The sequence below is a fragment of the Haladaptatus sp. DYF46 genome (assembly GCF_021083305.1).
GTDB lineage: Archaea > Halobacteriota > Halobacteria > Halobacteriales > Haladaptataceae > Haladaptatus.
In genome coordinates, this window is sequence record NZ_JAJFAY010000002.1 from 663,293 (window position 1) to 773,947 (window position 110,655).

Consider the following 110,655-nt stretch of genomic DNA (forward strand, 5'->3'; position numbering starts at 1 on the left):
AAGCGTCGCCCGTGATTTGCGGCGAGAAGCGACGATACCGAATCGAGCGGGAAACGAAGAGCGGAGAACGGAAAATGGGTCGGGAGTTAGAGCAACTCGCCGACGAACTCGAAGAGGAAAATGCCCGAATCCTCGCCGCCGAGCGTGTAACTTTCGAAGCGACGAACGGAGTAGAGATAGGCGAGCGGCGGCGCGACGACGCCGAGGAGTACCGCGATAGCGCCGCCGATGAGTTTGACGGTCGGCGGGGAGATGATTATCGCGTATCCGAGAACGCCGGTGACGAACTCGAACATGCTGGAGACGGACGCCGCGGTTCCGGGCGTGATGGCCGTGACGGCACCGCCGTAGCCGAGGAGCACCGCGAGCGAGTAGGTCGCGAACGCCGTCTTGCTCGGCACGACGGCCGTCCGACTCTTGGTGACGTTGACCTCGCCGAACCGCGGGAACGTGGTTCCGATACCGATTGCGACGACGGCCCCCGCGAGTCCGAGGACGACGCTGAGCGCGGTCAGCGAGAGCCACCGTATCGGTTCGAGCGGACTCAAGAAGCCGGTGAGCGCGGTGGCGAGGACGACGATGGGGAGACCGACGATGGTCACCGAGAGGACGTGTCCCACGACGAACTCCTTGCCGCGGATGCTCGAGGTGAGCGTCACCGGCAGCATGGCACCCTCGTCGCCGAGGGGATTGAGCGCCGCGCCGCCGATGGCCCACGCGCCGTATAGCGAAATGACGACCGGGAGCGTCCTCGTGACGTATCCCACTTGGATGGCTTCCTGTATCGGCCCGGTGACCAAGAACACCGGATAGACGACGTAGAGGAGGCGAATCGGGGAGCGTTTCGTTCGCCGCCAGACGTTTGCGACCACGGAGCGCGTCGGTCGAGACGCGATACCCGCGAGGAAGTCCGCGTTCGACTCGCTGGATTCGTACTGTTTGTTCTCGGGTTGTACCCGGTCGCCGTACCAGAGTCGCGTCGCCAATCGAACGTCGAGGGCGAACAGAACCGGCAGGCCGACGGCGACGAGGCCGATCGCGCCGACGACCCGCGCGAGCGACGGTGACGCGCCGGGAATCCCGAAGACGAACAGGTCGCCCAACCACGCCATCGGGGCGTTCTGGAGCAGTCCGGAGAGCGAAGTCATGACCGTTCCGAGCGTGTTGGACATGACCACGGCCATGTAGACGACGAACGCGAGGACCGCGAGGACGGATTTGTACTGGGCGAGGACTTCCGACCGTTCGAGGGCGAGTTTGATGAGCAGGCCAAGGATGTGGCCCGCGAGCAGGGCCGTCGCGAGCAACCCGAGGAGGGCGAAGACGATGGTGACGAGCGGAAGCGGCGTGCCGAGTGCGAGGCTCAACGCCGTCGTTATCGCCACCACGGGAATCAGCCCGATGGAGGCCACCCGCGAGAACTCCGCGCCGAGCAAGCCGCCGACCACGTCGCGGGCGGGAACGGTCGTCAACATGCCCGCCTCCTGGTCGATTCGCCCGGTCTTCCCGATGACGCGCGAGGTCAGCATCACGGTGAGCACGAGCCACCAGACGGCGAGGCCGCCGCGTGCGACGTCTAGCAGCGGAAGGTCCGTCGTCGCGAGTTCCCCGCCGAACTTGTACGCGAAGTACGACCCGGCGACGGTGGGCACGCCCATGAAGATGAGAGCGAACAACCCGAACGCGAGCATCTGCACGGGCTTCTTGCCGATAGCGCGGACGCTCCGTCGATACTCCATGCGAGCGATTCGAGCGCTCCGGCCGGGGGTCCAGTTCATTGCTCCACCGGCGCCGCGGCGGGTTCCTCGCTCGTCACGTCGAGGAACACGTCTTCGAGCGTCTGTTCTTCCTCCGCGCGGTGGGTGAGTCGCTCCGGCGAATCCTCCGCGACGAGCGACCCGTCGTACAGCACGCCGACCGTATCCGCGAGTTCTTCCACGACGGGGAGGATGTGCGTCGAGAGGAAGACGGTCATGCCGTCGGCGGTGAGTTCCGAGATGAGTTCGCGTACGGTGCGGGCCGCACGCGGGTCGAGGCCGGAGGTGGGTTCGTCCAAGAAGACGACCTCGGGTTCGTGGAGGATGGTCTGAATGAGCGCCGTCTTCTGTTTCATCCCCTTCGAGTAGGTGCCGACGCGCTCGTCCGCGTCTTCGAGGAGGTCGAATCGGTCGAGGAGGGCTTCGATTCGGTCGTCGGCCTCCACGTTTCGAAGCCCGGCGATGTACCGCAACTGCTCGTGAGCCGTGAGTTCGTCGTACAACGGCGGCTCCTCGGGCATGTAGCCGATGTGCGGGACGACGGCGTCCCGGTCGGCGATGGAGTGACCGGCGACGCGGGCGGTTCCGCTCGTCGGTGGCGTCAACGTCGTCAACATCCGCATCGTCGTGGTCTTCCCCGCGCCGTTCGGGCCGAGGAAGCCGTAGACGGACTCGGACGGGACGGTCAGTTGGAGGTTCGAGACGACCGCCGTGTCGTCGAAGCGCTTGGTCAACCCGTCGGTTTCGATGGCGGGCCTCATGGGTTCACCTCCGGTCGCGCTCGTTTATACTGGAGAGCAAGACTCGTGGGGACTGTGTGCGTCATACTCGGGGAACTGTTCCGAGACGTAAAAAATCCGACTGAAATCATCAGACGAGATTTTATTTTGCAAGTGACACGACAGCGGCGAAAGATTACTCGCCGAGCGCCTTCTCGAAGACGGAGTACGGTTGTGCGCCCGTGATGCTCGTGGAGAGCGTCCCGCCGTCGAAGACGAAAAAGGACGGAACGCCCTCCACACCCGCCGCGGACGCCGCCCGTTGGTCCTTGGAAAGCGCTCCTTCGTACGCCTCGTTTTTCGCGTCGTCCACGACGGCCGCCGCGTCCACGTCGGTGTTCGATTCGAGGAAGGACTTCGTTTTCGACAGGACGTTCGACTCGGAGAAAGTGTCCTGTTCGGCGAAGTAGTGTTCTTTCAGCGTCCAGAACACGGATTCGTTCCGAGCGTACGTCGCTTCGAGCGCCTCCGCGGCGGGCGTCCCCCACGGCTGAATCGGCGCGACGGCGAATCGCGAGACGAACGAGAGTTTCCCGGAATCGATGTAGTTCGATTCGATTTTCGGGAACGTGTCGCGCTCGAACCGCCCGCAGTAGTGACACGACGGGTCCTCGAACGCGATCACGGTCCTGTCCGCCGTTCCGGGTTGCGGGCCGAGCGTGGGCTGGTTGTCGATACCTCGTGCGGCGGGGAAGTCGTCGAGGGTTTTCGAGTTCGAGTTCGAGTTCGTCGCGGTCGTCGTATCGTTACTGCCGCTGAGACTGGCACAGCCCGACAGAAAGAGCGCGGTTCCAGCGAGGAAGGTTCGCCGTCGGAGGGTCATGCGGGGACGTAGTGAGCGACGACGAATTATCGTTCCGGTCAGTCGAGCGCCAGCGACGCCAGCATCGCTTCGAGTTGCACGCGCTCGCTCGCGCCTTCCGTGATGCGGAAGTCGGCCTCGCCGACGCGTTCGAGGACGCGAACCGCGTCGTCGTCGTCCAAGTCGAACTCCCAAATCGAGCGGTGGAGTTGGTCGATGATGTCCCCGCCGGCCATCCCGCGTTCGGTGAGGAGTTCGTCAAGGATGGACCGCGCGCGCGTGAAGTCGCCGTCGATGGCGTGTCTCACCATCTCCTTGATGTCCTCGGGGCGAGCGGTGCTCGTGATGACGAAGACGCTCTCCTCGTCCACCTGTTCGCCCATGACGGCGGCGGCCTGCAGGGCGTTGATGGCTTTGCGCATGTCGCCGTCGGCGGCGTAGACGAGCGCCTCGATGCCGTCGTCGGTGGTTTCGATTCCCTCCTCGTCGGCGACGTAGCTGACGTACTCGGCCACCGCGTCGTCGGGAATCGGGCCGAAGCGGAACACCGCACACCGCGACTGAATTGGATCGATGATCTTCGAGGAGTAGTTGCACGACATGATGAAGCGTGTCTTGTCCGAGAACTGTTCCATCGTCCGGCGGAGGGCGGCCTGCGCGTCGCTCGTCAGGGAGTCGGCCTCGTCCAAGAAGATGACTTGGAAGTCCACCGCGCCGGGGTCGTGTCGTGCGAAGTTCTTGATCTGGTCGCGCACCACGTCGATACCGCGCTCGTCGGAGGCGTTCAGTTCGAGGAAGTGACTCCGCCAGCTATCGCCGTACAACTCCTTGGCGATGGCGACCGCACAGGTCGTCTTCCCGATTCCGGCCTGCCCGGAGAACAGCAGGTTGGGCAGGTCGTTCCGCTCGATGTAGCTCTGTAGTCGAGCCGTGATGTCGTCGTGGCCCGCCACGTCGTCGAGGGTTTGGGGCCGGTACTTCTCGACCCAGATGGTTCCACGTCCGGGGACGGTTTCCGCGTCGGCCTCGCTCATGATCCAGCAGAGGGCCCTATCGTTCTTAAACTCCCCGAGACTCCGCGCTCGGGGTATTCGGTTTTCGAAATCGAAGCGATTCGGTTAGGCCAGCGATTCCGACGAACAACGCACGATTCTCCGACACAACGACTCAATTACTATTCGCCCGGACGACGACAGACGGGCCATGCGCGCACACGTGGGTATCCTCCTGTTGGTGCTCTTGCTCGCCGTCGCGCCCGCGACGGCGGCGGCGGAACAGACACGCACCGGCGGGTCCGTCGTCGTCGGATCCGGAGAAACAGTCCGCGGTGATCTCACCGCGACCGGCGGCACCGTCGTGATTCGCGGGACCGTGAACGGGGATTTGAACGCCTTCAGCGGAAACGTTCTCGTCGCCCAAGGCGGCACCGTCAACGGCGACGTGTCGGCGTTCGCCGGAAACGTCCGAATCGCGGGGACCGTCACCGGAACCGTGGACGCACAGACCGGGAACCTCGTCATCGCTCGGTCGGCCACCGTCGGACAGTCGCTCCAAGGGTCGTCCGGGTACACGCTCATCGCGGGAACAGTCAACGGGAACGCCCGCGTGTCGAGCGAGACGCTCACGCTGGCCAACACGGCGAACGTCGGCGGCAACCTCGTCTACGACGTCGGGACGTTCAACCGGGAGCAAGGTGCGACCGTCGGCGGGACGGTTCGGCAGGACGAGTCGCTGAACAGCGCCGGACCGGCGTCCGTGCCGAGCGTGCCGGGATGGGTCGGCGTGATTTACGGTTTCCTCGTGAACCTCCTGTTGGGGGTGCTGTTGTTGGCGGTGTTCCCGACCTTCTCCGACGGCGTGGCGGACAAGGGACGGGACAACCCGCTGTTCTCCATCGGCGTCGGCGTCCTCCTGCTCATACTCGTTCCCATCGTTCTCATCGTCTTCGCCGTGACGCTCATCGGAATCCCCATCTCGATTATCGGGGCGCTCCTCTTCGCCGTCTTCCTCTGGGTCGCGGGCGTGTACGGGTCGTTCATCGTCGGCGTCTGGTTGCTCTCGCTCGCGGACGAGGGCAGTCGCTGGCTCGGCCTGTTGCTCGGCGTGTTCGTCATCGCGGTTCTCGACCGGATTCCCGTCGTCGGCGGCATCGTCCAGTTGGTCGTCCTCCTCTTGGGACTGGGTGCGTTGGCGATGGCGCTCCGGTCGCGGTACCGCGGACGCCGAGTCACCCCGCAGTACGCGGAAGAGACGCGCTCCGGAGGCGACGAGGAGACGCCTGCGGACTGAAGAGCGGACGTTTTTTCGAGGACGGATTGACCGGTGGTTTCCCGAATAGAAACGAACCATCCCGGCGCGCGCTGGTACGGGCCTGAGGACACGTCGTCCGAAGGCCCGTGGTGATAGCGTGCGAGGGATGACTGAGCGAATGCGAGGGAATCGGCTGGGGAGGCGTGTGGCCTGCGGTAGCTGTCGCGGTGCGGGAGCGGTGATATGGGAGGAATGAAAGGGGCCGCCCGGTCGCGTTCATCGTGGTCGTCTGTGCGGGCCACTATTCTGGCCGGACGTGGCGGAGAGGGCAGAATATCCCGCACAGCGGCCGCGAGCGGGCGGGGGCTTTCGCGGTCCGCTTCCCTACAGTTGTGATCGTAGCAAACCCAATGGTTCGTAGCGAGCCGAGGCGGTTTCGAATCACGGCAACACCGCCAGTCAGATCAAAATAGACCCCATATAGTCGTCTTCGACACGCTGAAGACGCGAGGCGGACAAAAACGGGCATGAACGTGACCGTCGAAGTGGTCGGCGAGGGGAGCCACGAGTTCGACGTGGAGGACGAAACGTACGCCGACCTGCTTTCAGAAATCGGCTTGAGTCCACACGAGGTGTCCGTGATGGTGGACGGGCGGCCCGTGCCGGAGGACCAACCGGTCGAGGCGGACCACGTGAAAATCCTCCGACTCATCAAGGGCGGATGACCGTCCGCCCCGCGATCCCGGCGGACCGCCTGACCGTGTTACGAATCGTGAACGGCGCGATGCTCGAAATCGACGCGGACGAAGTCGAGGATAGGATCGAGACGGGGGACGTGCTGGTGGCCGAAGAAGACGGAAGGCTGCTCGGTGCGGCGGTGCTGGACGGCGAAGACCGACCCACGCATATCGACGCAATCGCGGTGCTACGGGCGCGACGGGGGCAGGGAATCGGGAGCGAACTCGTCGCCGCGGCCGCCGAACGCGAGGGCGTGCTGACCGCCGATTTCGCGCCGCGGGTTCGGCCGTTCTACGAGTCGCTAGGGTTCGACATCGAGGAGATGGGGGAGAGGGATGGGAGGAAGATGAACGGAGAAGGAGAAGGAGGAGGAGAAGAAGAAAAAGAAGGAGAAGGAGGAGGAGAAGAAGAAAAAGAAGGAGAAGAAGGTCGGTTGTGGGGACGGTTGGATGACGAGGTGAGTCATCGTATCGACTCACACTCGACGTCGAAATAATCGCGATGAAACGCGGCGTCGAACGTGAGGAGAACGTCCGCCGTGGCGGCGTGTGCGCCGATGAGGAAGTCGGCGGCGATATGCTGGCGGGCAGTAACCGACGCGCCGCAGTCGGGACACGGGTAGGTCGTTCGATGGCCGCATTCGGAACACTGAAGTTCCTCACCGCGGCGTTCGAGGTACGTTCGAAACGCCTCACCGGCTTCGAAGACGGCTTCGCGGGGGGCATCTTCGATGACGACACCGATATCGGCGAGAAACGCATCGAGGTCCCGTGCGGAGTCGAAAAACGGGTCGGCAGCGAGTTCGGCGTAGACGATTGGAGTGACGAGAAGCGACCCGGCCTCGGCCGCGTTTCGGAGGAGCGTCGAGGCGCGTCGGTTGTGTTCGTCGTTCGGATAGAGGAGCGCGAGCAACGCGCTCGTATCCACGACCGTCCTCGTCACGGGAGATCCCCACGGAGGTCACGCATCCGGTCCTCGACCGTCTCGTCGGTGTCCGCCACGCCGCGCCATTTTTCGAAGCGGTCTGCTTCGACTTCCTTTCTGATAACGTAGCCCTCGTCGGTCTCTTCGAAGGTAATTTCGTCGCCGGGTTGGAGGCCGAGCCGTTCGCGGATATCCACAGGAATCGTGACCTGCCCCTTAGTCGTCACGCGAGTCATACATCGCTAGAGGGAGTAATACATTGTAAGTATTACTTCGAGATGGGGGTGAGAAACGAGGTTCGGGAGGGGAAACGGGGGACGGTTCGAAAGCCAAGACTGATACCGCGAGTTCGCCAACGACGACCATGGACGAGACGAAACGCCGCCGCCTCTCGCTCATCTGGATAGGGTTCTCGCTGGCGATGGTCTACTACGCGCTCGCCGACGGATTTGACGGGGCGACGGGCGAATTGTTGAGCCTGCTGGTGGCGGTTTTCGGCATCGGATTGGCCGTGCTGTACTACTTCAATCCTCGCGACGTGCTGTCGTTCGGTTGAGAGGTGTGAAAGGACGGCTCTATAGCGATAACGTCTACAGAAATTCGGTTTCGGAACCCGTTTCGCGGTTCCGAAAACCTAAATGATCGGTTCGACCAGTTCCGTCCCGGCGGCGAGCAGGTCACTGACCCGCTCGTCGCTTTCGCCCTCGGCGTAGATTCGCATCTTCGGTTCGGTACCGCTCGGGCGAACGAGCAGCCACGACCCGTCGTCGAGGAGGATTTTAAAGCCGTCCTTCGTTACAACGTCGGCCACGTCGTGACCCGCGACCTCGTCGGGCAGTTCGGCTTCGAGGTCCGAGAGGACGCGCTCTTTTTCCGCGTCCGGGCAGTCGAGGCTGGTCTTGCTCTGGTGAATCTCGCCGAACTCGGCGAGTAGGTCGTCCACCCGGTCGTCGAACGGGCGTTCGTCCGCGATTGCGGCGGCGAGGAGCGCCATGAGGACGCCGTCCTTCTCGCGGATGTGACCGCGAATCGTGAATCCGCCGCTCTCCTCGCCGCCGACGAGCGCGTCGTGCTCCGCGATGGCCTGTGCGACCCACTTGAACCCGACCGGCGTTTCGTGGACCTCCTCGCCGTGCGCGTCGGCGATACGGTCGATGAGGAACGTGGTCGAGACGGTTCGAATCGCCGACCCCGATTCGTCTTCGAGGAGGTACTCGTACAGCGCGGCGAAAAAGAGATTCTCGTCCAAGAAGCCGCGTTCCGGGGTGACGATGGCGATTCGGTCGGCGTCGCCGTCGTTCGCGATGCCGATGTCGGCGTCGCCGTCCTCGACTGCCGCGATGAGTTCTTGGAGGTTCTCCTCGCTCGGTTCCGGCGACGAACCGCCGAACTCGGGGTCCCGCTCACAGCGGAGACGGTCGACGCTCGCACCGGCCTCTTCGAGGAGTTCGTCGGTGACGCCGCGGCCGCTCCCGTGCATGGCGTCGTAGGCCACGGAGAGGCCCTCGAAGTCGGCGTCCACGAGATCGAAGGCGTGGTCGGCGTACGGGGAAACGAAGTCCTCCTCGCTGACCCGGCCGTGTTCCGATTCCGGCAGCGGGTCGGGTTCGGCGAGGCGGGCCATGATTTCGTCGGTCACTTCGGGGAGGGCGGGCGCACCGTCCGACGGGATGAACTTCACGCCGTTGTACTCCGGCGGATTGTGCGAGGCGGTTATCATCAGTCCGCCCGCGAGGTCGCGGTCCACGAGCGTCCACGCGAGAATCGGCGTCGGCGTGTCGCGCTCGGGGATGAGCACGTCGAACCCGTTCGCGGCGAGGACGCGACAGAGGTCTTCCGCAAAGCCGCGCGACGTTTCGCGGGCGTCGTAACTGACAGCGACCGTCTCTCCCGCCCGGTCTTCGACTTCGCGGAGGTAGTCGGAAACCGCTTGGCCTACGATTTGCACCCGCGGCGACGTGAACTCGTCGAGGGTCGCTCGCCAGCCGTCGGTTCCGAACGAAATCGGCGTATCCATACATCGTTCGTCATCGTCGGGGTCGAAAAAACCACCGTGTGCGACCGTCGCACAGAAGGTGACAAAAGCCCAACCAAAGCGCGTTTTCGGGAACGGCTTTTCACTCACGACCCGTTCTTCGATCCTCGTGGCATCGGCAGAAAGGATATCGTCTTCAGCGGGTTGTCGCGAGATGAGACTGTCCAGGCGAAGGTAACGACTTCCGGGACGGAGCAATCCGGTTAAACGTACTCGTCCCCAACGGAGTCAATAATGCAAGACAAACCGACCGTCGTCGCGGTCTGTGGCAGTATGCGCGACGGAAGTCACACGCGAACAGCGTTGAAGCACGTCCTCGATGCCGCCGAAGAAGCAGGGGCAGAGACGGAACTCATCGACGTTCGAAAGTACGACCTCCCCATCTTCGACCCGGATGAGGAGGAACCGGAAGCGGCGGTGGAAATCAAACGGAAGGTTCGAAACGCGGATTCGGTCATCCTCGGCAGTCCGGTCTATCACGGGTCGTACACCTCCGCCTTCCGCAACGTCCACGACTACTGTAGCTTCGACGAGTTCGAGGACACCACCGTCGGCCTCCTCGCCGTCGCCGGCGGCGGGTCCTACGGAAGCACGCTCGACCACATGCGAATCACGGTTCGGGGCGTCCACGGGTGGGTGCTCCCGCACCAAGTCGGGATTCGCAAGGCCTACGAACAGTTCGAGGACGGCGAGTTCGTGGACGGGGATTTGGAGGAGCGGGTGCGAAAACTCGGGACACAGGCGGTCAAGTATGCCTTCCTCGACCCCGACGTGACGTCGTCGGAAGCGGACGAAGCCGAGGCGGAAGCGGCGGCGGACGACTGAAACAGGTCTCGAAAACGCTCAGTCGATGAGGCGTTCCTTTTCCGCGCGGCGAAGCTGTTTGATCTCGTATTCGCGGGACATGGCTGCGGACTTGGAGTCGAATCGCTCGGTGTAACACAACGTGACGGGTGTTCTACCGCGGGTGTATTTCGCTCCGTCTCCCGCGTCGTGTTCGGCCACCCGGCGGGTAACGTCGGTCGTGTATCCGGTGTAAAAAGTGCCGTCACTGCATTCGACGACGTAAACCCAGTGTTCGGTCACACCTGACAGGCTTCGCGTGGTTCGTCTTTGTCCTGTCGGTTCCGCCCCTTCAGCCACAGTCGGCGATACTCATTGCGCTCGCTCCCGTGCCACTTCGGCGATACCGGCGTTCGCCGAACAGGCGGGGCAAGCGCGGATGTAACCGGATTCGTCAGCGAAGACGCGCGCAAATCGTTCGGAGACGTGCGCGCCACAGTGGTCACAGTTTGGCATGCTGTCAGCCGACGATTGCCTCGTCGGCATCCGGTTCTTCGGGGTGAATACATAAATATGCTTTCCAGAATCCGACCCAAATTCGTGAATAGTCAAGAATTGTTTTGTGAATTCAGAACAACCTGTTGTTCTGGTATCCTTCGATCGCATATCAAAATCTTCCGTTCGAGAATCGAAAAGTCGGTTTGGAACCCCTCGATTTCCACTGGAGAGTAGCGGCGATTCAGTGATCGTCCCGCGTCTTCTCGCCCGCCGGAATCAGCACGGAGAGCCAGTTCTCCTCGGGCGGAAGCGGACACGAGAACGTCTCGCTGTAGGCACAGAAGGGGGAGTACGCGAGGTTGAAGTCCACGACGACTGCCTCGCCGTCGGTCAGGTCGCGGTCTGGATGGAGTTCGAGATAGCGTCCGTTCTCGTAGCTCTGCTGGCCCGTCGTCTTGTCCCGGAACGGAACGAACAGCGAGTCTTGGCCCTCCTGCTGGTACGCCGCGAGCGAGACCTCCTCTCCCTCCACGTCGAAGTGAAGCGTCACGGTTCGAAGATAGCGCTGTGACGGCCCCGCCGTCGTTTCGAGTTCGACCGGTTCCGGGTCGTCGTATGCTTCCACCGTCGCGGTCACGCGGTACTCCGCGTCCGGGTCGAAGTACGACAGGCCGTCGAACTCCTCGCGCTCTCCCGGCGGGATGGGTGACTGCGGATGACTGCCGAAGAAATCGTCCTTCTCCTCGCGGGTGGCGAGGAGTTCGTCGCGCCAGTCGGCCTCCGTGGTCTCGAAATCGGTCATACCGTGGCGTACTTGCTCACGGCGGGTAAACGCTCCGTCCTCGGTTAGTCGCGCGGGAACGGAGCGGGTACAAAGGTCAGATCTCCACAAAGAATTTACCGGAGAGCACGAACCGGGGGGTACGTATGGGAAATCCACTCGGACTCCTCATCTCCCTCATCGGTATCGCACAGGCCGCAAAACCGTACGGATTCGCGCGATTTCAGGAACAGATGGACGCCATCGGAAGCAAACGACGCTCATCGGAAGTCGAACCGGCGGAATGGAAAGTACTGTGGACGCGAGTGATGGGCATCATCCTCACCATCATCGGGGTCGGCTTACTTCTCGGCTAAGGTCGTCGCGCCGCTATCCGCGCCCACCGATTCACCGTTTTCCCGCTATCACTTCCGCCGCGTGCTTAGGTTTAAATACCGAGACGGGACCACCTCAGGTCAACAGCCCTAAGCAGGGGGGAGACAGAGACAGAATGATGCCGGACTGGCGGACGATATTCGGACACGACGCCCCATACGACGAGCAGCGGGACGGTATCGAGACGGCCATCGAAACCGCCCGCGACGACGGCTTCACCGTCATCGAAGGTGCCTGCGGAACTGGCAAGACCATGCTGGCGCTGACGGCGGGTCTCGACCTCGTCCGCGACCCGGACAGCCAGTACGAACGCGTGTTCGTCCTCACGAGCGTCAAACAGCAACTCCGCCAGTTCGAAACCGACCTGAAGACCATCAACGCGAACCTCCCCGACGACTGGAAACCCATCTCCGCGATGACCCTCGTCGGAAAGGCCGACGTGTGCCCCTACAGCAGGGAGAACGCGGGGAACATCGACGAGGGAAACGTCTACGACCGCTGTGAGGGACTCCGGGAACGCACCCGCGACCTGACCGGCGAGGGCGGCGCGGTGACGGCCCAGAACCTCGCGTCCCAAGCCCGAAGCCAGCAGACGGGGTTGGCCGACTCCGGAAAGCAGCGAAGCGGCGCGTCCTTCCTCGAAACGGCGGACGAACCGACGCCGTACCCGCCACACATGCCCGAGTACAGCGACGTGGAGTACTGTCCGTTCTACGCGCAGTTCTTGGACGACATGCCGGAGGACGGCGACCCCATCGAGGCCGTTCCCTTCGATTTCGAGAGCATGGGCCTCATCGAACCCGCCGAGCTCGTCGCCAACTCCGTCCAGTGGGGGACCTGCCCGCACTCGATGATGGGGGCGCTGCTCGGCCATGTCGAGGTCGTCGTCGGCAACTACTACCACGCCTTCGACCCGGTGACGACGGCGACGTTCACGGGCGCGCTCGTGGACGATTCCACCTTCCTCGTCTGCGACGAAGCGCACATGCTGGAACCGCGCGTCCGCGACCTCGTGAGCCAGTCGGTCGGCGATTCGACGCTCCGGGACGCCGAGTCCGAACTGACGCGCGTCATCCAACCCGTCAAGTTCGACGACCGGGACGCGAAACAGACCACGGCCGACGCGGAACTCGTCCGAACGGAACTCGAAGACGCGAACGTCACGCTCCGCGAACTGGAGGACACCCGCGATTTCATCCGCGATTTGCGCGACGAACTCGACCGGCGCGTGACGGCGCACCTGGAGCGCGAACATCGCGGCTGGAAGGCGAACCTCACCGACCTACCGGACGAGGAGATACCGCTCCGCGACCCGACCGTCCCCCAACCGGACGAGATTTCCAAGTGGGCGGAAGAAGCGGGCTACGACGGCGGGACGTGGGCGCGTGCGGAGGCGGTCGGAGCAATCGTCGCTCGAATCCTCAACGAGGCCGACGAGGAGGACAGCGAACGGGCCGCGCTTCCGGCGGGTCGCGCCCTCGGCGAGTGGTATCGCAACGACCACGAGGAGTACTTCCGCGAAATCATTCTCGAACGAACGTGGAACGACCGCGAACCGAACGACTCGTGGCGACGGGCGTACAACGCCCAACTCGCCATGCAGAACTGCGTCCCGAGCGACGCCATCGGCGAGCAACTCGGGGAGTTCGGCGGCGGCATCCTGATGAGCGCGACGCTGGAACCGCTCGAAATCTTCGAGAAGGTGTCCGGCCTCGCGCATCTCGAAAACGACGGTAGACCGGTCGTGGAGCGGACATACAGCCTGAACTTCCCCGAATCGAACCGCGAGAGTTTCGCCGTTGACGCGCCGAAATTCACGTACGACAACCGGGGTGCGCCGGGCGACGAGACGCCAGCGCGACAGGTGTACGCGGACGCGATTCGGGATGTAGCGCGCTCGCCGGGCAACGTCCTCGTCGGCATGCCGAACTACGCCGAGGCGACGTGGGCCGCCGAACACCTGCGGGGCGTCGTGGACAAACCGGTGTTGTTGGACGAGAGTAGCGCGGACGAGGCGACGGAGGACTTGAAAGACGAGTTCTTCGGCGGCGAGGCGAAGGTGCTCGTAACGAGCCTTCGCGGAACGCTAACGGAGGGCGTCGATTATCGCGGGGACCGACTCCGCGCCGCCGTCGTCTGCGGAGTCCCCATCATCAACACCGCGAGTCCGCGGACGCGTGCCGTGCGAACCGCCTACGAGCGGAAGTTCGGCGATGGCTTCACCTACGCGCTGACCGTCCCGGCGGTCAGGAAGGCCCGGCAGGCGCTCGGCAGGGTTATCCGTGGGTCGGACGAACGAGGGATTCGCGTGTTGGTCGACAGTCGCTACGCCCGTGACTCGTGGGACAGCGTTCGCGAGTTCTTCCCGGAGACGGAGCGTGAGGAGTTCCAACCGGTCAGCCCGGACATGCTCTCGTTCGGCTTGGACCGGTTCTGGGACGGCGACTAAGCGAGAATAACGACCGTTTCGAGCGTATAGGTTCGGATTGTCGGCACGAACGGTGTGCGCGCTTTTTGCGTCGAGGAAGTGTTCCACGTCCGGAGGAACATATGACAGGATCACCCAAATCACAGCGCCGAACGCTGCTGAAAGCGGCGGGCGGGTTGACGGGACTCGGCGTTCTCGGGCGATTGACGACTGCACAGAACACCAGCGATTCGGGGACGTACACGACGAACCAAGTCGAAACGTCGAACGCGTCGAGTACCACGGACCAGTCGAATCAATCCGGTGGGAACGGGGGACAGGAAAATCGACGGAACATCATCCTCGGCGCGCGGGTCGGCCATTGGCTCGGGTTGGCTCCGAGAGCCATCGAAGGGGGGCGTAATCCGACGCTCGGATTCCTCCCCACCGAGCGGTACAAAGTTACCTGGATAAATCTCGACGGAGAGGAACACGAATTCCAGATCATCGGCCAGAAAAACGGCGAGAACGGGCAGGTACTCTATCGAACCGGGTCGTCGTCGACACAGGGGGAAACCCGGTCGTTCACCTTCAAGCCGACCGACCGAATTCGACGGTACCACTGTCGGTATCACCCCGAGAGCATGAACGGAAACATCGACAGGTCCGGACAGTTCGGTGGCGGCGGAACGTCCACCGGAACCTCTGGTGGAACGGGAACGACGCAAGGAACGTACGACACAGGTACCTCGGGCGGAACGTACAATACCCGGACGACGCAGGGAACGAACAACGGAGGAACCACCAATAGGGGCACTACCGAGGGAACGTACGGAACGTACGATTCCGATACCACGGGAACGTACGGCACCCGAACGACGGATACCACGAACAGATAACACAAAACAGGGAGACCTTCGATTTTCGCGGCAACTGTCGGTTTTAATTGTTTCATGCATTCATTTTGGGAAGAATGCACGAGAAGATGTTCGGCCACCTCGTGTCCCACGAATGGAACCTCGACGGTGACGGCGCGTTCGAAACTTCGGGCGACCGTCGTACGACTATCGCTGTTCCACGAGTTCGGCAGTTCCGCCGTCGATGACGTGTACGTCGTCGGGGTCGAAGCCGACGCGAACTCGCTCGTCCTCCGGATCCTCGGGAACGCGAAGCGTGACCGGTTTCCCGTCCCAATCGAGGTGGACGCGGAACGCCTCGCCGAGGAACTCGGCGTTCTCGACGGTGGCCGAAAAGGAGTTCTCGCCGCCGCCGAGTCGGAGCGCTTCGGGACGAACGCAGAACGTCACCGAATCGGCCGTCGAACCGGGGAGGTGGAACTCGTGGTCGCGGACGGCGACGCGTGACCCCCTCGTTTCGTGTGCACGAGTCTCGCCCGAGAAGACGTTGTTCTCGCCGACGAACTCCGCGACGAAGCGCGATTCCGGGCGACGGTACACGTCCTCGGGACGGCCGACCTGCTCGATTTTTCCGCCGTTCATGACGGCCACGCGGTCGCTGATGGCGAGGGCTTCCTCCTGGTCGTGGGTGACGTACACCGTCGTGATTTCGAGTTCGGACTGGATTCGGGAGACTTGGGTTCGCAAGTCGTCGCGGAGGCGAGCGTCCAGCGCGCTCATCGGTTCGTCCAACAGGAGGACGTCGGGGCCGGGAGCGAGGGCGCGTGCGAGGGCGACGCGCTGTTGCTGGCCGCCGGACAGTTCGTCCGGGTTGCGGTCCTCGAATCCGGGCAAGCCGACGAGTTCGAGGAGTTCGAGGACGCGCTCCTCGTCCGTCACCGCTCCCGGCGGGTCGCGGAACCGGAGGCCGTAGCCGACGTTTTCCGCGACGGACATGTGCGGGAATAGCGCGTAGTTCTGGAACACGATTCCGACGCCGCGGTCTTCCGGCGGGACGCCCGCCATCTCGCGCTCGCCGAATCGAACCGTCCCCGCAGTGAGGTCCTCGAACCCGGCGACGGTGCGGAGCGTCGTCGTCTTCCCGCATCCCGACGGGCCGACGAGGGTGAAGAACTCGCCGTCGGCGACCCGAAACGACACGTCCTTCAGGGCGGTCACGCCGTCGTACTCCTTTCGGACGCCGGAGAGACGGAGTTCAACCACCCTCCCACCTCCCGCCGAGGCGGTCGATGACGACGAAACTGACGGCGGTGACGATGAGGAGGACGGTTCCCATGGCCGTCGCTGGTCCGAGGGTCTGCTTGCCGAGGAAGCGTTCGACTGCGACCGGCATCGTGTAACTGCTACTGCCGGTGGCAAGAATAACTGTCGAGTCGAACTCGCCGATGCTGATGGCGAACGCGAAGGCGGCCCCGGCGGCGAGTCCGACCGCCACGAGGGGCAGTTCGATATCGACCAGCGTTCGAACGCGGGTCGCGCCGAGCGCCCGCGCCGACTCGACGGTTCGTCGGTCGATTCCGGCGAGCATGGGCGAGACGTTACGCGTGACGAACGGATAGGCCGCGACGGCGTGCGCGGCGACGATTGCCACCGCCCCGCCGACCTGTATCCGGGTTCCCGCGATGGGAATCCCGAAGACGAGTCCGCGAAGCATTCCCAAGCCGACCATGACGCCGCTGACGGCCAGCGGAGCCATGGCTACCGCTTCCACGAGTCTGCTCTTCCTCGCCCGCGTCAGCACCGAGATGACGACGCCCATCGGGAGCGCGACGAGGAGGGTTCCGACGCCGAAAATCAGGGAGTTCCTGACCGCGACGCCGGGTTTGGTCTGGAAGGACGCGCCGGACACCTGCCGCGTGACGAGGAACTCGTAGTAGCGCAGGGTAAACCCGGACGGGCCGGTGACGCTTTCGAGGACGGTACTGACGAGCGGTCCGAGAAAGAGGACGAGGACGACGAGGAGGTAGACAGCGACTCCGGCGCGTTCGAGCGTTCCGGCGAGGGTGCCGTCATCCGAAAAGAGATGTTTGCGAGGGAGGGGCCTGCTGGCCCGCGAGACGGCACTCTGTCGGGCCTCGTACCGGAGGTATCCGTAGGTCAGGGCGAGCGACAGGGTGGTTTCGAGGACGGCGAGGACCGCCGCCTCGGAGTAGTCGAGTCGCTGAACGAGCGCGTACACCCACACTTCGACGGTCTGGAACTGGAATCCGCCCAGCGCGAGGACGATCGGGAACGACATGAACGTGAAGATGAACGTGAGGAGCGCCCCGGTGAGAACCGCGGGGAGGAGTTGCGGGACGAGTACGTCGCGGAACGCCCGAAACCGGCCAGCGCCGAGGCTTCGAGCGGTTTCGACTTCGCGGGCGTCCACGCTCTCCCACGCCGCATTGGTCACGCGGGCGACGAGCGGCGCGTTGTAGAAGGCGTGGGCGACGACGATTGCCGGGAGGTTGTAGAGCAGCGAGTACGGGCCGAGGCCGACGACGCCGACCACGTCGTTGAACAGGCCGTTCTGACCGAACATCGCCACGAACCCGATGGCAACGAGGATGGACGGCATGACGAACGGGAGGATGGTCAGCGACCGGACCGTGCGCCGACCGGGGAACTCGTAGCGGGTGAGGATGTACGCACCCGGCAGGCCGAGGGCGACGCTGGCGATAGTCGAGAGAAACGCCTGATACGCCGTGAACCAGAAGATGTCGAAGAGATAAAACCGGTCGGTGAGCACGTCGCGGAAGGCGTTCAGACCGCCCGCGTCGGCGAAGACGATGGAGACGGGGTAGTAAAACAGGACGACGAGCAGGGCGCTGGTGACGACGCCGAGGAGGGCGAGCGAGTGTCGTTCGAGCCAGCGCCCGGGTTTCATCTACTTGCTCGCAATCTGGCGCGCCCACTCATCAACCCATCCCTCCACGTTGCCCTTGAGTTGGTCGTAGGAGTAGGTGACGGGCTTCTCGGGTGCTTTGGCGTACTTCTCGAACTCCTTGCCCGGTTCGGCCCAGTCCGTCGCCGGGAACGAGACGTTGAGCGTCGGAATCTTCGACTGGGCCTTCTTGGAGAGCATGAAGTCGAGGAAGGCGTCGGCGAGTTTCGAGTTGTCCGTGTTCGCGAACTTCGCCATCCCTTCGGGGTTGGCGTAGCCCTGTCCGTTCAGGAAGCCGACTTGGTGTTTCTTCAGGTTCGTTCCCTCGCGGTGGGCGTACACCTGGTCGGTGGAGTAGGAGACGACGATTGGTCGCTCGCCGTTCGAGAAGGCGGTGTAGGCCGCGTCCCACGACCCGAGAATCTGCACGTCGTTGTTCGAGAGCCGCTTCCAGTAGTCGAGGTAGTTCTTCTCGCCCATCTGGTGAATCGTCCAGAGGAGGAAGGCTCGTCCCGTCGCCGCCTGCTGGGCGTTCTCGGTCAACAGCGTCCCCTCGAACTTCGGCTTCGTCAGCGCGTCGAACGTACCGGGATCATCGACCTTCGTTTCGTCGTAGACGAGGCTGACGTAGCCCGTGTCGTACGGAACGGCCCGTTTCTTCGGGTCGAACGTCAGGCCCTCTTTGACGTGGCCGTAGTTCGAGAGGGAGTCAGCAATCGGCGTGAACAACTGCTTACCGCCGAGTTTGTCGTCGATGGTGATGAGCTGGTCCACGTTCAACCCGACGTACACGTCCGCGTCGATGCCGACGCCCTGTGCCTTTCGTTGGATGAAGTAGTTGACCTCGTTTTCAGGAGTTTGCCACTGGAGGGTGGCTTTCGGGTACTCCTTCTCGAACTCCTTTTTCAGCCACGCGCCGGGCGATGAACTGGGTGCGTCCACGAGCGCGCTGTACGTTGCGACCTTCAGCGTGCCGCTCAGTTCGGTTTGCGCCGTCGTCTTCGCAGCGGGACCGCCGGTCGTAGTCGAATCGGAGTTCCCGGAGTCATCGGAGTCTCCCAGACAGCCGGCGAGGCCGGCAACCGCCGTCGCGCCCGCCGTAAGGAAGGTTCGTCGCTTCATTACTCGGTGGTTGTAGTCGGTGGTACTTAACGGCCATGATACGACGAACGAAAAACGCCGACTGAAACGTGGCGAAACGGTGGGCTAAATTGTATGATGCTATATTAAATATTGGAAATCGAGACGGCGGCCCTCGAACGTCGCCCGGACTACTCGCGGTTCGTCCCTTCGATTTCGTTCACCACGGGCGACGACGCCCACGAGGACGGAATCGAACCGGTTTCGTCGGCCAAACGGCGTTCGACGGTGTCGCGAACGTCGACCACGTCGCCGACGATGGTGACCGCCGGCGGTCTCACGTCGGCGGATGCCGCACGATCGGCGATGGTAGCTATCGTCCCCGTGACGACCCGTTCGTCGGGCAACGTCGCCCGTTCGACCATGGCGACGGGAGTTTCGTCGTCGAGTCCGTGCGAACCGAGCGCGGCGACGTTGTCGGGAAGGCGGCCGACTCCCATCAGAATGACGAGCGTCCCGCCTGCCTCGACGTTCGCGGCGAGCGCCGCCCAGTCGATAGCGGTATCGTCCTTGGCCGGGTCTTCGTGTCCGGTGACGACGGTGAGGCTGGACGCGCACTTCCGGTGGGTAGCGGGGATACCGGCGACTGCCCCGGCAGCGACGGCGCTCGTCACGCCGGGGACGATTTCGAACCGCACTCCGTGGCGCGCCAGATGTTCGGCCTCCTCGCCGCCGCGGCCGAAGACCGTCGGGTCGCCCCCTTTCAACCGGACGACGTCGTTACCGGCGCGGGCTTCCCGCACCATTCGGGCGTTGATCTCCGCCTGCGGCGTTCGCCCGCCGTCGGCGCGCTTGCCGGTGTGGACGACGGTGGCGTGGTCCGGAAGCGATTCGATGACCGCGTCGCCGACGAGCGAATCGTGAAGGACGACGTCCGCCTCGTCGAGCAGACGGCGGGCTTTGACCGTGAGGAGTTCCGGGTCGCCCGGTCCCGCGCCGACGAGGGAGACCGTACCGGTGGTCGTGTTCACGGTACCGCCTCCGTCGATGAGGGGTCGAACCGCATCTCAGACCAACCATCCCGCTTGGCCGTTGAACGCCATGTACAGGGAGAACACCGTCACGAGTACCGCGATCAGCATCTCAGCATACAGCACGGCCTTTCCCCACTTGTACCACGAATCGTACTCCGTCATCAGTCATCACCTCCCGTCGACGCTCCGGACGCCCCTTTCTCGCCGAGCCAGCGTTCCCTCGAACCGATGCCGTGGTCGCCGATTCCCCGCCGGGAGCGCATCGCCCACAGGTAAAACAGCATGATGGGAACGAAGAACACGGCGGCGATGAAGGCGTACCCCATGTGTATGTTTGGCATGAAGCCGAACATGAGCGGGTAGACGATGCCGCCCGTCGTGGAGATGCCGCCGATGAACCCGGACGCCGTCCCCGGTCGGTCGGGGAAGACCAACGGGACGATGGCGAACACGCCGCCGGTGCCGAAACTCACCGCGATTCCGGAGCAGGCCAAGACGACCACCGACAACGGAAGGAGGCCGAGGAGTCCCACGGCGGTGAGGACCGTCATCGACACCGTGATGAGTATGAGCGCGGTCAGCAGCCAGTGGATGCGCGGCGAGTACGGTTGGTCGGTCGCGAGGATGGGGTACGGCGTCCACCCCTTCCGCTGCCAGAGGTCGGACATGTATCCCGAGAACGGCCGCCACAGCGACGCGTTGAACGACTGGACGGCGGCGAACGTCCCGGCGGCGACCTGAACGGACGCCGTGTCGGTGAACCCGAGTTGTCGGATGGACCCGGCGAAACCGTCCGTGTAGTACGTGGGGAGCCACGAGTTCATCGCGATTTCCAACCCGAAGGACATCGCGTAGGCGAGCATGAGGCCGATGGCGGCGTACCGCGTCCAGACGTACATCGTGTCGCTGAAGGACGTGTTGCTCCGTGCGGCCTCGGCCGTCGCCCGGTCCTTGGCCGGTTGGCCGCGCCACTTGTAGACGGCCGCGATGACGAGCGCGCCGATTCCGAGATGGAGGAAGGCGTCGCTGAAATGCGTTCCGTAGAGTCGCGGGAGTACCAGCGCGCCGACGCCCGCACCCACGTTCCCGGTTCCGGCGTACAGCCCCTCCGCCGTTCCGATCTCGTGTTCGTCGAACCACTGTGCGACGTGCTGGATGCCGACGACGAAGCTGATTCCCGCCGAGGCGACGACGAGTCGTTCGACGAACAACACCTCGTAGCTCGCGGCGAACGAGGACGCGATGCTCACCACGCCGGAGTACGCGAGGATGATGGCGAAGGTGTTGTGCGCGCCGAGTCTGTCGGCCGCCCACCCGGCGATGACGCGACCGGGCGGCGCGAGCCAGATGGCCGAACTGGCGAGCAGGGCGAGTTGGCCGGTGGTGAGGCCGTAGAAATCCCCGATGCTCGTGCTGAACGCGGCGGTCGAGAACCACATCAGAAACGCCCAGAAAAACCCGACAGTCGCGATTATCAGCTGTTCGACCTTGTTAGTCATCGCTCGCAACCTCCGCTCCGGCGGCCGCGGCCCGTTCGGTCGGACGTGGCGAGAGCCGCACCGCACACTGTTTGTAGTTCGGTTCGTCGGAGCGCGGGTCCGTGTCGGGGAGCGTCAGTTCGTTCGTCCTCGGGTGGTGAATCGGAAGCCAGACGACGCCCCGCGGAACCGCCGAATCCGTCTCGATTCGGACCGGAACCTCGCTTCGTCGGGACGCGAGAACTGCCTCCGTACCGTCGATGTCGAGGGATTCGAGCGTCTTCGGATGCACCCGCGCGTTCGGACTGGACGGATCGAGGGAGCGGGAACGGATGCCGGTGTTGTACCCGTCCGCGGTTCGTGCCGTCGTCAGCGTGAGGGGGTACTCCTTGTTCGTGGGTTCCGGAACGCCTCGATGGGTCCCCGTGGAGAATCGGGCGCGACTGGACGCCGTCTCGAACGACCAGTCCCCATCGTCGTAGTACCGGTAGCCGCCGCACGATTTCGGGTCGGGCGCGGGCCAGCGGACGGCCTTCTCCTCTTCGAGGCGGGGGTAGCCGATGCCCGAGAGGTCGGCGGGCGTTCCCGCCGTGAGGGCCGCCAACTCCTCGAAGACGGCCCGCGGGTCGGGTCGCCCCGTCAGTCCGGGGACCATCCCTTCCGCGATAGCGCTGATGATGTCGAGGTCGGTGCGGACGCCGGTCGGTGTGTCCATCACGGACCGAACGCGGGAGACGCGTCGCTCCATGTTCATCGTCGTCCCGTCCGACTCGCCCCACGTCGCTGCGGGGAGGACGACGTCGGCCAGTTCGACGGTCTCGGTGTGGAAGGCGTCCTGCACGACGAGGAACGCCTCGTCGAGTCGCTCGCGGACCGCAGACGAGTCGGGCAATCCGGCGACGGGATTCGTCGCGACGGTCCACACCGTCTCGACCGGACCGCCCTCGATGGCCTCGACGATTCCGACCGGTCCGGGTCCGGAATCGTCGGGCAATCGCTCCGCGGGAACGTCCCATGTGTCCGCGACGACCGCCCGTTCGTTCGGATCGTCGAACGACCGGTGGCCCGGCCACGTCCCCTTGGACGAACAGACGCGCGTCCCCATGGAGTTCGCCTGTCCGGTCAGCGAGAACGGTCCCGTTCCGGGGCCGAGGTTGCCGGTGGCGAGGCAGAGGTCTATCAGAGCGCCCGCCGTCGCGGTTCCCTGCGTACTCTGGTTGACGCCCATGCCCCAGTAGAGGAGCGTCGGATCGGCGAGCGCGTCGGCCAGTTCGTCGACGGCGTCGAGAGCGACGCCTGCGGCCGCCGCCCCGTCCGCCGCGGTCGGGAGTTCGGCCCGGAGCGCGTCGAACCCGACCGTCGCATCGTCGACGAACGCGTCGTCCGTGGCGTCCCGTTCGGCGATTCGGGCCAATACGGCGCGTGCGAGGGCGAGGTCGCCGCCGGGGTCTGGCGAAACGTGTTCGTCGGCGACGACGGCCGTCTCGGATTCGACCGGGTCGACGACGAGTAACTCGCTGTCGTCGTCGCTCGCGCTCTCCTGAATCCACCTGAACATAACCGGGTGGGCAACGGCGGGATTCGCACCCCAGACGACGTGGCTTCGGGCGTCCGCGATGTCGTCGTAGGTACACGGTGGCGCGTCGCTCCCGAAGGCGTCGTAGTAGGCCGTCACCGCGCTGGCCATACAGAGGGTGGTGTTGGCGTCGTAGTATCGGGTGCCGAACCCGCCGCGGGCCAGTTTCCCGAGGAGGTACGCGGCCTCGTTCGTCTGCTGGCCGCTCCCGAGGACGGCGAGGCCGTCCGGGTCGCGTTCGACGGTGGTCGAGAATCGTTCCACCACGCGACCGAGCGCGACGTCCCACGTCGTCGGGAGGAGTTCGTCTCCCTCCCGAATCAGCGGGCGCGTCAACCACTTGCCATCGGGGTCCCTGCTCTCCCGAATGCCGCGTTGACAGGCGAGGCCCTGATTCACCGGATGGGTGACGTCGCCGCGAACGATGTCGATACCGTACCCGACATCCGGGGTCTGATTGACGTGACCACAACCGACCGCACACCGCATGCACGTGGTCGAGACGGTGTTCCTCACGGGAAGCTTCCCTCCTCGGAGTTCCTGTTCGAGCGACCGGCGGACCGACTCGGATGGGCGCGTTCAGTCATCGCTAGTGATGGGGGTGCCGTCCGGCGCGGTCGGTGCGGGGCTATCCTCGTTCGAGAACGGGTACCACGACTGTTTCGCGTCGTGGAGACAGGGGTCCTCGTAGTCGGTTTCCTCGGGAGTCGCGAGTTCGATGATGGACTCGTGGCCGGTGGCATCGACCCACTCCCGGAACGTCTGTCCCTCCTCCCGAAGCGCGGCGAACGCTTCGACGAGGTTCTTCACGAGTCCCGGCACTTCGTCGGCCGGAACGCGTTGTCGGACCCACTCGATGAACGCCGGTTCGTCGCCGATGCCGCCGCCGACGCCGACGTCCATCGCCTCGACCATCTCGCCATCCTTGCGGGCGCGCATCCCCTGCAACCCGATGTCGGCCGTCATCGCCTGCCCGCAGTCGGCGGTACAGCCCGAGAAGTGGATCTTCAGTCGGGAGACGTCGTCGGGAAGATCGACGTTGGCCCGGAGCCACCGGAGCATCGCGGTCATTCTGACCTTGGTTTCGGTGAGGGCGAGCGAGCAGAACTCGGTCCCGGTACACGCCATCGCTCCCCGTGTGAACGGGGTCGGTTCGGGTGCGTGGGTTTCCAACAGGGGTTCGGCGAGCAACTCGTCGAGTCGGTCCTCGTCCACGTCCACGATGATGGGGTTCTGACGGCGGGTGAGCCTGATTTCGCCGCTGCCGTACTCGTCGGCGAGGTCGGCGAGGTTGACGGCCTCGTCGGCGGTAACGCGTCCGACCGGGACGTTCAAGCCGACGTAGTAGTCGCCGTCGGCCTGTTCGTGGATCCCGACGTGATCGTGTTTCCCTCGTTCGTCGGGTTTCCCCGCATTGTACGTGTATCGGTCGCGGAGGTCCGTCCCGGCGTGGAGGAGGGGGAAATCGACCCGCTCGGTGAGCGCCTCGCGAATGTCGTCCGTCCCCCAATCGTCGACGAAGAAACGACCGCGATTCTTCCGCCGGTTCTGCCGATTCCCCTCCTCGTGGTACAGTTCCACGAACGCACGGATGGTTTCGTACGCGTCGTCCGGCGTGACGAAGACGTCGAGCGACCGGGCGCGGCGGGGTTCCCGTCCGCCGAGGCCGCCGCCCGCACGCATGTTGAACCCTTTGACCGGCGTTCCGTCGACGAGCTTTCGAGCGGGTTCGAGGGCGACGTCGTTGATGGAGTCCTGTGCACAACCCTCCCGGCAACCGGTCACGGAGATGTTGAACTTCCGCGGCATGTTACACAACACGTCGTCGTCGCGCAACTGCGACTGAATCCGGTCGAGCAACGCGCGGGTTTCGACGAACTCGTGCTCGTCCTTCCCAGCCACCGGACATCCGGAGATGTTTCGCATCGTGTCCCCGCCGGCCGAGCGGGTCGAGACGCCGACGGACTCCAGTTTCTCCCAGATATCCGGGACGTCCTCGAGGTTTATCCAGTGGAGCTGAATCGACTGACGCGTCGTGAAATCCACGAACCCGTTTCCGAACTCCGGGTTGTCCGCCGGTCCCGTCGCATACTCGCGTGCGACGTCGCCGATGGCGCGCAGTTGTCCGGGTTCGAGGATTCCGCCGCAGTTGGTCAGACGCATCATGAAATAGCTCTCCTGACCGGTTCGTTGGTGAAATACGCCCCAGAATTTGAACCGCGTAAACCACGCGTCGCGTTCGTCCTCGGGAATCGTCTCCCAACCGCTCTCCGCGAACTCGACTATCTTTTTCCGCACCGCATCGCCGTACATCTCCCCTTTCCATTTTTCCTTTTTGTGTACCATGTGGTTGAATCACCCATTGTTTGTCTACGTATGCCGCACCGTGACTCACGACGTTCGATTTCTTCTGTTAATCTCGAACAAACGCCCACTAAATAAGGATAATGGACATACTCATTGCTCATCCCTTTATTTCTGAATATTGTAACCGCATATGGGATCTATATTATTTATTCTAGCACACTAGTGGAGAGTAAGTAGAAATGTAGAAACTAGAGAGTCATAGGTGACGTTCATCCGCTCCGCGCGACGGAGACTTCGATGAGGTCCAGATTGGCGCTGAAATACGTCGCATCGTCGCTGAACCGGAACCTGGTTCCAACCGGGAGGTACCGACGGGAGAACAGAAAAACGAAGATGGGCGTCCCGTACACCTCGTAGGTGATGACGTAGCCGTTGTACTCGTCGGGTTGCGAAATCACCTGTACGTCGTCGGGCGGTTCGTCGAGAATAGTCACCGTGATGGACGCGGGCAGTTGGGAGACGATTCGGAACGGAACGTTCGGGTAGAAATCACGGGTGAACACCAACACGGTTCCGGACGGTTGAGCGGCAACCAGCGAGCGGACGGAGGTGTCGAACCGGGAAAGAATGCTTTCCGACGGCGGCGTTTCCGTATTGAATGTATCTCTCATGTGTTTTCGAGGTATCGAAATCGGTCGTGGCGTCCGTAACTCTATCGTCGGCATCGGTGTTTCGACGGCCAAAAAATGGGTACGGAACCGCGTTGTTGTTACCCCCCAATACAGTCGAATCGGTTAGCGGAGGTTGGTGCTCAGCAGGTTGAGTTCGCTGCTGAAGATGGACCCATCCTCGCTGAAGCGCCGCGTGTCGCCTTGGCTCAGGGACTGGCCACCTTGTTTGAACATGAAGGTGGTGATCGAGCCCTGCCCACCACCGCTACCGCCACCGAGGAGATAGCGGATGATGTAGCCGTTGTAGTCGTCAGGCTGGCTGATCTCCGGCACGTTGCCGCCACCGGGTCGTTCGAGGAGGCGAACTGTCGTCGCCGCTTCCAACGAGTTCACGACCCGGAACTCGACGTTCGGGTGGTAGTCGTACGTGTAGACCAGTACGTTGGAACTCTGCGCCGAAGCGCTTCCGGCGCTTCCCAATCCCAGTGCGAGCGCACCCGTCGCGAGTGCGCCTTTCTTCATGAACGAGCGACGTTCTTTCGATTCGACGTTTTCTGCGTCTTGTTGTTCTCTCTTAGTCATCCTTTTCCCCCCTCCCGGGGTGAAAGGCTATAGGCCGGAACCGAAGATAAATGGCCGCGACTGTTTCGGCGGCCAATGGAAAACTATCGCAGTTAGGGTCAGACGAGCAATCTCTGCTCACCGGACGGGCGTAACCGATACCGAAGGGTAGTGATCGTTACAGCGGCCTCCACGCCCGTTACCGAAGGGGAAACGGCCGCTCACTTTACTACGTGCCGAGCCTCTTTTGATGGGTAAATCGACACGAGCGACGAACGGGGGGGAACGAACCGCTCCCCGCGTAAGGGGATCACTCTCGTTCGAGTTCGCCGTCGTTCGCGGTCCACTCGGTGAGGCTTCCCTCGTAAAAGCCGAGGTCGTCGTAGCCGAGCGATGAGAGAACGACGTAGGTGTGACTGATTCGGCGAGCGGTGTTACAGTAGAGGACGATACGTTTGTCGGGGGTGACGCCGTTCGATTCGAGGACCTCTCGGAGTTCATCGGCGGATTTGATGCCGCGCGTTTCGTCGTCCACGAGGTCGAGCCAATCGACGTTGACCGCGCCGGGGAGGTGGCCCTCGGCGAACTCCTCGGGGTCGCGGGTGTCGACCAGTACGGCGTCGGGGTCGTCGATCGCGTCTTCGACTTCCTCGCGCCCGACGAGTGGAGACCTGTTCGGCGTACGGGTCGAATAGGAAACCGAATCGGGAGACGGTGCGTCGGTCGTCGTCTCGTTGTCGCGTTGCCACGAACTGAAATCGCCGTCGAGGAGGTGGAGGCGTTCGTGACCGTACAGTTCCGCGGTGACGAGGAATCGCGCCGCGAACACGCCGTGCATGTCGTCATAGGCGACGATGGTATCCGCTTCGTCGATACCGGCGTCCCCGAGGAGGTCCTCCCACGTCTCGATGCCGGGAAGCATTCCGGCGTCGTCCGCGTCGGACGAGCGGAACGCGTCGAACGGGATGTTGACCGCGCCGGGAAGGTGGCCGATTCCGTCGTATTCCCACGCGTCCCGGACGTCCACGACCCGTACCTCGTCCAGTCGTTCGGCGAGCCAATCGGCCGAGACGACGACGTTCTCGTGCATTGGTGCCCGATACCGAGTCCAACGTCTTAGCCATCCGGGTTCCGTCGAATCCGGCTTGCGACTGGAGCTACCGGAATATATTACCGGTTTTTGGAGGATGTGCCCGGTCGCCGGGCCACGGGCGACGGGGAACCGGACGATTCGCCACCCTTTTGCGGAGATTCTTGCCGGGAGGCTCGACAGAAGGCGGAACCTTCCGGCAGATACAAGAATATAACCCGAGCGTCGAAAGAGGAACGTGCATGAGTGACAGTGACTACGCTAAGGACGTTCTCGTCAGCGCGGAGTGGGTCGAAGACCACCTCGACGAGTTCGGGAGCGACGAATCGGACTATCGGCTCGTAGAGGTCGACGTGGACACGGAAGCCTACGACGCCGCCCACGCGCCGGGTGCGGTCGGCTTCAACTGGGAGACACAGCTTCAGGACCAGACCACGCGTGACATCCTCGAAAAGGACGACTTCGAGGACCTGCTCGGCAGCCACGGCATCGGCGAGGACACCACCGTCGTTCTGTACGGTGACAACTCCAACTGGTTCGCCGCCTACACGTACTGGCAGTTCAAGTACTATGGCCACGAGAACGTGAAACTCCTCGACGGCGGGCGCGACTACTGGCTCGACAACGGCTTCCCGACGACGGACGAGGAACCGTCGTACCCCGAAGTCGAGTACGACGCCCGTGGCCCGTTCGAAGGCATCCGCGCCTACCGCGACGACGTGGAGAAAGCAATCGACCGCGGCGTTCCGCTCGTGGACGTTCGCTCGCCCGAGGAGTTCAGCGGCGAAATCCTCGCACCCCCAGGACTGCAGGAGACGGCCCAGCGCGGCGGCCACGTCCCCGGCGCGTCGAACATCTCGTGGGCGGCCACGGTGAACGACGACGGGACGTTCAAGAGCGCCGACGAACTCCGCGACCTCTACGAGAGCGAGGGCGTCACGAACGACCAAGAGGTCGTCGCCTACTGCCGTATCGGCGAGCGCTCGTCCATCGCGTGGTTCGCACTGTCGGAACTCCTCGGCTACGACAACGTCGTCAACTACGACGGGTCGTGGACCGAATGGGGCAACCTCGTGGACGCGCCCATCGAGACCGGAAACTAACCAGGGCGACGGAAGCACCGACGCCGGTTTTTTCGGAGTCCGTTCCACTACAGAGACATCCCCAACGGTCGGGAGTTACCCACCGCTCCCGAGAGCTATTGAGAACAACTAGCAGGGGTTATTGAGAGCGGGTCGAATCTCAATAGTGAGGCGTCGTCGGGACGCCCCACGAGGACACAATGACCGGCCATTTCCATACCGTCGACAAACCGTCCGAACCGGAACAGAACGTCGTCGCCCCGCAGTCCTTCGAGCTGTCGTCCGTCGTGGTCGAGTACGACGGAAAGCCGAACAGGTGTACGATTTACCCGACGGAAGCCACCCGCCTCGAACGCATGGCGAGCTGGATAACAGCCGACGCGGACGTCTTCGTCCCGTTGGACGAGATGTCCTGAGAACCGCTTCGAACTACGATTCGTCGAGCTCGCGTTTTCCGCCGTCGGTGATTACAAGCCGGATGGCTTCGTACCGTGGCCCATGGATACGGAGGACTTTCTCGAAGCCGTCCGCAAAGAAAACGAAACCGCCCTCTCCCGTCTCGGTTCCTCGAAATCACTCTACGCCGCGACCGGCGGCGAGATGGACCCGGACGAGGTGTTCGACGCCGCCGCCGATGCCGAACACGCCGCCGCACGGACGTTCGAGGGCTGGGCCGACGACGAGGACGACGAGGCCGCGAGCGAGTTGTTTGCAGGCATCGCGGAGGTCGAGAACGGCCACTATGAGCGGGTTTCCGGGAAGGTGGACGACCACGAGATGGGTGACGTTCCCGCGCTCCACGAGTACCTGCGCGGACTGGACGACACCACCGCGCGCCTCGGCGGATTCGTCGGGCGGACGCTCGCCAGCGAGAAGTCGAAGGAGCAGATGACGGGCTTCTTCACGGGACAGGCCGACCCGAAGACGGCGCAATTGTTCCGCGACCTGAAAGGCGACCTCGGCGACCAGTTGGACGACGCGCTCGCGCTCCTCGACGAGCGCTGTGAGTCGGACGGAGACTGGGAAACCGCAAAAGAGGCCGCCGCAGGGGCCATCACCGCCGCCTACGACGAGTACACCGAGTCGTTGGAGTCGATGGGCGTCAACCCGAAACCGGTCTGCTGAACGTTTTTAAACGCCGCTGACCGTTTCGCGGTGGGCTTTCACGTGGTCGTAGGCGCTCTCGATGCGTCCCGCGGTTTCCTCGTCCACGTCGCCTTTGAGTTCCGAGAGGGCGTGCATGATTCGGTCGAGTCGGCCGTGGTCCGGTCCTTGGTCGGCCTCCGCGAGCGAGTGGAGCGTGTCGGCCTGCGATTCGAGTCGGTCCTTTACCTCGCCGGAGGTGTCCGCGCTGGCCTGTTTCAGTTCCTCTGCCGCGTGAACTAATTGTTCGCGTGTCATGGCCGGGGGTACGAGACCGAGGGGGATAGTGCTATTGGGAGGTGCAAAAAACGACGGTTGATGGCGGGTACGGTAATGTGGGCGAAAGGATACGGGCGACATCCGAAAGCCGACTACCACTGGTGGGTAGTCGTCGAGGAACCCGGCGTACTCCCGTTCGAAGACTGACTCGGGCGAAAGGCGTACAAGAGGAGCCGAATCTCATCCTCGGAATGTGAGGTCACATCCGGATGGATGTAGCGAAGAAGCGAGCCTGTACCTGTCGGTTCGAACGGACAGTTTATTTAACGGGAGGCGTCACGTGCCGGCACGCTAGGACCGACGCGCTAGGAACCTTTTTGCGGGGCGCGCCGATTGCCACGAACATGAAAACGACGGGTGGAAGCGACGAGGCGAAACGAAACGCGGGCGAGAGCGCGGCGAGCGAAGTCGAAGACGGCACGGTGGTCGGACTGGGAACGGGAAGCACGACGGCCCACGCGATTCGGGCGGTCGGTCGGATGGTCGACTCCGGGCTCGACATCCGCGGCGTTCCGACGTCCTTCCAGTCGCGGCAACTGGCACGGGACGCGGGAATTCCGCTCGCGGACCTCGATTCGGTATCCGGAATCGACGTCGCCATCGACGGCGCGGACCAGTTCGCGGACGGCGACCTGATAAAGGGCGGCGGCGCGGCGCACGCCCGGGAGAAAATCGTGGACGGCGCGGCGGACCGATTCCTCGTCGTGGTGGACCCGAGCAAGGCCGCCGAGCGACTGGACCACCCGGTTCCGGTGGAAGTGCTACCCGCCGCGCGGACGACTGTCGCGGACGACGTTCGTCGTCTGGGCGGCGAACCGGTTCTACGCGAAGCGGAGCGAAAGGACGGACCGGTCGTCACCGACAACGGCAACCTCGTCCTCGACTGCGATTTCGGGACGATCGACGCGCCCGCCGACCTCGCTTCGGCCCTCTCCGCGGTTCCGGGCGTGGTCGAACACGGACTGTTCGTCGGGATGGCCGACGAGGTACACGTCGGACGCGACGATGGCGTCGAAGTGAGACAATTGTAGAACGCCGTCCACCCTCGTCGATTCGCTGTCTACCTGTCTACGCGTGTCCGTTCGCCGCGGCGAGTAATCGACAACGCCGTCGCTGGGCAGCGAAATAAATGAATGAAGTGTGTTCCGTTTTTACAGGTCGCGCGGCTGGACCGTCTTTCGGTCGTTCTCTTCTGCGCGTCGTGCAGCGTCCTCGAGGAGTTCCTCGACTTCGACGTCAAGTGCGTCGTAGAAGTCCGAGGCAACGTTTTTGTCGTCGAGCGCTTCTTTCACAGCCGCTTTGACAATAAGGTCTGCCATACAGGATTGACGTTCCGTAGCCCGCTTAATAAAGCTTCCCAAATTATGCGGTCAACAGCCACGAGTAGAAGAATGTGACCTACTCTGTCGCGAGCGCCAAAAGCTTTAAGTGGAGTAAAGTTGAGAGGCCGCAGACGATAGACCGGAGTAGGAGGGCCACAGAGTAGTGAATATGCGCGAACTACTCGAATCGGTGGCGAACGGAGAAATCAGCGTCGCCGAAGCGGAGGCGATGCTGTCGGGATATGCAACGAACGAGGCCGGGCGGTTCGATGCCGCCCGCGAGCGGCGTCGCGGCGTTCCGGAGGCGATACTCGCCGACGGGAAGACGCCGAGCGAAGTCGCGGAGCTAGCGACCACGGCCGTCGAAACCGCGGGCAGAGCGGTTGTCACGCGGGCGGATGACGACCATGTCGAAGCGGTACGGCGGCGACTCGACGGGGACCACCCGGAAGCGAGCGTTCGGGTTCGAACGCGAGCGAACGTCCTCGTCGCCCACGCGCCGACGTTCGAGCCGCCGGAACTCGACGCGACGGTTTGCATCGTCAGCGCGGGGACGAGCGACGCGATTCCGGCCGGGGAGGCCGCGGTCATCGCGTCGGAGATGGGCGCGACCGTCGAGGAGATACACGACGTGGGCGTCGCGTCCCTGGTCCGCGTGCTGGACGAGGTGGACGCCCTCCGCGCGGCGGACGCCCTCGTCGTCGCCGCCGGACGCGAGGGCGCGCTTCCGACCGTCATCGCCGGACTCGTGGACACGCCCGTCATCGGCCTGCCGGTGTCGAACGGCTACGGCCACGCGAGCGGCGGCGAGGCCGCGCTCTCGGGGATGTTGCAATCGTGTACGGTGCTTTCCGTGGTGAACATCGACGCGGGCTTCGTGGCGGGCGGACAGGCCGGGTTGATAGCGCGCGCGGTCGGTGGGGCGCGGGAGGAGAAAGCGAAAAAGTAGACCCGGGTCGGTTCTCAGGCGGACCGCGTTCGGTTGTCTCGACGCTGGCGACGGACGCTAACAACCGTGAGCGGGAGGAGAATCAGAAGCAAGACCACCAACCCGACGGTGGCGAACTCCAGTTCGAAGAACTCCGTGACGGCGAGATACGCCCAGAACAGTGCGTATCCGGCCCCGGTAACGAGAGAGATTCGGGGTGCGTCCTGGATGTACCTGCCGTAGAGCATAACGAGTTGTGCGACGAAGCAGATTCCCGCGACGCCGACGAGGACGGAGTTCATTGCACACACTATCGGGGTCGCTTCGCATAGTTGTTAGGAACCCAATTATTTTCTGAGGATAGAAAAGAGAGTTTCGTCAAGGTCGGGGTTCGCAGGGAAGCTTGGGCTGAAAGTCAGACGTACTGCGTTCGGTCGCTCCACCACTCGCGATGGAGGAGAACGGCCGAAAGCGAGAGAACAACCACGAGGAGGACAGCCAATCCGACGGTGGCGAACTCCAATTCGAAGAACGCGGTGACGCCGAGATACGCCCAGAAGACCGCGTATGCGGCCCACGTGACGAGGACGATTGGCGGTTTACCACGGAGATACCAAAGATAAAGCGTGGCTACGTGCGAGACGAAACTGAACGCCGCCACGCCGACGAGGAGGGAGTTCATCGCTGGTACAATCGGATTCCCTTCGCATAGTTGTTATAATTCTAATATTTTCCGGAAGAGAAATAGTCGAATTTCGTCGTGGATTAGAGTCCTCCGAGGGAGACTCGGGGGTTGTTGGATTGTACATCGGGACGGCAGTCGCTAGGGAAAAAGACCGCACCGCGTGCGGGCGGGCGGCCGGACCCGTAGGGCCGCCCGCCCTCGGAGTCCCCATACCTCCCCGGGCGCTCGAACGAGGTTTCTTCGAAACCTCGCTCTCGCCGCGCGTCCTGCCGGTTGGTCGGCCTACTGGCTGTCGGGAAAACCGACGAGCGAAACGGAAATCGAGAACGGAATGCTCAGTTCGAGACTTTGATTTTCTCTTCCGCGCCGAGCGCTTCGACGACCAGTTCGGCCACGTCCACGATTTCGATGTCGTCCTCGTAGCCGCCGGTCTTCCGGCCGTCCTCGTACATCGTCATGCACATCGGGCAGGCGACGACGAACTTCTCGACGCCGCTCGCGGCATCGGTGTCTTCGAGCGCCTCGCGGATGCGCTCCTCGCTCGGTTTGGGGTCCTCCTCGAAGTCCATCCAGAGGCCGCCACCGCCGCCGCCACAGCAGAAGGAGTTGGCGCGGTTGCGCGGCATCTCGTCCAGCGTGCAGCCGGTTCCTTTCACGATTTCGCGGGGGGCCTCGTACTCGTCGTTGTACCGGCCGAGGTGGCACGGGTCGTGGTACGTGACGGTGTAGTCGAGTTCGGTGCCCGAGAGGCCCATGCGGCCGGACCGGAACAGTTCCTCCACGACCTGCGTGTAGTGATAAACCGGGGAGTCGAACTCCTCGGCCATCTCCGGGTACTCGTTCTTGAACGTGTTGTAGCTGTGCGGGTCGGTGCAGACGATTTTGTCGTACTCGCATCCCTCGAAGGCGGCCACGTTGTCCTCGACCAGCATCTCGTACAGGCCCTCCTCGCCGACGCGGCGCACGTCGTTGCCGTCGTTCTGTTCGTCCTCGTAGAGGATGCCGTAGGAGACGTCCGTCTCGTGGAAGATGGTCGCCAGCGAGCGGGCGACGCGGCGGTTGCGCTCGTCGTAGGACGGGTAGTCGCCGACGTACCAGAGGAACTCCACGTCCTCGTCGCGGGCGTCGGGAATCTCGAAGTCGAGTTCCTCGGTCCACTCCGGGCGGCGTCGCTCGGGGTCGCCGAACGCGTTGCCGTTCTGGAAGACGTTCATCATCGCGTCCTGCACGTTGACGTCCATCTGGCCGGATTCGGTCAGGCGACGGTTCATCTCCGTGAACGAGGAGAGGTGTTCGATTTCGACCGGACAGGCGTCCATGCAGGCCATGCAGGCCATGCAGGACTCCATCGTCTCGCTGTCGATGACGCTGGAACCTCCATCAGCGATGATCGGCTTTTCATCGGTCATGCCAGCGTCCAGATTTTCGCGGTACTGTTTCAGGTCGAGAATCACGTCGCGCGGGTCGAGTGGGCGGCCGGACGCCTTGGCGGGACAGACGGACGAACAACGGCCGCACTTCGTACAGGCGTCCTGGTCGAGCAGTTGTCTCCACGAGAAGTCGTCGATGGAACTCGCGCCGATTTCGTCGGGGCTGGCGTCGGAGGGAACGCCCGGCAGTCGCTTGCCCGCCTTCTCGTCGCGGGTGACGACGTTGGCGTACGACGATAGCATGTGGAACGGTTTTGCGTACGGAATCGCCGCAATGAAGACGAGCGCGACGAGGGCGTGTGCCCACCAGGTGACGGGATACCACGCCATCGCCATCTCAGGGGTGACGCCCGCCGCAGAGAGCAGGTCCTTGACGAACCAGCCGACGAAGCTCACTGTCTCGAAGTTCGGGGAGTTGGTGCCGAGAATCCGAACGCCCTCGGTCAGGTAGCCGCCGACGCCGAGGAGGAACAGAGTCCAGATGAACAGGTCGTCCTCCCGACTCGTGTGCTTGCCCCAGAGGCGCTCGTTTCGGACCCAGTAACGCCGATAGAGCGCCATCGAGACGCCGACGACGAACAGCAGTCCCATCGCGTCCATCACGAGCGAGTACGAGAGGTAGAAGTAGCCGACGAAGAACGATTTCTCGCCGCCGAGGAAGTAGTGGGTGAACTTGCGGTAGCCGTCCATGTCGATGGCGAGAATCGTCGTGCCGATGAGGAGGGTGAGGAAACCCCAGAGGATGAACGAGTGCATCAGGCCGCCGTACAGATCGCGGTTGAACTGTTTCTCGTTCGTGATGACGATTTTCGCCGCACGCGTCATCCGCCCCGGAAGGTCGTCCAACCGGTCGAACCAGTCCTCCTCACCGTCGGTGTACCTCGCGAAGCGGTTGTAGACGCCGTAGACGAAAAAGAGGACGGTGACGATGGCGAGGAAGTAGAATATCGCCTCACCCATCAGACCGATCCTCCAGAACGTCGGGCGCGTCGGACCCGCCGCCTCCGCGAGCGCGAAGATTGCCATGTTTTATCAGGAGGAGACTACTTGCTTAAATCTTGCCACCCACCTCCCCGTCGCTGTCGTGCGAGAATGAAAAATGAGTTTGTAGTTTACACGAGCGTCCAACCGAGGAGAACGACGGTCAAAATCACGGCGGGAATGTCCGCGCTCGAAACCGCAAGACGAGGGAGGGTCGGATTCCACGCGAAACAGCGGGCGCGAAGCGCGAGCGAGAACGTGTCGGCGCGATCGAACGCCCGCGACAGTCCCGCCGCGCCGACCAGTTCCATCCGGTCGGTGAGCGGACGCTCGTCGCCGAGACGGGCGGCCATGGCGTCCCGAATCGCGCGCAAATCGGCCTGGAAGACGGGGAGGAATCGAAAAACGAAGGCGACGCCCATGCCCAGAAACTGGCCGACTCGCCCGGGGACGAGCCACTGAATCGCCGCGCGCGACTCTCGAACCGGCGTCGTGCGAACGTAGGCCGCGCTGACACAGAGGACGAGGAGGACCCGGTAACTCGCCAACGTGGGTGCAAGGGCGTCCCCCGGAACCACCCACGGCGGGCCGAGCGTGAGCGCGGCGAAGGCGGGACCGCCGACGAGGAACGGAAACAGATACTTGAACTCGCGGAGCACCCAGAGCGGCGACGTGGCCGCCCCGACGAGAACCCCCGCGACGACCAACGTCAACACGGCGAGTCCGACGGGAGTCGTCTTGTCGAGCGCGACGGCCGCGAAAACGGCCTGAAACAGGAGTTTGACGCGGGGGTCGAGTCGTTCGACGAACGCCCCCTGCGAGCGATATGCAAGCGTCATGGCGTCTCGATACCGAGGCGTGTGAGTTCGGATGCCGTCTCCGCGGGTGGCCCATCGACCGCGATTTCGCCGTCGCGAAGCGCGACCGTCCGGTCGGCGATCGACCAGACGTCCCGCAGGTCGTGGGTCACGACGATGATTCCGGTACCGTCCCCCGAGAGCGTTTCGAGGTGGGACACCACCGACTCCCGGGCCGGGCCGTCCAGTCCGGTGAACGGTTCGTCCAGCACGAGATGGTCGGGTTCCATCGCCAGCGCGCCCGCGATGGCGACGCGCTGGCACTCCCCGCCGGAGAGCGTGTCAATGCGGGCGTCGCGGCGGTTCGCCATTCCGACCGCGGACAGGGCCGTCTCCACACGGCGGTCGATTTCGTCGCGGGGGAGCCCGAGGTTCTCCGGGCCGAACGCCACGTCCGCGCCGACCGTCGCGGCAACGAAGGTGTCCCGCGGATGTTGAAACACCATTCCGACGCGGGTTCGTGCGGCCACGAGGTCGTCTTCGACCGGTGTTTCGTCGACCGACACGGTCCCTTCGTCGGGCGTGAGGAGTCCGTTGAAATGTCGGACGAGCGTCGTCTTCCCGCTCCCGTTCGGACCGGAAATCACGACGAACTCCCCGTCCGAAATCGTGAGCGATACGTCGTCGAGCGCCACCGCGTCGCCGAACCGGTGGACGAGGTTTCGCGTCGTTATCATTCCGCTTTGATGCGGTCACTCCGGACGATGCCGACCGCGGCGGCGATTTTGAGCGCCTCGAAGGGGACGAACGCCACCGCCGAGAGGGTGAACGCCTCGGCGAGCGCGTAGTTGCCGAAGTAGGAGAATCCGACGGTCCCGAAGGCGTAGATGATGGCCGTTCCGACGACCATCCCGCCGACGAGGCGGAAAACGCCGGTCCGTTTCGGGTCGCGGAGCGTCAGTCCGTCGTGGACGATTGCCCCGACGACGAACGCGGCGAAGGGGTACGAGAGGAGGTACCCGCTCGTCAGGTCACCGACGACGTTGATCAGCCCGGCGGAACCACCGACGAAGACCGGTGCGCCGACGGCACCCGCGACGAGGTAGAGGACGAGCGACGCGGACCCCCAGAGCGGTCCGAGGAAGATACCCGCGAGGAAGACGCCGAGGACTTGAAGCGTGACGGGAATCGCCGGAGCGAGGGGATTCGGGAACGAAACCTGTGCGAACGCGCCGACGATGGCGGCGAACAATGCGGTTCGTGCGATGTTCCCGACGGTTTGCTCGCCGACCAGTTCGACCGACCCGGTTTCAGTGGACATGAAACAGGTTCGCTCGTCAACCGCTATGAGAACTTCGGTTGACGGCGCTGCTTGTTTCAGCCGACGGAACGAAACTTCACGCCCTGCCCAACAGGTTTTTATAGGTACCGAGCATGAGCTACGCGCTATGGATAAGAAGACCGAGGAACTCCGTGACATGTTCCTCGATTTGACGGACGAGGAGACTGTCACGGAAAAACAGGAGGAGACGCACGGATCGCTCGGTACGGAGGAAAAAGCCGACGAGCAGCTGCTCGCCGTGGTGGCGGAGATGCGCGAGCGCTACGAGTTCGACACGACGCTCACCGACGAGGAGTTGACGACGGTGGTTCGTCGGTTCTACGCCGGGGACGAGGACGCCGAAATCGCCCGCGAACTCGGGGACGAATCCCTCGAAGAAACCGTCGGCCGTGCCCGAATCGACCTCCACCTCTTTCGGCTGTCGGACACCGAAGCGCCGTTCGAAATCGAAGCGCTTCGGACGCTCGTCAATGACGGTGTAGCGACCGCCGACTGCGCCACGGAACTCGGTGTGGAGGAGACGACCGTTCGGCGTTACCGGCGCGTCATCGAGGCGAAGGCCGAAGCACGGACCGTAAACCAGCAGTACATCAACGAGTTCGAGAACATCCTACAGGACCGAGAGATATCCGATAGAATGACAAGTGATATCCAACAGGACGGGTTGGACGACGCCACCGACGGGATGGAGACGAACGTTTCGTTCTAAACTGATTTTATTTCGTCCATTCGCGGACAGCCACGTTTTCGAGAACGAGCCGCTGCCATACCCCGCGACTCCGCGTCGGCGTTCTGAGGTCCAACTGGTACGGAAGTATGACCGCGGGCGTGCTCGGATTGGTGACGTTCTTCACGTTGCCGCTCGACCTCATCGGCACGTTCCTCATCGCGCTCGGTGAAGGACAGTTCGACCACGCGGAAGAAGAAGAGACGGTCGAAGAGGAAGTCGCGACGGTCGAATAATTCGACCCAGCATCCACCCGTACGAGGTCATTTTTATACGAAACGAAACCCGGCGAGCGACCGCTATTCCACGCCGGATTCGACGCTCTTTTCCACCGCGTTCGGTTCCGTCTCCTCGTCCAACCGGGTGAGTCTGGCTTTCATGATGCGAGTGTTTTCGACCTGTTCGACGTGGAGTCGAACCCCTTCGTAGTCGATATCCTCACCCTCTTCCACCAGTCTGCCCGCACGGTTGAAGATGAACCCGGCGATGGTTTCGAACTCCTCACCCTCGGGGAGTTCGATGTCCATGGCCTCGTTTACCTCGTCGATGTTGACCTCGCCGCGAACGATGACGGTGTCCTCGTCGATGCGCTCTATGGGCTCTTCTTCCTCCCCGTCCAGGATTTCACCGACGATCTCCTCGACCATGTCCTCCATCGTGACCAGACCCTCAGTCGTCCCGAACTCGTCGATGACGATGACCATCTGCATCCGATTTTCCCGCATTTCGGTCAGCAGTTCGTCCACGTTCTTGCTCTCGGGGACGTGAAGCGTCGGCTGAATCAGGTTGCTCAGTTTCAACCCGTCCGGCGTCGTCTCGCCGTAGTTCTTCTCGCGCACGAGGTCACGCACCGTGACGATGCCGATGACGTTGTCCAGACTCCCCTCGTAGACGGGAACGCGCTCGTGGCCCGACTGGACGAGGGTTTCGATTGCCTCGTCGATGCTCGACTCCTGCGGGACGGCGGTCATGTCGAGACGCGGCGTCATGACCTCCTTGGCGATGGTGTTGTTGAACCGGAAGATGCGCTGGAGCATCTCGCGTTCGTCCTCCTCGATGACGCCCTCGCGCTCGCCGGTCTGAATCATGTCCTGAATCTCGTCGCGAGTGACGTACGAGGTCTCGATGGCCGAGCGTCCGCCGGTGACGCGGTTGACCGCTCGCGTCAAGTAGTCGAACGTGACGACCAACGGGAGCAGGAGGTATTCGGAGTATTTGAGCGGTTTCGCGATTTTGAGCGCCCACGACTCCGTGTTCTCGACGGCGTACGATTTCGGCGCGCTCTCGCCGAACAGCAGGACGAGCGAGGTGATGCCGAACGTCGAGACGAGGACGGCGAGGCTGGGATTGTCGAGATAGATCCCCACGAGCGCCGTCGCGATGGACGACATCGCGATGTTGACGATGTTGTTGCCGACGAGAATCGTCACGAGCAGACGGTGCGGGTCGCTTTTGAGCGAGTCGACGGTCTTCGCGCCGTCCACACCCTCATCGACGAGCGCCTCCACGCGGTGTTTCGCGAGCGAGAACATCGCGATCTCGGAGGACGAAAAGAACGCCGAGAGCAAGAGGAGGAAGAGAATGCAAACGATACCACCCCAGAGGACCATTTGCCCGGTCGGGCGGATGCCAAACAGACTATTCAGTGGCGCAGTCTGTGAAAGAGCGACGAGTGTCGGGGAGAGTGCCATTCGATAACCCACCTTGACCATCAACAGGATTAACTCTTTATTCTTTTGCTGTTCGGGATTTTGGGTGAAACTGCCGAGAGCGAAGCCCTTACAGGAGTTTCACCCTAAACACCGAACATGAGTACCGAGACGACAGATCCGGCCATCACGCTGTATCGACTGCAGGCGTGTCCGTACTGCGAACGCGTGGTTCGAAAACTACAGGAGTACGACATTCCCTACCAGTCGCGGTTCATCGAACCGATGCACTCGGACCGAAACGTCGTCAAGCGTATCAGCGGCAAGCGAACCGTCCCGGCCATCGTGGACGAGAACACGGGCGTGACGATGAGCGAGAGCGCGAACATCGTCGAGTACGTCGAGAACACCTACGGAGGGGCGGAATAATGGTGGATTTCGACGTCGTGGAACTCGGCCCGGCGGACCACCCGAGCGTCGGCGAGACGGCACCGGACTTCACGCGCCCGCTCGTGGATGCCGAACTCTGGGAGAACGTCTCCCTGTCCGACATCACGGACGACGGGAAGACGCTGCTCGTCTTCTACAGCATGGACGGCGCGTTCCCCGCGACGTACGTGTGGAACGAACTGCGTGACCGCGCGTGGGACGACGCATACGACGTGCGGATAGTCGGCCTATCGATTTCGACGCCGTACGAACACAAGACCCTCATTCAGGAGCGCGGCATGGAGTACCCCCTGTTCAGCGACCCCGCGAACGACGTCGCCGAGGCGTACGGCATCGAGAACGATTTGGACGGGATGGAAGGCATCAGCGAACCGCGACCGGCGATGTTCCTGCTGGACGAAGACCGGACGGTCGAATACGCGTGGGTCGCGGCCGAGTGGCCCGACTTCCCGGACTACGACGAAGTCGAGCAGGCTCTACGGGGCTGAGGCGAGGAGAGGACGCGACGCTTTTTTCGTGTGGGCCACAACTCACGGTATGGCCGATACGAGCGACGGAACCGACGCGACCGAAACAGAACTCGACCGAGCGGCGACGGCGATTCGTGAGGGCAAACTCGTCGTGTATCCGACCGAGACGGTGTACGGTCTCGGTGCCGACGCGCTGGATTCGACGGCGATAGAGCGCGCGTTCGAGGCGAAACACAGGGCGCGCGACAAACCGGTGTCGCTCGCGGTTCCCGACGTCGAAAGCGCGAAACGCTACGCTCGTCCGATGGAACGCGAGCTGGCGTTCATGGAGGCATTTTTGCCCGGACCCGTCACCGTCCTCTGTGAGAAGCGCGACGTCGTCCCCGACGTCCTCACCGGCGGACGCTCACGCGTGGGCGTTCGGGTTCCGGACCAGTCGCTCGCGTTGGAACTCCTCGAACGGGTGTCTCCCATCACCAGCACGAGCGCCAACGTGAGCGGGCGGGCGAGTGCGACCCGCATCGAAGAGCTCGACGCGGAGATTCGTGACGCCGCGGCGGTCGTCCTCGATGGCGGCGAAACCGGAGGCACCGGAAGCACCGTCGTGAACGTGGAGCGGGGCGAAATCGTCCGTCGGGGGGAGAACGCGGACGAAATCGAGACGTGGCTAGCCGCCGAGGAGTGACCGCAGCGTCCGGGTTTTGACCCCGCACTCCGCGCGATACTCGCAGGCGTCGCATTTCGAACGATTGTGCAACCGCGGCGGCGGGCCGTCGAGCGCGCGGGCGGTTCGGAGGACGCGGCGATACGTCGCCTTTCGGCGGGTCGAAAGGCGAAGTCTGCGAACGATGCCGTGGGCAGGATACTCCACAAAGGCGTGTTCGACCGCCCGCTCGTGTTCCCACGAGAGCGCCTTCGCGGCGGCGACCGCTCGCACGCTTTGGGGTTCCCAAACGCCCGTCTCGGGTGGGGTTCCGGTGAACACCATCGACGGTATCGGGGAGTCGCCGCCGAGGACCTTGTGGACGATTCCGCGGCAGTCCTTCCCCTCGACCAGTTTCGCGCGTGTCTCGGGCGAGCGGAGACGGTCCCACGCGTCGAACTCGGTGGCGCGTTTCAGGTTCGCCCGAAACTGTGCGGGCGGGACTTCCAACGGGAGGTCCGCGAGTTCGGCATCGGACGCATCGAGGAGGCGGTCGTATTCGAACGCGAGTTGTCGCCGTTCGGCCACGATAGCCGGGATTTCGAGTTCGTCCCCTCGAAGGTAGTAGAGTTTCCGGGGACAGTACGCGGCGGTTTCGAGTTCGCTGAACGGGAGCTTCGTCACGATGGTTCTGGTCTCGGTTTGGTATATAAATCTCGGGTGAGGGAAAGGGGCAAGAGTCTGGACAGTCTCTGTCCGTTCATGAGCGATTTCGATAAGGAAGCGGAGCGGGAGAAACTCCGCCAGCAGTACGAAAACGAAAAGGAGGAGCGAAAATCGACGCAGCGGATGAGCGAACTGCTGTTGCAAGGCGCGACGATGACGGGCAAACACTGTGACACCTGTGGCGACCCGATATTCCGAATGAACGGAAACGAGTTCTGCCCGACCTGCCAAGGAGCTGGAACGAACGCGGAAGCGGCGGAAGCCGACGCATCACCGACGGAGCAGTCGGGGAACGAAGCGGCCACTGGCACCGAAACCGAGGCCGCCGCCGAGGCGACCGAAATTCCGGTCGAGTCGGGCGATGAATCCGGAACGGACGCACGAGCGGAAACGGCAGGGGCGGCACGGGCAAGGTCGGGAGAGGCAAGGTCGAGGCAGACGGGGGAACCCGCGCGTGTACAGCGGCCGAACCCACCGCAGAGCGTGCCGCGTCAATCCCGGCGTACACCGCCGAGTCAGACGGAGGATGCGAATCGGAGTGAGCGGGCACAGCAACCGGAGACGCGGGCGATGAAAGAGGGAGGACAGGGTGGACGAACTGGCGACCTTTCGGTCGCGCGCGAGTCGTTGGTTCGGAAACTGACCACGCTCGCACAGGAAGCCGAGGAGACGAACGACGTCGGTCACTCGCGCGAACTGCTGGCCGCGACGCGGGAGGCGGCGGAGGCGCTCGCCGCGCTGGACCGAGCGAACCGTTAAGCCGAAACCGCTCGACAGTCATCCCATGGACGTACTGGTCCCTATCGACGGCACCGAGGGCAGTTTCCGGGCACTCACGTTCGCGGCGGAGTTCGCCCGGAACTTCGACGCGACGCTGCACGTCGTACATTTTTCCGACGAAGCGACGCCGGCGACTGACGAGATACTCGAACGTGCCCGTGAGGTGCTCGAATCGGCAGATATCGAGTCGAACCCGGAGCTATCGACCGACATGCAACTGGAGTTTCGACCGGCGGAGCGAGTCGGGGAAAACATCCTCGAACTCGTGGAAGAAAACGACTACGACCACGTCATCATGAGTCATCGCGGGTCGGGGACGATAGAACGGGCGATTCTCGGGAGCGCCGCACAGACGATCGTCCGCGCCGAAGCGGTCCCGGTGACTATCGTTCCGTGACCGATCGGGGTTTCACGTCGGCGTCTCGCTTCCCCGATAGGTCGAACCAATGCAGTGCGAAGGCGAAGTCCGGGTTAAAGTCCGACGGGAACGCCCTCTGCGTCACGTCGTGTTGTGGTTCGCCGTACAGTTCCAGTTCGCTGGTCGATGGCTCGGTCTCGTGCTGCGGCTTTCCGTACCGGTACTCGACTTCCCACTGTTCCTCGTCATCCTGCCTCGTGAGGCGGGGTAACATAGTTTACTCTCATCCGGGTAAACAGCAGGAGAGGATTTAACGTGGGTCGACCGTTCACCCCGTTTATGCACCGTCATCGGCGTCATACGATCTTCAAACGGCACAATATAGGCCGCGATGACTGATCGTGTGTGATTGGATACCATACAGCACCCCCGTGTCCCGGTAAGCACTCCTTACGAGTCGTACTCGCTTCCGATGATCTCACGGATTCTGTCGGCGGTTATCTCGCCGACCCCTTCGGTCTCCATAAGGTCGTCTTTCGATGCGGTCATGACCGCCTGAACCGTTCCGAATTCGGAGAGCAACGCCCGAGCGGTGACCGGCCCGATGTCCGCGATGGAGGCGACGACGTACTCCTGCTGTTCGGAAAGCGTCTTCGCGTGTTTGTCGCCGTGGACCGAGATTTCCCGTTCGGAGACCTCCTGTTCGCGGGTGGCGATGACTTCGAGCAGGTCGGTCGTGTCCTTCTCGTCCTCGGTTCGGAGGACGCTCGCGCCGAAATCGACCGCGAGGGACGAAATCGCGCCCCGAATCGCGTTCGGATGGATGTTTCGCTCCTCGTAGAGGCCGTCGCCTTCGATGATGACGACCGGACGGGCGTAGTGACGGTTGATATCGCCCACTTGCTCGAACATCGAACGGTCGCTCCCGACGAGCGTATCGAGGAAGTCGCTCACCGATTTCCGCTCGACTGCGACTCGGTCGCTCAAAACGTAGTCACCGACCGCGAGCGTTTCGAGTCGGACATCGACGCCCTCCCGAGCGGAGAGGTCGCGGGCGATGTTGGCGTCGAGTTCGCGCTGGTCGGCGACGATTTCGACGGCGTCGGAGTTCTCGCGCTTGCGCGCCGTCGCCACGACGCCGTCCGATTCTGCCGTGCCGTCATCCGTATCCTCGTCCTCGGTATCGCCCGCGTCGTCCGCCGCTTCCGTGTCGAACTCCTGTAATCCGTGGCTCACCTCGCGTTTCGTCCCGCCGTCCGCATCGCCGAACGACCCGAGCGTCTGCTGTGAATCGTCGAGTTCCTCCTCGACTTCCTTGGCGACGCCCTTGAGTTTTCGTAGCTCCTCTTCCATCTCGTCCTCGCGGCGCTTGGAAATCCAGAAGTACGCCTCGTCGCGGGTATCCTCGGCGAGGAGGACGACGACTTGGCCCTGTGCCTGTCGCCCGGTTCGGCCCTTGCGCTGAATCGACCGCACCGCCGTCGGGACGGGTTCGTAGAAGAGTACCAAATCGACTTCCGGGACGTCCAATCCCTCCTCGGCGACGGAGGTGGAGACGAGTACCTCGAACTCGCCCGCCCGAAAGTTGTCGAGGGTTTCCTGCTGTTCCTTCTGAGTCATCCCGTCGCTGCCGTCCTTGTCGCCCTGCCCGACGAACCGCCGGGCGGTCAACTGGTTCCCGAGTTCGTCGTTGAAGAAGTCCGTCAACGTCTCGGCCGTGTCGCGCGATTCGGTGAAGACGATGATGCGCTCGCCGCCGTTTAGGCCCAACGTTTCAGCGACGTAGGTCCTGACCTTCCGGAACTTCGGATGCCGACCCTCGTACTGCACCGCCTTCCGCATCGCCTCCTGCACCTTCGGTTCCGAAACCATGCGTTGGCTCGCCTTCGACGCGCCGGACGAGCGGGCCGAGTTACGCTGGCGCTCGAAGTACCGGCGGAGGGATTCGACGCTCTGGGTTTCCGCGAGTTCGACCGCCCGGCGGAGTTTCATCACCTCCGCGTGTGCGGACATCCCCTTGTACCCCTCCGACTGGTCGTTGTCGATGAGTTTCTGTAACTGCCCGCGCACCTTGTTCAGGTCCTTCTGCGAGACGTCCGGGCGCGTCGTGTTGATGACGCCGAGGCTCTTCAGGCGCTCCAATCGGTCCGAGATGACCTCGTTCAACGCGTCCCGAATCTCGACGATTTCGTCGGGCAGTTGCACGCGAACCCACTCGACTTCGGTGTCGTGGGTGTACGTCGAAACGTCGCTGTCTTCCTCGGTCATCACCTCGACTTCGTGCATCCCCAAGTTCTCACAGACCTCCAAAATCGACTCCTTGTCTCCCCCCGGCGACGCGCTCATCCCCGTGACGAGCGGGTCGTTCGCGTCCGCGTGATAGCGTTCCGCGATGTAGTTATACGCGTAATCACCGGTCGCGCGGTGACACTCGTCGAAGGTGACGTGCGTCACCGGCCCGAGGTCGATGCGCCCGCCCACGATGTCGTTTTCCACGACCTGCGGCGTGGCGATGATGACTTTCGACGATTTCCAAAGCTCCGAGCGCTCGGCGGGTCGAACCTCGCCGGTGAACACGACGATCTCCTCGTCCGGAATCGAGAGCGCTTCCCGGTAGAAGTCGGCGTGCTGGTTCACCAGCGGTTTCGTCGGCGCGAGGAGGAGCGATTTCCCGCCCACGTCGTCGAACCGTTCGGCCGTGACGAGCAGGCTAACAGTCGTCTTTCCCAGTCCGGTCGGGAGACAGACGAGCGTGTGGTCGTTCCGCGCGGTTCCGGCGAGTTGAATCTGATAGAGTCGCCGCTCGATGAACGAGGGCGAGAGATAGGGATGTTCCACGTAGTTCGTTGCAGCGTCCGTGGTCGCCATTCGTCGTGAGTTTGGTCGTCATTCGGTTAAAGGATTCGTGTGGCGGAGTGAAAGTGGAGCGCGACCGAGGATATTCGTGATAACCACACCCATAACATCAATAATTCAAATGCTGATTTTCATATTATCCGTCATTGTGTTGTCCAATATGATCTTAGATTTTAGAGATGGAGTTACTATTGCCGTTGCTTCGTTCGGGTTCCTCCTCGGCTCACTCGTCGGCTTCGCTCTCCAGTCCAACAACGTTGTTCTTTGGCAAATATCTGGGATCGTCCTCGGTGCCGCGTTTGCCGCGTATTTTCTTTCCGAATGATATTTCGAACTCCGAGTCAACACAGTAGCGGACTTCGAGTGGGTGTGATGGTCGGGCTATCGACCGTCGCTAGACCACCGCAGGCAGATACCGCAACGCGACGAAAATCGCCACGGCGGCACCGATGGGAATCGTGAGGTTGTCGTCGATGACGTAGCCCGCGATGACGGGTTTCACGCCGTCCGCGAGCGTCGCGGCGACCGCGCCGAGAATCGCGGCGGGCAGCGGAAGTCCCAGAACGGACGCGATGAGGACACAGACGGCGAACGTCACCAACAGGGTGTGAACCGCCTTGACGCCGAGTTCGCCCGACCCGATGAGGCCGCTGATAGGGTCGGCGATGGTCAGCATGAGCATCGCTGGGATGGCGATTCGCGGTTCGAACACCCACGCCGTCGCGGTCATGCCGAAGAAGTAGAGGGCGTAGCCCGCGAGGTTATCCTGTTCGTAACTCCGCGTGAGTTCGTCGTAAATCTGCCAGTCCAAGCCGACGAGCAGGCGGATGATTTCGAGGACGAGCGCGACCGCGGAACCGAGGAGGAGAAGCCAGCGCAACTGCTCCCACTTCAACAGACCCAACAGGTACAGCGCCGGAAGTCCGGTCCCGCTGACGTGTACCAGTCTGCGCTTGACTTCACCCGACACGGCTACCGGTTCCGGAGCGGCGTACTCGCGAGGTCTTCGAACGAGATGTCGCCGTCCTTGAGCGACGACAGCAGGTCCGGCAGGTCGGCGATATCGACGCGAACCTGCTCGGTCGAATCGCGTTCGCGGAGCGTCACCGTGTCGTCCTCCACGCCTTCGTAATCGACGGTGACGCAGAACGGCGTGCCGACTTCGTCCTGTCGTCGGTACCGACGGCCGATGTTGCCCGACTCGTCGTAGGTCACGTCGAGGCCGTTCGTTCGGAGTTCGGTCGCGATTTCGTGAGCTTTCTCGCCCATACCGTCCTTGTCCATGAGCGGGAAGACGCCGACGGTCGTCGGCGCGATTTCGGAATCGAGCGACAACCGCGTCCGCGTCTCGCCCTCGACTTCGTCCGTCTCGTAGGCGTGGTCCAACACGGTGTAGAGCACCCGACCGACGCCGATGGACGGTTCGACGACGTGCGGCGTGATGTGTTCGCCCGACTCCTTTACCTCCTCGACGCTGAAACCGGTCTTTTCCACGGGGACGGTGTACGATTCACCGTCGGCTTCGACCGTCACATCGTCGCCGTCGAACGCGGTTCGGTCGCGTTCCGCGAGGGTCTGGAGCGCCTCGGCGATGTCGGCGGCCGCGCCGCCGAACTCGGGACCGAGATAACTCATGTCGGGTTCGACCACCGCTCGTTCGACCACTTTCGGTTCGTCGTACTGCCGGAAGACCGTGAAGTCCTCGTCGGAGTGTTCGCCGTGGTTCGACAGGTCGTAGTCGCTCCGGTAGGAGTAGCCCGAGATCTCTATCCAGTCGCCGTCGATTTCGGCTTCGGCGTCCCAACAGTCGCTCGCGTAGTGGGCGCGTTCGCCCGAGAGGTGTTGGCGGAAGCGGAAGCGGTCCATGTCCACGCCGATTCGTTCGTACCACTCCTGACCGACGCCGAGGTAGTAGGCGACCCAGTCGCTGCCGATGATGCCCTCGTCCACTGCCTCGCCGATGGTGGTGTGGAGGTACTCGCCGTCCGCGTCGTGCTGCGCGGGGGCGGAGTACAGCGTCACCTCGACGTCCTCGACCAGATGGAGCGGCGGTTCGTCCGTCTCGGGGTCGATGAACTGTTCGAGTTCGGCCTGCGTGAACTCGCGGACGCGGATGATGGACCGCCGCGGACTGATTTCGTTCCGGTAGGCTGGGCCGATTTGCGTGATGCCGAACGGGAGTTGGTTGCGGGCGTACTCCTTGAGTCGCGGGAACTCCACGAAGATACCCTGTGCCGTCTCCGGACGCAGGTAGCCGGGGTGGCCCGAACCGGGACCGATGTCCGTCGAGAACATGAGGTTGAAATCCTCGACCGGTTCGCCCGCGAGCGGGGTGTCACAGTTCGGACAGCGAAGGTCGTTGTCGGCGATGAGGTCGCCAACTTCGTCCAACGGAAGCGCTTCGGCGTCCTCGATGTCCGTGTTGTCCTCGATGAGGTGGTCGGCGCGGTGGCTCTCGCCGCACTCGGGGCATTCGACCAGCATGTCGTCGAAGCCATCGAGGTGGCCCGACGCCTCGAAGACGGGTTCGGGCATCACCGTCGGCGCTTCGATTTCCCGGTGGCCCTCCTGTATCTGAAACCGGTCGCGCCACGAGTCCTCGATGTTCCGCTTCAGCGCGGCACCCTGTGGACCGTAAACGTAGAAGCCAGACACGCCGCCGTAGGCTTCCGAGGACTGGAAGAAAAACCCGCGTCGTTTGGCGAGTTCGACCAAATCGGTCATTCGAGCGCCTCCAGCAGGTTCACGTCGCGCACGATGCCGACGAGCAGGTCGCCGCTGACGAGGGGTACCTGTTCGATGTCGTTCGTCAGCATCATCTGTGCGACCTCGCGCGCGGTCTTGTTCTTCGAGACCGTCACCACGTTTTCGGTCATGAACTCGCTGACGGGGGCGGACGGAATCTGGACGTTCCGCGTGGGAATGTAGCTGTTTCCGACCGATTTGATTCCCTCCCACATCCACGCGTCGTCCTCGTTCGCGATACTGCCCCCGGTGTCGTCCTCGCCTTCGACGACCTCCGCGACTTCGATGATATCGACTTCGGTGAGGATACCCGTCATCTCGCCGTCGTCGCCGAGCGTGACGGCGTAGGGGACGTTCGCGTAGTAGATTTCGCGTTCGGCGACGGTCAGCGGCGTCTCGGCGTAACACGTGTTCACGTCGGGGCTCGCGAGTTCGCCGACCTTCGTGTCGCCGTCGGCTTCCCCCTCGGCGATGGCGCGAACCACGTCCGTCACCGTGACGATTCCTTCGAGTTCACCGTCGACGACCGGGACGCGGCGGATTCGTTCGTCCAACATCAGGGCGGCGGCGTCCTCGATGGAGGTGTCCTGCGTCGTCGTCGCCACGTCCCGCATGAGCATGGCGAGTTGGTCCTCGTCGGGGTGTTCGATGAGGTCATCACGCGAGATGAGACCGCGGTACTGCTCGCCGTCGTCGGTCTGTTTGACGACCGGCACGGAGGAAAACGAGCGTTCCTGCAAGTATTCGAGCACGTCGTCGCGCGTGCCCGGAAGCTCGACAGTAACGACGTCTGACCGGGGTGTCATCGCTTCGGCAACGTTCATATCCGCGGGATACGGTTTCACCCTTCTTGTACCCTACGAACCGCGGGGGGTGGAAAAACGAGCGAACGGCGGGGAAATCGGAGCGGACGCGGCAAGGTGCGGGGAGACGCGGGGGAACTACTCGTCGTCGCCGACGTTCGCTTCGACGACGTAGTTCTGGTACTTCTCGGGGTCGGGGAAGAACTTGGTGTGGTCGTCGTGGCGGAACGTTCCGTGAACCGTGCCGTCCAAGGTCTGGACGTGGCTGAACATCTCCTCCTCTCTCACCGCCGTTTTCACGAGCGGCGGGGCGTGCATCATCTCGTACGTCCCCGCGATGAGAATCGCGGTTCGGGTGTCGGGGTCGAGGAACTGCGTGAGCATGAACACGCGCGACTCCATCTCCTTGCGGAAGACCTGATACTGCGGGAACGTCCCCTCCTCGACCGCTTCGCGGAAGTCGTCGGCGTAGTTGTCCGGGATGACGTAGACGAGACCGAATCGGTCGGTATCGCCCGCCTCGGGACCCTCCGGTGCGGTGTGGCTGGCGGGAACTTTGACGACGTCCCAGCCCTCGGATTCGAGGTCGTCAGCCATCATGTTCATGTCTTCGAGCGTCATCCCCCACGCGTCCTTCTCCGCGTCCGCGTTCGCCGCGATTCGGTCGGCATAGTTGCCTTCATCGTCGCCGGTTTCTGGCATACCGCGATGTCAGGTTCCGAAGCGGTAAAAACTGTTGTTACACACCAACGCCGAACGCGGCTTCCATGAGGAACGACGTGAGGAGGATGGCGATGCTGGCGAGGAACAGTTTCGCGCCGGTCGAAAACCGCTCCTCAGGAGGAATCGAATAGCGCGAAAGCGGCGGCAGTCGCTGCACGGCGGACTGAAACCGCGTCTCCTCGCGCGAGCCGATGACTTCACCGGTCGTCTCGGTGCGCTTGATTTCGATTTCGTCGCCGGATTTGTCCACGTTCCACGCGCGGGACGGGCGCAACTGAAACGCGCCGTATCCGAACAGCACGAAGCCGACCAAGAACAGGAAGTATTTGATGCCGAGCAGGCCGCCGCCGAGCGGGAAACTCACGACGAACCCGACGACGAACGCCACACCGGTCACTGCGATGGCGTAGACGAGTGCGTCGAGCACCTGTCGTCCCCGTCGCGGAGACCGATCCAGCGCGTCCATTACCGCATCGTGTACGGCGTGAACTCGTCAGGCTCCTCGTAGTCGTCGAGGTGGCGGTGACAGTGGCTGAAGCGACCGGAGTCGCTCACCACGTTGTCGCCGGGCGAGTCCGAATCACAGACGCTTCCGAACACGCCGCGCAGGTACTCGCGAGCCTGCTGTTCGTCGTTGTTCTCGATGTAGCCCGATGCCTCGTCGATGTGCTGTTGGACGTTCCGCGGGATTTTCACGTCGGCGAACAGTTCCTGTTGAATCTCCCCGATGTCGGAAAACCGCGTCTCCATACCGAGGAGTTCCTTCACCTGATCCGTCACCGACCGGTCCGCGCGTGACCGTGCGCGGACGACTTCGCGGAAGATTTCGATGTTGAGCCAGAGTTCGTCGTCCACGTTTTGGAACTCCTCGGGCCGAATCTTCATCGGGCATCGCGTGCTGAACGGACATCCCTTCGGCGGGTCTCGGGGACTCGGGGGCGTCCCCCGAAGCGTGACGCGTTCGCCGCGACTCGTCGGGTCGGGGTCCGGAATCGCCGAGAGGAGCGAAATCGTGTAGGGGTTCTTCGGGTTCTCGAACAGTTCTTCCGCCGGTCCGAGTTCCATGATGTGACCGAGATACATCACCGCCACGCGGTCACAGATGTGCCGAACCACGGAGAGGTCGTGGGCGATGAACAGGTAGGTCAGGCCGAACTCGTCCTGCAAGTCTTCGAGCAGGTTGAGAATCTGGGCCTGCACGGACACGTCCAGTGCCGAAACCGGTTCGTCCAGCACGATGAACTCGGGTTCGAGCGCGAGCGCGCGGGCGATGCCGATACGCTGGCGCTGCCCGCCGGAGAACTGGTGCGGATAGCGGTAGTAGTGTTCGGGCTGCAACCCGACCACGTCGAGGAGTTCACGGACGTGTTGACGGCGCTCCCGCGGCGTCTTCCAGTCGTGAACGTCCAGCGGTTCGCGGATGATTTCGCCGACCGTCATCCGGTCGTTGAGGCTGGACTCGGGGTCCTGAAAGACCATCTGACTGTTGCGCCGCCAGTTCTTGAGGTCCTTGCCCGACAGTTCCGTGATGTCGGTACCGTCGAACACCACCTCGCCGGAGGTCGCCTCCTCCAACTGGATGAGCGTCCGGCCGAGCGTCGATTTCCCACAGCCGGATTCGCCGACCAGACCGAGCGTCTCGCCGCGGCTGATTTCGAGCGAAACGCCGTCGACGGCCTTGACGGGGGTCGAATCGATGAGACCGCCGTCGCCGTAGTAGGTCTTCAGGTCGTTTATCTCGACGAGCGTCTCGCCTTCGGAGACGGAAGTGGATTTACTCTGTTGGACTTCGCTCATAGTTCCTCCTCAGTTTCGCTTGCGGTATTTCGATGCACGTCGATGGCTTCGGATTGCGATACGTCTTCGGGGTACAGCAAGCACGCCGCCGTGTGGTCGTCCACGTCGCCGTTGACTTCGACGGGGACCGGATGGACCTTGTCGCACGAGTCGAACGCCTCGGAACACCGAGGGGCGAACCGACAGTAGGTCGCCGGTTCGTTCGGCGTCGGAACGTCGCCCTCGATGGTGACGAGTCGGTCCGAGTCCGGGCTGTTCCCCGGAATGCTTCGAAGGAGACCACGCGTGTAGGGATGTCGTGGGTTTTCGAACAGTTCCACGACGGGCGCGCTCTCGATGATTTCGCCTGCGTACATCACGTTCACACGGTCCGCGATTTCGGCGATGACACCCATGTCGTGCGTGATGAACATGATCCCGAGGTCGCGTTCCTCCTGCAATTCGTCGAGGAGTTCGAGGATTTGGGCCTGTATCGTCACGTCGAGCGCAGTCGTCGGTTCGTCACAGATGAGGAGTTCGGGGTCACAGGCGAGCGCCATGGCGATGACCGCTCGCTGGCGCATCCCGCCCGAGAACTCGTGGGGGTACTCACGAACGCGCCGCCCCGCGTCCGGGATACCGACCGCTTCGAGCAGGTTGATGGCTTCCTTGGTCGCCTCCGTTCCCGTCAGTCCTTGGTGGAGGCGGAGCGACTCCTTGATCTGATTTCCGACGGAGTACACGGGATTCAGACTCGTGAGCGGGTCCTGAAACACCATCGCGATGTCGCCGCCGCGAATCTGTCGGTACTCCTTTTCGGTCTTCGTCGTCAACTCGTCGCCCTTGAACCGGATGCTTCCGTCGAGGATGCGGCCCGGCGAGTCGACGAGGCCCATGATGGAGCGCGCGGTGACGCTCTTTCCGGACCCGGATTCGCCGACGATACCGACCGTCTCCCCGGGCTTGATGTCGAACGAGACGCCGTCACAGGCCCGGATGACTTCCTTGTCGGTGAAGAAGGCCGTCTGGAGGTTCTCGACGCTGAGAATCGGCTCCGTGTCGGCCATCGAGGAGACGCGCTGGCGCGATGCCATTATGCGCCACCTCCCGCTGCGGCGACTTCAGCACCGGTGTCGTCGCCGGATTCGCTCTGTGGGTCGACGGCGTCACGGATGCCGTCACCGAGTGCGTTGAAGGCGGTGACGACGAACACGATGAGGATACCCGGAATGAGCGAGATGTGCCACGAGGAAGTCGCCACGAACCCCTGACCCATGGCCACTGCACGACCCCACTCGGGTGTCGGTGCGTTGATGCCGATGCCGAGGAACGACAGTCCCGCAACCGCGATGATGATGCCGCCGAGGGTCATCGAGGAGTAGACGAGCAGATAGCCGAGGATGTACGGTGCCATGTGCTTTTTCATGGTCGTGACCGGGCTCTGCCCGAAACTCTTCGCCGCGTCGATCCACTCCTGTTCCGAGACTTGGAACGCCGGACCGCGCACCGCACGCCAGAGGAATGGCCACCCCGTCCCGGCGAACAGCAACGCGAGTAAGAGTCCACCGTTGTACACTCCCGCAATCCACGTGTCCTTAAAGACGGCCGAGAGCATGATGAGGAGCAGGAGGCGCGGAATCGACATGATCGAGTCACCGACGATGACGACGCCGAGGTCGACGATCCCTTTGTAGTAGGCCGTCAGTAGCGCGAACGCCGTCGCGATGATACCGCTCACCAGAATGGCGGTGACGCCGATGAACAGCGAGACGCGAGCGCCGTGTACCATGAAGGTGTACAGGTCCTTCCCGTTCTGTAACGTCCCGAACGGGTGCCATCGACCGTAGTCGTCGTAGGTCATCGGGCCGACGTTACTCGACCCTTCCGACGCCGAACCCAAGTTCGCCTCACCGATGGTTACTTCTTCGACTTGGTTGGTTTCCTTGTCGAGGTAGTGGACGCTGTAGGAGTACGGATTATTGATGTTCCGCTCGATGGTCGTCGTCCCCATTGCAGGGGCGAAGATTGCCATCACGATGAACATGAAGATGACGACGAACCCGAACAGTCCCCACGAGTGGCGACGGAACCGGTTCACCATGTCGTCACGCGGGGTCCAGTCGGCGTACCGATAGTGTTGCCGGAAGGTGAGGTAGCCGCGCCATATCCAGTACAGGAAGGCGAGGGAGTAGGCGTAGATGAGGACGGTACGAATCGTCCACACGATAGCCGGGGAGAGTCCGAGGAACGTCCCTTTCCAGCCACCTTGTGGTGACTGCCACCCGCTGTTGTCGAATATCTCCCTCGTCAGGAGCGTCGGCAAGTTCGCCAGCGCGTCGCCGAGCGTGGCGAACGGTGCGGCGACGGGTTTGAGGAACGGCAGTTTGTCCATCAGCGATGCCCACGGAAGCGCCATTATCGTGCCGGACAGGGCACCGAACTCTACCGCGACGAGCAGCAGGAATCCGGCGATCCAAAGCGTAGCGGGTTGTGGGTTGTCCGCGATTCGTTCACGAAGCGGACGCTCTTCTCGAATGTTCGAATTGGAACTCATATCAGGCGCCTCCATCGTAGCCGACCCGGGGGTCGATGAGGGTGTACAGGATGTCCTGTACGATGTTGATTGTCACGACGAGCAGGATGAAAATGAACATCAGCGACCCGACGAGCGGCAGGTCGCCGGCCATAATCGCATTGAAGAACAGTTGCCCGAGGCCGCTGATGTCGAGCACCGACTCGACGAGCACCGAACCGCCGATGAGCAGGAACGCCTCGCCCGTGATGATGGGAACGAGCGGGATGAGCGCGTTCCGGAAGATGTGTTTCCAGACGAGCGACCGCGGCGGGACACCCTTCGCGCGTGCGGTCTCGATGAAGTTCGAGTTCACCGTCTCCAACACGGCGGTCCGGCCGATACGCATCTCGTTCCCCATCGATGCGGAACCGAGGACGATGGCCGCCGGTGCGATTTTCTTGATAGCCGCCAGAAGTCCCTGTGGGTTCGTCAATTCCTGTGGGTCGTTGAACGGAACACCGATGACGGTGGTGTGGACGAGCCAGTTCTGCCAATCGAACCCGAACAGAACGTTTTCGGAGTTCGAGAGGACGGAAAGGAATATGATGGCCAGCCAGAAGTTCGGCATCGCACGCCAGACGATACCGCCGAACGAAGCGAAGTAGTCGCTCCACGAGTTCGGGTTGAGTCCGGCGTAGAATCCGAGCGGGATGCCGACGAAGATGGCGATGAGGACCGACCAAAAGCCCAACCAGATGGTTCGCGGGGCGTATTCGATGATGAGCGAATTCGCCGTGCGGTCGGGGAACAGCACCCACGACTTGCCCAAGTTGAAGGTGAGCATGTTGGTCATGTAGTCGATGTACTGTGCCCATAACGGCTGGTTAAGGCCGAGTTGATTCTTGATCTGCTGGTATGCCTGCGGGTTCCCGGTCGGTCCGAGGATTGCTCCAACGGGGTCCATCGGACCCATACGGAGGACGATGAACGTTATCGTCATTCCGAATATCAGGATGGGAACGGACAGGAGCAGTCGACGACCGAAGTAGCGCCATCGACTCATGCCGTCCGGTTCACCTCCTGCTCAAGCGTAATCGTGTCGTGCGGTAGGTTGCACCCTATGGTAACCGCGTTCATGGCTGATACGGATACGTATTTTGCGTTCCTCTCATTATGTCTTGCGATAGCATTACCGCCGATTTCGGGACATAGACACCGCTAACGAGACGGAAAAAGAAATATGAACGACTGCCGGTCGTTATTTGTTCCGTTCGCTCAGCTTGACCTTATTGTACATCTGTCGACTGTAGCCGGCGCCACCGTACTTCGGCGCGTCGACCCACTCGAAGGCGAAGCGCTCGGAGAGGCCGTGATACATGTTGAGGAAGGTGACGTCCTCCCAGTTGGCCTCTTCCATCTTGATGTAGGCCTTTTGCCGGGCCTTCATCTCCTCGTCCGTCGGACCGCTGTTGTTCTGAATCGTCTCCCACGCCTTCGTCGCTTTCTTCGCGGCGGGCGTACCCGACCAGTTCGTGTACGACTGCGGCGAATCCTTCGACGTGTCGGTCAGCGGCGGGTAGAGCAGGCCGAGGAAGTTGTCCGGCTTGGGCCAGTCCATGATCCAGCCGAGCGAGTAGGCTTCGAGCTTACCCTGACGACCGCGCTGCAGCAGCGTGGAGAACGCCGTCTTCTTGATCTCCATCTCGATGTGTGCCGACTGCAACTGGTCGCGGAGGAGTCCGGCCAGTTGGGGCCACGTCGAGGAGGACTTGTAGACGGTGAAGGTGAAGCTGAACTTGTTGTTCTCGTTGTAGCCAGCGTCCTCCATCACCTGCTTTGCCTTCTCGAGGTTGGACTCGTTGTAGCTGTACGGGTACTTGCTCTCGGCGTGGCTCTTGTACTTCGGCGCACCGCCGGGGTAAATCATCGGGGGCGTGAGGTGGTACGCCGGTGCACCACGGCCCTTGAACACTTCCTCGACGATGGTTTCCTGATTGGCCGCGTAGGCGACTGCCTGGCGGACGGCCTTCGGAACCGTCGCGGTGTTGAAGCCCATGTAGTAGGTGTTGATGGTCGACACACCGAGGTAGTCGAGCGTGTTGCCCTTCTCGGGTCCGTACTTACCGACCGTGCGACCGAGGTCGTCCGTACTCGTGTCGCTGATTTTGTCGGCGTTGTATTTGGACGTCGGGATGAAGTGGCTCCCGTACCCCATGTCCGCGTTCTGGCTCACGGCACCGTAGTTGTACTTCGCCTCGGAGTTCGAGGAGATCTTCCAGTGGACCGCGTCGACCTTCGCCACGTCACCGTGGTAGTCCTCGTACTTCTCGACTTCGGCGGCGACGTTCGTCTGCCAACTCTTGAACGAGAATGGACCAGCACCGACGGGCTTTTTCGTCGCGAATTTGCTCTGTTTCATTTCGCCATCGTAGCCTTCGATGTCGCCGACGATGCCTTCGGGGACTGCCGCGAAGGACGTGTAGGCGAGCATCTCCAGCGTGGCGTGGAACGGCTTCTCGAGCGTCATCTCGAGGGTGTAGTCGTCCTTCGCCTTGAGCGCGAGCGAGTTCGCTTTTGCGACGGTCAGTTCGTGTTCTCCCTCGTCGTCCGTGTACGTCTTCGTCGTCGTTTCGTGTTTGACGCCGATGGAACTCAGAATGAAGTACTGCCGACGGGAGTTCTTCGATTCGGCGAGACGCCGCCACGAGTAAACGATGTCCTTCGCCGTGACTTCCTTGTCGTTGTGGAACTTTACGCTCTCTTTGAGGTGGAAGGTGTAGGTCTTCTGGTCGTCGGAGACCTCGTGCCCTTTAGCGAGCTGTTTCTCGACGGCAATCTCCCCGTTCGGATAGTTCATGAGGGAGTCGAAAATTTGCTGAATGATGGTGCCGGACGCGGTATCTGCCGCTTTCACCGGGTCCAAGGTGGTCACCGTCGAGTTCATGAGTTGCAGCGTCTTGCCACCGCTGCCACCGTTACCGTCGCCGTTGCCGTCGCCGTTGCCGTTTCCGTCGCCATTACCGTTACCGTTGTCGTCGCCGCCCGTACAGCCAGCGAGCGCGACAGCCGATGCCGCACCTCCAGTTGCTTGTAGGAACCGCCGACGGGTCAGGTTGTCAGTATCTGTCATCCACAGTCGGATTGTGTATCATAGCGGATAAACTTACCGTTTAGTATTGGCATCGTTACGGTCATAAACACGTAGTTTATTGCAGTTCGTAGCCGATTCGGGTATTATATTGAAGAAATATTTTTCCCATTGATTGGAAAGAATATAAAATGCGGAAAGGAAACACGTTGGCAAAACCGAACGGGAAACGTGGTGTTATTTTCATGAAATACATCGTTGTCGGCTATTTTACCGGTTTTTCAAGAAGTCCGTGTCTCCGCTAGACCGGTTGTCGGCGTTTCGGTGGCCTTATATCCCTTGGTACACACTCTCAAAGTATGACGCCGGATACGGCAGCAATGTCGGTGTCGCTTGCAAACGACTCCGAGGTCATGGCCTCGGTGGACGATGACGGGCAGACGGAACGGCTCGTCATCGCAGACGTGTCCCGAGATGACGCGTGGATTTGCATGCGAGTAACGGACACTGCCGCACTCTCGAACTGGCGATAGTCCCCCTCGATACCGCTTCGACTCCGAACAGCCCTCTCACCACGGATCCACTTTTTCACCTCGCGACGAGCACCCGGAGAAACGGTAACTAATTCGATGGGAATGGATACCATACTCGGAGTACGGTCGCCAGAACGGATATCGTACTCGGGAAAGAGACCCATACTCGCGCGCCGAGCGGAAACCCGACGGGCGATACTGAACCTTTTTTTCCCCGGACGCTGTTCCTTGCAGACATGGACTATCGGGAGGTCGCCGGGGAACGGGAGTTCGTTGCCCGACTCGGACACGGAGCGGACTGGCGCGAAGAGATAGAATCCCTGGCCGACGACGAGGATGTCGATGCCGCGTGGTTCATCGCGATGGGCGCGGTGCAGGACGCGGACGTTTGGTTCTACGATCAGGACGAAACGGAGTACCGCGAGGTTCGATTCGACGAACCGCTCGAAGTCGCCTCGTGTGTGGGCAACATCGCGCTCCTCGACGGCGAGCGGTTCGCGCACACTCACGCGGTTCTCTCCCGACGGTCGGGGCAGTCGCTCGCCGGGCATCTCGACTCGGCGACGGTGTTCGCCGGAGAGTTGTACATGCGGACGTTCGAAGAATCACTCGTCCGGGAACACGACGACTCGACCGACTTGGACCTCTGGCTCTGACATGCGCGACGAAGACCGGCAGTATTTCGAGCGACTGGAATCGCGGTTGGACGAGGCCTTCGACGTGGCGGAGACGGCAAAAGAGCGCAGCGGCGACCCGCAACCCGAAGTCGAAATTCCGGTCGCAAAGGACATGGCGGACCGGGTGGAGAACATCCTCGGTATCGAGAACGTCGCGGAGCGCGTCCGCGAACTCGAAGGGGAGATGTCCCGCGAGGAGGCCGCCCTCGAACTGGCGAAGGATTTCGCGGACGGCAACGTCGGGGATTACGAGACCCGTGCCGGGAAAATCGAGGGTGCGGTTCGCACCGCGGTTGCACTGTTGACGGAGGGTGTCGTCGCCGCGCCCATCGAGGGAATCGACCGCGTCGAACTCCTCGAAAACGACGACGGGACGGAGTTCGTCAACGTCTACTACGCCGGGCCGATTCGGTCGGCGGGCGGGACGGCACAGGCGCTTTCGGTCCTCGTCGCGGACTACACGCGAGCGCTCATCGGGTTGGGCGAGTACGAGGCGCGCGACGACGAAATAGAGCGCTACGCCGAGGAGATAAACCTCTACGACTCCGAAACCGGACTGCAGTACTCCCCGAAGGACAAGGAATCGAAGTTCATCGCGAAGAACATGCCCGTCATGCTGGACGGGGAGGCGACGGGTGACGAAGAGGTGTCGGGGTTCCGCGATTTGGACCGCGTGGACACCAACAGCGCCCGCGGCGGAATGTGTCTCGTTCTCGCGGAGGGTATCGCGCTCAAAGCGCCCAAGATACAGCGATACACGCGGAACCTGGACGAAGTCGACTGGCCGTGGTTGCAGGACCTCATCGACGGCAGCATCGGAAAGGACGACGGGAAATCGGAGGAAGACGACGCGGTGGCTGACGATGGTGACGACGATGACGAGGAGGAAGACGGGGAACGCGGAGTGGAAGGGGAAACCGACGAGTTACACGGACCGCCTCGCGTCGGCGAGGCGACGAAGTTCCTCCGCGACCTCATCGCCGGACGTCCCGTGTTCACCCACCCGTCCCGTCCCGGCGGGTTCCGCCTCCGCTACGGGCGGGCGCGAAACCACGGCTTCGCGACGGCGGGTGTGCAGCCCGCGACGATGCACCTCGTGGACGACTTCCTGGCGACGGGGACCCAGATCAAAACCGAACGCCCCGGAAAGGCCGGCGGCGTCATCCCCGTCGATACCATCGAGGGGCCGACCGTCCGGTTGGCGAACGGCGACGTGCGTCGCATCGACGACACCGACGAGGCGCTCGAAATCAGAAACGGCGTCGAGGAAATCCTCGACCTCGGGGAATACCTCGTCAACTACGGCGAGTTCGTGGAGAACAACCATCCGCTCCCGCCCGCGTCCTATGTGTTCGAGTGGTGGGTACAGGACTTCGAGCACGCCGGTGCCGACGTACAGGCGATGCGCGACGACCCCCACATCGACCTCGAAGACCCTCGAACCGAGGAGGCGTTGGAGTGGGCGACGGAGTACGACGCACCGCTTCATCCGACGTTCACCTACCTCTGGCACGACATCTCCGTGTCGGAGTTCGAGGCGCTAGCGGATGCGGTCGAAGCGGGCGAAGTCCGGGACGAGCGACTCGTTCTTTCGAACACCGAGACGGTACGGACGGCGCTCGAACACCTGCTCGTCGAACACAGGCAGGGCGAACTGTTGGAGATACCCGAGTGGGAAGCGCTCGTTCGGTCGCTCGGATTCGACGCCGACCGCACGCGCACGTGGGACGCACTAACACAGGAAGCGCGCGAGTGGGGCGAGAACGAACCCGGGGACAACGCGGTAAAGGCGGTCAACGAAGTCGCGCCGTTTTCCGTCCGGGAGCGCGCACCGACCCGAATCGGGAACCGAATGGGGCGGCCGGAGAAGTCCGAGAAACGCGAGATGAGTCCCGCGGTCCACACCCTCTTTCCGCTCGGCGAAGCGGGCGGCGACCAGCGCGACGTGGCGAAAGCCGCCTCCCACACCGAGGGAATGTCCGGAAAGCGCGGCCAAATCGAGGTGCGAATCGGTCGGCGGGAATGTGAGGACTGTGGCACCGAGACGTTCAAATGTCGATGTCCGGAGTGCGGCGGGAACAGCTATCCCGTGTACCGCTGCCCCGACTGTGAAACGCGCGTCGAACCGGACCAGGCGGGACGGGCCGAGTGTCCCCGCTGTGAGGTCCCCGCGACGAGCGTCGAGTGGCAGACGATAGAGATGAACGACGAGTATCGAAGCGCGCTCGAATCGGTCGGCGAGCGGCCGAACGTCTTCGATACGCTCAAAGGCGTCAAGGGACTCACCTCGGCGCACAAGACGCCCGAACCCATCGAGAAGGGTGTCCTCCGCGCGAAACACGACGTCAGCGCGTTCAAAGACGGCACGATTCGCTACGACATGACCGACCTTCCGGTCACGTCCGTCAGAGCGTCCGAACTGGACGTGGAAGCGGGGCAACTCCGCGCGCTCGGCTATGACGAGGACATCCACGGCGAACCGCTCCGGCACGACGACCAACTCGTCGAACTCCGGGTGCAGGACATCGTCCTCTCGGACGGCGCGGCCACCCACCTGCTCAAAACCGCCGACTTCGTGGACGAGTTGCTCGACGATTACTACGGCCTCGAATCCTTCTACGACATGGACGAGCGGGACGATCTGGTCGGCGAACTCGTCTTCGGGATGGCCCCGCACACATCCGCCGCCGTCGTCGGCCGCGTCATCGGCTTTACCAGCGCGGCGGTTGGCTACGCACATCCGTATTTTCATGCGGCGAAGCGAAGAAATTGCTTCCACCCGGAGACGAAGGTGTGGTATCGTGACGAGGACGAGGAGTGGCGATACGATGAAATTCGACAGTTGGTCGAAGAGCGGTTGGAAGAGCCGCGAACGGATGATTTCGGCGCGCTGGTCGAAGAGTTAGATGAAGAAATTCTCGTTCCGTCGATAGACGAGACAGGGAACGTCGTTCGAAAGCCCATCGAAGCGGTTTCAAAGCATCCGGCACCGAACCATTTAGTCGAAATCGAAACACGAAGCGGGCGGGAAATTACGGTGACTCCAGACCATTCGATGCTTCGGTGGAGCGGAAACGGCCTCGAAGAAATCGAAGCACGAGAGTTGGAGGTCGGTGCTTCGGTTCCCGGTTTCCTCGGAGAGGCTGGTTCTGGATTCTCGGAGGAAGACACGAGTTCAGGAGCAGTTGCGGACGGTGGGTCCTTCGAGCGCGACGAAGTGACGCGAGTCGAAATCGTTCAGTCCGAGATTTCGAACACGTACTGTGTCACCGTCCGAGACACGCACAACCTCGCCGCAAACGGAATCGCGACGAAGCAGTGCGACGGCGACGAGGACTGCGTGATGCTCCTCATGGACGGCCTGCTCAACTTCTCGAAGGAGTTCCTGCCGGACAAGCGCGGCGGGCAGATGGACGCGCCGCTGGTGATGTCCTCGCGCATCGACCCCTCGGAGATCGACGACGAGGCGCACAACATGGACATCGTGGACCGGTACCCCCGCGAGTTCTACGAGGCGACGCGGGAGATTGCCGACCCGGAGGACGTGGACATCACCATCGCGGAGGAGTACCTCGGAACCGACCGCGAGTACACCGGATTCCGGCACACCCACGACACCTCGAACATCGCGCTCGGGCCGGACCTCTCGGCGTACAAGACCCTCGGGTCGATGATGGACAAGATGAACGCCCAGTTGGAATTAGCTCGAAAGACCCGCGCCGTGGACGAAACAGACGTGGCCGAGCGCGTCATCGAGGGGCACTTCCTGCCCGACCTCATCGGGAACCTGCGCGCCTTTTCGCGGCAGGAAACGCGTTGTCTGGACTGCGGCGTGAAGTACCGCCGGATGCCGCTCTCGAGCGACTGTCGGGAGTGTGGCGGCCGGGTGAACCTGACGGTGCATCAGGGCTCGGTGAACAAGTACATGGACACCGCGATTCAGGTCGCCGACGAATACGACTGCCGGGAGTACACGAAACAGCGCCTTCGGATTCTGGAGCGCTCGTTGGAGAGCGTGTTCGAAAACGACAAGAACAAGCAGTCCGGAATCGCGGACTTCATGTGATTCGCCGCGAGCGATTCGAGGCGCGGAGCGCCTCGAAAAGCGAGGGGGTGGTTTTTGGTCCAGATTTTTGCGAGGAGCGGTGGGCGAACGAACGGAGTGAGTGAGCGCACCCGACGACGTAAAAAGGTGGTCGCGGAACGACAAGAACAAGCAGTCCGGAATCGCGGACTTCATGTGACTCACCGAAGAGAGCTGGTTGTTGCTGTTTCCGTGTTTAACACAGTCTCTCGACGATTTCGTCGTGGTGAGCCAGAGGATGAGTGTTACCTCTTGGGAGTAGACTTCGAAAGCCCCCGAACGTTCGCGATCGCTCTCCGGGATATTTTGGCTTCTCCACGCTGGAAGAGCGTTGCTCTTCCAAGCCCCCGTTCGCTTCGCTCACGGGGACACCGGCCAGCCAAAATAGTCGCCCGGACAGACGACTAAAACAAGCGCGAACGCCCGACCCCTTTCTGTCCCACCTCGCACCGCATCAGCCACACCCTCCCCAACCGACTCCTTCGCTCGTTCACTCGCTCAGTCACCCACCGTCAGAGCAAAGCTCTGACGAGCCATTCGTTCGTTCCTTCGTCACTCACGAAGACCTCGCACGCTTCGCCGAGACGACTCGGACGGGTTGTCCTCGTCGCCTCGCCAGCGCACGCCACCCGGGAGATATGGATTGTGGAAACGAATTCTTAGCTCGCTCGCGCCTGTCCTGACCTCGAATATCGGGATTCGGCGATGGCGAAGAGGAGCGTACTGGTGAGGCCGAGCAGGGTTCCCGCGGTGAGCACACCGGCGAGGAATTCGAGCGAGGCTCGGCTGAGGAAGTATGCGCTGACGGCGTAGAGGACGCCGCCGATGGCGAGGACGTAGAACGGCGCGTTCAGGTAGCGCCATTCGAACTCGTCGGCGAGGTACTCGTCGGTGATTTGGCCGAGGCTGGAGGTGATTCCGGCCGCGGAGAACCAGACGACCGCGCCGTAGATGAGCGCCGCGAGGACGCGGAGCGCGCCCAGACTTCGGCCGTCGTTCTGCACGCGAACGGCTTCGAGGTTTTCGATGCCGCTGACGCCGCCGATGACGAGGAGGGCGGCGGCAACGACGTAGGTGATGAGCGTCACGCGACCGGAGTAGAGGCTTCGTCTGGTCTTCTCCGCGAAGCGGTCCACCAACCGTTCGAGGCCGAGGCCACGGAAGAGGATGTACAACCCGAGGAGGCCCGAGATACCGCCGAAGACGGCGCTGCCGGGCATCCCGAGTTGGTCGGCGGCGAGCGCGAGCGGGTAGATGAGCAGCAGGATGCCCAGCGGGACGAGAATCGTGCCGCGGGTTTCGGGGTCGTCCAACACCTGTTTGATGGTGTAGTACATCGACTCCAAGTCCTGTGCCTGTCGGACGACGACCCGGCGGACGCCATCGACGGGGATGCGGGAGCGGATGACGGGAATGACGCTCTCGTCCTGTGCCCCGTCCGTGACGATAACGGTGGTGATCTCCTCGCTGGTGCTGAGGCCGGCGAGGACGGTGTCCACCTCCTCTCCGACTTCGCGGTTGGCACTGATGTCGCTCCCCTCGTTTCCGGTGACGATGGCGACTTCGACGCTCTCGTCGGAGCGGATTCGGTCGTAGAGGTGGACCCCTTCGAACATGACGTTGACGTCGCTGTCCTCGGGGTCTGCGGTGGCGAGCGCGACGGCGGCGGTTTCGACCTCGTCCCGTCCGACGACCGGCGTATCGAATCGGGTCTTTCGGCCGAGGTCGTCGTCCAGGTCCACACACAACACCAACAGCATTGCTGGGTGGTACGCGACGGACGGTTAATTGCTTTCGGGAGCGGGCGGTAGTGGTGTCGTCCGGCGGGGAGGAAGGGGATCGGATGACGTTCTGAAAACATGAACAGTGCGGATGACAGAAACGGCCGGGACATTCGAATGAACGGTCTAAACGGTGGGTTTGACGTCGTACGGTCGACATTAGCCCGCGAATAATAATACCCTCATACGGAAGTCTTCGACCAATGACTGGAACGCCGACACGTCGTCGCCTTCTCCACGCGGTCGGGGTCGCGGCGACGGCGACGCTGGCAGGATGTTCGTCCAGCGGCGACGACGAGACGTCGAGCGCCGAAACGACAGGCGGTACGCGGACGACCGGAACCGCCGTCGAGTCGACGAGTATGGGCACCGAAACCGACGGGACGACCGAAACGACCGCGTCCGGAACGACGGACGCGACGGAAACGACCGCTGACGAGACGACGGAAGAAACGACGACGAACGGGACGACGACCGAAACACCACCACCGGAGGTTGGTGGCGACGTCCGGTTTACGACTCGGAACGGGGCCACGGTTCGGGGCACGCTTCTGGGTGACGGCGAGTGTGCGCTCGTCTTCGCACACGACGCCGGGTTCGACAGGAAAAGCTGGCTCCCGATGGCGAAGCGGTTCGTGGAGAACGGCAACACCTGCCTCACCATCGACGTGAAACTGGGGAGCGACGCCGCGCCGGAGTACGTTCTCGCCGCGATTCGCTACCTGCGCGAGCGGGTCGGTGTCGAGCGCGTCCTCGTCGTCGGTGCCGGTGCGGGCGCGAACGCGGTCATCCGCGCGAACGCACGGGCGGAATCGGGGACGGTAGACGGGACGTTCGCGCTCTCGCCGGAGGAAGGCGAGGACGTCGTCGCCGAGATGCAGGGGTGGAAGCTGTTCGTCGTGAGCCAAGGGGACGACGAGGAGTACGTTCGGATGGCGAAACGGATGGAGGAGGTCGCCGAGAATCCCGCTCGCCTCGAACAGGTCAGCGGAAGCGAACACGGACAGGCCGTGGTCGAATCGAACCCCGAGGAGACGTGGTCGATCATGAACAGCCTCCTGCGAACGGTCTGCGGGTGAGCGGATCGATTCGCACGCTTTTTGAGGCTCGACGGGTAAAACGGTACAACGAATGATTTCCAAGGGCTGTGAACAGTGTGCCGAAGGCGGGAAGATGGTTCTCTTCGTCTACGGCTATTGCGACCAGCGCGACTGTTTTTACTGCCCCCTCGGCGAGAACCGGAAGAACGTCACCGACGTGTACGCCAACGAACGACTCGTCGAGGACGACGAGGACGTGATTACGGAGGCAAAGCGCATGAACGCGCTCGGCACGTCCATCACGGGTGGTGAACCGCAGGAGGCGATGAACAAGACCTGTCGGTACCTCTCGCTCCTCAAGGAGGAGTTCGGCGAGGACCATCACACGCACCTCTACACCGGAATCACGGGCGGGCGGGAGAACATGCGTCGACTGTCGGAGGCCGGACTGGACGAAATTCGCTTCCATCCGCCGTACGAACAGTGGGGCGACCTGCACGGAACCGAGTGGGAGGACATCCTCTACGTCGCCCGCGAGGAGGGACTCACGCCCGCGTTCGAGATTCCGGGCATCCGCGCCGAGGAGGAGTTCCTCGACTTCCTGGACGAGGGCGCGGCGGACTTCTGCAACATCAACGAGTTCGAGATGTCACAGGGGAACTACCGCCGGATGCAGGCCGAAGGGTTCGAACTCCAAGAGGGCCACATGTCCGCCGTCGATGGCTCGAAGGAGGACATCCTCGACGTGATGGGCGACCATCCGCGGACGTACTTCTGTACCTCGGTGTTCAAGGACGCCGCTCAACACCGCAACCGCCTGAAGCGGATGGCCCGCCAGATTCGCCGCGAGTTCGACGACGTGACGGACGACGGCACCCTGATTTACGGGAAAACGTGGACCGAGGAAGGACGGTTCGCCGACCTCGGCGTCCCCGAGGAGTTCTACACCGTCAAATCCGACCACATCGAAGTCGCGTGGTGGCTGTTGGAGGAGATGATAGAGGAAGGCGACGTGGAGAAGGGAGAAATCGTCGAGCAGTATCCGACCTACGACGGCCAAGTCGTGGAGCGGACGCCGTTGGCCTGAGTTTGCCGCGAGCGATGCGAGACGCGGAGCGCCTCGAAGTTACAGTTCTTTTTCGAGTAGCGGCGCGTCGTAAGGACGGTTGTCAAGGCTCTGCACGCCGGTTCGTTCGTACCCGCACCGGCGATACCAGTCTTCGAGAAACGGGTGATCCGAGAGCGTTCGAAGGCGAACCGTTCCCCATCCGTCCGACTTCACGTGTTCCTCCGCCGATTCGAGCAGCGCGCTGCCGATTCCGCGTTCCTGCCACTCGGGACTGACCGCGAGGCGGCCGATTTCGGGGAGTTCCCGATCCAGATGGGGAATCATCTGGACGGCACCGACGAACTCCCCGTCGTGAGCGGCAACGAACACCGTTCGGTCCCGAATCCACCGTGTGACGGTTTCCTCGTCGCAATCGGCGACGCTGGACGGAAATCCGATTTTCTCGTTCTCCGCATACGAGCGGCGATACAGATCGGCCAACGCCGATGCGTCTTCCACCCTCGCGTTCCGAATGACCGGGTTCACAACCACTCTACTGGGGCGTACACTCATTAAATCGGTCGGCGACCCAACCGCGGAGTCCAGCAACACCCTCGAAAAATCTCCGATTTTTCGGGCCGATGAATCCCCGACGGAGCGACGAAGACGAGCGAACGCGAGTCTTCGGACGCGACGGGAGGGGGTGAGGAGGCTTTTGGTCCAGATTTTGCCAGAGAGCGCGGCGTTGCCGCGCTCTCGCAGCAAAAGGTGGTGGATGAAGGTTGCGGAAGTGTTTAGGCGCGCGCCGCTATAGCCTGTAGCATGCCCGACTGTCCACTCGCCGACCACTGCCCCAGTTTCGAAGAGCGAATCAGCGGGATGGGGTGTCACCACTACGGCGACCGCGGCGGCGCGGAATGGTGCAACCACTACAATCAACCCATCCGCGAGCTGAAGACCGCCCCAGTTCAGCCGGGGGAGGTAGTGGTCGTGGAGATCGACGATATCCACGAAAGCGGTTCCGGCGTCGGTCGGACGGAGGACGGGTTCATCGTTCTCGTGGACGGCATCCTTCCCGACGCACGCGCCAAGGTGAAGATAACGAACGTGAAGGGCAACCACGCGCTCGCCGACCCCGTGGAGCGGTTGCCGATGGAACCGGACGAGGGGGATGAGGAGACGCCGAGCGAAGGGGACAGAACGAAGGCCGACCGGCGGTCGAACCGCCGCGAACGTGAGCGCCTCGGGAGTCGGGACAACTTCTGGGGCGGATAAACCGACGAGTGGACAGTCATTTGCGGGTTGGGGGCGTACGCCGAGTCGTGTCGGAGTGTACGAATGAGTGAGCAACCGGACGCGGACGAGATTCTCCGACGAGCGGGGTTCGACGCGGAGACGAGTGTTTTGACCCGACGACAAGCGGAGGTACTGGCGCTCCGCGAACGTGATACCGCGCAGGCGGCCATCGCGGAGCGGTTGGGAACGTCGAGGGCGAACGTTTCGAGCATCGAAGCCAGCGCTCGGGAGAACATCAGGAAGGCGCGCGAAACGGTGGCGTTCGCGGAAGCGCTTCGCGCGCCGGTTCGGGTGGAAGTCGAACCGGAGAGCGACCTCTACGACGTCCCCTCGCGGGTGTACGAAGCGTGTGACGTGGAAGGGGTGAAGGTGAACCACGCGGCACCGGAGCTGATGAAACGGATCAGCGACGAGGCCGGCGGGGCGGTGAAAGGGCGCACGGTTCGCACCGCCCTGCTCATCGGCGTGACACGGGACGGCGAGGTGGCGGTCAGACGGCTGACTCCCGAGGAGTTTTAGCGGTTCGCACGGATTCGAACGTATGAACCTCGAATTGGAGGGCGACACGGCACTGATAACGGCGAGTTCGAGCGGACTCGGCTTGGCGAGCGCGAAGGCGTTGGCGCGGGAAGGAGCCGACGTCGTCATCTGCGCGAGAAACGAGGAAGGGTTGGCGAACGCCGAGGAGGAAATCTCCGAACTCGACGGCGGGGACGTACTCGCGGTTCCGACGGATATCACCGACCCGGACGAAATCGAGGCGTTGGTCGAACTGACCGTCGAGGAGTTCGGCGGACTCGACCACCTCGTCACGTCGGCGGGTGGACCGCCCAGCGGGCCGTTTCTCGACACCACGGAGCGCGATTGGTACGCCGCCTACGACCTGTTGGTGATGAGCGCGGTGTGGTTGACGAAACAGGCGTACCCGTATCTCGCGGACAGCGATACCGGAACGGTGGTGAACATCACCTCGACGAGCGTTCGGGAGGCCATCGACGGACTCGTCCTTTCGAACGCCGTTCGGCGAGCCGTCATCGGATTGATGAAGACGCAGGCCCGCGAGTTTGCGCCGGACGTCCGCGTCAACGCGGTACTTCCCGGTGCGCACGAGACGCCGCGGATTCAGGAGTTGGTGGAGGCAGCCCTCGAACGCGGCGAGTACGACACCTACGAGGAGGGGTTGGCTGACTGGGCGAGCGACATCCCGATGGGGCGGGTGGGCGACCCGATGGAACTCGGCGACACGGTGGCGTTCCTGTCCAGCGAGCGCGCGAGTTTCGTAAACGGCGTCGCGCTTCCCATCGACGGCGGGAGACTGCGAAGCTGAAGATGGCTGAAACGCAAACGGCCGAACCGAAGACCGTACTCTCGTGGAGCGGCGGCAAGGACGCCGCCTACGCGTTGTTCGAACTGGGCGAAGTGACGGAACTCCTCACCTCGGTCGGGGAGAACGGCCGAAGTAGCATGCACGGCGTGCGCCGGGAGTTGTACGACGCACAAGCCGAGGCGCTGGGAATACCGATTCGGTACATCGAACTCCCGATGGAGTGCTCGAACGAGGAGTACGAGTCCCGAATGGCCGCCGTGATGGCCGAGTACGAAACACGTGGAATCGAGCGAGTCGCCTTCGCGGACCTCTTCCTCGAAGACATCCGAGCGTACCGAAAGGAGCAACTCGCGGGAACCGACATCGAGGGCAGTTGGCCGGTTTGGAACCCCGACACCGACGAACAGATTCGTCGGTATCTCGACGCCGGGTTCCGCGCGACTGTCGTGACCGTCGATGGGGCGGAATTGGACGCCTCGTTTGCGGGTCGAGAGCTGGACGAGTCGTTCCTCGCCGACGTTCCCGACGGGGTCGACCCCTGCGGCGAGAACGGCGAGTTTCACACGTTCGTCTGGGACGGGCCGACCTTCGACTCACCGCTCTCGGTCGAGGTCGGAGAAACGGTGACGAAGGAAGTGGGCGACGGCGAGTACCACTACTGCGATCTGTATTAGGACTCTATTTCCTGTGCGATTTCCTTCGCTTCGTCGCGGGCTTTCTCCTCTCCCGCCTGCTTTTTGATGAGGACGCTCTGGATTTCCCAGTCGTCGCTGCCGCCCCGCTTTCCGGTCCGAACCTCCGCGCCCTCCGAGATGTCCCGTGCGGCGTTTGCGGCCCAGTCGGGCGTTCGAATCGTGTCGAACACGTCCGGGTCGCGGAATCGGACGTGGATGTACTCGTTCGCGGTTTCGACCGACTTGACGGATGGTGTGTCAGCCATAGCGTCAGGAGTTCGGGATGGAAATGCAGAAAGCTGATGGCTAGGTCAAAAACGGTCCGCATCGCGCAGTTTTGCGACGACTTCGCGCACGCGTTGGGCCTCGGCTTTCGGGACGACCAAGACGCGGTCGTCGTAAGCGGCGACCACGAGGTTCTCGACGTCGACGAGGCTAACGTGTTTGTCCCCCGCCACGACGTTTCCGGTGGCGTCGATGGTCAGCGCGTCACTGAGGAGGACGTTCTCGCCGGAATCGAAGCGCTCGAACGCGTCCCACGAACCGAGGTCGTCCCAGTCGAATTCGGCGGGAACGACGAAGGCGTCGTCGGTGCGCTCCATGACGGCGTAATCGACGCTCGTCGGGGATACCGCGTCGAAGCCCCGGTTCGGGTCGCCGTCTTCGAGTGCGGTGATGAGCGGTTCGAGCGGGGAATCACGTGCGGCCTGAAGAAAGGCGTCCGGCGTCCACGCGAACAGGCCGGCGTTCCAGTAGAAACCGTCTTCGACGAATCGAATCGCGGTCGATCTATCAGGTTTTTCCCTGAACTTCGAGACGGAGAAGTAGCCGCAGAGGTCATCTCCGGGTTCGATGTAACCGTACCCTGTCGCCGGTCTGTCCGGTTCGATACCGACCGTGACGACCCCCTCCGTTTCGACTGCAACTGACGCGGCGCGGCGCGCGGTCGTCTCGAAATCGCCCTCGATATGGTGGTCGCTGGGCAGGCAGAGGAGCACGCAGTCGCCGACCTGCTCGCGGATGCGATGGGTGGCGTACACCAGTGCCGGGCCGGTGTCCTTCGGTTCCGGTTCGACGAGGACGCCCGCCTCGGGCGCGTGTTTACGGACGAGGTCAACGTGTTCCTCGGCGGTGCAGACGAAGCGTTCATCGGCGAAGCCGGCACGGCTCACGGTTTGGGAGAGCAACGAGTCGTCCCCGAGAAGCGGAAGGAACTGCTTCGGTCGGTCGCTTCGACTCGCGGGGTAGAGTCGAGTTCCGGTGCCACCGGCCATGATCAGTGCGACGAGCGGGCGGTCCATATCCCTCCCACAATCCTGTGGCGTTTAAATTCGTCTCATTAAAATTCGAACCCTTCGGATCGGGGTTCGCGTGCACATCCGTACCGAAAAAAGTGTGAAGTATGTTTACGCCGCGCCGCGCGGTTCCGATTCCGGGGTCGCGCCTTCGCGGGTCTCGTGTCGGGTGCCCTGCGCCATGAACATCATCGACAGGCCGCTGATGAGGAGGTTCACGCCGAAGAGGAGGCCGAGCGCCCACGCGGCGGTTGCCGGCCACCCGACCCAGATGATCGCGGCGATGACGAGCGCACAGACGCCGCTCACGACGAGTGCGCCCCAGCCGCGGCTGCCGCGGGCCTGGAATCCCATGACGATTTCGAGGACCCCGTCGACGACGAGGAACGCCGCCAGCAGGATGGTCAACGTCGTGAGTCCGATGAGCGGGTTCGCCAGAAGCGAAATCCCGGCCACGGCGAAGATGACCGCGAGGATTCCTTGCACGAAGAACCGCTTCCACCCTCCCGAGAAGGCGTGAGCGACGTGCACGAGCGCCCCGACGACCAACAACGCACCGAGTAAAATCGACAACGAAACCCCGGCCGCGAACGGCGCTAATATGGCTAGAACGCCGATTATGGCGATGATAACTCCAGCCACCATCGAAGCACGCCACGATCTCTCGGCGGTTTCGGATACGACTTCCGCACCGCTTTGTACATTAGTGCTCATTTGAAGTTCACCAGTATACTTATTGGATCCCCAAGGTAATAAGTTGTGTTGATTATTTGAAGGAAGTACCAAGCATCAGACCCATTTCTTGAGATTGAAAGGAGTAGAGACATTGTAAGCGGAGAATGTGAATTTCCCAAACGTGACACCTCTCAAAGTTATTGGTTCGGAGACCGGTTGAAACGAACTACGAGTTGACGGTTTCGAGAAGTATTGGCCAAATCTTTGATGTGAATGACGTTCGTTTCAGCGTCCGGCCGTCACCAGGTTTCGATAGTACCCTCGCGAATGTCTTCGACGCATCCTTCACACGCGGGGTGGTCCGGATCGAAGCATTTCGGACGACCTTCTTTGTCTATCGGCGCCGCCCTCCGGTCGACGTATCGGCGGCAGACGATCTTTGCTCGACCGTGTTCGTCCCGCGGCAGATCGGCGAGAACCGTGTCCTGTGCGTTTCGATACGCCTCCCTCGCCTCCTCCATCTGGCGGTTCGCCGAGTCGCGGGTTTCGGCGTACTTCTTTCCCACCGTCCGGAGTTTGACGCGGAGGAAACGGTCGAGGCGGTCGTCCATGTCACCCCTTTGGTGGTGAGGGAAGGAAAGGTTAACCCGGTTCGGTCGAACGAAGCGAACGACGAGAGGAAGGCGTACGCACGTGGTGGACGGATACCGGCAATAGCAAGCAGACGAGCCCGAATGCTCCACTTTCACTTTCGCTCTGCCCACGTAACCTTTTATACCATCGCGAACCAACCACGGCATGTCTCCCATAGAAAACGAAGTGGAGACGGAGCAACCATGACCGATGTGCGACAGCATGCGGAAGAAATACACGAACAGTTCTCCGACCACCTCGACGTAACCGTAGACGACGTAGCGTCGCGTCTCGACAGCCTCGTCAACGAGTACAAAGTGCCGATGGAAGAGGCGCGTCGAAGCGTCACCAGCCATTATCTGGACGAAGCCGGGCTCGAACGCGACGAGATTCGAACGGGCGGAACCAGCGACGTGAACGTCGAAGACATCGAAACCGACGAGGAGTGGGTCAACCTCACCGCGAAGGTCGTCGACCTCTGGGAACCGCGCAGCGACTCCGTGGGCCAAGTCGGCCTCCTCGGCGACGAAACGGGCACCATCAAGTTCACGAAGTGGGCCAAATCCGACCTCCCGGAACTGGAGGAAGAGAAAGTCTACACGCTCGGCAACGTCGTTACGGACGAGTATCAGGGCCGCTATTCGGTGAAGCTCAACCGCACGACCACCGTCGAGGAACTCGACACCGACATCGAAGTCGGCGACAACAGCAGCGAGATGGAGGGTGCACTGGTGGACATCCAGTCCGGCAGCGGCCTCATCAAGCGCTGCCCGAAAGAAGACTGCACGCGAGTCCTGCAGAACGGCCGTTGTTCGGAACACGGCGAGCAGGAGGGCGAATTCGACCTTCGAATCAAGGGCGTCTTGGACGACGGCCTCGACGTTCACGAGGTCATCTTCAACGAGGAATCGACCGAGAACCTGACCGGCATCGAACTGGAGGAGGCAAAGCAGATGGCGATGGACGCGCTCGACACGACCGTCGTGGCCGACGAAATGCGCGAGAAAACGCTCGGCCACTACTACCGCGTGACGGGACCGACGATGGGTCGGTACCTGCTCGCGAACGACGTCGAACTGCTCTCCGGACCGGTCGATGCGGAAGCGGCGCTTATCAAAGCGAGGTCGATGTAACATGAGTAACGCACCAACACGAGAGGTCGCACGCCGCACCTTCGCGGCGGAGTTCAACGACGCGAGTTACACGTTCAAGGAGTCGGACGACGAGCGCGCACCGGTCTACTTGCTCCTCCCCACGGGTGAGCGAGCGAACCGAGTCTTCATTGTCGGGACGCTAACCGAGAAGGAAGACGTCGGTGAGGACAGCGAGTACTGGCGCGGACGGGTCGTGGACCCGAACGGGGACACGTTCTTCGTCTACGCCGGGCAGTACCAACCGGACGCCGCGGCCATGCTTCGGGAACTCGAAGCACCGGCCTACGTCGCCATCGCCGGGAAACCCCGGACGTTCGAAATGGACGACGGAACGGTGAACGTCTCCCTGCGTCCCGAATCCATCACCGTAGTGGACGAATCGACGCGGGACCGCTGGGTGGTCGAAACCGCCGAACGAACCCTCGAACGCATCGAGGCGTTCGACGACGAGATCAACCGCTACGCCGTGATGGCGAAGGAGGAGTACGAGCGACCCATCGACACCTACCGTGACAACGCGATTCGGGCGCTCGAAAGCCTCGACACCGGCGACGGAGCGAGTGACGACGGCGGCGACGAAGCCGCCGACGGAGCTGATTCCGAGGGCGAAACACCGCCACAGTAGCGAACTTCGCCACCACCCTTTCGACCGCGGATACGATTTCGAAGGGGCCGAGTAGACGACGCAGGGAGCGACGGCTATCGACGACGGACGGGACGAACGGAGCAGAAATCGACATCACACCGACCCATGCCCGACGAACGAACATCACCGAGCGGCGATTGGCGGGACGTGTACGCCGAGATGGGTGCGGACACGTCCGCCGAAGGCCCGAGTCGTCCGTGTCCGAAATGCGGTGCAGAATCGGCGCGCGTCTTTAGCCGCGTGTTCGAATGCGAGGAACACGGCGTGTGGGCGCTCGACAGGACGGGAAAACCGCGACTCGGGGCGCCGACGGATTCGACCCGAACGATGGCGGATTAATCGAGGGGGTCGGAGAGTGCGTGTTCCACGCGTTCTTCGAGTAGTCCGGACCAGACCAGCGCCTCGGCGGCCGAGATGTCCTCGTGGATGGGGCGGTCCTCCACGAGCGGCGGGACGACTTCGCGGACGGACTCGTAGGCCGCGCCAGTTCCGACACCGTGTGCGAGGTCATCGGAGACGAACTCCGCGGCCTGTGCGCCACAGGCCAGTTCGATGCCGACGATGGAAATCGCATTCGCCACGGCACGGCGGGCGTTGTACGCGCTCTGTGCGCTCATACTCACGTGGTCTTCCTGATTGCCGCTGACCGGCGTGTTGTCCATCGAGGCGCGGCCGATGGAGCGATTTTCGTTCAACAGCGCCGCGGCGGTGTACTGGGCGATCATGTACCCCGAACGTAACCCTCCGTGTTCGGTGAGAAACGGGGGCAAATGCGGTTCTTGGATGTTCGGATTGAGCATGCGGTCCACCCGGCGCTCCGAGATGGCCGCGAGTTCGGTGACGGCGTTCGTCAGATAATCCAGCGGCAGCGCGAGCGGGTCGCCGTGGAAGTTCCCGCCGGAGAGGACGGCGGCGTCACCCGCACCGCTCGCGCGACTGTGAACGGCGTCGGCCGGGAAGATGAGCGGGTTGTCCGTCGCGCTGTTGAGTTCGATTTCGACGGCGTTCCGAAGGTGGGCGACGGCGTCCCGAACCGCACCGTGGACCTGCGGCATGCATCGAATCGAGTAGGCGTCCTGCACACGGTCGCAGTTTCGATGGGACTCGACGATTTCGGAGTCGACGGTGAGGCGCTTGATGTTTCGTGCACTCTTCGCGTGGCCGTCGTGGGGGCGAACGTCGGCGATTACGGAGTCCGCGGAGGCCGTCGTTCCCATGGTGACTTCGGTCGTGAGCGCGCCGGCGACGTCCGCCGCCCGAATCGCTCGTTCGGCATCGCGCACGGCGAGTGCAGCGAGTCCAACCGTGAGTTGTGTGCCGTTGATGAGCGCCAATCCTTCCTTGGCCGCGAGGGGTATCGGGTCGAGTTCGGCGGTTTCGAGCGCTTCAGCACCGTCGAGTCGTTCGCCGTCTACGGTGGCGGTTCCTTCGCCCGTAATGACCAGCGCCAGGTGCGCGAGCGGCGCGAGGTCGCCACTCGCGCCGAGGCTTCCGCGGGATTTGACGACCGGGTGGACGCCCTCGTTCAGCATCGTGACCAGTTGGTCCACGACGACTTCGCGGATGCCGGAGTAACCCTTGACGAGCGCGTTGACCCGCCCGAGCATCATGGCGCGGACTTCCTCGCGGCGCAGTTCCCTCCCCGCGCCCGCGGCGTGACTCCTGATGAGGTTGCTCTGGAGCGTCTCGATGTCCTCGCGCGGGATGCGTTCGTCCACGAGTTCGCCGAACCCGGTGTTGACACCGTAGACGGCTTCGCCGCTTTCGACCACCTGTTCGACGCGTTTTCGTGCGGTTCTAACCCGTTCGCGGGCGTCGTCGGGGACGAAAACGGTTGCGTCGTCGCGCGCGACTCGTTCCACGTCTTCCGGCGTCAGCGATTCGCCGTCGATTTCGATTTCACTCATGATGGACCACCTCGCCGTTCTTCAGTACCGTCTCAACCGTGTTCACGCCGAAGTTGTATGGAACGTGGACGTAGTTCGGCGCGTCGATGACCGCGATGTCGGCGGGGGAACCCGGTTGAAGCGTTCCGGTTCCCGCTTCCAAATCGAGCGCCATCGCGGCGTGTTTCGTCCCGGCGACCAGCGCCTCGACGGGAGTCATACCCATCTCGACGCAGGCGAGCGACGAGGCGAAGCCCATGCTCTGGGAGTGACAGTTCGGATTGAAATCCGTGGCGATGGCTACGGGCGCTCCAGCGTCGAGAAACGCACGAGCGTCGGCGAACTCCGCGCCGAGGCCGAAGGCGGTCCCCGGCAGCAAAACGGGAACGACACCCGCGTCGGTCAGGGCGGCGATGTCCTCCTCCGTCGCGTGAAGGAGATGGTCCGCGCTCGTCGCGCCGAGGTCGGCGGCGAGTTGCGACCCGCCGATGTGGGCGAGTTCCTCGGCGTGGACCTTCGGTGTCAACCCGTACTCCTCGCCGGTTTTCAGGACGCTGCGCGACTGCGGGACGGTGAAGACGCCCTCCTCGCAGAACACGTCGCAGAATTCCGCGATTCCCTGTTCCGCGACGGCGGGAATCTGTTCCTCGACGACCTCGTCCGCGTACTCGTCGGCGTCCCGACCCTCCGGAATCGCGTGGGCGCCCATGAACGTCGGCACGACGTCGACGGCGTGGCGGTCGTCGGCCCGCGAAATCACGTCGAGCATTCGAAGTTCGGTTTTGGTGTCCAGCCCGTAGCCGGATTTGACCTCGACCGTGGTCGTCCCGTGGGCGAGCATCATATCGAGGTCGGAAAGCAGGTTCGCGAGCAACTCCTCGTCGCTCGCTTCCCGTACCGCCTGCACGGTTCGGAGGATACCGCCGCCGTCAGCGAGGATTTCTTGATACGTTTTACCCCGTAATTTCGCCTCGAACTCGTCGGATCGGTCCCCCGCGAACAGCGCGTGGGTGTGCGGGTCGACGAAGCCGGGAACCACCGCTTTGCCGCTCGCATCGACCGCGTGGGTCGCGTTCTCCGGCGGGAACTCGCGGGTGACGGGACCCGTCGCGCCGACTCGTGTGACGTCTCCGTCTATCACCGCGATTGCTGCGTCCTCGTAGATACCGAGGGAGCCGTCCTCCTCCACGGTGACGACCTGTGCCGCATCGTGAACGACGGCGGTGAGGTCGTTTTCGTTCGGTTCCGAACCGCTCATCGGCCACCTCCGACGGTGGACAGGAAGTGTGCGATCGTCCGCGCACCCGCCGTTACCGTCAGGTCGTCCCGGTCGAGCGACGGGGCACATTCCACGACTTCGAAGCCGGCGACCCGTTCGTCGCTGGCGGCGAGACGGAGCATTCTGAACAGTTCGCGCGAGGAGATACCGCCGGGTGTCGGTGCGCTCACGCCGGGGGCGAACGCGGCGTCGAGGACGTCCAAATCGACGCTCACGTAGATGGCGTCCACGTCGCCGAGCGAATCGAGCGCGGTGTCGATGGCGGAGACGGAATCCTCGCCGACCTCTTCCGCGGTGACGATTTCATCCCCCGGTTCGCGGACGAACTCTGCGTACGACGAACTCGTCTCGAAGTGACGCGCTCCAACGCAGGCGTACGCGTCGAGACCGGCCTCGAACAATTGTCGATACGGAGTGCCGCTGGTCGGGTCGTCACGCACCTCGCGCACGTCGAGATGCGCGTCGAAGTTGACGACGCCGAGCGAACCGCCGTCGAGGAGCGGCGCGGCGTTCGGATAGGTGAAGGAGTTGTCGCCGCCGAGGAAGACGGGGAGCGTGTCGGCGTCGTGGAGTCGCTTCGCTAAAACGTGGGCCTTCTCCTGAAGTAACTCGGTGGTCACGTCGTTCGGTTCGTCCGAATCGAGCATGAGCATCACGTCGCCGACGTCCCCGATACTGCCGACCGGACCGGCATCGAAGTGGTGTGTTTTCACTCCAGCGAGACTCTCGCGGAGCGCCGCCGGACCGTCGGCAGCGCCCTTCCGACCGATGACGGCGTGGTCGAACGGTTCGCCGAGCAGCACCGCGTCGAACTCGGAGAGACGAGCGTCGTCCAGTTCCGGGACGGTTTCGACGACGTCGCCGAACTGTTCGTCGTTCGGGTCGTCGGACGTGCCGCGCCATTCCGACGGCGGGTTCAGTCCGGTCATCGTCGATCACGCATCGGAACCGCGACGTTCGATTTCTCGGCCTGTTCTATCGCCTCGTCGTAGCCCGCGTCGGCGTGGCGAATCACGCCCATACCGGGGTCGGTGGTAAAGACGCGACGAGCCTTCTCGGCGGCCAACTCGGACCCGTCGAGGACGACGTGGTTGTTGGTGTGAAGCGCGTTGCCGATGCCGACGCCGCCGCCGTCGTGAACCGACACGATGTCCGCACCCGCCGCGCAGTTGAGCAGGGCGTTCAGAATCGGCCAGTCGGCGATGGCGTCCGAGTCGTCGCGCATGGCTTCCGTTTCGCGGTTTGGGCTGGCGACGGACCCCGCGTCGAGGTGGTCGCGCGTGACGACGACTGGAGCCTCGATTTCGCCGTCCGCGACGAGTTCGTTGATTCGGAGGGCAAAGCGGGCGCGTTCCGTGAGGCCGTCTTCGTCCCCTTCGGCGGCTCTGCCGCCTCCGTTTCGATGCTCTTCCCGAGCATCGCTCGTATCGTAGCCGAGCCAACACACCCGCGAGGGGAGTCCCTGAAATTCGACCTGTTCCTGCGCGAGGTCTATCCAGCGGTGGAGTTGCTCCTTTTCGGGGAACAGTTCCACGACGGCCTCGTCGGTGCGGTGAATGTCCTCGGGATTGCCGGACAGCGCGGCCCAGCGGAACGGACCCTTGCCTTGGCAGAACAGGGGTCGAATGTACGCCGGAACGAATCCGGGGAAGTCGAACGCGTTCTGCATGTCGCGGTGTTCTTTCACCTGTCCGCGGATGTTGTTGCCGTACTCGAAGGCGACAGCGCCCGCGTCCTGAATGTCGAGGATGCCCTGTACGTGTCGAGCCATCGTATCCAGACTCTCCTCGACGTACGTGTCAGAGTCCTCCTCGCGGAGTTGGTCAGCCTCTTCGACGGTGTAGCCCGACGGGTAGTACCCCTCCAACTCGTCGTGAGCGCTGGTTTGGTCGGTGATGACGTCCGGGACGAACCCCCTGTCGAGCATCCCTTCGAGCATGTCGGCGGCGTTGATGTGGACGCCGACGGAGTATGCCTCGCCGTTCTCGGCGGCTTCCGTCGCCTTCTCGATGGCGTCGTCCAAGTCGTCCGTCTTCTCCATGCAGTAGCCGGTTTCGATGCGGCGGTCGATTCGGCCCTCGTCCACCTCGGCCGCGATACAGACGCCGTGGTTCATCGTGACGGCGAGCGGTTGGGCACCGCCCATCCCGCCGAGGCCGCCGGTCACGACGATTTTCCCCGTCAGGTCGCCGTCGTAGTGTTCGTCGGCGAGGGCGGCGAGCGTCTCGAACGTTCCCTGAATGATGCCCTGCGTTCCGATGTAGGCCCACGACCCGGCGGTCATCTGACCGTACATGATGAGTCCCTTCGCTTCGAGTTCGTGGAAGTGTTCCCAGTCGTCCCACTTGCCGACGAGGTTGGAGTTCGCGATGAGGACGCGGGGAGCGCGTTCGTGCGTCGTGAACCGCCCCACGGGTTTACCCGATTGGACGAGTAGCGTTTCGTCGTCGTCCAGTTCCCGCAGTTCGGCCATGATGGCGTCGTAGGCGTCCCACGAGCGGGCCGCTCGGCCCGTCCCGCCGTAGACGACGAGGTCTTCGGGTTTCTCGCCGACGTCCGGGTCGAGGTTGTTGTTCAGCATGCGAAGGGCGGCCTCCTGCCGCCAACCCTTGCATTCGATGTCCGTTCCGGTGGGCGCACCCTGATAGTCGCGCCACTGGGCGCTCGGGTCGCCGATGTCGTGGTCGGGTTCCGGTCGGTCGTTCATTCGGTTTCTAGCTCGTAGTATGCACGCGGAGAGCAAAGACCCACGGCCCTGCACTCGGAGGGTTCTTTAAATAGTTTCGGCGAAAATTCCCGGTGATGCACGAGGTGATCCTGCGAATCGAACAACCGAGCGTCCCCGCGGAAGCCACGGCCGGAACCGAGACGGCCGTCGAGTTGTGGTGCAACGATCACTGTGACCTGTTGCACGTCAGTGGACCGGACGGCGAGGACGTCCTTCGACGCCTCGAAGGACTCGTCGGCGTGCAGGAACTGCTGGTCGAAGGGGACGAACGGGTGGCGATGACCGAAGCGTGTCTGAAAGAGCGCGAAACCGATACCGTGGAGTCGTTTCTCGCCCGCCACAACTGTCTGCTCGTCCCGCCGTTGCGCTACGTCGACGGGGAGAAGTGGTGTCGGATACTGTCGCTCGATTCGTCGAACCTGACCGCGCTGTATCGTGACCTCGTGACGGCGTTCCCCGTGACGGTCGAATCGAAGCGAGAGATCACGGCGGTATCGGGAGACAGACCGCTCCTCACGCCCGAAACAGCGCTGCCCGACCTCTCGTCCCGTCAGCAGGAGGCGCTGGTGTTAGCGGTCGAGATGGGGTACTATCGGATTCCGCGCGGAACGACGACGACGGAAATCGCGGACGAGATGGACATCGAGCGCCGGACATTGGAAGAGCACCTGCGGCGAGCGGAGAACAAGATCATCGGCGGGATGGTGTCGTTCTACGGCGGCCGTGGTACCGTCTGACGAAACCTTAAGTAGTGTCACGCCGCTAATCTACGTCAAGATGGGCAACAAAAACAAGACGATCTCCTTTCGGGTGAACGAGGACGCGTTCGAAACCCTGCGGGAGATCGCCGAAAAGCGCGATATCTCGCTGTCGGCAGTGTTCCGCGACTACGTGGACATGCTGGTCGCCCATGACGGAAAGGTCAAAGTCGTCCCCGAAAATCAGATCGGGGAGGAAACCAACGAGGAGTCGTTCCCGCCGAAAGTCGAGGTTCCGAAGAGCTTCGTTCGGGAACACGAACGACTCGAATTAGAAGCGGACCACCTCCGGGAACAGCTACAGGAACACAAGGAGTACCTTCGCCATCTCCAGTCGAGGGTCGACGACGACGGGGAGGAGGAGGTCATCCAACTGGAGGAGTTGGACGACGAACTGGAAAGCGACGAGCCGTTCCGGTTGGGGTAGTCGTTACCCCGACAGCGAGTGTTTCTTCTGGCGCGAGCGCGACTCCATCGAGTCGTCACCTTCCACGGCGGCGAGTTCCTCGACGGCTTCGAGCGTCCGGACCGAATCGTCCAAAAAGGAGAGGACGTCGCCCGGATAGGCGTACACCAGATAGTCGTCGGTCATCACGTCCACGATCGCATCGGGGCCGAGGCCACCCTCGCGGAGTTCGAGGAGGTACTGCATGAACTTCCGTTCCGGACAGCCACAGTAGGGGTTGCTCTGGCAGTCACAATCCAGAAAGTCCTCGGCGAAGTCGAGGACGCGGTCTCTGGTCGCCTCGTCGAGTTTCTGGAGGCCCTCGCCCTGAAACAGGATGTCGAGGGTCGCGCCCTTGAACGCCCCTTTCGGGATGTTCGTCTCCAACTGCGAGGAGATCTGCCGATGGTTTTTGACATAGATTTTGTCCGTGATAGCCACGCTTGTTGGATTTCTATTCGGTGAGTTCGGATAAGGGTGTCGTCAACGAAGGGGAATCATGGTGAATGTCACGTTGGAGTAACAGTGGGAACGATGAAATCGCCGACAGCAGTGACGAACGCGATGACAGCAGCGACAGGATGACCACGACGACAGTCGCTAGGGAAAATGACCGCACCGCATTCGGGCGGTTCGCGCGGATTGCGCGAACCGTCCTCGGGGTCCCCATTCCTCCCCGGGCATTCGGACAGGTCGCGCCGTTCGCGCGACCTGTCCGAATCGCGCGTCCTGAAAGCGGGTAAAATGCGAGAAACGGGGGAAAATCAGCTTCGACTTCGGCTCAGTGTTCGCGCGTGACGACGAACTCGGCGAAGTCACGCAGGTAGTCCAGTGCGGCAGAATCCGAGGCATTCACGCTGTCAAGGGCGGCCAGCGCCGCGTCCGACTGCTCGTGGGCGAGTTCGTTCGCCTCCTCCGCGCTGAGGTCGGTCACTTGCACGATTGAGGGGCGACCGATTTCCTCGTCCTGTCCCGTCGGTTTGCCGAGGTCGTCGGGGTCGGCCGTGGCGTCGAGGACGTCGTCCCGAATCTGGAAGGCGATGCCGACGCGTTCTGCGTACTCGCCGAAGGCATCGACCGTCTCCGGGTCGGCGTCGGCGGCGATAGCGCCCAGTTCGGCGGCGGCGCGAAACAGCGCGCCGGTCTTCCGTCGGGCGAGTCCCATGTACTCGGACTGGTTCGATGGCATGGAAACGAGTTCCGACGCCTCGCCCATGCCGAGTTCTATCATCGACTCCGCGACGACTTCCATCGCGCGCGGGTCGGACGAGAACAGTTCGAAGGCCTCGCCGAGCATCCCGTCACTGGCGATGATGGCCGGACCGTAGCCGTACTCGGCCCACGCGCTCTCCGTCCCGCGTCGCACGTCCGACCGGTCGATGATGTCGTCGACGACGAGCGACGCGTCGTGGACGAGTTCGATACCGACGCCGAAATCGACGGCGTTTTCGGCCTCACCGCCCGCGGCCTCACAGGCCAGCATGGCGACGGTGGGTCGAACCCGTTTGCCACCCGAGAGTGCCGTGTGGGCCAACTGCTCCGACAGTTCGCGTGGTTCGACCCGCCCAACAACCTCCTCCAACCGGTCTTCGACGAGCGTCCTGCGGGCCATCAGGTACTCCATTCGTCTCTGCTTCAGGCCGGGGCACGCAAATACGTGACGGGTTCAGTCCGCTGTCATCACCGCCCGGAGCGACAGAAACGTCGGTTCCCGTGAGACGCGCGTGAACGTTTCCGGGTCCTTTTCGTGAAACGCCTCGGTCGGTCTCGCTCGTCGGTCATACTCTCCGCTCGGCGAGAACAGTGAAAAAGCTCGCTAATCGAACCGCCCTCGTCGTTCGAGCGAAAAATCCGAACCGAACGGTTCTAGTTGAACTGCTCGATGAGTTCCGGCACCACGTCGAACAGGTCGCCGACGATACCGTAGTCGGCGATGTCGAAGATGGGCGCGTTCGGGTCGTTGTTGATGGCGATGATGGTGTCCGACCCCTTCATCCCGGCGACGTGCTGCACCGCGCCGGAGATACCGATGGCGAGGTACACCGTCGGCGTCACCTGCGAACCGGACTGGCCGACCTGCCGGTTCTTCGGGAGCCAACCGTTGTCCACGATGGGACGCGACGACGACAGCGTCGCGCCGGTCGCTTCCACGAGGTCCTCGATGAGCGGGAGGTTGTCCTCCTCCTCGATACCGCGGCCGATGCTGACGAGGAACTCGGCTTCGCTGATGTCCACGTCGCCGGCACCGACTTCCTCGAAGCCGGTGACGGACGAGCGGACGGCGTCCTCGTCGGGTTCGAAGTCGAACGCGGACACGTCGGCCTCGCCGACGCCCTCCGCCTCCGGCCACTCCGCACCGCGGGTCGTGAGGGCGAACTGGTCGCCGTCGACGTCCACTGTCGTCTCGACTTTCGACCCGTACATCTCGCGCGTCGCCGTGAGCGAGTCGCCGTACTCGAAGCCGATGACGTCGGTCACGAGGGGAAGGTCGAGTCGGTTGGCGACTGCGGGCGCGTAGTCGAGTCCGTTCACGCTGTTCGGCATGAGGAGGAACGTCGGTTCGAGGTCGGCGAACAGCGCCTCGATGGCCTGCACGTACACGTCGTGGTTGAACTCCTCGCCGTACTCGACGGTGTGAATCGCATCCACGCCGTCGCGGTTCAGCGTATCCGCGTAGGAATCGACGTCGCCGCTGATGACGGCGAGGTGCAGGTCGCCACCCGCATCGTCGGCGAGTTCGCGTCCGGCGGAGATGACTTCGAAGCTCTCGTCGCGGAGTTCGCCGCGGCGGTGTTCCGTGACGGCGAGAACGTCGCTCATTGGACGACCCCCTTCTCACGGAGAACCTCGGCAAGTTTCCCGGCCGTCTCTCCGGCATCGCCTTCGAAGATCTCCGCGTCGCTCTCGCTCTCGGGTTCGTACATTTCCGTCAGCGTCAGGTCGCTCTCCACGGCGTCGGCGTCGAGTCCGAGGTCGTCGAGCGTCTTCGGTGCGATCTCCTTGGACTGTGCCTGCCGGATACCGCGCAGACTGGCGTATCGCGGTTCGTTGATACCCGTCTGGATGGTCAGCACGGCGGGAAGTTCGATGTCCGTAAGCTCCTCGACACCGCCTTCCAGTTCGCGGTGGACGTGTGCGACGCCTTCGTCGGCATCCATGTCGAGCGCGTTGACGACCGCACCCCACTCGTAGCCGATTTCGTCGGCGAGCGAGACGCCGGTCGCACCGAACGCGTCGTCACCGGCCTGTACGCCGGTCAACACGAGGTCGGGGTCCTCCTCCGCGACGACGGCGGCGAGGATTTGCGTCTTCGCCTCCACGTCGAGCAGGTCGGGGGCTTCGAGCGCCTCGTCCCACACGCGGATGGAGCGGTCTGCACCCTTGGCGAGTGCCATCCGAATCGTCTCTTCGGCGCGTTCCGGGCCGATGGTGACGGTCACCACTTCGTCCGCGACACCCGCTTCGTTCAATTGGACGCCTTCCTCGACGGCGTAGTCGTCCCACTCGTTCAAGTCATATTCGAGGTAGCGGTCGTCTACCTCGGTCCCGTCCACTTCGAAGTCGTCCGCGAGTTCGGCGACTTCTTTCACCGTTACAAGGACCTTCATAATCAATTCCTTTCCGGGTAGCGGGTAAACGTTTTCGAAACAGTCGACAATGCACGTGCCGTACTAATCGGATTTTTTACCAATTCGGGAATGGAGCATGCTCACTCGTCGTCGAAGTCAGTCACGTCCTCGCCGGGGAGCGTGATGAGGTTTTCCCGGCCGATACGGAGCTTGTCGATCCGATCGGAGTCGTTCATCGCCGAGAGGAGTTGGGACACCTTGGCGTTCGACCAGTTGGTCTCCTTGACGATGGTCGCCTGCTTCATCCGACCGCCGTTCTGCTGCAACAGGTGTTCGACGCGCTCTTCGTCCGAGAGGAGTTCGAGGTCCGGTTCGTCCTCCACCGGTTCGGAGTCCGAGTCGAGGTCAGACGACGGAACGGGTCGTGAGTCCGACGGTTCAGAATCGAGGGAGGGTTCGTCTTCGTCCCGCTGAAGGAAGGCGTAGATGCCAGCACCGATGATACCCACGAAAACCAACCCACCAGCGAGGTACATCATCCACGGGGTCGATTCGTCCACGGGCCCGGCATTTTTCTTGTTGTACGTGACACGAACGAAGTCCCTGCCGCCGGTCGGGGAACGAATCGTCATAGGACCCTGGAGGGATATCGTTCCGTTGGCGTGACCGAAATTGGAGTTTTGAATCTGGTATCCGTCGGGCGTGTGAATGAAGAGGTTCTGGTTCGCGGACAGCGAGCGAAGCCACGTCGATTCTCCGCCGTCGAGCAGGAATGCGTCCCCGAGATAGATTTTGCCGTTGTTTACTCGGGTGAAGTTCGTCCAAACGAACGTGAGCGTCAACAGACCGGTTTCGTTGCCCACGGAATACTCACGGTCGATATTTCGTATTTTCATCTCGCGACCGGTTTCCGCCTGTTCCATGTTTGCGATTTGTCGGAACGTTTCGGCCGAAAAACCGAGGTCATCGTTTCCTCCCTGTTCGAAGTCAGTTCCGAGGCGCTCGAACGCCTCGGTTTCGTTTTCGTTGTCGAGCGCGAACTCCATCGAGACGTTCCAGTGAGCGTCACCATTGGGCCGTGGTGTGATTTGAATCGACGTCCCGTTCGTCGGCGTATCGGCGGCTGCGGTACGGTCTCCCGCTACGGAATCGAGATGGGCCGGACGAGTTTGCACATCGCCTGCCACTACGGTGGTTCCTAAAACTAAAAGCGAAAGGAGGACCACGAGGAGGGCGAAATGTGACCGCATATCCCACTGTGGTCAAGCAGACAAGAAAATACTTTCCATCCGTGCGATAAAACATCAGGGACCGCTTTAAAAGGTCTACTCCAATCTCCGCCGGTTATCGAACCGCGTCGAATCCCGTATATATTTTAATGAGTAGTGACCTACTCACCGATATGAGCCGGGTGTCCCGTATCCTGCTAGCCGCCCTCCTCGTCCTCTGCTCACCGTCCGTCGCGTTCGGAATCGGGGTGCCGGCATCTACGGCAAGTCCACCGGCGGCGAAAAACCCGGTCCAACCGCCCGGGTTCAACAACACCTCCTCTCATCTGACCCTCGGAACGCCCACTAGGAGTGACACGTTCGCGCCGTCGATGAGCCTCAGTACCACGCTGGAGATGGACAGAAACGAATTGCTGGGGCAGAAGAAGCGATACACGCTCGACGAGCGACTGTCGAAAGTAGAGGACAGCAGCAAGAAAGAACAACTCCTCATCAAATTCCGATCGGACATCGAAGTACAGTTGTCCGAACTCAAGAGCGAAGAGCGGTCCGCAAGCGGGCAGTTCAACGATCAGGAGATAGGGGCCCAAAAGTACGTGCAACGTCTCGCACTGATCGATTCGAAGGGGAAGGACGTGGAGCGTTCCATCGAGTACATGATATCGAAGCGAAAGGACGTCATTCAGTTTCCCCCCGACGAATGGAAGCTTCGGACGGATTTGATCCCGCTACAGAGTCGAATCCGGGATTATGCGGCGAGGAGCTTTCGTGGCGAAGGCGATTCGAGATCGCTCTACGTAGCGGCGACGGAGGATGGCGTCGTTCTGTCCATGGTAAACGGAAACCAGTATATCAGGGAAGCGTACAGGCCGGATTACCGGAACGTCAGTAAGAGTAGCCAACTATCCATCAGCGAAGTTTCCAACCTCACGGTCAACAGTTATCCGTGGATAGTCAAACAGTCAGAGTCCGGAACACCACACTCGGACACGGACGTTCGATACAAAAAGGGGGCCTCGAAAACGCTGATCTATTACTCACAAGGTCTCACCGAGGCATATCTCGATACGGGAACGGAGAAGATCTATCGAGAGATACAGTACAAACTGCTCACCGGGAACAACCACGTCCCCTACGGGACGGCCATCCGAAACAACAGCACGAACCTCGAACTAACCGTCAATCGAACGTATCCCGGCGGTCCGCTTCGGGTGGAACTGACGGATTCGAGTGGCGAACCGGTTCAAGGGAAGATCGCAATCGGGGAGACACCGGTCGGGAACACCGGTCCGAGCGGTACGATGTGGACCGTCTCGCCACGGGGAACGTACACCGTCAGGGCGACCCACAATAGCGAAACCGTGAACGTGACACTCACGCCCTACGGCATCCCGTCCACGAACTCGACGAGCGGATCACCGGAGGAGATGGTGGGTACGGCCCAAATTTGAAATACGAACACGGGGCCACTCCCCGGCGTGTCGAATCGTGCCCTCTCACCGGTCGTCGCAACCGTCCTTTTCCTCGTTATTACGCTCGTTTTGGCGGGAACTATCGGAGCCGTTTCGGTACGGTCGGTATCGCTACACGAACCGAAGCAGGTCGCCATCGACCTCTCGGCGGACGCGGCGACGAACCGACTGACGTTCACGCATCGAGCGGGCGAGTCGCTCGACGTCGACGATATCGACCTCGAAATCCGGGTGAACGGGGAACCGCTGGCATCGCAACCGCCGATACCGTTCTTCTCGGCGGACGGGTTCCACGCCGGGCCGACGGGGCCGTTCAACAGCGCGGCGGATTCGACGTGGAGGAGTGGAGAAGTCACGACGCTCGAACTCGCCGAGACGAACGCACCGTTGCTCGAACCGGGAGACGAAGTCGTCGTTCGAATCGTGGAAAACGGAGCGCTGGTCGCTGAAATCGAAACGGCCGTGCAGTGATTTCGACGAGGTTTTTGTCTTACCGTCTTCGCTTACTCGTTCTCGGGCACGCGTGCGATGGTCGTGATGGCGATATCCGGGTCGTACGTCGGACCCATTTCGCGGTGGCGGACGTCCTCGTAGCCCGCTTCCCGGAACATCCGGTCCGCCTCTTCCCGATCGTAAAAGAGCATGATGGTGTCGGCGACTTTCTGCATGACGCCCGTTCCGGGGTAGTTGGGACCGACGACCAAGACTTCCCCGCCGGGTTTCGTGACGCGGCGGATGTCGCGGAGGGTTTCGACCGGTTCGGGCCAGTATTCGATGGACCCGGACGACCAAACGATGTCGAAGGAGTCATCCTTGAACGGAAGCCGTTCCGCGTCACCGCGATAGAAACTCACGGGGTCGTATTTCCCGAGCTTCGCCCAGGCCTTTCCGAGTTGGTGAACGCTCTGGTCGAGACCGTGAACGTTGTCCGTATATTCGAGCAGACCTTCGGTCCCGAACCCGGTGCCACAACCGACGTCGAGCACCGTATCATCCTCGTCGATGTCGAGCATCGACAGGGCTTCCCCACGCATCTCCTCGTTCCAGATGAACGGATTCACTTGGTCGTACACTTTCGAGAGGTACTTGTAGAAGATTCGTGCTCGACGTTTGTCTTCGAGGATACCCATTAGCCGCCGATTCGGACCGAGCGATGATGAATCCCCACCATTTCGGCCGTCGAGAGGCCGAAACGGTTCCGCAAGTAGTTTATAGCCACTCACGCAATCTTCCGCGTGATTACAGTATATGCCGAGGCCAGAGGTTCTCGAACGAATAAAGGAGGCCGAAACGGAGGCTGACGACATCGTTGCGGACGCCAAAGAAACTCGCGAGGAGCGGATTTCCGAGGCACGCACGAAAGCGGAGGACATCCGCTCGGAAGCCCACGAAGAGGCCGAAGAATCGGAACAGAAACGACTCGAGAGCGCGCGCGAAGACATCGAAGCCGAGCGCGAAAAGCTCCTCGCGGAGGGCGAGGAGGAGCGCGAGGCACTCGAAACGCGTGCTCAAGAAAACGTCGACGAGGCGATAGAGTTCGTCCTCGACAGGTTCAGGGAGGCGGTGCATGCTCAGACCTGAACAGATGAGCAAAGTCTCGGTGACGGGGTCACGAACCGTCATGTCCGACGTCATCGAAACCATCCACGAGTTGAACCTCGTCCACCTGTCGAACTACGACGGGTCGTGGGACGGGTTCGACCCCGGAAACCCGATCAGTGGTGCGGACGATGCGTCCGACAAACTCGTCACCGTTCGTTCCATCGAGAGCATTATCGGTGTGAAGGCGGAGGACGCCGGGCCGCAGCGAATCGTCACCGGCGAAGCGCTGGAGGACGAACTGGAGGACATCCGAGCGCAGGTCAACGAACTCGACGACCGCCGAAACGAACTCGGCGAGGAGCTTCGAAGCGTCGAGGACCGAATCGGCTCGATGGAGCCGTTCGCCGCGCTCGGAATCGACCTCGACCTGCTGTCCGGATACGACCACATACAGGTCGCGGTCGGCGAAGGAAACGCGGACGAAATCGAGCGCGCGCTCGCCGATTCCGAGGACGTTCAGGAGTTCGAACTCTTCACGGAAGGGCAAACGGTCGCCGTCTTCGCGTACCCGGCGGACGACGCGGAGGACGACGCGCTCGATGATGCGCTCGTCGGCGTCGATTTCGCGTCGCTCGACATTCCCGAGGCGTCCGGCAGCCCCGAGGAGTACGTCGCGGAACTCGAACACGACAAACAGAAGCTCGAATCGAAGCTCAACGGCGTCGAAAACGAGCTCAACGACGTGAAACTCGATGCGGCGGGATTCCTGCTCGCGGCCGAAGAAAAGCTCGCCATCGAGGTGCAGAAGGCCGAAGCGCCGCTGCAGTTCGCGACGACGGAGAACGCCTTCGTCGCCGAAGGCTGGATTCCGACCGAGAAGTACGCCGAACTGAAGAGCAACCTCGACAGCGCGGTCGGAGAACACGTCGAAGTGGACGAACTCGAACGCGCGTCCTACGAGGAGAAGGGCGGCCACCACGCGCCGCTCGAAAAGGCGGAGGAGACGGGCGTCGCCACGGACGGCGGCCACGTCACCAAGGAGGAGAACCCGCCGGTTATCCAGGACAACCCCGGCGCGGTCAAACCGTTCGAGGTGCTGGTGCAGACCATCAACCGACCGAAGTACTTCGAGTTCGACCCGACGGTCGTCCTGTTCCTCACGTTCCCGCTGTTCTTCGGGTTCATGATCGGCGACCTCGGGTACGGGGCGCTGTACACCCTCATCGGGTACGTCATCTACACGAAGTTCGACAGCGAGGCCATCAAGAGCCTCGGTGGAATCGCCATCTGGGCCGGTGCGTTCACGATGCTGTTCGGTATCCTGTACGGCGAAGTCTTCGGATTGCACATACTCGGGGAGTTCGTCTGGGGCGGTAACCCACCGATTCACAAGGGACTGCAGCCTGTCGATGGAGAGTTCGCTACCGGTTGGCTCGTGCTGAGCCTGCTGGCCGGTATCGTCCACCTCACCATCGGGTGGGGCTTCGACTTCGTCGAGAACTTGGAACACAGTTTCAAGGACGCCATGACCGAGAGCGGGTCGTGGATCATCATGATGTTCGGCCTCTGGGTGTGGATCTTCTCGGGTGCGGGCGGAAGCGCGCCCGGTCTCCTCTTCGGGTCGGAGAGCGTCTTCAACGGGAACCCGTTCCCGTTCGGGTTCACCGGTTTCCCGGCGTTCAACCTGTTCACGATACCGGGAATTAACTTCCCGTTCTCGGTGTGGCTCCTCGTGTTCTTCCTCGGGCTCGTCCTGCTCGTCGTGGGCGAACCAATCGAGGCAGTCGAGTTCCTCAACGTACTGGTTAACGTCCTCTCGTACACCCGTCTCGCCGCCGTGCTGCTCGCCAAGGCAGGGATGGCCTTCGTGGTCAACCTCCTGTTCTTCGGCGTGTATGAAAGTCACGGTGGTGAGGAATGGCACTTCATGCTCTCACACGGGCCCGATTACGTGCTCCATCACCACGAAGGAGCGAGCATCATGTTCCCCGGACTGCTCCACTCGGGCGTCGCGGGCATCCTCGTCGGACTGCTCATCCTCGTTCTCGGGCACGCGCTCGTCCTCACGCTGGGTATCACCAGCGCGGGACTGCAGGCGGTGCGTCTCGAGTACGTGGAATTCTTCGGCAAGTTCTACGAGGGCGGCGGCGAAGCGTACAAACCGTTCGGCTACGACCGAAGCTACACGACGCAGGACTAGCCGTTCGACTCCTGTTCTTGTTCTTTCATATCAGACTGTCCTCTTTTACGTCCCTTGACACTGGCATTTGCTACCATGATTTAGCTGGTACAGCGCTCGATACAAGCGAATCCGGCGGAACGCTTTGGGAAGTTTTAAGAATCCAGTGACTCGAACTACGACTTGTTCGGCTATAGAGAGCCTACAAAAGGATCAAACCAATGTTCGAAGCTATACTCGCATCTGTCAACACGATCGCACCGCTCTTGCAACAGACCAGCGAACCGGTCGCTGCAATTCCCCCAAAAGCCGCAGCAGCCCTCGCAGTCGGCCTCGCGGCGTTCGGAGCAGGCTACGCGGAGCGCGGTATCGGTGCCGCCGCAGTCGGCGCTATCGCGGAAGACCAGGACCTGTTCGGTACCGGACTGATCATGACGGTGCTGCCTGAGACGCTCGTCATCCTGGCACTGGTCGTCGTGTTCGTCGTTCCTTAGAACACCCTACACACCCTCTTCATCAATGAGCTTGGAAACGGTAGTTGAGGATATTAGAAACGAGGCCCGCGAGCGCGCGGAAGAGATTCGTACGGAAGGCGAATCCCGCGCGGACCAGATTGTCTCCGAGGCCGAGACGGAAGCCGAGGAGATACTCGCGGCGAAAGAGCAGGAGGTCGAGAACCGAATCGAGCAGGAACGGGAGCAGAAACTCTCCAGCGCGAAACTCGAAGCCAAGCAGAAACGGCTCGAAGCCCGTCGCGACGTGTTGCAGGACGTGCGCGCCGACGCCGAGGAGAGCATCGCCACCCTCGGTGGCGACGAGCGCGAAGAACTGACGCGCTCACTGCTCGAGGCGGCCGCGGAGGAGTTCGAGTCGGGGAACACCGTCCGAATCTACGGACGCCCCGACGACGAGGGACTTCTGACCGATATCGTCGCGGACTACGACGGTTTCGAGTACGCGGGTGAGTACGACTGCCTCGGCGGCGTCGTCGCCGAGAGCGAGGCGTCCCGCGTTCGCGTGAACAACACGTTCGACTCGATTCTGGAGAACGTGTGGGAGGACAACCTCCAACAGATCAGTTCGCGGTTGTTCGAGCAATGAGCACGACCGAAGGAACATCGAACTACGAGTACGTCACCGCGCGAGTCAGGGCGCGCAGAGCGGCCCTGTTCGACGAGGAGGACTACCGAAAGCTCCTGCGCATGGGTCCGGGCGAAATCGCCCGCTACATGGAGGAGACGGAGTACGAATCCGAAGTGAACGCGCTCGGCGCGCGCTACGACGGTGTGGACCTCGTGGAGTACGCGCTGAACCGCAACCTCGCGAAGAACTTCAACGACCTGTTGGATTGGGCCGACGGGAAGCTGTATCACCTCATCGCCCGCTACCTGCGGACGTTCGACGCGTGGAACGTCAAGACGGTACTTCGCGGTATCTACGCGGATACCGACGACCAGTCCGTGCAAGACGACCTGATTCACGCCGGTGAGTTCGACGAGGAGTTCCTCACGCGATTGGCCGAAGCGGGTGCCATCGAGGACGTCGTCGAGATGCTCGGAACGACGATTTTCGGCGACAGCCTCGAAGCCGCCTACGACGATTACGAGTCGACTGGCCTGTTGATCCCGCTGGAAAACGCGGTCGACCGGGCCTACTACGAGGGACTGATGGACGGTATGTCGGAGACGGAAGACCGCGCGACGCGGCTGTACATCGAGTTCCTGCAGGCGGAAATCGACTTCCGAAACATCCGCAACGTGCTCCGAATCAGTCGGAGCGGCGCGGACATCGACCCCTCGGAGTACTACATCTCCGGCGGTCGGCTGTTCGACGCGACGGAGTTGGCCCAACTCGCGGGCAGCACGGACGAGCTGATAGCGAGGATTCGAGACAGTCCCTACGGGGACGAACTGGACGAAGCGCTGGACGAGCTTGAGCGAGCCGACAGTCTCATCGGATTCGAGCACGCACTGGATATTGCGCTGCTCGAATACTCAGACCACCTTTCACACGTGTTTCCGCTGTCCGTGTGTCCGGTGCTCGCTTACGTCCTCGCCAAACAGCGCGAAGTCGACAACATCCGTGCCATCGCGCGTGGGCGCGAGGCGGGACTGTCCGAAGACAGAATCGAAGAGGAACTGGTGGTACTATGAGTCAAGAAATCGCCGTCATCGGGAGTCCGGAGTTTACGACCGGATTCCGACTCGCAGGCGTCCGAAAGTTCGAGAACGTTCCGGACGACGAAAAGGACGTGGACTTGGACGAAGCCGTTTCTCGGACGTTGGAAGACGACGACATCGGCATCATCGTGATGCACGACGACGACCTCACACACCTCTCACGGAACGTCCGAAACGACGTCGAGACGAGTGTGGAACCCACCCTTGTGACGCTGGGTGGTGGCGCGGGAAGCGGCGGACTCCGCGACAAAATCAAGCGCGCGATCGGTATCGACCTTATGGACGAAGACGAACAAGGTGATAACGAATGAGCCAGGCAACAGACAGCGACGTCGTCCGTGAGGACGGCGTCATTCAGAGCGTGAGCGGACCCGTCGTTACCGCCACGGACCTCGGCGCCCGGATGAACGACGTTGTGTACGTCGGTGAGGAAGGGCTGATGGGAGAGGTCATCGAAATCGAAGGAAACCAAACCACCATTCAGGTGTACGAAGAGACCTCGAACGTCGCCCCCGGTGAACCCGTCGAGAACACGGGCGAGCCGCTGTCGGTCGACCTCGGGCCGGGCATGCTGTACTCCATCTACGACGGGGTTCAGCGCCCGCTGGACGTGCTCGAAGACAAGATGGGCGCGTTCCTCGACCGCGGTGTCGACGCTCCCGGTATCGACCAGGAGAAGACGTGGGAGTTCACCCCGACCGTCAGCGAAGGCGACGAGGTGGAACCCGGCGACGTCGTCGGGACCGTTCCCGAAACCGAGAGCATCGAACACAAGGTCATGGTGCCGCCGGACTACGAGGGCGGCGAAGTCGTTGCCACGAACGAGGGCAACTACGACGTGACCGAAACCGTCGTCGAACTCGACAACGGCGAAGAGATCGCGATGCAACAGGAGTGGCCGGTTCGCGAAGCACGGCCCTCCGTCGACAAACAGACGCCCCGGACGCCGCTCGTGTCCGGTCAGCGTATCCTCGACGGCCTGTTCCCCATCGCGAAGGGTGGAACGGCCGCGATTCCGGGACCGTTCGGCTCCGGGAAGACGGTTACCCAGCACTCGCTCGCCAAGTGGGCCGACGCGGACATCGTCGTCTACGTCGGTTGTGGTGAGCGCGGGAACGAGATGACGGAAGTTATCGAGGACTTCCCGGAACTCGAGGACCCGCGAACGGGCAAGCCGCTCATGTCGCGGACGTGCCTCATCGCGAACACGTCGAACATGCCCGTGGCAGCACGTGAGTCGTGCATTTACACGGGAATCACCATCGCGGAGTACTACCGCGACATGGGATACGACGTCGCGCTCATGGCCGACTCCACCTCGCGGTGGGCGGAGGCGATGCGTGAGATTTCCTCGCGTCTCGAAGAGATGCCCGGCGAGGAGGGATACCCGGCGTACCTCGCCGCCCGTCTCGCCGAGTTCTACGAGCGCGCAGGTAAGTTCGAGAACATCAACGGCACGGAGGGTTCGGTGTCGGTCATCGGCGCAGTGTCGCCCCCGGGCGGCGACTTCTCCGAGCCGGTCACGCAGAACACCCTGCGTATCGTGAAGACGTTCTGGGCGCTGGACGCCGACCTCGCGGAACGGCGTCACTTCCCGGCCATCAATTGGGACGAGTCCTACTCGCTGTACAAGGACCAGCTCGACCCGTGGTACGAACAGAACGTCGAACCCGACTTCCCGGAGAAGCGTCAGTGGGCGACCGACGTGCTCGACGAGGAGGGCGAACTACAGGAGATCGTTCAGCTCGTCGGTAAGGACGCGCTGCCCGAAGACCAGCAGTTGACGCTCGAAGTCGCGCGCTACCTCCGCGAAGGGTGGCTCCAGCAGAACGCGTTCCACGACGTGGACATGTTCTGTGAGCCGAAGAAGACCTACCGGATGCTCGAAGCCATCGAGACGTTCAACGACGAAGCGTTCAACGCGCTCGAAGCCGGTGTCCCGATGGACGAAATCACGTCCATCGACGCCGCCCCACGCCTCAACCGCATGGGAACGGCCGAGGACTGGAACGACTTCATCGACGACATCGAAGAAAACATCAAAGACCAGCTCAGGGAGAAGTACTAATGAAAGAATACCAGACCATTACGGAGATCAGCGGTCCGCTGGTGTTCGCCGAAGTCGACGAGCCGATCGGATACGACGAGATCGTCGAAATCGAGACGCCGGCCGGCGACACGCTGCGCGGACAGGTGCTCGAATCGAGCGAGGGACTCGTCTCGATTCAGGTGTTCGAGGGAACGGAAGGAATCAACCGGGAATCGTCGGTTCGGTTCCTCGGCGAGACCATGAAGATGCCCGTGACCGAGGACCTCCTCGGACGCGTGCTCGACGGGTCGGGACAGCCCATCGACGGCGGCCCGGAGATCGTTCCGGACCGACGTGACGACATCATCGGCGCGGCTATCAACCCCTACGCACGCGAGTACCCCGAAGAGTTCATCCAGACCGGTGTGTCCGCCATCGACGGCATGAACACGCTGGTTCGTGGACAGAAACTGCCCATCTTCTCCGCGTCCGGGCTTCCGCACAACGACCTCGCGCTCCAGATTGCCCGACAGGCGAGCGTGCTCGAAGACGAGGAAGAGGAGGGCGAAGAGAGCGAGTTCGCAGTGGTGTTCGGCGCGATGGGCATCACGGCAGAAGAGGCGAACGAGTTCATGGAGGACTTCGAGCGTACCGGTGCACTGGAGCGCTCCGTGGTCTTCATGAACCTCGCGAACGACCCCGCAGTCGAGCGGACGGTCACGCCGAGAATGGCGCTCACGACGGCGGAGTACCTCGCGTTCGAGAAGGATTACCACGTGCTGGTTATCCTGACGGACATGACGAACTACTGTGAGGCGCTGCGTGAAATCGGTGCCGCACGTGAAGAGGTGCCGGGTCGCCGTGGCTACCCCGGATACATGTACACGGACCTTGCACAGCTCTACGAGCGTGCGGGTCGTATCGAGGGTCGTGAAGGGTCCGTTACGCAGATTCCCATCCTCACGATGCCGGGTGACGACGACACGCACCCGATTCCCGACCTGACCGGGTACATCACCGAGGGGCAGATCATGATGGACCGCGACCTGAACTCGCAGGGTGTCAAGCCGCCGATCAACCCGCTTCCGAGCCTCTCGCGCCTGATGGACGACGGTATCGGCGAGGGTCTCACCCGCGCCGACCACTCCGGCGTGTCCGACCAGATGTACGCGGCGTACGCGCAAGGTGAGGACCTGCGCGACCTCGTGAACATCGTCGGTCGCGAAGCGCTGAGCGAGCGGGACAACCAGTATCTCGACTTCGCCGACCGCTTCGAGGAGGAGTTCGTGGATCAGGGATTCCACACGAACCGCACCATCGAAGAGACGCTGGGTATTGGCTGGGACCTCCTCTCGATGCTGCCGAAAGAGGAGCTCAACCGTATCGACGAGGAGTACATCGAGGAGTACTACCCCGAAGAGCAGGCGGAAGAAGTCGCCGCCGACTAACGCGGTTTCCGTTTCTTTCATTTTTCGCGCGTAACGGACGAGCAACGCGAGTATTCCGTGTCTCAGTCCGGAGGCACCCGAGCGGAGCGGCGTTCGACTGTAAAGAATTATCCCCTTCCAGTTTCTAGCATCAACCAACATGGCCAAGGACGTCAAACCCACTCGGAAGAACCTCATGGCGATAGAGGATCGCATCGACCTCTCCGAACGGGGGCACGACACGCTGGAGAAGAAGCGTGACGGTCTCATCATGGAGTTCATGGACATCCTCGACCAGGCACAGGACGTACGCTCCGGTCTCGAAGAGGATTACCAGCGCGCACAGCAGACCATCAACATGGCCCGCGCGATGGAGGGCGACGTTGCGGTTCGCGGTGCCGCCGCCGCGCTGCAGGAACACCCCGAAATCACGACGGAGTCGAAGAACATCATGGGCGTCGTCGTCCCGCAGATCGAGTCCTCGAAGGTCAAGAAGTCGCTCGACGAGCGGGGTTACGGCGTCCTCGGAACGAGCGCCCGCATCGACGAGACGGCGGACGCCTACGAGGAACTGCTCGAAAGCATCATCCTCGCCGCCGAAGTCGAGACGGCGATGAAGAAGATGCTGACCGAAATCGAGACGACGAAGCGCCGCGTCAACGCGCTCGAATTCAAACTCCTCCCGGAACTGCACGAGGCACAGGACTACATCGAGCAGAAACTCGAAGAGCAAGAGCGCGAGGAAATCTTCCGGATGAAGAAGATCAAGGCCAAGAAGGAAGAAGAAGAGAGAGCGGAGAAGGAAGCCCGCGAACCGGAAGTGGCGGAAGGCGAAGTCGTCGTCACGAGCTAAATTCGATAGTTTCTATCTGCGGTTCACACCGGAAGGATACAGCGGTGCGTTTCGAGTCGATGAAGTGGACGTCGAAGGCTACGGTATCCCCGGCTTTCCATTCGAAACGATGCCCTTGGGCCGGGGGTGAATTTCACGGGGTCGAGCGAAGTAGTCGAAGCGAAAACGGGATCTATGCTCGGTTTTCGAACAGTTGTGGGTCCCCGAACCGAAACTCGCCGGAGTTATTCTCCGACGTACGTGAACCAGTCTTCGTGGTCGTCGACACGGCGATTGATGAGGTCGAAGAACGCGGACTGGAGTTCCTCCGTCACGGGGCCGCGACTGCCGTTTCCGATTTCCACGTTGTCCACCTGCCGGATGGGCGTGACTTCCGCCGCGCTGCCGGTGAAGAACAGTTCGTCGGCGGTGTTGAGTTCGCCGCGGCTGATGGTCGCGTCGTCGTGGACCGTGTAGCCCATCTCCTCGGCCAGCGTGATGACGCTGTTGCGGGTGATGCCGTCGAGGATGCTCTGGGAGAGACCGGGGGTGAAAATCTCGCCGTCGCGGACCATGAAGATGTTCTCGCCGGGTCCTTCCGCGACGTTGCCTTCCTTGTTCAGGACGATGGCTTCGACGTAGCCGTTGCGGCGGGCTTCCTCGCCGGCGAGGAGGCTGTTGACGTACAGGCCGGTCGTCTTGGCGTTGGTCGGAATCTGGCTGGAGGCGTGTTTGCGCCACGAGGAGATCATGACCTCGACGCCGTTTTCGAGGGCGTCCTCGCCGAGGTACGCGCCCCACGGCCACGCGGCGATGGTGACGTCCGTCGGGCAGTCGCCGGGACTGACCCCGAGGCTGTCGTAGCCGTAGTAGGCGATGGGCCGGATGTAACAGGAGCGGAGGTCCTGACTGTCGATGAGTTCGAGGGTCGCGTCCGTGAGTTCCTCGGGGCTGTACTCGATTTCCATGTCGTAGGGTTTACACGATTCGTAGAAGCGCTGGAGGTGGTCCTCCCAGCGGAAAATCGCCGGACCCTTCTCCGTGTCGTAGCACCGAACACCTTCGAAAACGCCCGTCCCGTAGTGCAGTCCGTGTGTGAGAACGTGGATTTTCGCGTCGTCCCAGTCGACGAATTCGCCGTCCATCCAGATGGTGTCCACGTCCATATCGTCAAAGCTCATACGTCCGCCTCAAGGAAGGCCACGGTAATGAGTTTTGGCGATTGTCCTTGGACGATTGTGTAGGATGGCTCATCGAAGCGTAACAGGCAGTGTGAACGGATATCACTCGGCGGAACGTAGTACCGAAAGGAAGCGTGAGTTCTCGAATCGTTCGTGCGGCGAAAATGGAGTCGTTCGGTGTTCGACGTGTTCGACGGCTGGTATCAGGCCGGGCGCGCATCGCTGCGCCGTGCCGAGCGTCCCTTCAGCCACGACCCGAGTGCGCCACCGACGGCACCGGGGATTGCGGCGACGACGACGTACACTACGCCGAAGGCGAACAGGCCCATGGTCGGGATGAGACCAGCGGCCAGCAAGCCTGCAAGAGTCAGGATGACGAGTGCGACGATCGCCCCGGCAGCGGTTGCGACACCACCGTTGAGCGCGCCGTCATCGAGTTTGATTCCGGACACGTAACCAGCCACGAGACCGCCGATGATACCGGTCAAGCCAGCGCCGACGATGGGAAGCGCCATGTCGGTGAACGGGACCGTTGCCCCACTGAGCAAGCCGACGATGATGGTCGCGACGATTCCGTATACGATCGCTCTTAGTTTGAAGTCCATACCTACTATATCGACTTCTAGAAGCATCAACATTTTTCATAATTTAGATACATATTCCGACATTACCGCAACGCGGAGCGGGGATTTCGTTAGTAAACGCGAGTATTACGGCCCGTGGACGCCGATTTTACGGTCCGAGAAGGGAGAGTGCGGCAAAAAGAATCAGCCGAGGGATTCGATTATCTCCGACCCTTCGAGATACGGAAACTCGTGACGCTCGGCGTAGGCGCGTGCGTCCGCCGGCGAAAGCGCACCGCCGGTTTCGTCGTCCAGCATTTCACAGACGACGACGGCGGGGGACCGGTCCGCCGCCGCCGCGAGGACGACACCGAGTTCGGTGTGGCCCTGTCGCTCGGCCAACAGGCCGGGTGCGGCTTTGAGCAGGTGAACGTGGCCGGGCGCACGGAACTCGCCCGCGAAGTCGGTGTCGTCGGGTGATGCGGCCGCGCGTGCGAGTTTCCGAATCGTTAGCGAGCGGTCGTCGTCCGTGATGCCGGTGTAGGTATCGCGGTGATTGACGGTCAGCGAGAACGAAGAGCGGGAATCGTAGCCGAGGTCGTGGCCCTCGCTCGCGGGGTGGTCGATGATTTCGTCCATGTAGTCGAGTCCGAACCGCTCGGCGACGTCGTGGGAGAGTGCGGTACAGATCAATCCTCCGGCGTCGTTTCGAAGGCGCGAGACGGCGGCCGGCGTGACGGCTTCGGCGGGATAGATGAGGTCGGTTTCGCCTTCCCGGTCGTCCGCGTCGTGGACGAGAAGGGGCGACCCGTCGCGAAACGCGGCGACGGCCTTCTCGACGGACGCCGCGGCGGTTTGACTCATTGGACCTCCTCGATGTACACGGTCACGTGGTCGCCGTCTCCCAGTCCGAGTTCGTCGCGGAGTTTCTCCTCCGCGATGAGTTCCAACTGGTCTTCGTCGTGGTGGGTTCGTTCGGGCGCGATGACGTGGACCGGTTCGTAGGACTCGCCGTCGGTCGTTTGGACGGCCGCGGGATAGCAGACTGCGGGGCCGTAGGTTCGGTCGCCGTCCTCCCACGCGTCGATGGAAACGGGAGCGAGCGCGTCCATCGCGGAGCGAGCGCGAACGCTCTCGGCGGAGAGTTCGACGTTCAAGGTTCCCGGATACGGTTCGTAGCCCAACCGGTCGATGAACTGTTCCATGTAGCCCGACAGGGAGATGTAATGTTTGCCTTCGCCCATGCCGCCGGTTACGGTTCCGGAGAGTTCGACGCCGGAGAGGTCCTCGAAGATACGACGATAGTCCTCGTACTCGCGTTTCAGTTCCCATTCGCCGTCGTCGGTGATGGCGACCCACTGCCCGTTACTGACGATTTCGCGCGTGATGAGGCCCGTATCGTCCAAGCGCTGGAGACGGCGCGATGCGGTCTGATTGGACGCATCGAGACGGTCGGCGAGGTCGGCACAGGACACTTTGACCTCGCTTTCGAGCGCCCCGTCGAGGGCGAGAAGCTTCAACGCGGCGAGTTCGTCGTACCCGACCACGAGCGATGTCGCTGACATACACGATACTCCGTGCTTGGTTCGGTTAAGCGTACCGGAACCGAGATGCGTAACAGAAATGTTATAGAGTGAGTGCGGATGGACTGCTGGGGCGGAAGATAGAGTGCGACAGCATCTAAGTGTGCTGATTTTCGGCGGAAAGCGCCCGGTTTACCACGAGACTCGAAGCCATGCTACGCCGACCCTCGAATCGAAGTAGAGGGCATTCCCCGCCGTCCTCCCGGATTTAGAGATGGAACCGTGTTTGAAATTTAGTTGAATGGTGTCTAGATTAAAGTGTGTTGTGATAATACGTAATAGATGCATGGTTGCAGAAGATAACGTAACTCACACAGAAAACGGTCGAAAAGCGCAATCAGCGGCGGAAGAAGGGAGAAGGGAAAAGACAAACGAGAGAGCAGAAGCGACGGACAAAGGGGGGGCCAGACGAGCGGACCTGACGCGCCGGGCGTTCGTCGGCGGCCTGTCCGTCGTCGGTTTGGGGGCCGGACTGCCCTCACTCTCGGACCGTGCAGCGGCGGCGGGTGAACCGGTGCACTTCCAGTACTTCCACGAGACGTGGCCGACCATCACGGACAACCTCTCGACGGTCGCCGACAGGGGATACGACGCGGTGTGGATACAGGCACCACAGAAGAGCGACCTGACGTGGAGCGACCAGAGCGGACGCAACGACCCGCCGCTCGGCTACCAACCGGTCGATTACACGGTGTTCGACAGCGAGTTCGGTACGGAGAGCGAACTCCAAGCGCTCATCGACGAGGCGCACAATCAGGGGTTGGCGGTGTTCGTCGATTGCGTGATGAACCACATGGCGACGGGATACGACTACGACTTCCCTCGTTTCTCGTACAACGATTTCCACCACGACGTCGGGTCCATCGACGACTGGAGCGACGACCATCAGGTCGAACACGGCGAACTCCTCGGACTCCCCGACCTCGCCCAGTACGAGTCGTCTTCCTCGGAGTACGTGCGCGGCGAGTTGATGAACTACATGCAGAAGATAGCCTCCTTCGGCGCGGACGGCTATCGCTTCGATGCGGTCAAACACGTCGAGGAGAAGTACTGGCGCGACTACGCGAACCCGAAGGCCGACGAACTCGGCATGAGCCGAATCGGCGAGGTGTACAGCGGAAACGTCGATTACGTGCAGGGGTACGTCGATACGGGGATGGACGCGTTCGACTATCCGCTGTACTACACCCTCAGCGACGTGTTCTCCGGCGGCGACATGAGTCAACTGCAAGGTGCGGGTCTCGTCGGTCAAGACCCGTTCCACGCCCACCCGTTCGTCCAGAATCACGACGCGGGCGCGCCGTCGCAGTACCACCTCGCACACGCATTCGTCCTCACGAGCGAGGGCGTGCCGATGATTTACAACCTCTACCCGAACGCCATTTTGGACGACAGCGACGTCAACAACATGGTATGGGTGAAGAAGAACCTCGCCGGCGGCGAAACTTACTGGCGGCACGCGGACAGCGACCTCGGCGTTTACGAACGGTACAACAACCTGCTTGTGGGTATCAACAACGGCGGAAGCAGTCGCACCCAGTCGGTGTACACCTCGTGGACGAACACGACGCTCCACGACTACAGCGGCACGGCAGGAGACGTGACCACGGGGAGCGACGGATGGGTCGATATCACGGTTCCGTCGGAAGGCTGGGTGTTCTACGCGCCGAACTGAACACGACGGGTCTTGCCCGTTTCCACAGATAGAACACCTCCCGTTTCGAGCACTCGAACGCCGATGGAGAAAGTCAACCTCGACGCCGCGTTCGACACGTTCGATGAACACGGAGCCCCTCGACTCGCCGCCGAATTGAACGGACAGGCCGTCAAACTCGCCAAACTGGAAGGGGAGTTCGTCTGGCACCACCACGACGACGCGGACGAGATGTTCCTCGTGACGAGCGGGGAACTCCGAATCAAACTACGGGAAGAAGACGACGTCGTGCTGGAGGAGGGTGAGTTCCTCGTCGTTCCGCGGGGAGTGGAACACAAGCCGGTATCGGAGGAGGAAACCGAGATACTCCTGTTCGAACCGGCGGGGACGACCAACACCGGGAACGTGGAGAGCGAGTTGACGAAAACGGACCTCGAACGGGTGTAGGCAGACCGACCGCGGTTATGCCATCTACCCACCCAGCGGCGTCCACGTCGTCGAATCGCGCTCCCAGAACTCGCTGTCCTTTTTGAGTTTCGGCACCCACGTGTCCTCCGTCTTCGAGAGCAGCGCGACCCGGGAGGCCGGAACCTGCTTCAACACGTCGTGGTCGGGCATGTGCTCGCCAACCCGTTCGGTGAACTCGACCACCTCCTCGTGGTCGAGCATGGACGAGCGGTCGAGTCGGCCGCGCGAGTGGCCGACGTGCATGTACGCCTTGAGTTCGACGAAGTCCGGGTCGGCGCGCTCGTAGAAGGCGGCGTACCAGTCGGGGTTGGCGACGTTCTCCCCGCCGACGAGCGTGGTTCGGATGACGGTTCGCGTCTCGTCCTTTTCCGCCAGTACGTCCATCGTGTCGATAAGTTTCTCCCACGCGTCGTCGTCCACGGCACGAACGACATGGTCGAAGGTGGCGCGGTCCGCGGCGTCCACGCTGACGTACAGTTGCGTCGGGTCGCAGCGTTCCAGCATCTCGGGGTTCGTCCCGTTGCTCACGAGGAACGTGGTGATGTTCCGGTCGTGGAACGCCTCGATGAGTTCCGGGAGGTAGGGATACAGCGTCGGTTCGCCGTCGAGCGAAATGGCGACGTGGCGCGGTTCCATCGATTCCTCGAAGATTTCCCGCGGCACGTCGTCGTTCCCGCCGAATCCCGAGAGCAGTTTGCGCTGGAGGCGAATGCTCGCGTCCACGACTGCTTCCGGATCGTCCCACTCCACGTCTCCTAATTCGTAGGAGTGGCCGCGGTGGTCCCGCCAGCAGAAGACACAGCGCTCGTTGCATTTGACGACCGGCGTCATCTGAATGCAACGATGGGACTCGATTCCGTAGAAGATGTTCTTGTAGCACTTCCCTTCCCCGCGGAGCGCGTTTGCCGTCCAGCCACAGGTCTGGGCTGCGGTGTGGTTCTCGTGATGATAGTTCGGGGAGTCCACCTGTTTGGGGCCGTCATCGGAACTCGAAGGGTTCCGTTCGCTCGCCGACCTCTCCTCGGCGGTGTCCGATTCACTCATTGACGGATGAATGTCGTCCAACGGTAAAACGTTCTTTCCTCTCGTCCGAACCCGGTTCGTTCACGGGGAGCGCACCTTGGACCGGAACGCCTCCGGAGCGGTGTCGGGGTGGATGGCCGACGAGAGGTCGGCCGAGTACACCATCGGCCACGGCAGACCGCGGGTCACGCGCAGCGTGTCGCCGTCGATTCGAACGTCGCGAATCCGCCGCCACGGGACGAGGGAACCGCCGACTTGGCTGTCCGGCCTGATGAGCAACCCGTCGTCCAGCGCGACGAGTTCGACCTCCTGGTCGCCGGTCAACAGCGACCCGATGGTCGTCCCGATGAGCGTTCCGACGAGTGTCGCGGAGACAAATTGGACCGTGACGAAATTGCCGAGTATCAGATTGACCACGGCAATTCCGATGACACTGGCAACCAGCGCGTGTGGCAGTTCGTAGAACTGCGATTTGGTGGCGATGACGTTCGCTCGGACCGACCGTGTCTGGTACAGTATCTCCGCGTACCGGCCCGACGCGAGGGCCGTCGTCACGAGCGCGACCACCGCAAAGACCGATAGCCGGATGAGAAATCCGGTCGTGGGTTCGTAGTCGGAGTAGGTATCCGCGAGGAGGGCACCCACGAGGGGAAGGACGCCGACGATGGCGAACGACCAGCGAAGCCGGGAAGACACCGCGCGGTCGAGTTCGTCGCGGAACTGCTCGGCGGCGGTCCACCCGAGAAGGGTGACGAGAAGACCGATTTCGATTTCGTTCGCGGGCGCGTCGGGCCACAGCCACGGGAGGGAAACGGCGACGGCGCTCCCGAGAAAGAACCCGAGGGCGATGCTAAACGGGCGAAACCGGGGAGGGCGGAGCTGCATGCGAAATGATTGTATTTCTAACCTTATCAGTGATTCGTTAGTTCAGAACGAATGGAGGAGGACGAGAACCGCCCGAATCGCTCCGGGAGGTTCTCGAACGAGCCACCGCGTCCGACCCGGAGGAGCGCTACGGGACTGCGCTGGCCTTCGCGGACATGCTCCGCTGGTCGGTGCGGAACGGGTAGCACCGGAACACGACTCCGGCGAGCAAAGTTGATAGCTGAGCGAGACGTTACTGAGGGTGCGGTTTGGGGAGGAGTTCGCGTGGGGGCACTTGGATACGACAGACTTGGAGGAGTGGCGGGTATCGCGCTTCGGAGGGTTCGCTCCGAACTACGGCTGGCGTTCGTCGTCTTCGTGGGGGGATTTCTGGGGACCTTCTACGGGCTTCGGTACTGGATATGGCCCGCACTGGAGCAGCAACTGCTGGAGTCGAAGGCCGTCGTCGTCGCGGTGACGCCGTTCGACGTGGTCCTACTACAGGCGAAATTGGGGCTCATCACCGGGATACTGATGGCCGCGGTTTTTCTCGTCTATCGGACGCGGAGGACGGAGCGGGGTGGGGACCTCTCGCTGCCGGGAACGCGGCGGACGCGACTGCTCGTCGCGGTGATAGTGGTCGCCCTGTTCGGCGGCGGCGTGGCCTACGCCTACTTCGTCTTCCTCCCGCTGTTGTTCGACTTCCTCGTGACCAACGCGATTCAATCGGGGTTCCAGCCGACCTACTCCATCGTGGAGTGGACGCAGTTCGTCCTCCTGTTGACGGTGGTGTTGGGGTTCACCGCCGAACTGCCGTTGCTCATGGGCGGATTGGTGTACACCGACATCGTCCCCTACGACCTGTTCCGGGACCGCTGGCGCTACGCCGTCTTCGGCATCGTCGTCCTCAGTTCGATGGTGAACGGGTCGCCCGACCCGTTCTCCATGTCGCTCGTGGCGATTCCGATGACGACGCTGTACTTCGTCGGACTCGGTTGTGCGAGGCTCGTGGACCGCGGGAGTCGAGCCGGCGGCGAAGGAAGGCGTCCCGCCGATATCGACCTCGCCGAACTCGACGCCGCGGGAATTCGTTCCGCGCCGCCGGAAGCGTTCGACTCGCTCACGGAACACGAGGCGCTCGAACTGGCGGATGCGGCGCTGGACGATGGCGACCACGAGCGGGCGACCGCCATCCTCGACCGCTTCGACGCGACGAGCGCGGACAGGAACGACGGAGAAGAGGAACGAGCGGGGCAATTCGGTGAACAGGAACGCACCGACGAAAGCGGATTGACGACCGCGGTCGAGGGAACCGCGGCCCGGATGGCGTCGGTGTTCACGGAGGAGGAGAAAACGGAGGACGACATCGGCGGGTACTACTACGACCTTCGGTTCGTGGTCGGAAGCTTGAGGGGAAAGTCAATTCGCCTCGCGGGGGTGTTCATGGCAGTCGTCGCGGCGACGTTCACGTTCCTCTACGGCGGCGGCATCGGCGCGATAAAACGGGATTTCCTGACGGAGCTTCCGGCGGGGGTGAATCCGGACGCGTTGAACATCGTCCTCCTGCATCCGGTCGAAGCCCTCGCGTTCGAGATGAAGGTGAGCGTCATCGCGGGTGCGATGGCGGTGCTGCCGCTGGTGCTGTACTACGCGTGGCCAGCGGTCGAATCCCGGATGGGTGCGCGCGCCGACCGGAACGTGTTCCTCGTCTGGGGTGGCGCACTGACGGTGGGCCTACTGGCGGGGAGTTTCGTCGGCTACCGCTACGTCGCGCCGGAGGTCATCTCCTACCTCGTCGCCGACGCTCGCGCCGCGGACATGATAATCGCCTATCGGACCGCCGCGTTCTTCTGGCTGGTGTTCGCCTTGACCGTCGGTGTCGGTCTGTTGGCCGAAGTTCCGGTGACGATGCTGTTGTTCCATCACGGGAACGTCGTTCCCTATCGGACGATGCGGCGGCGCTGGCGTGAGGTTTCCGTCGGCGTGCTGTTCGTCGCGGCGATGCTTCCGGGGGGCCTGCTGTTGATGCTGTTCGTCGCGCTCGCGGTCATGGTCGCATACGGCGTCGGGTTGGCAGTGCTGTGGGCGGACTCGCTGGGCGGGCGGTTGTTACGGGTGGCGACGTAGACCCTTCGACCCGCGACCGGAGTCGTTCAGAAACCCCTTTACCGACCGCCCGGGAACGGACTGGTATGTTCCTGACGTTCAGGGAAGAAGTCGAGGAGGCCCTTCTCGGGGCACTCTCCAGCCTCGACCTTCCGACCGACGACCTCGGAATCGAGACCCCCCCGGAGGGCGTGGACGCCGTGCTCGCTTCCAGTGCGGCGTTCCGACTCGCCGGGGAAGTCGGCGCGCCGCCACCGAAAGTCGCGGCCGACATCGCGGCCGAAATCGACGCCGACGACTACGATCACATCGCGGCGGGGGTTGGGCAGGGTCCGTACGTCAACTTCCTGCCGAGCGACGCGTACTACGAGGAGACGGTCGAAACGGCACAGGACGACGAGTACGGCCGCCTCGAACCGACCGGCGAGAGCGTCGTGGTCGAACACACGAGCGCCAATCCGACCGGCCCGGTTCACGTGGGACGTGCGCGCAACCCGATTACCGGGGACGCCATCGCGCGCATTTTGGACTTCGCGGGTAACGACGTCGAGCGCCACTACTACGTCAACGACGCGGGCCGCCAAATCGCGGTGTTCACGTGGGCGTACGAGACGTTCGACGAGGAGGACCTCCCGGAACCCGAGCGCGAACGCGCCGACTACGACCTCGTGCGCTACTATCGCAAGGGGAACGCCTATCTCGAAGAGGCGGATCCGGAAGCCGTCGACGAGGCAGAAACGGAAATCGCCGCGATTTTGCGGGGCCTCGAAGAGCACGACGAGGCGACCTACGAGCGCATCAGCGAAGTGGTCGACACCGTCCTCTCCGGAATGCGCGTCACGTTAGACCGCCTCCCCGCGGAGTTCGACGAGTTCGTCAAGGAGACGCGGTTCATGTTCGACGGAAGCACCGACGACGTGGTGTCCCGTCTGAAGGAGAGCGAGTACGCCGTCTACGAGGACGACGCGTGGCAACTCGACCTCTCGGAGTTCGGCTTCGAGAAGAACCTCGTCTTCCTGCGTTCGGATGGAACCAGCCTGTACATCACTCGTGATTTGGCCCACCACGAATGGAAACTCGACAACTACGACCGCGCCGTGACGGTCGTCGGCGAGGACCACAAGCTACAGACCGACCAACTCGCCCAAACCCTCGAAATCCTCGGTAACGACACCGACACGTTGACCGCGTTCCACTTCTCGTGGGTCAACCTCCCCGAGGGTGGCATGAGCACCCGGAAAGGAACCGGCGTCGATATGGACGACCTGCTGGACGAGGCCGAAAAGCGCGCCCGCGAGGAGGTCGAAAGTCGGATGGACGACCGCATCCGCGACGACGACCTCACCGAGGCCGATATCGACCGCATCGCCCGGCAGGTCGGCATCGGCGCGGTTCGCTACGACATCATCTCGAAACAGCCCACGAAGAGTATCACGTTCGAGTGGGAGCGCGCGCTCGACTTCGAAGCCCAGAGCGCACCGTACGTCCAGTACGTCCACGCGCGCTGTTGTGGAATTCTCGCGGAAGCGGGCGAGGTGCTCCGCACCTCGGATATGGCGAGCGGTGATGAACCGCGAGCAGATGGGGAGATTCCATCCGAAATCGACCCGTCCGTCCTCGATTCCGAGCCGGAACGGGATCTCATCGAAGTCATCGCCCGCTTCCCGCACGTCATCGAGGAGGCCGCGGCGGACCTCGAACCGCACGCCGTCGCCACTTACACCCGCGAGTTCGCGGAGACGTTCAACACGTTCTACCGCGAGTGTCCGGTCCTGACCGCCGAGGACGAGGAGGTCCGCGACGCCCGTCTCGCGTTGGTCGCCGCCGCAAAGCACACCATCGCGAACGCGCTGGGCGTCATCGGCATCGAAGCGCCGGAGTCGATGTAGGTCGAATCACGCCGGTAAACGAATATCGAGTGGGAACGAAAAGAACCGCAACGCGGCGGAATCGTCGGCGAACGACGCAACACTGGTTACGGATGTAGATGACGGGAGCGAACCGCCGGGAGGGTGGCCAGCCACGAATCGACGTGGATGAACCCCGCCGCCCCCGAGAGGCTTCCGCCGACGTACAGAATTCCGGCGTAGGCTAATCCGAGCGCGACGAGGAGGAACAGGACTATCCACCAGAACGGAACCGAATCATCGTTCGCCATTTCCTTCAATAAAGTACAGCTAGCTACTTGATTATTCGCCACGTTACGAAATGACTCGCGGTTGCAGGGCCGACGACCGAAGGGGAGAAAAGACGAGGACGAAAGGAAAAGCGATTATCGGAACAGGGAACCGATTCGGCCGAAGAGTCCGTTCTTTTCCTCACCATCGTCCCCGTCGCCGTCGTTTTCGTCGGAACCGAGGCCGGGGCGAACAGTTTCGTCCTGAAACGGAACAGCCTCCACATCGTTCCCCTCCTCGTCGTCCGGTTCGGCCTCGACGATTTCGTCCGGTAGGTCGGCGGAGGAGTCCGCGGTTTCCTCGGACGCCGATTCGGCGTGTCGGTCGGTTTGGTCGGAGAGGACGGTATCGAACTCGTCGGCGTCGTCCCGTTCGGTCACGGATTCGTCGGAGGGAGTGGCCGTATCCGCGGTCGGTTCCGGAGCGTCCGCATCGTCCGTCGGGATATCGGCGTCGAGCGGCGGACCGTCGGCGTCATCTACGACCTCCTCGGAAGCCACCTCCGTTTCTAGCGGTGCCGGTTCCGCGGACGGCACGGAACCGTCCGCGTCGTCGCCGGTTTTGACGACTTTCCGGTCGATGAGTTCGTGAACCGGGTCGGAAGCGGAGTC

Annotated in this window: 117 protein-coding genes (1 of these 117 running past the window's edge); 50 read left to right on the forward strand and 67 right to left on the reverse strand. The window is 62.5% G+C overall.

Annotation, left to right across the window (positions count from 1 at the left end; genetic code table 11):
* Window positions 1-86: 86 nt before the first annotated feature.
* From LJF34_RS14640 to LJF34_RS14655, 4 genes are all read right to left on the reverse strand, one after another.
* A complete protein-coding gene (locus LJF34_RS14640) occupies window positions 87-1,778 on the reverse strand; it encodes a hypothetical protein (protein WP_231185867.1) in 1,692 nt (563 codons plus the stop codon).
* Window positions 1,775-2,518 carry an ABC transporter ATP-binding protein gene (locus tag LJF34_RS14645; protein WP_231185869.1) on the reverse strand — a complete coding sequence of 248 codons (744 nt, stop codon included), beginning with the start codon at window positions 2,516-2,518 and terminating at the stop codon, window positions 1,775-1,777. Before LJF34_RS14645 ends, LJF34_RS14640 begins: the two co-directional genes overlap by 4 nt.
* 154 nt (window positions 2,519-2,672) lie before the next feature.
* Entirely contained in the window at window positions 2,673-3,359 is a 687-nt protein-coding gene (locus LJF34_RS14650; protein WP_231185871.1) for a DsbA family protein, read from the reverse strand.
* A gap of 38 nt (window positions 3,360-3,397) precedes the next feature.
* Complete coding sequence (locus LJF34_RS14655; RefSeq protein ID WP_231185873.1) at window positions 3,398-4,372, reverse strand: replication factor C small subunit; 975 nt, start codon at window positions 4,370-4,372, stop codon at window positions 3,398-3,400.
* 169 nt (window positions 4,373-4,541) lie between these two features.
* On the opposite strand from LJF34_RS14655, the gene LJF34_RS14660 reads away from it, so the two are divergent.
* From LJF34_RS14660 to LJF34_RS14670, 3 genes are all read left to right on the forward strand, one after another.
* Window positions 4,542-5,627, forward strand: coding sequence for a polymer-forming cytoskeletal protein (locus LJF34_RS14660; RefSeq protein WP_231185875.1), 1,086 nt, complete (start codon window positions 4,542-4,544; stop codon window positions 5,625-5,627).
* Between the two features lie 488 nt (window positions 5,628-6,115).
* Complete coding sequence (locus LJF34_RS14665) at window positions 6,116-6,313, forward strand: ubiquitin-like small modifier protein 2 (RefSeq protein WP_231185877.1); 198 nt, start codon at window positions 6,116-6,118, stop codon at window positions 6,311-6,313.
* Window positions 6,310-6,822, forward strand: coding sequence for a GNAT family N-acetyltransferase (locus LJF34_RS14670; protein WP_342765875.1), 513 nt, complete (start codon window positions 6,310-6,312; stop codon window positions 6,820-6,822). Before LJF34_RS14665 ends, LJF34_RS14670 begins: the two co-directional genes overlap by 4 nt.
* Here LJF34_RS14670 and LJF34_RS14675 read toward each other — a convergent pair.
* Together LJF34_RS14675 and LJF34_RS14680 are read right to left on the reverse strand one after the other, a co-directional pair.
* The gene (locus LJF34_RS14675; RefSeq protein WP_231185879.1) at window positions 6,789-7,268 is read right to left on the reverse strand and encodes a type II toxin-antitoxin system VapC family toxin; all 480 of its coding nucleotides are present in this window, start codon (window positions 7,266-7,268) and stop codon (window positions 6,789-6,791) included. The genes LJF34_RS14670 and LJF34_RS14675 overlap by 34 nt on opposite strands.
* Window positions 7,265-7,486, reverse strand: coding sequence for an AbrB/MazE/SpoVT family DNA-binding domain-containing protein (locus tag LJF34_RS14680; RefSeq protein ID WP_231185881.1), 222 nt, complete (start codon window positions 7,484-7,486; stop codon window positions 7,265-7,267). The genes LJF34_RS14675 and LJF34_RS14680 overlap by 4 nt, the downstream gene beginning before the upstream one ends.
* A 128-nt stretch (window positions 7,487-7,614) precedes the next feature.
* Between LJF34_RS14680 and LJF34_RS14685 the strand changes: the two genes are divergently transcribed.
* The gene (locus LJF34_RS14685; RefSeq protein WP_231185883.1) at window positions 7,615-7,806 is read left to right on the forward strand and encodes a hypothetical protein; all 192 of its coding nucleotides are present in this window, start codon (window positions 7,615-7,617) and stop codon (window positions 7,804-7,806) included.
* Window positions 7,807-7,884: 78 nt separating this feature from the next.
* Here LJF34_RS14685 and LJF34_RS14690 read toward each other — a convergent pair whose 3' ends face one another.
* Window positions 7,885-9,267: a phosphoglucomutase/phosphomannomutase family protein gene (locus LJF34_RS14690; protein WP_231185885.1), complete on the reverse strand. Its 1,383-nt coding sequence runs from the start codon at window positions 9,265-9,267 to the stop codon at window positions 7,885-7,887.
* Window positions 9,268-9,519: 252 nt separating this feature from the next.
* On the opposite strand from LJF34_RS14690, the gene LJF34_RS14695 reads away from it, so the two are divergent.
* On the forward strand, window positions 9,520-10,110 hold the full coding sequence (locus LJF34_RS14695) for an NADPH-dependent FMN reductase (protein WP_231185887.1): 591 nt from the start codon (window positions 9,520-9,522) through the stop codon (window positions 10,108-10,110).
* A gap of 18 nt (window positions 10,111-10,128) precedes the next feature.
* Here LJF34_RS14695 and LJF34_RS14700 read toward each other — a convergent pair whose 3' ends face one another.
* From LJF34_RS14700 to LJF34_RS14710, 3 genes are all read right to left on the reverse strand, one after another.
* Complete coding sequence (locus LJF34_RS14700) at window positions 10,129-10,371, reverse strand: GIY-YIG nuclease family protein (protein WP_231185889.1); 243 nt, start codon at window positions 10,369-10,371, stop codon at window positions 10,129-10,131.
* Window positions 10,372-10,440: 69 nt separating this feature from the next.
* On the reverse strand, window positions 10,441-10,584 hold the full coding sequence (locus LJF34_RS14705; protein WP_231185891.1) for a hypothetical protein: 144 nt from the start codon (window positions 10,582-10,584) through the stop codon (window positions 10,441-10,443).
* A gap of 223 nt (window positions 10,585-10,807) precedes the next feature.
* Window positions 10,808-11,368 carry a DUF1684 domain-containing protein gene (locus tag LJF34_RS14710; RefSeq protein WP_231185893.1) on the reverse strand — a complete coding sequence of 187 codons (561 nt, stop codon included), beginning with the start codon at window positions 11,366-11,368 and terminating at the stop codon, window positions 10,808-10,810.
* A gap of 125 nt (window positions 11,369-11,493) precedes the next feature.
* Here LJF34_RS14710 and LJF34_RS14715 point away from each other — a divergent pair, with 125 nt between their 5' ends.
* The 3 genes from LJF34_RS14715 (at window position 11,494) to LJF34_RS14725 (ending at window position 15,028) form a co-directional block, all read left to right on the forward strand.
* The gene (locus tag LJF34_RS14715; protein WP_231185895.1) at window positions 11,494-11,703 is read left to right on the forward strand and encodes a hypothetical protein; all 210 of its coding nucleotides are present in this window, start codon (window positions 11,494-11,496) and stop codon (window positions 11,701-11,703) included.
* Between the two features lie 137 nt (window positions 11,704-11,840).
* Entirely contained in the window at window positions 11,841-14,171 is a 2,331-nt protein-coding gene (locus LJF34_RS14720) for an ATP-dependent DNA helicase (RefSeq protein ID WP_231185897.1), read from the forward strand.
* 101 nt (window positions 14,172-14,272) lie between these two features.
* Entirely contained in the window at window positions 14,273-15,028 is a 756-nt protein-coding gene (locus LJF34_RS14725; RefSeq protein WP_231185899.1) for a hypothetical protein, read from the forward strand.
* Between the two features lie 165 nt (window positions 15,029-15,193).
* Here LJF34_RS14725 and LJF34_RS14730 read toward each other — a convergent pair whose 3' ends face one another.
* The 11 genes from LJF34_RS14730 to LJF34_RS14775 all read right to left on the reverse strand — a co-directional run bounded on the left by LJF34_RS14730 (window position 15,194) and on the right by LJF34_RS14775 (window position 27,709).
* A complete protein-coding gene (locus LJF34_RS14730) occupies window positions 15,194-16,249 on the reverse strand; it encodes an ABC transporter ATP-binding protein (RefSeq protein ID WP_231185901.1) in 1,056 nt (351 codons plus the stop codon).
* Entirely contained in the window at window positions 16,242-17,915 is a 1,674-nt protein-coding gene (locus tag LJF34_RS14735; protein WP_231185903.1) for an iron ABC transporter permease, read from the reverse strand. The genes LJF34_RS14730 and LJF34_RS14735 overlap by 8 nt, the downstream gene beginning before the upstream one ends.
* Window positions 17,916-19,034, reverse strand: coding sequence for a thiamine ABC transporter substrate-binding protein (locus tag LJF34_RS14740; protein ID WP_231185905.1), 1,119 nt, complete (start codon window positions 19,032-19,034; stop codon window positions 17,916-17,918).
* A 149-nt stretch (window positions 19,035-19,183) separates the two neighbouring features.
* A complete protein-coding gene (gene cobA, locus LJF34_RS14745; RefSeq protein ID WP_231185907.1) occupies window positions 19,184-20,023 on the reverse strand; it encodes a uroporphyrinogen-III C-methyltransferase in 840 nt (279 codons plus the stop codon).
* Window positions 20,024-20,059: 36 nt separating this feature from the next.
* Complete coding sequence (locus tag LJF34_RS28975; RefSeq protein ID WP_255666066.1) at window positions 20,060-20,188, reverse strand: hypothetical protein; 129 nt, start codon at window positions 20,186-20,188, stop codon at window positions 20,060-20,062.
* Window positions 20,188-21,525, reverse strand: coding sequence for an MFS transporter (locus LJF34_RS14750; protein WP_231185908.1), 1,338 nt, complete (start codon window positions 21,523-21,525; stop codon window positions 20,188-20,190). Before LJF34_RS14750 ends, LJF34_RS28975 begins: the two co-directional genes overlap by 1 nt.
* On the reverse strand, window positions 21,518-23,596 hold the full coding sequence (nasA, locus tag LJF34_RS14755; RefSeq protein WP_342765876.1) for an assimilatory nitrate reductase NasA: 2,079 nt from the start codon (window positions 23,594-23,596) through the stop codon (window positions 21,518-21,520). The genes LJF34_RS14750 and nasA overlap by 8 nt, the downstream gene beginning before the upstream one ends.
* 63 nt (window positions 23,597-23,659) lie before the next feature.
* Window positions 23,660-25,426: a ferredoxin--nitrite reductase gene (locus tag LJF34_RS14760; protein WP_231185910.1), complete on the reverse strand. Its 1,767-nt coding sequence runs from the start codon at window positions 25,424-25,426 to the stop codon at window positions 23,660-23,662.
* A 230-nt stretch (window positions 25,427-25,656) separates the two neighbouring features.
* Complete coding sequence (locus tag LJF34_RS14765) at window positions 25,657-26,058, reverse strand: hypothetical protein (protein WP_231185912.1); 402 nt, start codon at window positions 26,056-26,058, stop codon at window positions 25,657-25,659.
* Window positions 26,059-26,181: 123 nt separating this feature from the next.
* Window positions 26,182-26,640 carry a twin-arginine translocation signal domain-containing protein gene (locus tag LJF34_RS14770; RefSeq protein WP_231185914.1) on the reverse strand — a complete coding sequence of 153 codons (459 nt, stop codon included), beginning with the start codon at window positions 26,638-26,640 and terminating at the stop codon, window positions 26,182-26,184.
* A 289-nt stretch (window positions 26,641-26,929) separates the two neighbouring features.
* Entirely contained in the window at window positions 26,930-27,709 is a 780-nt protein-coding gene (locus LJF34_RS14775) for a sulfurtransferase (RefSeq protein ID WP_231185916.1), read from the reverse strand.
* Between the two features lie 242 nt (window positions 27,710-27,951).
* Between LJF34_RS14775 and LJF34_RS14780 the strand changes: the two genes are divergently transcribed.
* The 3 genes from LJF34_RS14780 (at window position 27,952) to LJF34_RS14790 (ending at window position 29,916) form a co-directional block, all read left to right on the forward strand.
* On the forward strand, window positions 27,952-28,812 hold the full coding sequence (locus LJF34_RS14780) for a sulfurtransferase (protein ID WP_231185918.1): 861 nt from the start codon (window positions 27,952-27,954) through the stop codon (window positions 28,810-28,812).
* Between the two features lie 179 nt (window positions 28,813-28,991).
* Window positions 28,992-29,207 carry a hypothetical protein gene (locus LJF34_RS14785; protein ID WP_231185920.1) on the forward strand — a complete coding sequence of 72 codons (216 nt, stop codon included), beginning with the start codon at window positions 28,992-28,994 and terminating at the stop codon, window positions 29,205-29,207.
* 82 nt (window positions 29,208-29,289) lie between these two features.
* Window positions 29,290-29,916: a rubrerythrin family protein gene (locus tag LJF34_RS14790; RefSeq protein ID WP_231185922.1), complete on the forward strand. Its 627-nt coding sequence runs from the start codon at window positions 29,290-29,292 to the stop codon at window positions 29,914-29,916.
* A gap of 6 nt (window positions 29,917-29,922) precedes the next feature.
* Here the strand turns inward: LJF34_RS14790 and LJF34_RS14795 are convergent, their stop codons facing one another.
* A complete protein-coding gene (locus LJF34_RS14795; protein WP_231185924.1) occupies window positions 29,923-30,192 on the reverse strand; it encodes a hypothetical protein in 270 nt (89 codons plus the stop codon).
* Window positions 30,193-30,557: 365 nt separating this feature from the next.
* On the opposite strand from LJF34_RS14795, the gene rpiA reads away from it, so the two are divergent.
* Window positions 30,558-31,244 carry a ribose-5-phosphate isomerase RpiA gene (gene rpiA, locus LJF34_RS14800; protein ID WP_231185926.1) on the forward strand — a complete coding sequence of 229 codons (687 nt, stop codon included), beginning with the start codon at window positions 30,558-30,560 and terminating at the stop codon, window positions 31,242-31,244.
* A 120-nt stretch (window positions 31,245-31,364) separates the two neighbouring features.
* On the opposite strand, the gene LJF34_RS14805 is transcribed toward rpiA, so the two are convergent.
* On the reverse strand, window positions 31,365-31,532 hold the full coding sequence (locus LJF34_RS14805; protein ID WP_018128851.1) for a DUF1931 family protein: 168 nt from the start codon (window positions 31,530-31,532) through the stop codon (window positions 31,365-31,367).
* A 172-nt stretch (window positions 31,533-31,704) separates the two neighbouring features.
* Between LJF34_RS14805 and larB the strand changes: the two genes are divergently transcribed.
* Window positions 31,705-32,484, forward strand: a complete 780-nt coding sequence (gene larB, locus LJF34_RS14810; RefSeq protein ID WP_231185928.1) for a nickel pincer cofactor biosynthesis protein LarB — start codon at window positions 31,705-31,707, stop codon at window positions 32,482-32,484.
* Between the two features lie 14 nt (window positions 32,485-32,498).
* On the opposite strand, the gene LJF34_RS14815 is transcribed toward larB, so the two are convergent.
* The 6 genes from LJF34_RS14815 to LJF34_RS14840 form a co-directional block, all read right to left on the reverse strand.
* A complete protein-coding gene (locus LJF34_RS14815) occupies window positions 32,499-32,765 on the reverse strand; it encodes a hypothetical protein (RefSeq protein WP_231185930.1) in 267 nt (88 codons plus the stop codon).
* Between the two features lie 113 nt (window positions 32,766-32,878).
* Window positions 32,879-33,145 (reverse strand): hypothetical protein, encoded by a 267-nt coding sequence (locus tag LJF34_RS14820; RefSeq protein WP_231185932.1) that lies wholly within the window; start codon window positions 33,143-33,145, stop codon window positions 32,879-32,881.
* A 338-nt stretch (window positions 33,146-33,483) separates the two neighbouring features.
* Window positions 33,484-35,604 carry a heterodisulfide reductase-related iron-sulfur binding cluster gene (locus LJF34_RS14825; RefSeq protein WP_231185934.1) on the reverse strand — a complete coding sequence of 707 codons (2,121 nt, stop codon included), beginning with the start codon at window positions 35,602-35,604 and terminating at the stop codon, window positions 33,484-33,486.
* A gap of 86 nt (window positions 35,605-35,690) precedes the next feature.
* The gene (locus tag LJF34_RS14830) at window positions 35,691-36,398 is read right to left on the reverse strand and encodes an energy-coupling factor transporter transmembrane component T (RefSeq protein ID WP_231185936.1); all 708 of its coding nucleotides are present in this window, start codon (window positions 36,396-36,398) and stop codon (window positions 35,691-35,693) included.
* Complete coding sequence (locus tag LJF34_RS14835) at window positions 36,395-37,093, reverse strand: ABC transporter ATP-binding protein (protein ID WP_231185937.1); 699 nt, start codon at window positions 37,091-37,093, stop codon at window positions 36,395-36,397. The genes LJF34_RS14830 and LJF34_RS14835 overlap by 4 nt, the downstream gene beginning before the upstream one ends.
* A complete protein-coding gene (locus LJF34_RS14840; protein ID WP_231185939.1) occupies window positions 37,090-37,677 on the reverse strand; it encodes a biotin transporter BioY in 588 nt (195 codons plus the stop codon). The genes LJF34_RS14835 and LJF34_RS14840 overlap by 4 nt, the downstream gene beginning before the upstream one ends.
* Before the next feature lie 127 nt (window positions 37,678-37,804).
* On the opposite strand from LJF34_RS14840, the gene LJF34_RS14845 reads away from it, so the two are divergent.
* Both LJF34_RS14845 and LJF34_RS14850 read left to right on the forward strand, forming a co-directional pair.
* Window positions 37,805-38,407, forward strand: a complete 603-nt coding sequence (locus LJF34_RS14845) for a conditioned medium-induced protein 4 (RefSeq protein WP_231185941.1) — start codon at window positions 37,805-37,807, stop codon at window positions 38,405-38,407.
* Window positions 38,408-38,514: 107 nt separating this feature from the next.
* Window positions 38,515-38,661 carry a hypothetical protein gene (locus LJF34_RS14850; RefSeq protein ID WP_231185943.1) on the forward strand — a complete coding sequence of 49 codons (147 nt, stop codon included), beginning with the start codon at window positions 38,515-38,517 and terminating at the stop codon, window positions 38,659-38,661.
* Window positions 38,662-38,724: 63 nt separating this feature from the next.
* On the opposite strand, the gene LJF34_RS14855 is transcribed toward LJF34_RS14850, so the two are convergent.
* Window positions 38,725-40,035 carry a hemolysin family protein gene (locus LJF34_RS14855; protein WP_231186329.1) on the reverse strand — a complete coding sequence of 437 codons (1,311 nt, stop codon included), beginning with the start codon at window positions 40,033-40,035 and terminating at the stop codon, window positions 38,725-38,727.
* Between the two features lie 198 nt (window positions 40,036-40,233).
* On the opposite strand from LJF34_RS14855, the gene LJF34_RS14860 reads away from it, so the two are divergent.
* From LJF34_RS14860 to LJF34_RS14870, 3 genes are read left to right on the forward strand one after another with little or no spacing between them, the layout of a single operon-like run.
* Window positions 40,234-40,503: a glutathione S-transferase N-terminal domain-containing protein gene (locus LJF34_RS14860; protein WP_231185945.1), complete on the forward strand. Its 270-nt coding sequence runs from the start codon at window positions 40,234-40,236 to the stop codon at window positions 40,501-40,503.
* Window positions 40,503-41,012 carry a redoxin domain-containing protein gene (locus LJF34_RS14865; RefSeq protein WP_231185947.1) on the forward strand — a complete coding sequence of 170 codons (510 nt, stop codon included), beginning with the start codon at window positions 40,503-40,505 and terminating at the stop codon, window positions 41,010-41,012. Before LJF34_RS14860 ends, LJF34_RS14865 begins: the two co-directional genes overlap by 1 nt.
* 49 nt (window positions 41,013-41,061) lie before the next feature.
* Window positions 41,062-41,679, forward strand: coding sequence for an L-threonylcarbamoyladenylate synthase (locus LJF34_RS14870; protein WP_231185949.1), 618 nt, complete (start codon window positions 41,062-41,064; stop codon window positions 41,677-41,679).
* On the opposite strand, the gene LJF34_RS14875 is transcribed toward LJF34_RS14870, so the two are convergent.
* Window positions 41,662-42,321, reverse strand: a complete 660-nt coding sequence (locus LJF34_RS14875; RefSeq protein WP_231185951.1) for a hypothetical protein — start codon at window positions 42,319-42,321, stop codon at window positions 41,662-41,664. The genes LJF34_RS14870 and LJF34_RS14875 overlap by 18 nt on opposite strands.
* Before the next feature lie 78 nt (window positions 42,322-42,399).
* On the opposite strand from LJF34_RS14875, the gene LJF34_RS14880 reads away from it, so the two are divergent.
* The gene (locus tag LJF34_RS14880) at window positions 42,400-43,122 is read left to right on the forward strand and encodes an Sjogren's syndrome/scleroderma autoantigen 1 family protein (protein WP_231185953.1); all 723 of its coding nucleotides are present in this window, start codon (window positions 42,400-42,402) and stop codon (window positions 43,120-43,122) included.
* Between the two features lie 25 nt (window positions 43,123-43,147).
* Complete coding sequence (locus tag LJF34_RS14885; RefSeq protein ID WP_231185955.1) at window positions 43,148-43,540, forward strand: universal stress protein; 393 nt, start codon at window positions 43,148-43,150, stop codon at window positions 43,538-43,540.
* Here the strand turns inward: LJF34_RS14885 and LJF34_RS14890 are convergent.
* Together LJF34_RS14890 and LJF34_RS14895 are read right to left on the reverse strand one after the other, a co-directional pair.
* Window positions 43,527-43,775 (reverse strand): hypothetical protein, encoded by a 249-nt coding sequence (locus LJF34_RS14890; protein WP_231185957.1) that lies wholly within the window; start codon window positions 43,773-43,775, stop codon window positions 43,527-43,529. The genes LJF34_RS14885 and LJF34_RS14890 overlap by 14 nt on opposite strands.
* Window positions 43,776-43,951: 176 nt before the next feature.
* The gene (locus tag LJF34_RS14895) at window positions 43,952-46,369 is read right to left on the reverse strand and encodes a DEAD/DEAH box helicase (protein ID WP_231185959.1); all 2,418 of its coding nucleotides are present in this window, start codon (window positions 46,367-46,369) and stop codon (window positions 43,952-43,954) included.
* A 76-nt stretch (window positions 46,370-46,445) separates the two neighbouring features.
* On the opposite strand from LJF34_RS14895, the gene LJF34_RS14900 reads away from it, so the two are divergent.
* Window positions 46,446-46,682, forward strand: a complete 237-nt coding sequence (locus LJF34_RS14900; protein ID WP_231185961.1) for a hypothetical protein — start codon at window positions 46,446-46,448, stop codon at window positions 46,680-46,682.
* A gap of 69 nt (window positions 46,683-46,751) precedes the next feature.
* Here the strand turns inward: LJF34_RS14900 and LJF34_RS14905 are convergent, their stop codons facing one another.
* From LJF34_RS14905 to LJF34_RS14950, 10 genes are all read right to left on the reverse strand, one after another.
* Window positions 46,752-47,327: a dolichol kinase gene (locus LJF34_RS14905; protein WP_231185963.1), complete on the reverse strand. Its 576-nt coding sequence runs from the start codon at window positions 47,325-47,327 to the stop codon at window positions 46,752-46,754.
* 2 nt (window positions 47,328-47,329) lie between these two features.
* Window positions 47,330-49,081, reverse strand: a complete 1,752-nt coding sequence (gene glyS, locus LJF34_RS14910; RefSeq protein ID WP_231185965.1) for a glycine--tRNA ligase — start codon at window positions 49,079-49,081, stop codon at window positions 47,330-47,332.
* Window positions 49,078-49,926 (reverse strand): CBS domain-containing protein, encoded by an 849-nt coding sequence (locus tag LJF34_RS14915; RefSeq protein WP_231185967.1) that lies wholly within the window; start codon window positions 49,924-49,926, stop codon window positions 49,078-49,080. Before LJF34_RS14915 ends, glyS begins: the two co-directional genes overlap by 4 nt.
* Before the next feature lie 117 nt (window positions 49,927-50,043).
* A complete protein-coding gene (locus LJF34_RS14920; protein WP_231185969.1) occupies window positions 50,044-50,607 on the reverse strand; it encodes a hypothetical protein in 564 nt (187 codons plus the stop codon).
* Between the two features lie 37 nt (window positions 50,608-50,644).
* Window positions 50,645-51,094 carry a hypothetical protein gene (locus tag LJF34_RS14925; protein WP_231185971.1) on the reverse strand — a complete coding sequence of 150 codons (450 nt, stop codon included), beginning with the start codon at window positions 51,092-51,094 and terminating at the stop codon, window positions 50,645-50,647.
* Window positions 51,094-52,425 carry an ABC transporter ATP-binding protein gene (locus LJF34_RS14930; RefSeq protein ID WP_231185973.1) on the reverse strand — a complete coding sequence of 444 codons (1,332 nt, stop codon included), beginning with the start codon at window positions 52,423-52,425 and terminating at the stop codon, window positions 51,094-51,096. Before LJF34_RS14930 ends, LJF34_RS14925 begins: the two co-directional genes overlap by 1 nt.
* The gene (locus LJF34_RS14935; RefSeq protein ID WP_231185975.1) at window positions 52,422-53,498 is read right to left on the reverse strand and encodes an ABC transporter ATP-binding protein; all 1,077 of its coding nucleotides are present in this window, start codon (window positions 53,496-53,498) and stop codon (window positions 52,422-52,424) included. The genes LJF34_RS14930 and LJF34_RS14935 overlap by 4 nt, the downstream gene beginning before the upstream one ends.
* Entirely contained in the window at window positions 53,498-54,958 is a 1,461-nt protein-coding gene (locus LJF34_RS14940) for an ABC transporter permease (protein ID WP_231185977.1), read from the reverse strand. Before LJF34_RS14940 ends, LJF34_RS14935 begins: the two co-directional genes overlap by 1 nt.
* Window position 54,959: 1 nt before the next feature.
* The gene (locus LJF34_RS14945; RefSeq protein WP_231185979.1) at window positions 54,960-55,982 is read right to left on the reverse strand and encodes an ABC transporter permease; all 1,023 of its coding nucleotides are present in this window, start codon (window positions 55,980-55,982) and stop codon (window positions 54,960-54,962) included.
* Window positions 55,983-56,177: 195 nt separating this feature from the next.
* Entirely contained in the window at window positions 56,178-58,049 is a 1,872-nt protein-coding gene (locus tag LJF34_RS14950; protein WP_231185981.1) for an ABC transporter substrate-binding protein, read from the reverse strand.
* Between the two features lie 317 nt (window positions 58,050-58,366).
* Here LJF34_RS14950 and LJF34_RS14955 point away from each other — a divergent pair, with 317 nt between their 5' ends.
* The 3 genes from LJF34_RS14955 (at window position 58,367) to LJF34_RS14965 (ending at window position 63,283) form a co-directional block, all read left to right on the forward strand.
* Window positions 58,367-58,540, forward strand: coding sequence for a hypothetical protein (locus LJF34_RS14955; RefSeq protein WP_231185983.1), 174 nt, complete (start codon window positions 58,367-58,369; stop codon window positions 58,538-58,540).
* Window positions 58,541-58,776: 236 nt separating this feature from the next.
* Complete coding sequence (locus tag LJF34_RS14960) at window positions 58,777-59,196, forward strand: PPC domain-containing DNA-binding protein (protein WP_231185985.1); 420 nt, start codon at window positions 58,777-58,779, stop codon at window positions 59,194-59,196.
* 1 nt (window position 59,197) lies between these two features.
* A complete protein-coding gene (locus tag LJF34_RS14965; protein WP_231185987.1) occupies window positions 59,198-63,283 on the forward strand; it encodes a DNA-directed DNA polymerase II large subunit in 4,086 nt (1,361 codons plus the stop codon).
* 677 nt (window positions 63,284-63,960) lie between these two features.
* Here LJF34_RS14965 and LJF34_RS14970 read toward each other — a convergent pair.
* Window positions 63,961-65,061, reverse strand: a complete 1,101-nt coding sequence (locus tag LJF34_RS14970) for a DUF373 family protein (RefSeq protein ID WP_231185989.1) — start codon at window positions 65,059-65,061, stop codon at window positions 63,961-63,963.
* A 224-nt stretch (window positions 65,062-65,285) separates the two neighbouring features.
* Between LJF34_RS14970 and LJF34_RS14975 the strand changes: the two genes are divergently transcribed.
* A complete protein-coding gene (locus tag LJF34_RS14975; protein ID WP_231185991.1) occupies window positions 65,286-66,161 on the forward strand; it encodes an alpha/beta hydrolase in 876 nt (291 codons plus the stop codon).
* A 52-nt stretch (window positions 66,162-66,213) separates the two neighbouring features.
* The gene (locus LJF34_RS14980) at window positions 66,214-67,209 is read left to right on the forward strand and encodes a radical SAM protein (protein WP_231185993.1); all 996 of its coding nucleotides are present in this window, start codon (window positions 66,214-66,216) and stop codon (window positions 67,207-67,209) included.
* Between the two features lie 39 nt (window positions 67,210-67,248).
* On the opposite strand, the gene LJF34_RS14985 is transcribed toward LJF34_RS14980, so the two are convergent.
* Window positions 67,249-67,689 (reverse strand): GNAT family N-acetyltransferase, encoded by a 441-nt coding sequence (locus tag LJF34_RS14985; protein ID WP_231185996.1) that lies wholly within the window; start codon window positions 67,687-67,689, stop codon window positions 67,249-67,251.
* 303 nt (window positions 67,690-67,992) lie between these two features.
* On the opposite strand from LJF34_RS14985, the gene LJF34_RS14990 reads away from it, so the two are divergent.
* The 4 genes from LJF34_RS14990 to LJF34_RS15005 are packed head-to-tail and all read left to right on the forward strand — an operon-like array spanning window position 67,993 to window position 70,467.
* Window positions 67,993-68,445, forward strand: a complete 453-nt coding sequence (locus LJF34_RS14990; protein WP_231185998.1) for a TRAM domain-containing protein — start codon at window positions 67,993-67,995, stop codon at window positions 68,443-68,445.
* A 27-nt stretch (window positions 68,446-68,472) separates the two neighbouring features.
* Window positions 68,473-68,985, forward strand: a complete 513-nt coding sequence (locus LJF34_RS14995; RefSeq protein ID WP_255666072.1) for a Tfx family DNA-binding protein — start codon at window positions 68,473-68,475, stop codon at window positions 68,983-68,985.
* A gap of 22 nt (window positions 68,986-69,007) precedes the next feature.
* Window positions 69,008-69,793 (forward strand): SDR family oxidoreductase, encoded by a 786-nt coding sequence (locus LJF34_RS15000; protein ID WP_231186001.1) that lies wholly within the window; start codon window positions 69,008-69,010, stop codon window positions 69,791-69,793.
* A 2-nt stretch (window positions 69,794-69,795) separates the two neighbouring features.
* On the forward strand, window positions 69,796-70,467 hold the full coding sequence (locus tag LJF34_RS15005) for an ATP-binding protein (RefSeq protein ID WP_231186003.1): 672 nt from the start codon (window positions 69,796-69,798) through the stop codon (window positions 70,465-70,467).
* On the opposite strand, the gene LJF34_RS15010 is transcribed toward LJF34_RS15005, so the two are convergent.
* The 4 genes from LJF34_RS15010 to LJF34_RS15025 form a co-directional block, all read right to left on the reverse strand.
* The gene (locus tag LJF34_RS15010) at window positions 70,464-70,733 is read right to left on the reverse strand and encodes a hypothetical protein (protein WP_231186005.1); all 270 of its coding nucleotides are present in this window, start codon (window positions 70,731-70,733) and stop codon (window positions 70,464-70,466) included. The two genes, LJF34_RS15005 and LJF34_RS15010, sit on opposite strands and share 4 nt — an antisense overlap.
* A gap of 45 nt (window positions 70,734-70,778) precedes the next feature.
* Complete coding sequence (locus tag LJF34_RS15015) at window positions 70,779-71,768, reverse strand: sugar phosphate nucleotidyltransferase (RefSeq protein ID WP_231186007.1); 990 nt, start codon at window positions 71,766-71,768, stop codon at window positions 70,779-70,781.
* Between the two features lie 105 nt (window positions 71,769-71,873).
* Window positions 71,874-72,476 carry a DUF308 domain-containing protein gene (locus tag LJF34_RS15020; RefSeq protein WP_231186009.1) on the reverse strand — a complete coding sequence of 201 codons (603 nt, stop codon included), beginning with the start codon at window positions 72,474-72,476 and terminating at the stop codon, window positions 71,874-71,876.
* A 260-nt stretch (window positions 72,477-72,736) separates the two neighbouring features.
* Window positions 72,737-73,048 (reverse strand): hypothetical protein, encoded by a 312-nt coding sequence (locus tag LJF34_RS15025; RefSeq protein WP_231186011.1) that lies wholly within the window; start codon window positions 73,046-73,048, stop codon window positions 72,737-72,739.
* A gap of 225 nt (window positions 73,049-73,273) precedes the next feature.
* Between LJF34_RS15025 and LJF34_RS15030 the strand changes: the two genes are divergently transcribed.
* The 3 genes from LJF34_RS15030 (at window position 73,274) to LJF34_RS15040 (ending at window position 75,209) form a co-directional block, all read left to right on the forward strand.
* Window positions 73,274-74,203 carry a replication factor A gene (locus LJF34_RS15030; protein ID WP_231186013.1) on the forward strand — a complete coding sequence of 310 codons (930 nt, stop codon included), beginning with the start codon at window positions 73,274-73,276 and terminating at the stop codon, window positions 74,201-74,203.
* A 1-nt stretch (window position 74,204) separates the two neighbouring features.
* Window positions 74,205-74,849, forward strand: coding sequence for an RPA family protein (locus tag LJF34_RS15035; RefSeq protein ID WP_231186015.1), 645 nt, complete (start codon window positions 74,205-74,207; stop codon window positions 74,847-74,849).
* 126 nt (window positions 74,850-74,975) lie between these two features.
* A complete protein-coding gene (locus LJF34_RS15040; RefSeq protein ID WP_231186017.1) occupies window positions 74,976-75,209 on the forward strand; it encodes a hypothetical protein in 234 nt (77 codons plus the stop codon).
* On the opposite strand, the gene hutH is transcribed toward LJF34_RS15040, so the two are convergent.
* The 4 genes from hutH to hutU are packed head-to-tail and all read right to left on the reverse strand — an operon-like array spanning window position 75,206 to window position 80,742.
* The gene (gene hutH / locus LJF34_RS15045; RefSeq protein WP_231186019.1) at window positions 75,206-76,777 is read right to left on the reverse strand and encodes a histidine ammonia-lyase; all 1,572 of its coding nucleotides are present in this window, start codon (window positions 76,775-76,777) and stop codon (window positions 75,206-75,208) included. The genes LJF34_RS15040 and hutH overlap by 4 nt on opposite strands.
* Window positions 76,770-78,014 (reverse strand): imidazolonepropionase, encoded by a 1,245-nt coding sequence (gene hutI / locus LJF34_RS15050; protein ID WP_231186021.1) that lies wholly within the window; start codon window positions 78,012-78,014, stop codon window positions 76,770-76,772. Before hutI ends, hutH begins: the two co-directional genes overlap by 8 nt.
* The gene (gene hutG, locus LJF34_RS15055; RefSeq protein ID WP_231186023.1) at window positions 78,011-78,964 is read right to left on the reverse strand and encodes a formimidoylglutamase; all 954 of its coding nucleotides are present in this window, start codon (window positions 78,962-78,964) and stop codon (window positions 78,011-78,013) included. Before hutG ends, hutI begins: the two co-directional genes overlap by 4 nt.
* Window positions 78,961-80,742, reverse strand: a complete 1,782-nt coding sequence (gene hutU, locus LJF34_RS15060) for a urocanate hydratase (RefSeq protein WP_231186025.1) — start codon at window positions 80,740-80,742, stop codon at window positions 78,961-78,963. The genes hutG and hutU overlap by 4 nt, the downstream gene beginning before the upstream one ends.
* A gap of 95 nt (window positions 80,743-80,837) precedes the next feature.
* Between hutU and LJF34_RS15065 the strand changes: the two genes are divergently transcribed.
* Complete coding sequence (locus LJF34_RS15065; RefSeq protein WP_231186027.1) at window positions 80,838-81,500, forward strand: helix-turn-helix domain-containing protein; 663 nt, start codon at window positions 80,838-80,840, stop codon at window positions 81,498-81,500.
* 40 nt (window positions 81,501-81,540) lie between these two features.
* On the forward strand, window positions 81,541-81,948 hold the full coding sequence (locus tag LJF34_RS15070) for a ribbon-helix-helix protein, CopG family (RefSeq protein ID WP_231186029.1): 408 nt from the start codon (window positions 81,541-81,543) through the stop codon (window positions 81,946-81,948).
* 3 nt (window positions 81,949-81,951) lie between these two features.
* On the opposite strand, the gene LJF34_RS15075 is transcribed toward LJF34_RS15070, so the two are convergent.
* The 5 genes from LJF34_RS15075 to LJF34_RS15095 form a co-directional block, all read right to left on the reverse strand.
* Window positions 81,952-82,407 carry a DUF5814 domain-containing protein gene (locus LJF34_RS15075; protein ID WP_231186031.1) on the reverse strand — a complete coding sequence of 152 codons (456 nt, stop codon included), beginning with the start codon at window positions 82,405-82,407 and terminating at the stop codon, window positions 81,952-81,954.
* Window positions 82,408-82,747: 340 nt separating this feature from the next.
* Complete coding sequence (locus tag LJF34_RS15080) at window positions 82,748-83,590, reverse strand: polyprenyl synthetase family protein (RefSeq protein WP_231186033.1); 843 nt, start codon at window positions 83,588-83,590, stop codon at window positions 82,748-82,750.
* Window positions 83,591-83,832: 242 nt separating this feature from the next.
* Entirely contained in the window at window positions 83,833-84,786 is a 954-nt protein-coding gene (locus LJF34_RS15085; protein WP_231186035.1) for an electron transfer flavoprotein subunit alpha/FixB family protein, read from the reverse strand.
* Window positions 84,783-85,574, reverse strand: a complete 792-nt coding sequence (locus LJF34_RS15090; protein ID WP_231186037.1) for an electron transfer flavoprotein subunit beta/FixA family protein — start codon at window positions 85,572-85,574, stop codon at window positions 84,783-84,785. The genes LJF34_RS15085 and LJF34_RS15090 overlap by 4 nt, the downstream gene beginning before the upstream one ends.
* Window positions 85,575-85,675: 101 nt before the next feature.
* A complete protein-coding gene (locus LJF34_RS15095) occupies window positions 85,676-86,785 on the reverse strand; it encodes a hypothetical protein (protein WP_231186039.1) in 1,110 nt (369 codons plus the stop codon).
* 152 nt (window positions 86,786-86,937) lie between these two features.
* On the opposite strand from LJF34_RS15095, the gene LJF34_RS15100 reads away from it, so the two are divergent.
* Together LJF34_RS15100 and LJF34_RS15105 are read left to right on the forward strand one after the other, a co-directional pair.
* On the forward strand, window positions 86,938-88,215 hold the full coding sequence (locus LJF34_RS15100) for a hypothetical protein (protein WP_231186041.1): 1,278 nt from the start codon (window positions 86,938-86,940) through the stop codon (window positions 88,213-88,215).
* 27 nt (window positions 88,216-88,242) lie between these two features.
* Window positions 88,243-88,707, forward strand: a complete 465-nt coding sequence (locus tag LJF34_RS15105; RefSeq protein WP_231186043.1) for a type IV pilin N-terminal domain-containing protein — start codon at window positions 88,243-88,245, stop codon at window positions 88,705-88,707.
* 32 nt (window positions 88,708-88,739) lie between these two features.
* Here the strand turns inward: LJF34_RS15105 and LJF34_RS15110 are convergent, their stop codons facing one another.
* Window positions 88,740-89,366, reverse strand: coding sequence for a methyltransferase domain-containing protein (locus tag LJF34_RS15110; RefSeq protein ID WP_231186045.1), 627 nt, complete (start codon window positions 89,364-89,366; stop codon window positions 88,740-88,742).
* 118 nt (window positions 89,367-89,484) lie between these two features.
* Between LJF34_RS15110 and ahaH the strand changes: the two genes are divergently transcribed.
* The 9 genes from ahaH to LJF34_RS15155 all read left to right on the forward strand — a co-directional run bounded on the left by ahaH (window position 89,485) and on the right by LJF34_RS15155 (window position 98,446).
* Entirely contained in the window at window positions 89,485-89,817 is a 333-nt protein-coding gene (ahaH, locus tag LJF34_RS15115) for an ATP synthase archaeal subunit H (protein ID WP_231186047.1), read from the forward strand.
* Entirely contained in the window at window positions 89,804-91,978 is a 2,175-nt protein-coding gene (locus LJF34_RS15120; protein WP_231186049.1) for a V-type ATP synthase subunit I, read from the forward strand. Before ahaH ends, LJF34_RS15120 begins: the two co-directional genes overlap by 14 nt.
* A 200-nt stretch (window positions 91,979-92,178) precedes the next feature.
* Window positions 92,179-92,451, forward strand: a complete 273-nt coding sequence (locus LJF34_RS15125) for a F0F1 ATP synthase subunit C (RefSeq protein WP_231186050.1) — start codon at window positions 92,179-92,181, stop codon at window positions 92,449-92,451.
* Between the two features lie 25 nt (window positions 92,452-92,476).
* The gene (locus tag LJF34_RS15130; protein ID WP_231186052.1) at window positions 92,477-93,058 is read left to right on the forward strand and encodes a V-type ATP synthase subunit E; all 582 of its coding nucleotides are present in this window, start codon (window positions 92,477-92,479) and stop codon (window positions 93,056-93,058) included.
* Entirely contained in the window at window positions 93,055-94,110 is a 1,056-nt protein-coding gene (locus tag LJF34_RS15135; protein ID WP_231186054.1) for a V-type ATP synthase subunit C, read from the forward strand. Before LJF34_RS15130 ends, LJF34_RS15135 begins: the two co-directional genes overlap by 4 nt.
* Window positions 94,107-94,448, forward strand: a complete 342-nt coding sequence (locus tag LJF34_RS15140; protein ID WP_231186056.1) for a V-type ATP synthase subunit F — start codon at window positions 94,107-94,109, stop codon at window positions 94,446-94,448. Before LJF34_RS15135 ends, LJF34_RS15140 begins: the two co-directional genes overlap by 4 nt.
* Window positions 94,445-96,205, forward strand: coding sequence for an ATP synthase subunit A (locus LJF34_RS15145; RefSeq protein WP_231186058.1), 1,761 nt, complete (start codon window positions 94,445-94,447; stop codon window positions 96,203-96,205). The genes LJF34_RS15140 and LJF34_RS15145 overlap by 4 nt, the downstream gene beginning before the upstream one ends.
* A complete protein-coding gene (locus LJF34_RS15150) occupies window positions 96,205-97,614 on the forward strand; it encodes an ATP synthase subunit B (RefSeq protein ID WP_231186060.1) in 1,410 nt (469 codons plus the stop codon). The genes LJF34_RS15145 and LJF34_RS15150 overlap by 1 nt, the downstream gene beginning before the upstream one ends.
* A gap of 139 nt (window positions 97,615-97,753) precedes the next feature.
* On the forward strand, window positions 97,754-98,446 hold the full coding sequence (locus LJF34_RS15155) for a V-type ATP synthase subunit D (protein WP_231186062.1): 693 nt from the start codon (window positions 97,754-97,756) through the stop codon (window positions 98,444-98,446).
* A 224-nt stretch (window positions 98,447-98,670) separates the two neighbouring features.
* On the opposite strand, the gene LJF34_RS15160 is transcribed toward LJF34_RS15155, so the two are convergent.
* From LJF34_RS15160 to LJF34_RS15175, 4 genes are all read right to left on the reverse strand, one after another.
* Complete coding sequence (locus LJF34_RS15160; protein WP_231186063.1) at window positions 98,671-99,606, reverse strand: branched-chain amino acid transaminase; 936 nt, start codon at window positions 99,604-99,606, stop codon at window positions 98,671-98,673.
* A 203-nt stretch (window positions 99,607-99,809) separates the two neighbouring features.
* Window positions 99,810-100,211: a DUF5518 domain-containing protein gene (locus tag LJF34_RS15165; RefSeq protein ID WP_231186065.1), complete on the reverse strand. Its 402-nt coding sequence runs from the start codon at window positions 100,209-100,211 to the stop codon at window positions 99,810-99,812.
* A 162-nt stretch (window positions 100,212-100,373) separates the two neighbouring features.
* Entirely contained in the window at window positions 100,374-101,033 is a 660-nt protein-coding gene (gene ribB / locus LJF34_RS15170; RefSeq protein ID WP_231186067.1) for a 3,4-dihydroxy-2-butanone-4-phosphate synthase, read from the reverse strand.
* A complete protein-coding gene (locus tag LJF34_RS15175) occupies window positions 101,030-101,734 on the reverse strand; it encodes a CTP-dependent riboflavin kinase (RefSeq protein ID WP_231186069.1) in 705 nt (234 codons plus the stop codon). The genes ribB and LJF34_RS15175 overlap by 4 nt, the downstream gene beginning before the upstream one ends.
* 304 nt (window positions 101,735-102,038) lie before the next feature.
* Between LJF34_RS15175 and LJF34_RS15180 the strand changes: the two genes are divergently transcribed.
* Both LJF34_RS15180 and LJF34_RS15185 read left to right on the forward strand, forming a co-directional pair.
* Window positions 102,039-103,427 carry an alpha-amylase domain-containing protein gene (locus LJF34_RS15180; RefSeq protein WP_231186071.1) on the forward strand — a complete coding sequence of 463 codons (1,389 nt, stop codon included), beginning with the start codon at window positions 102,039-102,041 and terminating at the stop codon, window positions 103,425-103,427.
* A 63-nt stretch (window positions 103,428-103,490) separates the two neighbouring features.
* A complete protein-coding gene (locus LJF34_RS15185) occupies window positions 103,491-103,853 on the forward strand; it encodes a cupin domain-containing protein (RefSeq protein WP_231186073.1) in 363 nt (120 codons plus the stop codon).
* 24 nt (window positions 103,854-103,877) lie between these two features.
* Here the strand turns inward: LJF34_RS15185 and twy1 are convergent, their stop codons facing one another.
* Complete coding sequence (twy1, locus tag LJF34_RS15190) at window positions 103,878-104,918, reverse strand: 4-demethylwyosine synthase TYW1 (RefSeq protein WP_231186075.1); 1,041 nt, start codon at window positions 104,916-104,918, stop codon at window positions 103,878-103,880.
* Between the two features lie 60 nt (window positions 104,919-104,978).
* Window positions 104,979-105,782, reverse strand: a complete 804-nt coding sequence (locus tag LJF34_RS15195; protein ID WP_231186077.1) for a hypothetical protein — start codon at window positions 105,780-105,782, stop codon at window positions 104,979-104,981.
* A 264-nt stretch (window positions 105,783-106,046) separates the two neighbouring features.
* Here LJF34_RS15195 and LJF34_RS15200 point away from each other — a divergent pair, with 264 nt between their 5' ends.
* Together LJF34_RS15200 and argS are read left to right on the forward strand one after the other, a co-directional pair.
* Complete coding sequence (locus tag LJF34_RS15200) at window positions 106,047-107,888, forward strand: twin-arginine translocase subunit TatC (protein WP_231186079.1); 1,842 nt, start codon at window positions 106,047-106,049, stop codon at window positions 107,886-107,888.
* Between the two features lie 65 nt (window positions 107,889-107,953).
* Window positions 107,954-109,756 (forward strand): arginine--tRNA ligase, encoded by a 1,803-nt coding sequence (gene argS, locus LJF34_RS15205; RefSeq protein ID WP_231186081.1) that lies wholly within the window; start codon window positions 107,954-107,956, stop codon window positions 109,754-109,756.
* Between the two features lie 86 nt (window positions 109,757-109,842).
* Here the strand turns inward: argS and LJF34_RS15210 are convergent, their stop codons facing one another.
* A complete protein-coding gene (locus LJF34_RS15210) occupies window positions 109,843-110,025 on the reverse strand; it encodes a hypothetical protein (protein WP_231186083.1) in 183 nt (60 codons plus the stop codon).
* Window positions 110,026-110,139: 114 nt separating this feature from the next.
* Window positions 110,140-110,655 carry the final stretch of an AAA family ATPase gene (locus tag LJF34_RS15215; RefSeq protein ID WP_231186084.1) on the reverse strand. The gene runs 1,023 nt beyond the window's last position, so 516 of the gene's 1,539 nt are visible here — the last part of the coding sequence; its start codon lies off the right edge, out of view; it ends in the stop codon at window positions 110,140-110,142.

What these genes read in the sequence shown, in the direction of transcription:
- LJF34_RS14640 (WP_231185867.1), bottom strand. Translation starts at nt 1,778, where the DNA reads ATGAACTGGACCCCCGGCCGGAGCGCTCGAATCGCTCGCATGGAGTAT.
- LJF34_RS14645 (WP_231185869.1), bottom strand. Translation starts at nt 2,518, where the DNA reads ATGAGGCCCGCCATCGAAACCGACGGGTTGACCAAGCGCTTCGACGAC.
- LJF34_RS14650 (WP_231185871.1), bottom strand. Translation starts at nt 3,359, where the DNA reads ATGACCCTCCGACGGCGAACCTTCCTCGCTGGAACCGCGCTCTTTCTG.
- LJF34_RS14655 (WP_231185873.1), bottom strand. Translation starts at nt 4,372, where the DNA reads ATGAGCGAGGCCGACGCGGAAACCGTCCCCGGACGTGGAACCATCTGG.
- LJF34_RS14660 (WP_231185875.1), top strand. Translation starts at nt 4,542, where the DNA reads ATGCGCGCACACGTGGGTATCCTCCTGTTGGTGCTCTTGCTCGCCGTC.
- LJF34_RS14665 (WP_231185877.1), top strand. Translation starts at nt 6,116, where the DNA reads ATGAACGTGACCGTCGAAGTGGTCGGCGAGGGGAGCCACGAGTTCGAC.
- LJF34_RS14670 (WP_342765875.1), top strand. Translation starts at nt 6,310, where the DNA reads ATGACCGTCCGCCCCGCGATCCCGGCGGACCGCCTGACCGTGTTACGA.
- LJF34_RS14680 (WP_231185881.1), bottom strand. Translation starts at nt 7,486, where the DNA reads ATGACTCGCGTGACGACTAAGGGGCAGGTCACGATTCCTGTGGATATC.
- LJF34_RS14685 (WP_231185883.1), top strand. Translation starts at nt 7,615, where the DNA reads ATGGACGAGACGAAACGCCGCCGCCTCTCGCTCATCTGGATAGGGTTC.
- LJF34_RS14690 (WP_231185885.1), bottom strand. Translation starts at nt 9,267, where the DNA reads ATGGATACGCCGATTTCGTTCGGAACCGACGGCTGGCGAGCGACCCTC.
- LJF34_RS14695 (WP_231185887.1), top strand. Translation starts at nt 9,520, where the DNA reads ATGCAAGACAAACCGACCGTCGTCGCGGTCTGTGGCAGTATGCGCGAC.
- LJF34_RS14705 (WP_231185891.1), bottom strand. Translation starts at nt 10,584, where the DNA reads ATGCCAAACTGTGACCACTGTGGCGCGCACGTCTCCGAACGATTTGCG.
- LJF34_RS14710 (WP_231185893.1), bottom strand. Translation starts at nt 11,368, where the DNA reads ATGACCGATTTCGAGACCACGGAGGCCGACTGGCGCGACGAACTCCTC.
- LJF34_RS14715 (WP_231185895.1), top strand. Translation starts at nt 11,494, where the DNA reads ATGGGAAATCCACTCGGACTCCTCATCTCCCTCATCGGTATCGCACAG.
- LJF34_RS14720 (WP_231185897.1), top strand. Translation starts at nt 11,841, where the DNA reads ATGCCGGACTGGCGGACGATATTCGGACACGACGCCCCATACGACGAG.
- LJF34_RS14725 (WP_231185899.1), top strand. Translation starts at nt 14,273, where the DNA reads ATGACAGGATCACCCAAATCACAGCGCCGAACGCTGCTGAAAGCGGCG.
- LJF34_RS14735 (WP_231185903.1), bottom strand. Translation starts at nt 17,915, where the DNA reads ATGAAACCCGGGCGCTGGCTCGAACGACACTCGCTCGCCCTCCTCGGC.
- LJF34_RS14740 (WP_231185905.1), bottom strand. Translation starts at nt 19,034, where the DNA reads ATGAAGCGACGAACCTTCCTTACGGCGGGCGCGACGGCGGTTGCCGGC.
- LJF34_RS28975 (WP_255666066.1), bottom strand. Translation starts at nt 20,188, where the DNA reads ATGACGGAGTACGATTCGTGGTACAAGTGGGGAAAGGCCGTGCTGTAT.
- LJF34_RS14750 (WP_231185908.1), bottom strand. Translation starts at nt 21,525, where the DNA reads ATGACTAACAAGGTCGAACAGCTGATAATCGCGACTGTCGGGTTTTTC.
- LJF34_RS14760 (WP_231185910.1), bottom strand. Translation starts at nt 25,426, where the DNA reads ATGGTACACAAAAAGGAAAAATGGAAAGGGGAGATGTACGGCGATGCG.
- LJF34_RS14765 (WP_231185912.1), bottom strand. Translation starts at nt 26,058, where the DNA reads ATGAGAGATACATTCAATACGGAAACGCCGCCGTCGGAAAGCATTCTT.
- LJF34_RS14770 (WP_231185914.1), bottom strand. Translation starts at nt 26,640, where the DNA reads ATGACTAAGAGAGAACAACAAGACGCAGAAAACGTCGAATCGAAAGAA.
- LJF34_RS14775 (WP_231185916.1), bottom strand. Translation starts at nt 27,709, where the DNA reads ATGCACGAGAACGTCGTCGTCTCGGCCGATTGGCTCGCCGAACGACTG.
- LJF34_RS14780 (WP_231185918.1), top strand. Translation starts at nt 27,952, where the DNA reads ATGAGTGACAGTGACTACGCTAAGGACGTTCTCGTCAGCGCGGAGTGG.
- LJF34_RS14785 (WP_231185920.1), top strand. Translation starts at nt 28,992, where the DNA reads ATGACCGGCCATTTCCATACCGTCGACAAACCGTCCGAACCGGAACAG.
- LJF34_RS14790 (WP_231185922.1), top strand. Translation starts at nt 29,290, where the DNA reads ATGGATACGGAGGACTTTCTCGAAGCCGTCCGCAAAGAAAACGAAACC.
- LJF34_RS14795 (WP_231185924.1), bottom strand. Translation starts at nt 30,192, where the DNA reads ATGACACGCGAACAATTAGTTCACGCGGCAGAGGAACTGAAACAGGCC.
- rpiA (WP_231185926.1), top strand. Translation starts at nt 30,558, where the DNA reads ATGAAAACGACGGGTGGAAGCGACGAGGCGAAACGAAACGCGGGCGAG.
- LJF34_RS14805 (WP_018128851.1), bottom strand. Translation starts at nt 31,532, where the DNA reads ATGGCAGACCTTATTGTCAAAGCGGCTGTGAAAGAAGCGCTCGACGAC.
- larB (WP_231185928.1), top strand. Translation starts at nt 31,705, where the DNA reads ATGCGCGAACTACTCGAATCGGTGGCGAACGGAGAAATCAGCGTCGCC.
- LJF34_RS14815 (WP_231185930.1), bottom strand. Translation starts at nt 32,765, where the DNA reads ATGAACTCCGTCCTCGTCGGCGTCGCGGGAATCTGCTTCGTCGCACAA.
- LJF34_RS14820 (WP_231185932.1), bottom strand. Translation starts at nt 33,145, where the DNA reads ATGAACTCCCTCCTCGTCGGCGTGGCGGCGTTCAGTTTCGTCTCGCAC.
- LJF34_RS14825 (WP_231185934.1), bottom strand. Translation starts at nt 35,604, where the DNA reads ATGGCAATCTTCGCGCTCGCGGAGGCGGCGGGTCCGACGCGCCCGACG.
- LJF34_RS14830 (WP_231185936.1), bottom strand. Translation starts at nt 36,398, where the DNA reads ATGACGCTTGCATATCGCTCGCAGGGGGCGTTCGTCGAACGACTCGAC.
- LJF34_RS14835 (WP_231185937.1), bottom strand. Translation starts at nt 37,093, where the DNA reads ATGATAACGACGCGAAACCTCGTCCACCGGTTCGGCGACGCGGTGGCG.
- LJF34_RS14840 (WP_231185939.1), bottom strand. Translation starts at nt 37,677, where the DNA reads ATGTCCACTGAAACCGGGTCGGTCGAACTGGTCGGCGAGCAAACCGTC.
- LJF34_RS14845 (WP_231185941.1), top strand. Translation starts at nt 37,805, where the DNA reads ATGGATAAGAAGACCGAGGAACTCCGTGACATGTTCCTCGATTTGACG.
- LJF34_RS14850 (WP_231185943.1), top strand. Translation starts at nt 38,515, where the DNA reads ATGACCGCGGGCGTGCTCGGATTGGTGACGTTCTTCACGTTGCCGCTC.
- LJF34_RS14855 (WP_231186329.1), bottom strand. Translation starts at nt 40,035, where the DNA reads ATGGTCCTCTGGGGTGGTATCGTTTGCATTCTCTTCCTCCTCTTGCTC.
- LJF34_RS14860 (WP_231185945.1), top strand. Translation starts at nt 40,234, where the DNA reads ATGAGTACCGAGACGACAGATCCGGCCATCACGCTGTATCGACTGCAG.
- LJF34_RS14865 (WP_231185947.1), top strand. Translation starts at nt 40,503, where the DNA reads ATGGTGGATTTCGACGTCGTGGAACTCGGCCCGGCGGACCACCCGAGC.
- LJF34_RS14870 (WP_231185949.1), top strand. Translation starts at nt 41,062, where the DNA reads ATGGCCGATACGAGCGACGGAACCGACGCGACCGAAACAGAACTCGAC.
- LJF34_RS14880 (WP_231185953.1), top strand. Translation starts at nt 42,400, where the DNA reads ATGAGCGATTTCGATAAGGAAGCGGAGCGGGAGAAACTCCGCCAGCAG.
- LJF34_RS14885 (WP_231185955.1), top strand. Translation starts at nt 43,148, where the DNA reads ATGGACGTACTGGTCCCTATCGACGGCACCGAGGGCAGTTTCCGGGCA.
- LJF34_RS14890 (WP_231185957.1), bottom strand. Translation starts at nt 43,775, where the DNA reads ATGTTACCCCGCCTCACGAGGCAGGATGACGAGGAACAGTGGGAAGTC.
- LJF34_RS14895 (WP_231185959.1), bottom strand. Translation starts at nt 46,369, where the DNA reads ATGGCGACCACGGACGCTGCAACGAACTACGTGGAACATCCCTATCTC.
- glyS (WP_231185965.1), bottom strand. Translation starts at nt 49,081, where the DNA reads ATGACCGATTTGGTCGAACTCGCCAAACGACGCGGGTTTTTCTTCCAG.
- LJF34_RS14915 (WP_231185967.1), bottom strand. Translation starts at nt 49,926, where the DNA reads ATGAACGTTGCCGAAGCGATGACACCCCGGTCAGACGTCGTTACTGTC.
- LJF34_RS14920 (WP_231185969.1), bottom strand. Translation starts at nt 50,607, where the DNA reads ATGCCAGAAACCGGCGACGATGAAGGCAACTATGCCGACCGAATCGCG.
- LJF34_RS14925 (WP_231185971.1), bottom strand. Translation starts at nt 51,094, where the DNA reads ATGGACGCGCTGGATCGGTCTCCGCGACGGGGACGACAGGTGCTCGAC.
- LJF34_RS14930 (WP_231185973.1), bottom strand. Translation starts at nt 52,425, where the DNA reads ATGAGCGAAGTCCAACAGAGTAAATCCACTTCCGTCTCCGAAGGCGAG.
- LJF34_RS14935 (WP_231185975.1), bottom strand. Translation starts at nt 53,498, where the DNA reads ATGGCATCGCGCCAGCGCGTCTCCTCGATGGCCGACACGGAGCCGATT.
- LJF34_RS14940 (WP_231185977.1), bottom strand. Translation starts at nt 54,958, where the DNA reads ATGAGTTCCAATTCGAACATTCGAGAAGAGCGTCCGCTTCGTGAACGA.
- LJF34_RS14945 (WP_231185979.1), bottom strand. Translation starts at nt 55,982, where the DNA reads ATGAGTCGATGGCGCTACTTCGGTCGTCGACTGCTCCTGTCCGTTCCC.
- LJF34_RS14950 (WP_231185981.1), bottom strand. Translation starts at nt 58,049, where the DNA reads ATGACAGATACTGACAACCTGACCCGTCGGCGGTTCCTACAAGCAACT.
- LJF34_RS14955 (WP_231185983.1), top strand. Translation starts at nt 58,367, where the DNA reads ATGACGCCGGATACGGCAGCAATGTCGGTGTCGCTTGCAAACGACTCC.
- LJF34_RS14960 (WP_231185985.1), top strand. Translation starts at nt 58,777, where the DNA reads ATGGACTATCGGGAGGTCGCCGGGGAACGGGAGTTCGTTGCCCGACTC.
- LJF34_RS14965 (WP_231185987.1), top strand. Translation starts at nt 59,198, where the DNA reads ATGCGCGACGAAGACCGGCAGTATTTCGAGCGACTGGAATCGCGGTTG.
- LJF34_RS14970 (WP_231185989.1), bottom strand. Translation starts at nt 65,061, where the DNA reads ATGCTGTTGGTGTTGTGTGTGGACCTGGACGACGACCTCGGCCGAAAG.
- LJF34_RS14975 (WP_231185991.1), top strand. Translation starts at nt 65,286, where the DNA reads ATGACTGGAACGCCGACACGTCGTCGCCTTCTCCACGCGGTCGGGGTC.
- LJF34_RS14980 (WP_231185993.1), top strand. Translation starts at nt 66,214, where the DNA reads ATGATTTCCAAGGGCTGTGAACAGTGTGCCGAAGGCGGGAAGATGGTT.
- LJF34_RS14990 (WP_231185998.1), top strand. Translation starts at nt 67,993, where the DNA reads ATGCCCGACTGTCCACTCGCCGACCACTGCCCCAGTTTCGAAGAGCGA.
- LJF34_RS15000 (WP_231186001.1), top strand. Translation starts at nt 69,008, where the DNA reads ATGAACCTCGAATTGGAGGGCGACACGGCACTGATAACGGCGAGTTCG.
- LJF34_RS15005 (WP_231186003.1), top strand. Translation starts at nt 69,796, where the DNA reads ATGGCTGAAACGCAAACGGCCGAACCGAAGACCGTACTCTCGTGGAGC.
- LJF34_RS15010 (WP_231186005.1), bottom strand. Translation starts at nt 70,733, where the DNA reads ATGGCTGACACACCATCCGTCAAGTCGGTCGAAACCGCGAACGAGTAC.
- LJF34_RS15015 (WP_231186007.1), bottom strand. Translation starts at nt 71,768, where the DNA reads ATGGACCGCCCGCTCGTCGCACTGATCATGGCCGGTGGCACCGGAACT.
- LJF34_RS15020 (WP_231186009.1), bottom strand. Translation starts at nt 72,476, where the DNA reads ATGAGCACTAATGTACAAAGCGGTGCGGAAGTCGTATCCGAAACCGCC.
- LJF34_RS15025 (WP_231186011.1), bottom strand. Translation starts at nt 73,048, where the DNA reads ATGGACGACCGCCTCGACCGTTTCCTCCGCGTCAAACTCCGGACGGTG.
- LJF34_RS15030 (WP_231186013.1), top strand. Translation starts at nt 73,274, where the DNA reads ATGACCGATGTGCGACAGCATGCGGAAGAAATACACGAACAGTTCTCC.
- LJF34_RS15035 (WP_231186015.1), top strand. Translation starts at nt 74,205, where the DNA reads ATGAGTAACGCACCAACACGAGAGGTCGCACGCCGCACCTTCGCGGCG.
- LJF34_RS15040 (WP_231186017.1), top strand. Translation starts at nt 74,976, where the DNA reads ATGCCCGACGAACGAACATCACCGAGCGGCGATTGGCGGGACGTGTAC.
- hutH (WP_231186019.1), bottom strand. Translation starts at nt 76,777, where the DNA reads ATGAGTGAAATCGAAATCGACGGCGAATCGCTGACGCCGGAAGACGTG.
- hutI (WP_231186021.1), bottom strand. Translation starts at nt 78,014, where the DNA reads ATGAGCGGTTCGGAACCGAACGAAAACGACCTCACCGCCGTCGTTCAC.
- hutG (WP_231186023.1), bottom strand. Translation starts at nt 78,964, where the DNA reads ATGACCGGACTGAACCCGCCGTCGGAATGGCGCGGCACGTCCGACGAC.
- hutU (WP_231186025.1), bottom strand. Translation starts at nt 80,742, where the DNA reads ATGAACGACCGACCGGAACCCGACCACGACATCGGCGACCCGAGCGCC.
- LJF34_RS15065 (WP_231186027.1), top strand. Translation starts at nt 80,838, where the DNA reads ATGCACGAGGTGATCCTGCGAATCGAACAACCGAGCGTCCCCGCGGAA.
- LJF34_RS15070 (WP_231186029.1), top strand. Translation starts at nt 81,541, where the DNA reads ATGGGCAACAAAAACAAGACGATCTCCTTTCGGGTGAACGAGGACGCG.
- LJF34_RS15080 (WP_231186033.1), bottom strand. Translation starts at nt 83,590, where the DNA reads ATGGAGTACCTGATGGCCCGCAGGACGCTCGTCGAAGACCGGTTGGAG.
- LJF34_RS15085 (WP_231186035.1), bottom strand. Translation starts at nt 84,786, where the DNA reads ATGAGCGACGTTCTCGCCGTCACGGAACACCGCCGCGGCGAACTCCGC.
- LJF34_RS15090 (WP_231186037.1), bottom strand. Translation starts at nt 85,574, where the DNA reads ATGAAGGTCCTTGTAACGGTGAAAGAAGTCGCCGAACTCGCGGACGAC.
- LJF34_RS15095 (WP_231186039.1), bottom strand. Translation starts at nt 86,785, where the DNA reads ATGCGGTCACATTTCGCCCTCCTCGTGGTCCTCCTTTCGCTTTTAGTT.
- LJF34_RS15100 (WP_231186041.1), top strand. Translation starts at nt 86,938, where the DNA reads ATGAGCCGGGTGTCCCGTATCCTGCTAGCCGCCCTCCTCGTCCTCTGC.
- LJF34_RS15110 (WP_231186045.1), bottom strand. Translation starts at nt 89,366, where the DNA reads ATGGGTATCCTCGAAGACAAACGTCGAGCACGAATCTTCTACAAGTAC.
- ahaH (WP_231186047.1), top strand. Translation starts at nt 89,485, where the DNA reads ATGCCGAGGCCAGAGGTTCTCGAACGAATAAAGGAGGCCGAAACGGAG.
- LJF34_RS15120 (WP_231186049.1), top strand. Translation starts at nt 89,804, where the DNA reads ATGCTCAGACCTGAACAGATGAGCAAAGTCTCGGTGACGGGGTCACGA.
- LJF34_RS15125 (WP_231186050.1), top strand. Translation starts at nt 92,179, where the DNA reads ATGTTCGAAGCTATACTCGCATCTGTCAACACGATCGCACCGCTCTTG.
- LJF34_RS15130 (WP_231186052.1), top strand. Translation starts at nt 92,477, where the DNA reads ATGAGCTTGGAAACGGTAGTTGAGGATATTAGAAACGAGGCCCGCGAG.
- LJF34_RS15135 (WP_231186054.1), top strand. Translation starts at nt 93,055, where the DNA reads ATGAGCACGACCGAAGGAACATCGAACTACGAGTACGTCACCGCGCGA.
- LJF34_RS15140 (WP_231186056.1), top strand. Translation starts at nt 94,107, where the DNA reads ATGAGTCAAGAAATCGCCGTCATCGGGAGTCCGGAGTTTACGACCGGA.
- LJF34_RS15145 (WP_231186058.1), top strand. Translation starts at nt 94,445, where the DNA reads ATGAGCCAGGCAACAGACAGCGACGTCGTCCGTGAGGACGGCGTCATT.
- LJF34_RS15150 (WP_231186060.1), top strand. Translation starts at nt 96,205, where the DNA reads ATGAAAGAATACCAGACCATTACGGAGATCAGCGGTCCGCTGGTGTTC.
- LJF34_RS15155 (WP_231186062.1), top strand. Translation starts at nt 97,754, where the DNA reads ATGGCCAAGGACGTCAAACCCACTCGGAAGAACCTCATGGCGATAGAG.
- LJF34_RS15160 (WP_231186063.1), bottom strand. Translation starts at nt 99,606, where the DNA reads ATGAGCTTTGACGATATGGACGTGGACACCATCTGGATGGACGGCGAA.
- LJF34_RS15165 (WP_231186065.1), bottom strand. Translation starts at nt 100,211, where the DNA reads ATGGACTTCAAACTAAGAGCGATCGTATACGGAATCGTCGCGACCATC.
- ribB (WP_231186067.1), bottom strand. Translation starts at nt 101,033, where the DNA reads ATGAGTCAAACCGCCGCGGCGTCCGTCGAGAAGGCCGTCGCCGCGTTT.
- LJF34_RS15175 (WP_231186069.1), bottom strand. Translation starts at nt 101,734, where the DNA reads ATGTCAGCGACATCGCTCGTGGTCGGGTACGACGAACTCGCCGCGTTG.
- LJF34_RS15180 (WP_231186071.1), top strand. Translation starts at nt 102,039, where the DNA reads ATGGTTGCAGAAGATAACGTAACTCACACAGAAAACGGTCGAAAAGCG.
- LJF34_RS15185 (WP_231186073.1), top strand. Translation starts at nt 103,491, where the DNA reads ATGGAGAAAGTCAACCTCGACGCCGCGTTCGACACGTTCGATGAACAC.
- twy1 (WP_231186075.1), bottom strand. Translation starts at nt 104,918, where the DNA reads ATGAGTGAATCGGACACCGCCGAGGAGAGGTCGGCGAGCGAACGGAAC.
- LJF34_RS15195 (WP_231186077.1), bottom strand. Translation starts at nt 105,782, where the DNA reads ATGCAGCTCCGCCCTCCCCGGTTTCGCCCGTTTAGCATCGCCCTCGGG.
- argS (WP_231186081.1), top strand. Translation starts at nt 107,954, where the DNA reads ATGTTCCTGACGTTCAGGGAAGAAGTCGAGGAGGCCCTTCTCGGGGCA.
- LJF34_RS15210 (WP_231186083.1), bottom strand. Translation starts at nt 110,025, where the DNA reads ATGGCGAACGATGATTCGGTTCCGTTCTGGTGGATAGTCCTGTTCCTC.